The organism is Cohnella xylanilytica (assembly GCF_014212175.1).
GTDB lineage: Bacteria > Bacillota > Bacilli > Paenibacillales > Paenibacillaceae > Cohnella > Cohnella xylanilytica.
Genome location: NZ_JACJVR010000012.1, coordinates 1 through 93117 on the forward strand (window position 1 = coordinate 1; position 93117 = coordinate 93117).

76 protein-coding genes and 3 pseudogenes are annotated in these 93117 nt (G+C 62.1%); 59 read left to right on the top strand and 20 right to left on the bottom strand.

All coding sequences use genetic code 11. The annotated features are described in order from the left end of the window. Positions 1–300: 300 nt before the first annotated feature. On the bottom strand, positions 301–1653 hold the full coding sequence (locus H7B90_RS03790; protein WP_185134550.1) for a VPS10 domain-containing protein: 1353 nt from the start codon (positions 1651–1653) through the stop codon (positions 301–303). Positions 1654–2338: 685 nt separating this feature from the next. On the opposite strand from H7B90_RS03790, the gene H7B90_RS03795 reads away from it, so the two are divergent. The 10 genes from H7B90_RS03795 to H7B90_RS03840 are packed head-to-tail and all read left to right on the top strand — an operon-like array spanning position 2339 to position 12877. Then, positions 2339–3526 carry a P-loop NTPase family protein gene (locus H7B90_RS03795; RefSeq protein WP_185134551.1) on the top strand — a complete coding sequence of 396 codons (1188 nt, stop codon included), beginning with the start codon at positions 2339–2341 and terminating at the stop codon, positions 3524–3526. Further along, the gene (locus tag H7B90_RS03800; protein WP_185134552.1) at positions 3489–4712 is read left to right on the top strand and encodes a TadA family conjugal transfer-associated ATPase; all 1224 of its coding nucleotides are present in this window, start codon (positions 3489–3491) and stop codon (positions 4710–4712) included. Before H7B90_RS03795 ends, H7B90_RS03800 begins: the two co-directional genes overlap by 38 nt. Before the next feature lie 26 nt (positions 4713–4738). Next, complete coding sequence (locus H7B90_RS03805; RefSeq protein ID WP_185134553.1) at positions 4739–5479, top strand: type II secretion system F family protein; 741 nt, start codon at positions 4739–4741, stop codon at positions 5477–5479. After that, entirely contained in the window at positions 5476–6345 is an 870-nt protein-coding gene (locus H7B90_RS03810) for a type II secretion system F family protein (protein WP_185134554.1), read from the top strand. Before H7B90_RS03805 ends, H7B90_RS03810 begins: the two co-directional genes overlap by 4 nt. A 37-nt stretch (positions 6346–6382) precedes the next feature. Then, positions 6383–6589: a Flp1 family type IVb pilin gene (locus H7B90_RS03815; protein WP_185134555.1), complete on the top strand. Its 207-nt coding sequence runs from the start codon at positions 6383–6385 to the stop codon at positions 6587–6589. 25 nt (positions 6590–6614) lie between these two features. Then, a complete protein-coding gene (locus H7B90_RS03820) occupies positions 6615–7295 on the top strand; it encodes a TadE family protein (RefSeq protein WP_185134556.1) in 681 nt (226 codons plus the stop codon). 28 nt (positions 7296–7323) lie between these two features. Continuing rightward, entirely contained in the window at positions 7324–9591 is a 2268-nt protein-coding gene (locus H7B90_RS03825) for a hypothetical protein (protein ID WP_185134557.1), read from the top strand. A 40-nt stretch (positions 9592–9631) separates the two neighbouring features. Further along, positions 9632–10498, top strand: coding sequence for a hypothetical protein (locus H7B90_RS03830; RefSeq protein WP_185134558.1), 867 nt, complete (start codon positions 9632–9634; stop codon positions 10496–10498). Between the two features lie 59 nt (positions 10499–10557). Continuing rightward, positions 10558–11070, top strand: coding sequence for an A24 family peptidase (locus tag H7B90_RS03835; RefSeq protein WP_185134559.1), 513 nt, complete (start codon positions 10558–10560; stop codon positions 11068–11070). Positions 11071–11092: 22 nt separating this feature from the next. After that, entirely contained in the window at positions 11093–12877 is a 1785-nt protein-coding gene (locus H7B90_RS03840) for a DUF6382 domain-containing protein (protein ID WP_185134560.1), read from the top strand. Between the two features lie 296 nt (positions 12878–13173). On the opposite strand, the gene H7B90_RS03845 is transcribed toward H7B90_RS03840, so the two are convergent. The 3 genes from H7B90_RS03845 to H7B90_RS03855 all read right to left on the bottom strand — a co-directional run bounded on the left by H7B90_RS03845 (position 13174) and on the right by H7B90_RS03855 (position 15869). Further along, positions 13174–14817: a DUF1731 domain-containing protein gene (locus H7B90_RS03845; protein ID WP_185134561.1), complete on the bottom strand. Its 1644-nt coding sequence runs from the start codon at positions 14815–14817 to the stop codon at positions 13174–13176. A 21-nt stretch (positions 14818–14838) separates the two neighbouring features. Next, entirely contained in the window at positions 14839–15291 is a 453-nt protein-coding gene (locus H7B90_RS03850; protein ID WP_185134562.1) for a LytA/YqiH family protein, read from the bottom strand. Positions 15292–15425: 134 nt separating this feature from the next. Beyond that, on the bottom strand, positions 15426–15869 hold the full coding sequence (locus H7B90_RS03855; RefSeq protein WP_281421357.1) for a DUF2621 family protein: 444 nt from the start codon (positions 15867–15869) through the stop codon (positions 15426–15428). Positions 15870–16283: 414 nt separating this feature from the next. Here H7B90_RS03855 and H7B90_RS03860 point away from each other — a divergent pair, with 414 nt between their 5' ends. From H7B90_RS03860 to H7B90_RS03910, 11 genes are all read left to right on the top strand, one after another. Continuing rightward, positions 16284–17414 (top strand): deoxyribonuclease IV, encoded by a 1131-nt coding sequence (locus H7B90_RS03860; RefSeq protein ID WP_185134563.1) that lies wholly within the window; start codon positions 16284–16286, stop codon positions 17412–17414. Positions 17415–17445: 31 nt separating this feature from the next. Beyond that, on the top strand, positions 17446–18342 hold the full coding sequence (gene purU / locus H7B90_RS03865) for a formyltetrahydrofolate deformylase (protein ID WP_185134564.1): 897 nt from the start codon (positions 17446–17448) through the stop codon (positions 18340–18342). Between the two features lie 182 nt (positions 18343–18524). Beyond that, complete coding sequence (tkt, locus tag H7B90_RS03870; RefSeq protein WP_185134565.1) at positions 18525–20540, top strand: transketolase; 2016 nt, start codon at positions 18525–18527, stop codon at positions 20538–20540. A 27-nt stretch (positions 20541–20567) separates the two neighbouring features. Further along, complete coding sequence (gene ppnP, locus H7B90_RS03875; protein ID WP_185134566.1) at positions 20568–20879, top strand: pyrimidine/purine nucleoside phosphorylase; 312 nt, start codon at positions 20568–20570, stop codon at positions 20877–20879. Positions 20880–21082: 203 nt separating this feature from the next. Continuing rightward, entirely contained in the window at positions 21083–22900 is a 1818-nt protein-coding gene (locus H7B90_RS03880) for a sensor histidine kinase (RefSeq protein WP_185134567.1), read from the top strand. After that, positions 22878–23636 carry a response regulator transcription factor gene (locus H7B90_RS03885; protein ID WP_185134568.1) on the top strand — a complete coding sequence of 253 codons (759 nt, stop codon included), beginning with the start codon at positions 22878–22880 and terminating at the stop codon, positions 23634–23636. Before H7B90_RS03880 ends, H7B90_RS03885 begins: the two co-directional genes overlap by 23 nt. Positions 23637–23859: 223 nt before the next feature. Further along, positions 23860–25164: an ABC transporter substrate-binding protein gene (locus tag H7B90_RS03890; RefSeq protein WP_185134569.1), complete on the top strand. Its 1305-nt coding sequence runs from the start codon at positions 23860–23862 to the stop codon at positions 25162–25164. Positions 25165–25230: 66 nt separating this feature from the next. Further along, on the top strand, positions 25231–25926 hold the full coding sequence (locus H7B90_RS03895) for a hypothetical protein (protein WP_185134570.1): 696 nt from the start codon (positions 25231–25233) through the stop codon (positions 25924–25926). A 4-nt stretch (positions 25927–25930) separates the two neighbouring features. Continuing rightward, positions 25931–26839 carry a carbohydrate ABC transporter permease gene (locus H7B90_RS03900; protein ID WP_185134571.1) on the top strand — a complete coding sequence of 303 codons (909 nt, stop codon included), beginning with the start codon at positions 25931–25933 and terminating at the stop codon, positions 26837–26839. 109 nt (positions 26840–26948) lie between these two features. Next, positions 26949–27719, top strand: a complete 771-nt coding sequence (locus tag H7B90_RS03905) for a carbohydrate ABC transporter permease (RefSeq protein WP_376701712.1) — start codon at positions 26949–26951, stop codon at positions 27717–27719. A 25-nt stretch (positions 27720–27744) separates the two neighbouring features. Beyond that, positions 27745–29085 (top strand): FAD-dependent oxidoreductase, encoded by a 1341-nt coding sequence (locus H7B90_RS03910; RefSeq protein WP_185134573.1) that lies wholly within the window; start codon positions 27745–27747, stop codon positions 29083–29085. 71 nt (positions 29086–29156) lie between these two features. Here H7B90_RS03910 and H7B90_RS03915 read toward each other — a convergent pair whose 3' ends face one another. Further along, a complete protein-coding gene (locus tag H7B90_RS03915) occupies positions 29157–29744 on the bottom strand; it encodes a TetR/AcrR family transcriptional regulator (RefSeq protein WP_185134574.1) in 588 nt (195 codons plus the stop codon). Positions 29745–29908: 164 nt separating this feature from the next. On the opposite strand from H7B90_RS03915, the gene H7B90_RS03920 reads away from it, so the two are divergent. Genes H7B90_RS03920 through H7B90_RS03930 form a run of 3 tightly spaced genes read left to right on the top strand, consistent with a single transcriptional unit; the run spans position 29909 to position 31271 of the window. After that, the gene (locus tag H7B90_RS03920) at positions 29909–30352 is read left to right on the top strand and encodes a DUF6526 family protein (RefSeq protein ID WP_260410727.1); all 444 of its coding nucleotides are present in this window, start codon (positions 29909–29911) and stop codon (positions 30350–30352) included. Positions 30353–30385: 33 nt separating this feature from the next. Continuing rightward, a complete protein-coding gene (locus H7B90_RS03925) occupies positions 30386–30886 on the top strand; it encodes a DUF6022 family protein (RefSeq protein WP_185134576.1) in 501 nt (166 codons plus the stop codon). After that, positions 30879–31271 (top strand): DUF6220 domain-containing protein, encoded by a 393-nt coding sequence (locus H7B90_RS03930; protein ID WP_185134577.1) that lies wholly within the window; start codon positions 30879–30881, stop codon positions 31269–31271. The genes H7B90_RS03925 and H7B90_RS03930 overlap by 8 nt, the downstream gene beginning before the upstream one ends. A 359-nt stretch (positions 31272–31630) precedes the next feature. Here H7B90_RS03930 and H7B90_RS03935 read toward each other — a convergent pair whose 3' ends face one another. Next, positions 31631–32566 (bottom strand): ArsR/SmtB family transcription factor, encoded by a 936-nt coding sequence (locus tag H7B90_RS03935; RefSeq protein WP_185134624.1) that lies wholly within the window; start codon positions 32564–32566, stop codon positions 31631–31633. Between the two features lie 382 nt (positions 32567–32948). Between H7B90_RS03935 and H7B90_RS03940 the strand changes: the two genes are divergently transcribed. From H7B90_RS03940 to H7B90_RS03975, 8 genes are all read left to right on the top strand, one after another. After that, complete coding sequence (locus H7B90_RS03940; protein WP_185134578.1) at positions 32949–34274, top strand: ABC transporter substrate-binding protein; 1326 nt, start codon at positions 32949–32951, stop codon at positions 34272–34274. A gap of 82 nt (positions 34275–34356) precedes the next feature. After that, a complete protein-coding gene (locus tag H7B90_RS03945; RefSeq protein WP_185134579.1) occupies positions 34357–35322 on the top strand; it encodes a carbohydrate ABC transporter permease in 966 nt (321 codons plus the stop codon). After that, a complete protein-coding gene (locus H7B90_RS03950; RefSeq protein WP_185134580.1) occupies positions 35323–36168 on the top strand; it encodes a carbohydrate ABC transporter permease in 846 nt (281 codons plus the stop codon). Positions 36169–36267: 99 nt separating this feature from the next. Further along, positions 36268–36438, top strand: a complete 171-nt coding sequence (locus H7B90_RS03955; protein WP_185134581.1) for a hypothetical protein — start codon at positions 36268–36270, stop codon at positions 36436–36438. Between the two features lie 163 nt (positions 36439–36601). After that, complete coding sequence (locus H7B90_RS03960; RefSeq protein ID WP_185134582.1) at positions 36602–37198, top strand: YdeI/OmpD-associated family protein; 597 nt, start codon at positions 36602–36604, stop codon at positions 37196–37198. A 36-nt stretch (positions 37199–37234) separates the two neighbouring features. Then, complete coding sequence (locus H7B90_RS03965; RefSeq protein WP_185134583.1) at positions 37235–38242, top strand: helix-turn-helix transcriptional regulator; 1008 nt, start codon at positions 37235–37237, stop codon at positions 38240–38242. Between the two features lie 5 nt (positions 38243–38247). Continuing rightward, positions 38248–38553, top strand: a complete 306-nt coding sequence (locus H7B90_RS03970; RefSeq protein WP_185134584.1) for a putative quinol monooxygenase — start codon at positions 38248–38250, stop codon at positions 38551–38553. Positions 38554–39002: 449 nt separating this feature from the next. After that, entirely contained in the window at positions 39003–39500 is a 498-nt protein-coding gene (locus tag H7B90_RS03975) for a DinB family protein (RefSeq protein ID WP_185134585.1), read from the top strand. A gap of 207 nt (positions 39501–39707) precedes the next feature. On the opposite strand, the gene H7B90_RS03980 is transcribed toward H7B90_RS03975, so the two are convergent. Together H7B90_RS03980 and H7B90_RS03985 are read right to left on the bottom strand one after the other, a co-directional pair. Further along, complete coding sequence (locus H7B90_RS03980; RefSeq protein WP_185134586.1) at positions 39708–40589, bottom strand: NAD(P)-dependent oxidoreductase; 882 nt, start codon at positions 40587–40589, stop codon at positions 39708–39710. Between the two features lie 20 nt (positions 40590–40609). Further along, positions 40610–41515, bottom strand: a complete 906-nt coding sequence (locus H7B90_RS03985; protein WP_185134587.1) for an ArsR/SmtB family transcription factor — start codon at positions 41513–41515, stop codon at positions 40610–40612. A 394-nt stretch (positions 41516–41909) separates the two neighbouring features. Here H7B90_RS03985 and arfA point away from each other — a divergent pair, with 394 nt between their 5' ends. From arfA to H7B90_RS04020, 9 genes and pseudogenes are all read left to right on the top strand, one after another. Next, on the top strand, positions 41910–43448 hold the full coding sequence (gene arfA, locus H7B90_RS03990; protein ID WP_246578694.1) for an arabinosylfuranosidase ArfA: 1539 nt from the start codon (positions 41910–41912) through the stop codon (positions 43446–43448). 250 nt (positions 43449–43698) lie between these two features. After that, complete coding sequence (locus H7B90_RS03995) at positions 43699–45144, top strand: ABC transporter substrate-binding protein (protein ID WP_185134588.1); 1446 nt, start codon at positions 43699–43701, stop codon at positions 45142–45144. Between the two features lie 77 nt (positions 45145–45221). After that, entirely contained in the window at positions 45222–46148 is a 927-nt protein-coding gene (locus H7B90_RS04000; RefSeq protein WP_185134589.1) for a carbohydrate ABC transporter permease, read from the top strand. Continuing rightward, on the top strand, positions 46145–46975 hold the full coding sequence (locus tag H7B90_RS04005) for a carbohydrate ABC transporter permease (protein ID WP_185134590.1): 831 nt from the start codon (positions 46145–46147) through the stop codon (positions 46973–46975). The genes H7B90_RS04000 and H7B90_RS04005 overlap by 4 nt, the downstream gene beginning before the upstream one ends. A 154-nt stretch (positions 46976–47129) precedes the next feature. Next, a pseudogene (locus tag H7B90_RS32695) lies at positions 47130–50453 on the top strand (DUF5695 domain-containing protein); the annotation flags it as partial. A 6-nt stretch (positions 50454–50459) separates the two neighbouring features. After that, positions 50460–52148: pseudogene (locus tag H7B90_RS32700) on the top strand (Ig-like domain-containing protein); the annotation flags it as partial. A gap of 6 nt (positions 52149–52154) precedes the next feature. Next, positions 52155–52418, top strand: a complete 264-nt coding sequence (locus tag H7B90_RS33800) for an S-layer homology domain-containing protein (RefSeq protein WP_446483092.1) — start codon at positions 52155–52157, stop codon at positions 52416–52418. 849 nt (positions 52419–53267) lie between these two features. Beyond that, complete coding sequence (locus H7B90_RS04015) at positions 53268–54644, top strand: glucose-6-phosphate isomerase (protein WP_373315962.1); 1377 nt, start codon at positions 53268–53270, stop codon at positions 54642–54644. Positions 54645–54758: 114 nt separating this feature from the next. Next, the gene (locus H7B90_RS04020; RefSeq protein WP_185134593.1) at positions 54759–55394 is read left to right on the top strand and encodes a YigZ family protein; all 636 of its coding nucleotides are present in this window, start codon (positions 54759–54761) and stop codon (positions 55392–55394) included. Between the two features lie 21 nt (positions 55395–55415). On the opposite strand, the gene H7B90_RS04025 is transcribed toward H7B90_RS04020, so the two are convergent. Continuing rightward, positions 55416–55817: a secondary thiamine-phosphate synthase enzyme YjbQ gene (locus H7B90_RS04025; protein ID WP_185134594.1), complete on the bottom strand. Its 402-nt coding sequence runs from the start codon at positions 55815–55817 to the stop codon at positions 55416–55418. Between the two features lie 274 nt (positions 55818–56091). On the opposite strand from H7B90_RS04025, the gene cysT reads away from it, so the two are divergent. The 4 genes from cysT (at position 56092) to H7B90_RS04045 (ending at position 60061) form a co-directional block, all read left to right on the top strand. Next, a complete protein-coding gene (gene cysT / locus H7B90_RS04030; protein WP_221481908.1) occupies positions 56092–56898 on the top strand; it encodes a sulfate ABC transporter permease subunit CysT in 807 nt (268 codons plus the stop codon). Next, entirely contained in the window at positions 56895–57689 is a 795-nt protein-coding gene (locus H7B90_RS04035) for a sulfate ABC transporter permease subunit (RefSeq protein ID WP_185134596.1), read from the top strand. The genes cysT and H7B90_RS04035 overlap by 4 nt, the downstream gene beginning before the upstream one ends. A 41-nt stretch (positions 57690–57730) precedes the next feature. Continuing rightward, entirely contained in the window at positions 57731–58795 is a 1065-nt protein-coding gene (locus tag H7B90_RS04040) for a sulfate/molybdate ABC transporter ATP-binding protein (RefSeq protein ID WP_185134597.1), read from the top strand. A gap of 153 nt (positions 58796–58948) precedes the next feature. Further along, positions 58949–60061 carry a sulfate ABC transporter substrate-binding protein gene (locus H7B90_RS04045; RefSeq protein WP_185134598.1) on the top strand — a complete coding sequence of 371 codons (1113 nt, stop codon included), beginning with the start codon at positions 58949–58951 and terminating at the stop codon, positions 60059–60061. An 89-nt stretch (positions 60062–60150) separates the two neighbouring features. Here H7B90_RS04045 and H7B90_RS04050 read toward each other — a convergent pair whose 3' ends face one another. Beyond that, on the bottom strand, positions 60151–60354 hold the full coding sequence (locus H7B90_RS04050; RefSeq protein ID WP_185134599.1) for a hypothetical protein: 204 nt from the start codon (positions 60352–60354) through the stop codon (positions 60151–60153). 299 nt (positions 60355–60653) lie between these two features. On the opposite strand from H7B90_RS04050, the gene H7B90_RS04055 reads away from it, so the two are divergent. After that, on the top strand, positions 60654–61034 hold the full coding sequence (locus H7B90_RS04055) for a helix-turn-helix domain-containing protein (RefSeq protein WP_185134600.1): 381 nt from the start codon (positions 60654–60656) through the stop codon (positions 61032–61034). Positions 61035–61170: 136 nt separating this feature from the next. Next, the gene (locus H7B90_RS04060; protein WP_185134601.1) at positions 61171–62325 is read left to right on the top strand and encodes a GNAT family N-acetyltransferase; all 1155 of its coding nucleotides are present in this window, start codon (positions 61171–61173) and stop codon (positions 62323–62325) included. A gap of 727 nt (positions 62326–63052) precedes the next feature. On the opposite strand, the gene H7B90_RS04065 is transcribed toward H7B90_RS04060, so the two are convergent. Both H7B90_RS04065 and H7B90_RS04070 read right to left on the bottom strand, forming a co-directional pair. Next, positions 63053–63856, bottom strand: a complete 804-nt coding sequence (locus H7B90_RS04065) for a Cof-type HAD-IIB family hydrolase (RefSeq protein ID WP_185134602.1) — start codon at positions 63854–63856, stop codon at positions 63053–63055. A 106-nt stretch (positions 63857–63962) separates the two neighbouring features. Then, a complete protein-coding gene (locus tag H7B90_RS04070; protein WP_185134603.1) occupies positions 63963–64817 on the bottom strand; it encodes an alpha/beta hydrolase in 855 nt (284 codons plus the stop codon). A 244-nt stretch (positions 64818–65061) separates the two neighbouring features. Between H7B90_RS04070 and H7B90_RS04075 the strand changes: the two genes are divergently transcribed. From H7B90_RS04075 to H7B90_RS04085, 4 genes and pseudogenes are all read left to right on the top strand, one after another. Continuing rightward, positions 65062–66408 carry a GH1 family beta-glucosidase gene (locus tag H7B90_RS04075; RefSeq protein ID WP_185134604.1) on the top strand — a complete coding sequence of 449 codons (1347 nt, stop codon included), beginning with the start codon at positions 65062–65064 and terminating at the stop codon, positions 66406–66408. Positions 66409–66793: 385 nt separating this feature from the next. After that, positions 66794–67459 (top strand): annotated as a pseudogene (locus H7B90_RS33590) (choice-of-anchor L domain-containing protein); the annotation flags it as partial. Between the two features lie 405 nt (positions 67460–67864). Continuing rightward, positions 67865–72313, top strand: a complete 4449-nt coding sequence (locus H7B90_RS04080) for an S-layer homology domain-containing protein (protein WP_311772682.1) — start codon at positions 67865–67867, stop codon at positions 72311–72313. Positions 72314–72453: 140 nt separating this feature from the next. Then, positions 72454–74214 (top strand): B12-binding domain-containing radical SAM protein, encoded by a 1761-nt coding sequence (locus H7B90_RS04085; RefSeq protein ID WP_185134606.1) that lies wholly within the window; start codon positions 72454–72456, stop codon positions 74212–74214. 90 nt (positions 74215–74304) lie between these two features. On the opposite strand, the gene H7B90_RS04090 is transcribed toward H7B90_RS04085, so the two are convergent. Next, positions 74305–75534: a nitrate/nitrite transporter gene (locus H7B90_RS04090; RefSeq protein ID WP_185134607.1), complete on the bottom strand. Its 1230-nt coding sequence runs from the start codon at positions 75532–75534 to the stop codon at positions 74305–74307. Between the two features lie 395 nt (positions 75535–75929). Here H7B90_RS04090 and H7B90_RS04095 point away from each other — a divergent pair, with 395 nt between their 5' ends. Genes H7B90_RS04095 through mobB form a run of 5 tightly spaced genes read left to right on the top strand, consistent with a single transcriptional unit; the run spans position 75930 to position 83111 of the window. Continuing rightward, the gene (locus tag H7B90_RS04095; protein ID WP_185134608.1) at positions 75930–77267 is read left to right on the top strand and encodes a molybdopterin molybdotransferase MoeA; all 1338 of its coding nucleotides are present in this window, start codon (positions 75930–75932) and stop codon (positions 77265–77267) included. A 28-nt stretch (positions 77268–77295) separates the two neighbouring features. Beyond that, the gene (nirB, locus tag H7B90_RS04100) at positions 77296–79737 is read left to right on the top strand and encodes a nitrite reductase large subunit NirB (RefSeq protein WP_185134609.1); all 2442 of its coding nucleotides are present in this window, start codon (positions 77296–77298) and stop codon (positions 79735–79737) included. Positions 79738–79753: 16 nt separating this feature from the next. Beyond that, a complete protein-coding gene (gene nasC / locus H7B90_RS04105) occupies positions 79754–81874 on the top strand; it encodes an assimilatory nitrate reductase catalytic subunit NasC (protein ID WP_185134610.1) in 2121 nt (706 codons plus the stop codon). Beyond that, positions 81871–82542, top strand: coding sequence for a molybdenum cofactor guanylyltransferase (mobA, locus tag H7B90_RS04110; protein WP_185134611.1), 672 nt, complete (start codon positions 81871–81873; stop codon positions 82540–82542). Before nasC ends, mobA begins: the two co-directional genes overlap by 4 nt. 50 nt (positions 82543–82592) lie before the next feature. Next, positions 82593–83111, top strand: a complete 519-nt coding sequence (gene mobB / locus H7B90_RS04115) for a molybdopterin-guanine dinucleotide biosynthesis protein B (protein WP_185134612.1) — start codon at positions 82593–82595, stop codon at positions 83109–83111. Between the two features lie 41 nt (positions 83112–83152). Here the strand turns inward: mobB and H7B90_RS04120 are convergent, their stop codons facing one another. Further along, positions 83153–83737: a TetR/AcrR family transcriptional regulator gene (locus H7B90_RS04120; protein WP_185134613.1), complete on the bottom strand. Its 585-nt coding sequence runs from the start codon at positions 83735–83737 to the stop codon at positions 83153–83155. A gap of 153 nt (positions 83738–83890) precedes the next feature. Here H7B90_RS04120 and H7B90_RS04125 point away from each other — a divergent pair, with 153 nt between their 5' ends. Continuing rightward, entirely contained in the window at positions 83891–85369 is a 1479-nt protein-coding gene (locus H7B90_RS04125; RefSeq protein ID WP_185134614.1) for a DHA2 family efflux MFS transporter permease subunit, read from the top strand. A 444-nt stretch (positions 85370–85813) separates the two neighbouring features. Here the strand turns inward: H7B90_RS04125 and H7B90_RS04130 are convergent, their stop codons facing one another. The 6 genes from H7B90_RS04130 to mnmL form a co-directional block, all read right to left on the bottom strand. Next, entirely contained in the window at positions 85814–86344 is a 531-nt protein-coding gene (locus H7B90_RS04130) for a MogA/MoaB family molybdenum cofactor biosynthesis protein (protein ID WP_246578692.1), read from the bottom strand. Between the two features lie 196 nt (positions 86345–86540). Continuing rightward, positions 86541–87062 (bottom strand): hypothetical protein, encoded by a 522-nt coding sequence (locus tag H7B90_RS04135; RefSeq protein ID WP_185134616.1) that lies wholly within the window; start codon positions 87060–87062, stop codon positions 86541–86543. A gap of 102 nt (positions 87063–87164) precedes the next feature. After that, entirely contained in the window at positions 87165–88142 is a 978-nt protein-coding gene (locus H7B90_RS04140) for a type I phosphomannose isomerase catalytic subunit (RefSeq protein WP_185134617.1), read from the bottom strand. Further along, the gene (locus H7B90_RS04145) at positions 88139–88543 is read right to left on the bottom strand and encodes a VOC family protein (RefSeq protein WP_185134618.1); all 405 of its coding nucleotides are present in this window, start codon (positions 88541–88543) and stop codon (positions 88139–88141) included. Before H7B90_RS04145 ends, H7B90_RS04140 begins: the two co-directional genes overlap by 4 nt. 20 nt (positions 88544–88563) lie before the next feature. Further along, complete coding sequence (mnmM, locus tag H7B90_RS04150; protein ID WP_185134619.1) at positions 88564–89175, bottom strand: tRNA 5-(aminomethyl)-2-thiouridylate-methyltransferase MnmM; 612 nt, start codon at positions 89173–89175, stop codon at positions 88564–88566. A gap of 1 nt (position 89176) precedes the next feature. Continuing rightward, positions 89177–90139: a tRNA modification radical SAM protein MnmL/YtqA gene (gene mnmL, locus H7B90_RS04155; protein ID WP_185134620.1), complete on the bottom strand. Its 963-nt coding sequence runs from the start codon at positions 90137–90139 to the stop codon at positions 89177–89179. Positions 90140–90464: 325 nt separating this feature from the next. Between mnmL and H7B90_RS04160 the strand changes: the two genes are divergently transcribed. Continuing rightward, positions 90465–90653, top strand: coding sequence for a hypothetical protein (locus H7B90_RS04160; protein ID WP_185134621.1), 189 nt, complete (start codon positions 90465–90467; stop codon positions 90651–90653). Between the two features lie 1424 nt (positions 90654–92077). Beyond that, positions 92078–92845 (top strand): tRNA (guanosine(46)-N7)-methyltransferase TrmB, encoded by a 768-nt coding sequence (gene trmB, locus H7B90_RS04165; RefSeq protein ID WP_185134622.1) that lies wholly within the window; start codon positions 92078–92080, stop codon positions 92843–92845. The last annotated feature ends 272 nt before the right edge of the window (positions 92846–93117 follow it).

The window sequence follows — 93117 nt, forward strand, 5'->3', positions numbered from 1 at the left end:
TACGAGGGACGAACCCAGGAGACGCTATTTGGCGTCAAAGCGCATTTTTGATACTCTAACGAACTCCAGCGATCTTATTTGGGGCCACCCGGGGGAAAAGGGGGCTTCCAGCACGAAATAGCGTCTATACGATTCGTTAGAACCAAAAATCCTTGATTTTGGGCGAAATAGCGTCTCCTCGATTCGTTAGCCGTCTCCCCAGATCGTAACGGGAACCAGGCAACACAACATATCGAAGTACAGCACGGAACGATCAAAAAAAAGCCCATCTTCCCTCGCGGGAGGATGGGCTTGGCGCGGTCAGGGGCCTGGAGGCGTCCGGTCGGTCCACTTGTCGCCGCCGTCGTTCGTCGCGAGCAACAGGCTTGAGCCGGGCTGCTGCGGGTTCATCGCCACGATATAGCCGCGGCGGGCCGTCAGGAAGTCGGCGTCCTCGACGCTGACGAGCCGCGGATCCTGCAGCTTCGTGAAGGTCGTCCCGCCGTTTATCGTCCGGAGGAGGCCGCCATCGACCGGTCCGGCTCCGACGCTCAGCGGCACGTAGCCGACTCGCGGGTCGACGAAGTCCAGCTTGACCGGGTAAGGGCGAATGCCGGGAATTTTCGTGTTCCGCACCTTCCAGCCGACCCCGCCATTCGACGTCGCGTACAAGATCGAAGCGTGCGTGTCGGGGTTGACCAGCAGCAGGTAACCGTTGTTTTTATCCACGAACTTGACGTCCGCCGGATACCATTCCCCGCTCTTGCGCGGGGCGTGGGCGAGCCGCTTCCAGCTGCCTCCCCCGTCCTTCGTCTTCCAGACGGCGACCTGGCAGTCGGCGGACTCCGAAGCGGGGACGAGCCCCTTCTCCGGGCAAGCGGAGCCGAGCCGGCCCGCCGCGTAGCCCGTCGCCTCGTCCGGGAACGAGATGCGGTACGGGGACGCTTCGGCGCCGGGGATCGAGACGTCGGTCCAGTTCTGGCCGAGGTCAGTCGTTTTCCAGATCGCGGAGCGGGTCCGCACGTACGCCGTGCCTTCGCTCACCGGTTCGATCTGGTTGTCGGCGTTCGCCTTGGGATCGTCCTTCGACCATTGGACGAACCAGGACTTCCCGCCGTCATGGGTGTGCAGGATGTTCAGCTTGGAGCAGACGGCCGATCCGGCCGATTCCGAGCAGCCCGACGGGCCCGCGGCCCAGCCGTGGTCGGCGTTCGCCATGCCGATCGTCGCGTTCCGGACGCCTTCTCCGATCGGCGAGGAAGCCCAGCGGGAGCCTCCGTCCGTCGTACGCCACACTCTCGCGAGCGGATCGTCGCCGGCCGTTCCGACCGCCCAGCCTTTGTTCGCGTCGACGAACTGGGTCTGCGTCAGCTTGACTGCAGGCTTGGCCGGCGATGGGGAAGCCGTCGGGCTTGGGGACGGACTCGGACGATGGCCGTGGCTGTGGTCGTGGCCAGGGGGTGAGCCGGGAGTCCGGCCGGGATTCGTACCGGGACTCGTGCTGGGATTCGTACCGGAACTCGGGCCAGGGCTTGCGCTTGGGGCGGGAGCGGGGCTGGGGCTCTGGCTGGGCGCCGCTTCGGGGCCCCGTTCCGCGGCAAGGGCCGTTCCCGCGGTCGGCAGGGCCGTCAGCGACAGGGCGATCAGCGCAATCCGCGCATATTTTCTAAGCAACGTCATCTCTCCTTGTCTTCGCTAATGCGGGGAACCGTGTTGCTAAACGTTAGCATTTCCCGGAATTGGGCTTTTTTAACGGAGACTTGAAAAACGGAACCTTTTTTTCCAATCCCGCGTCTGATTGCATGAAAGGACGGTGAGGCCGTGAGAGCGGCTGTCACACTGCTTCTGATCGCCATTTGTACCGGGATAACGGCTTGCGGGAGCGATGATGTCCGGAACCGGAAGGGCTCGTCGGCGGATTGGAACTCTCGCTTTGTCGTGTGGGAAGGCCGGCTATATTCCATAACCAAGGAGTCCGTCCAGAGAACGGGGGCCAAACTCGGGACCGTAAGCCGATACAGCGACGAGGAATCGGAACGAGTTCGTCCGGGAGCAACATTCTCGAATTATTTTCCGAAGGGTACGGAGATTTATGCCGTCGATGGGACGGAGGCCGGCAAGAGCATAGCGGTCCGGGCGAAGAACGGCGGCTTCGTCCGGCTGGATTCGCAAGGGGAGTACCCGTACTCTTGAAGCGGTCGGGAGAGGATGCAAAAGGACGGTTGACGAGGCTGTATAAAAATGGTATGGTATCCATACCAATCGAAAATCGGATGCGGAAGCACCGCGATTTCCAGCGCCTATGGCGCCGGGAGTTGCGGTGCTTTTTTGTCGTTCGCGTCCGGGAAGGGGGATCGCCATGTCGAGCCGGGTCGTGCTCGCGGCGCCGGAGCCGCAGTATGCGGCGAAGCTGGCCCGTTATTTGAAGGAGAACAATCCGGACTGGGAGGTGGCCGCGTTCACGCAGGAGGCGGGGCTTATCCGCCACCTTCAGGAATCCGACGGCGGAGAAGCGCTGCTCGTCCATTCGTCGCTGCTGCCTCGTATTCGAGAAGCGGCACGGGATGCCGGATATCGGGGGAAGCTGATCGTTCTGGCGGAGAAGCCGGGCGCGCCCGTCGGTGAGGGGAGCGGCGGAGGAGAGGCGCTGCCCGAGCTGGCCCAATTCCAGCCGTTGTCCATGCTCTCCGCGGAGCTTCGCGCCTTGATCGAAGGCGGGGTCGGCGGCGGGAGGCGGGATTCTTCCGGTATCGAGATCTGGACCGTCTTCTCCGCGTCCGGCGGCGCCGGCAAGACGACCGTCGCGCTTAACCTCGCGAAGCAAGCCGGCGAGAGAGGATGCCGGACGTTCTATTTGAACCTGGAGCCGCTGAACGCGACGGATCTTCTGTTCGGGGAAGGCGAGCCGGACTCGTTGTCGCGGCTGCTGTACGCGCTCCAATCCGGCGAAGGGCGGGCAGGAGAGGAATGGGAACGGCTGCGCAGGCATCATGCCGGGCTGCACGCCGATTACCTGGACGCTCCGGAGCATCCCGCGGAGAGGCTGGCGATGACGCCGGAGAAGCTGAAGACGCTGCTGTCCGCCATCGCGGATTCCGGGAGCTTCGATCTGATCGTCGTCGACCCGGACAGCGGATGCGGCGATTGGCATCGGGAGCTGCTGGCGGCGAGCGGGCGGGTCCTCTGGCTGACGACGGACGACGCGCACGCCCAGCGGAAGGCGGACAAGCTTCTCCGTTATTGGCAGGACCAGCTGCCCGATTTGCCCGGCCGTGCCGCCTTCGTCGTGAACAAGCACGCCGGGGCCTGGGCCGGCGCCGGCCGCTGGACGCTGCCGGGCTCAGGTCCGGCCGCGCTGCTGCCTTACGTTCCGCAGTGGAAGACGCTCGATCAGCCGGGAAGGCTGTTCCAGGCGCCCTCCTTCAGCGGGGCGATCGATCGGCTGCTGGACGGCTTCGGTCTGGCTGCGGCCGGGGAGGAACCGATCGCGGCGAGGAGAGGAGGCTCGCATGGAAGGGGCAGGTCTGGCGCCTATCGAATTGGCTGAACTCCGGGAAGCGGTGAAGGCCCGGCTGTCGTGGGACGCGTCCGTGACGGACGGGGAGCTGCGCGGCTTGATCGAAGCGGAGCTGTTCCGGTCGGAGCGGGCGAGAAGGATGACGGCGGCGGAGAGAACGGCGGCGGTCAGCCGGCTGTTCCATTCGTTCCGGGGGCTGGACGCGCTCCAGCCGCTCCTGGACGATCCCGACGTGACGGAGATCATGATCAACGGTCACCGGGAGATCTACGTCGAGCGCGCTGGGGAGCTGCAGGCCGTTCCGTTCGGCTTCGAGAGCCGGGAACGGCTCGAGGATCTCATTCAGGCGATCGTGGGCAGGGTGAACCGGATCGTCAACGAGTCGTCCCCGATCGTCGACGCCCGGCTGCCGGACGGCTCGCGGGTGCACGTCGTCCTGCCGCCGATCGCGCTTAAGGGGCCTACGGTCACGATCCGGCGCTTCCCTAGGCAGCCGCTCGGAATGGAGGACCTGATCGCGCGAGGCTCCGTCACGGGCGAAGCGGCGGAATTCCTGCGGCTGCTCGTCCAGGCCAAATACAATCTGTTCATCAGCGGCGGCACCGGATCGGGCAAGACGACGTTCCTCAACGCGCTGTCCCAGTGGATTCCGGCGGACGAGAGAGTGATCACGATCGAGGACGCCGCCGAGCTGCAGCTGAGGGGCGTGTCGAATCTGGTCTCGCTCGAGACCCGCAACGCCAACACCGAAGGCAAAGGGCGAATCGGCATGAGGGAGCTGATCCGCGCGTCTCTACGGATGAGGCCGAACCGGATCATCGTCGGCGAAGTGCGCGGAGAAGAGGCTCTCGACATGCTGCAGGCGATGAACACGGGGCACGAAGGAAGCTTGTCCACCGGTCACTCGAACGGGGCCCGGGACATGATCTCCCGCCTCGAGACGATGGTGCTGAGCGGGGCGGAGCTGCCCGTATCCGTCGTCCGGCAGCAGATCGCTTCGGCTCTGGACGTCATCGTCCACCTGAGCCGCTTCCGCGACCGGACCCGCCGGGTCGCCGAGATCTGCGAAGTACGGGGATGCCGGGGAGGGGAAGTCGAGCTTCGGACGCTCTTCCGGTTCGAGGAGGAGGGCGAGAAGAACGGAACCGTTCGGGGCGGGCTCGTCCGGACGGCCGAGCTGGAGAATACGGCGAAGCTGAGATTCGCGGGGCTGTAAGGGGCTATGGGGAGGAGTGAAGCGGAATGACGGATTACAGGGACTATCCGCTTAGCCGGGCGCAGCGCGTCGGGGCGATCGTTATCGGCGGCTTGCTCTGCTTCCTGGCCGCCTGGCTCCTGGTCGATCTACCGATCGTCGCCCTTCTGGCCGCTCCGGGAGGATGGTTCGCTCCGAGTTGGCTGCGCGATCGCCTGCGCAAGCAGAGGCAAGAGCGACTTCGGCGATCCTTCAAGGAGATGCTGCACGCCTTGTCGTCCCTGCTGTCGGCCGGCCGCTCGGTCGAGAACGCGATCGCCGCGCTCGAGGACGACCTCGCGCTGCTGATCGGGGATCCGAAGGCGGACATCCTTCGGGAGATCCGGGCGATCGTGAACGGCGTCCGCAACGGCGAGCCGCTGGAGGCGAGATTGGCGGACTTCGCGCAACGGAGCGGGCTGGAAGAAGCGCGGAGCTTCGCAGAGGTGTTCTCGATCTGCAAGAGAGCCGGAGGGGACCTCGTAGAGGTCGTCCGGAGGACGGCTTCGATGATCGGCGAGAAGATGGAGGTGGAGCAGGAGCTTATGGTGCTCATGGCGCAGAAGCGGATGGAATCGAAGTTGATGATGGGAATGCCCTTCGCGTTCGTCGGCTTGCTTGGCCTGTTCGCCGGCGATTACATGGAGGGCTTGCACCAAGGGATCGGCTGGGTCGTGCTCGCGGTATGCCTGCTCCTGCTCGCGGCTTGCTGCTGGTGGATGCGGCGCATCATGGATATTCGCCTATGACGAAGATAGCGGTCGCGTTGGCCTGGGGAGCGCTTCTCATCTTCTACATTCGGTGTTTGTTGCTCGCCTGGAAGGAGGCTCGAAGAAGCGGGAAGAAGAAGGCGAAGCTTCATCTTCTCTACGATCCCGCCAAGGCCTTGATCGGGCGTCCGAACGTCTACCGGCGGCTGCTTCCCTGGCTGGAGAAGCCGCAGATCGCCCTTGCCGCCCTGCATGGAGGAGTTTGCTCCAAGGAGAGACTGACGGGTTGGGCCGCCGAGGCGATGGGATTGGGTTACGCGGTTTGGCTCGGGGGCGGAGGACTCGCGATCTCGGCGGATAACGCCTCGCTGGCGTACTTGGGGGCGATCGTCGGGGCGCTGCTTCCCGCGCTTCGCTACAAGGAGCTGAAGAGCAAGCTGGAACGCCGGAGACAGACGATCGTGCTGGAGCTGCCGGAGCTGCTGAGCCGGCTGCTGCTCATGGTCAACGCGGGCGAGAACGTGATGAGGGCGCTGGAGAAGATTTTGTCGCAACAGGGCGAGGCGGCGAGGAACCATCCGCTCTATGGAGAGCTGGCTTCCGCCCTGGCCGCGGTCAAGCGGGGGGAACCGCTCGCCGCCGCGCTGGAGGAGTTCGGGAGGCGCTGCGCGGTGCCCGAAGCGAAGCTGTTCGCGACGACGCTGCTGATCAACTCGCGGCGCGGTGGAGAGACCTTCGTCTCCGCGCTTCGGGAACTGTCGCGGACGCTGTGGGAACGGAGGAAGGCGGTCGCGAGGACGCTAGGCGAGCAGGCGTCTTCCCGGATGGCTTTTCCGCTGGCGATTATTTTTCTGCTGATCATGGTGCTCGTCGGGGCGCCGTCGATGCTCATGATGGCCAACTAAACTTGGAGAACCGAGAGGAATAAGGAGGACGCGGAAGATGAATAACAGCCGAACGCTTCAAAGATGGAGCGCCCAATGCCTGGTCGCTTTCTGGAGGAACAAGGAAGGGCTCGGGACGCTCGAGATCGTCCTGATCGCCGCGGTCATTATCGCGATCGCCGTGCTGTTCAAGGACTGGATCATCGAATTTCTCGAGAAGCTGTTCGACAAAGTCGACCGCAAATCGGAAGATGTCTTCTCCTAACGGAGGAGCGGGCGGGGGACGGCGGTTGGCCCGGCTGCGATTGGCCCGGCTGCGGCTGGACTCGGCGGGCTCGGCATCCCTGGAAGCGGCGATGGTGTTCCCCGTCATTTTGCTGTCGACGTTTCTGATCTTGTTTTTCGCCCTGTATGTGGGTCAGAAGGCCATCGTGTACTACGGGGCGTCCGTCGCGGGTGAGAGAGCGGCGTTCAACTGGTCCAACTCGGCCAAGGAGCTTCGCACGGGAGCTTATCCGGAAGGCAGCCACGACGGCTTGTACTGGCGCATGCTGGACGACGGCCTGTTGGGGGGCTTGTTCGGAACGGCAACTTCAGAGAACGGAGCCGAGTCGGGCGATCCGGCCGGCGAGAGCTCCGGGGACGACTCGCTGACGGGAAGGAAGCTGCGGACGCCCGCCGAATCGATGGCCTCCTCGGCGGAGGGGAGCCTGAACTACGAGAACAAGTATCTCGTGCGCCGGATCCGGACGGAAGCGGTCTTGCCGGCGGTGCCGGAGCCGCTTCGGGCGTTCCGGGGGACGAACGCGATCTCGGCGTCGCCCTCGGCAATCGTCGTCGAACCGGCGGAATTCATCCGGTCCTTCGATCTGGTGCGATATTATGCCGAGAAGATGAAGAGCCGCGGGGATGGAGAGACTTCGTTCCGCTCCAAAGCGAAGTCCGTGCTGCTGCGGCGGAAGACCGAGTGAGAACCGGACGGGAACGGGGGGAGAGAACATGAAGGAGAACCGGGGCCGCGCCGGATCGGTGTCGATCTATTTTATCGCCGCGACCGCCGGGTTCGTCCTACTGACGGGGCTCTTGATCGACTTCGCCCGGATCGCGGCCTTCCGCAAGCAAGCCGAGCTGGCCGTCAAGTCCGGGGCCCGCTCCGTCTTGTCCGCCTACGATCCGGATCTATATGGGAGCTACGGATTGTTCGCGCGGGGAGGAGACCCGGCGGACGAGCTCATGCGGCTCGCGCTGGAGGGCAACCTGGAGCCGGAGGCCGACGGGGCGTTCCGCATGGTGGACGCCCGCTGGGAGGAGAGCGGCGTCATGGAGAGCCGCCCGTTGGCCGATCACGGGGTGTACCGGCGGCAGGTGCTCGAAGAGATGAAGTACAAGGCGCCGATCGATCTGACGCTGGAGCTGGCATCCCGGTTCCGGGGAATCGCTCCCGCTCTCCGGGAAGCGCAGTCGTCGGTCGACGTGCTGGAGAGAATGCGCCAAGCGTACGACAAGCGGGAAGCCGCTCTGGATCAAGCGCTGAAGGAGCAGAAGAAGGCCGGCAGGAAGCTGTCCGAAGCGTTGGACGGTTCGGTTCCCCGGCCGTCGGTCTCCTTGGGCGGAGGCAAATCGGCGGGAAGAGCGTCCCATATCGCGGACGCCGCCCTGATGTACGCGGATTACGTGAGGAAGCGGCAGTCCGATGAGGAGAGGGCCGAGGCTCACAGCCGCGCGATGGCGGCTTACGACGAGCGGAAGAGAAGGGCCGAAGAGAGCGGGCAGGCGTTCGCGGAGGAGCCTCCCTCGGGCGAAGAGCCGCAATATTCGAGCATCGTCTCCGCCTACGAGCGATCGGTGAAGGAACTGGCGCGCTCGATGGCGGAGAAGCCTCCGAGGGGGCTGTCCGAGGCGAACGAAGCCTTGGAGAAGGCACGGGATGCCGTCGCCGAAGCGAACGAAGCGAACGCCGAGATGAAGCGGATCGCGGAAGAGGCCGAGACGATCGCGAACGAACCGGGACATCCGGAGGAGATCGATCCTAATGCGTCGATCGGGGACGACAAAGCCGCTTCGATGGCGGATCTGCGCAAGACGGTCCGGGAATTGGTTCTGGAGGAATCCTTCTTCTCGGCGTACCGGGAAGAGTTGGGAGAGCAGGCGGACGAGGGAGAGAGAGTAGCGGAAGCCGCCGCTGAGTTATCCGTCATCCTTCGGTCCGTGCCCGGCTCCTCCGGCATGGACGGGGAGCTTCGTTCCGCGGCGGGGACCGTACAATCGCTCGGGAACGAATACCGTTCGCGTTACGGCGACTCCGGTTCGATCGTCGAGCGGAGACGGGAATTGCTGGAGGAGCATCGGTCTGCCGAAGGCCAGAGGAAGCAGCTGGAGCGGGAAGCAAGGCGGGAATGGCAAGGGGCGGCCGCTTTTTTGAGAGGGCTGACTGGAGGCAGCGCCGACGAGGAGGACGTCAAGTCGTTCGACCGGCTAAGGAAGCTGAAGGAAGCGAACATGGAATGGAACGAAGCCGAGGAAGAGAGACGGGAGGAGATCGGCCGGGCCGCGAATCCGGAAGAGGCGAGAGACGATTCCATGAACGCGTCGGACGGGTGGATGGACGCCCTCGGGGACGCGGCGGCGGGAAGCCGGGACGCTCTCTACTATGCCGAATATGCGGCTTCCCGGTTTACGCATACGAATCCATCGGAGGTGCGGGACATGCTGAACGGCGGAGGCGAAGGAATAACGAAGGCGGATCGTCAGGAGCTGGAGTACGTGCTATACGGCTTGAATAATCCCTCCGGGAATATCGCCGCGGCTTACGGGGAGATTTTCGCCATGCGGTTGGCCATTCGGACGATGGAAGGGCTGATCGAATGCCGGACGTACGGGCATCCCTTGGTGGTGCTCGCGGCCGCGCTCGTCTATGCGATCCAACACGCTCTCGCCGACATGAACGAGCTGCTGAACACCGGAAAGATGCCGCTCTCCCGATATGCGAGGGTAGATACCTATTACCTGGATTACTTGCGTGTTTTTCTTCTGCTGCACGGGGATTCGGCAAGCCGCACGGCCCGCAGCATCGCCGTGACGGAGGCCGCGACGGGGCTCTCTTTCGAGCGAACGTACACGTACGTGAGCGGCGAAGCGACCGCTTCGCTTCGGCTCTGGTTTTTCCCGGGATTGACCCGGCTGCTGGAGAGAGCGGGAAGCTGGGGAGGTGTCGTGCGAGACGGGCGCTATGAGGTTACCTACAAAGCGGAAGATTCCTATCAGTAAGGACGGGAGAGGGTCCGTTACGCTCGAGGCCGCTCTCGTCATGCCGGTCTTTCTGCTGGCGGTTCTCTTTCTCGTCTATCTGATCCAGACGGCCGTCGTCGCAATGGCGTTGCACGGCGCGTTGTCCCAGACGGTGCGGCAAGCGGCGGCCCAGTGGTACCCGATCTCGCTCGGACTGAATGCCGCGAGGGAGACCGACGCCTACAAGCGGGTCGAGGCTTGGGAGAGCAAGCTCGAGAGCGTCGGGCGAACGCTCTCGCAATACGGCTCCTTCCTTCCGTCGCCGATCTCGGATTGGGCGGAGCAAGCGGCGGACGGCTCCTGGTCGCTGGAGCAGATAGCCGCAAGGCAAGCGTTCGGCGCCTTGCTCGAGGGCTTCGCGGACAAAGCCGTGTTGGACGAATCCCGAATCTCCGTCACCTCGGTCGGCGTTCCGGGCGAAGGCGACGGTGGAGCGGAAGGGGCCTTCCTGACGGTCGAAGCCGAATACCGGCTGCCGATGCGGATTCCGTTCTTGGGAAGAAGCCTGAAGCTGACGGAGTCGGCCCGGGAACGGGTATGGATCGGCGGATCGCCTTCTTCCGCCAAGCTGGAAGACGGGGACGAGACACCGGGCATTCTGTCGTTCGTCTCGCTCGAGCCGAATCCGGTCAGCCGGGGGCGCAAAGCCACTCTTACGCTGAGAGCCGAACCGGGGGCGACGGTCGACTTATCGGTTATTTACAAAAGCGGGCTAAGCCAAGCCAAGCATCTCGGCACGGCGACGGCGGACGAATCCGGTCTCGTGAAGTGGACCTGGCACGTCTCCGGCAACACGACCCCGGGCGAATGGACGTGGGAAGCCCGGCCGGAGAACGGGGCCGTCTTGAGCCGGACGTTCGAAGTCGTGCGGCCGACGAGGGAATAAAGCGGGAATTCTGCCGCCAGAAATGCGTTTTTAGGATGATAGGAAAGGTGGGAGCCGGCGTGAACGCATACGTATGGGCGGCGGTGACCGCGCTGCTCGGAATCGCGCTATGGACGGATATTCGTAAACGCGAGATCCCGAACGTCCTGACGGCGGCATTCGCCGTCGGCGGACTCGTCTATAACGGAGCGGCTTCGGGCTTAGCGGGACTCGGGCAAGCGGCGCTGGGGGCGGCCGCCGGAATGCTGCCGCTGCTGGTCATGTACATGCTCCGCGGCATCGGAGGCGGGGACGTCAAATGGTTCGCGGCGTTCGGAGCTTGGTCCGGCGCGGCTTCGGCCTGGCAGCTTGTCGTTTACTCAATTTTGTGCGCGGGCGGGATTGCCGTCATGCTGTTGCTGCTTCGGCTGCCCGCCCTTCGCCGCAGCCGAATCGCGGGAAGGATCGCCCGTCGCGGGGCGGCTTCCAGTTCCTCCCCTTCGCCGCCGCCCGGGCGGCTTCGGGGGAGCGCGACGTTTCCCTTTATGGTCGCGGTAGCTCCCGCCTACGTGCTGTTGGCATTACAAGGATAACCGAGAAAGGAGTGATAGGGGGATGAACGGGTACAAGGTTCGATTCGAACAGGGGCGCGGTCATCGGATGATTCTGGAAGGAGAGCCCCCGATCGCGGTCGACGAGATCGATGCCATTCAATTAAGAATGCTTCGGAGCTGCGACGTTCCGGGGCTCATGAAGCTGGAGACCGAAGAGCTGGACGGAGCCGTCTCGCTTCGCTATTCCCTGTCGGGAAGGCGTATGCTGTCGCAATCGTTCCGAATCGCGAGGTGGACGATGGAAGACGCGATGGGCGCGTTGTGTCGTCTCGCCGAGGTGTTGGAGCAGGGACGGGACTATATGCTCGATTTGGAGCGATATGTCCTTGAGGACGACTTTATTTTCGTAGGGGAAGGCTGGCAAGATCTTGGGTTCGTCTATTTGCCGCTGTGGAGGCGGACGGCTTCCGCGCAGGTCTCGTCCGGACTGGAGAAGCTTATCGTCCGATGGATGATGAACGTGGAGGCGCCGGACGGATCCGCGATGCAGCAGCTTCTGCGATTGGCTTCATCGCCGGATTTCTCGCCGGCGATTCTTCGCCGGTACGTCCGGCAATATTTGGCGGGTCCTTCGGCGGGAGAGGGAGAGACGTTGCGGGAGACGGCGGGGGATGCGTACTACCGGAGCGCCGAACCTTACAGGCCCGCGCTTCCGAAGGAGCCTCCGCGTTCGTCCGAATCGGCGTACCGGGCGGGCTCGCGGAGCTCCGCGGTCGCGCGGGTTAAGCCTTCTGCTGCCCTGACCGCTTCGGCGGATTGGGCGGCATCCAACGATTCGAGCGGGGCGAAGACAGCGAACGGATGGAGAGGGACGAAGGCGAGCCTCGATGCCGGCTTATCGGACGGTGACGGGCTGGAGAAGACAGGAAATAGGAATCCCCCGTCTCGGCGTCAGCCTCCGATCGCCGATCCGCAGAGTTTGTCCGGATTGCTGGGCAAAGAAGGGGCGGAATGGGACGAAGAAGAGAGCGGGAGGGAGGCTTCGCCGCCCGAAGCCGCCAAGAAGCGCCGAATATGGCTGGTTGCGGGAGCGGCTGTCGCGACGGCCGCCGTCTGGAGATTCGCTTATTTGCCTCATCCCGGCGGCAAGGGTCTTCTTCTGAGCGCAGGAGTTACTTTGCTTGCGGCCGGGGCTTGCGTTTTCATGTGGAAGGATGGGAAGGGGAAAACGAGGCGCGGGCCGATGCGGCGAGAAGGGGACTCTGAAGCCCCGGAGCTTGCAAGCGGACGCGGCAGTTGGAGCGACGAGGATTCGTTCGACGACGGCGGAGCGGCTTCGGCCGAACCGGAGCGTCAGCCGGGAGCTCGCCGGTTCGGCGGCTTCGGCGCCCCATCGCAGGTTCCCGTCGCGGACGGATGGGCGGACGACATTCGGGAGGAGGAGCGGGGACGAGAAGAACAGAAGACAAGCTGGCTTCCTGCCGCTCAGGAAGGAACGGCGCTCCTCGCACCGAATTACGGCAGCGGAACGGGAGCGGCGAAGCCGATTCCTTACCTGGAGTGGGACCATGACGGAGTGATGCGCAGAATCAAGCTGCAGGGCGACACCCTCGTGATCGGGCGCTCCCGGGAAGCGGCGCAGCACGTGGACGAGACCGAAGGAATCTCGAGGGCTCATCTCGAGCTCGTTCGCGGGGAAGAGGCGTGGCAGGCGAGAGACCTCGGCTCGCGCAACGGGAGCTGGCTGAACGGGGTGCCCATGGCCCCGTACGAATGTTATCCGCTGAACAAGGACGACAGCATTCAGATTGCTTCATCCCTCTACCGCTATAAGGTAGGAGGATGAAGCAATTAGGGCAGGGGGGCGGCCGGTTTAACGGACTCCACAACCGTTATTCGGGGAAAAATGGCCGTTTCCAAAATGCAACGGACACTGCGGCACTTATTGGCTCGGCAGACGACCCCAATAGGCATATTCTACAAAATAGGTGCAACTGTGTCCGTAAAAATCAAAAAAGGCGAATTCGGCCTCTGTAACGTCCGTGGTGTCCGTTACGTTTTATCGACCTTTGAAAACGATCAGTCGTTGAAGAAAAAAGGACTCTCCGTATGAAAACGGGAGTCCTCTTGCCATGGGCCCGGCTATCTCCGGGTCAAATCCCTTAGGGCGTCCTCGAGGCGCGGGAAGGCGAACTCGAAGCCGCGTTCGAGCGCCTTGCGCGGATACGCGTGCTGCCCGGTCAGCAGAAGCGTAGACTGCTCTCCGAGAACGCGGCGAATCAGGCCCGCCGGCGCATGGAACCAGTGAGGGCGGCGGGTAACCTTCGCCAGCGTGCGCCCGAACTGGTCGTTGTTGACCGGGTCGGGCGCGACGGCGTTCACCGGCCCCGAGATGTCCTCGCGGTCGAGGCAGAACAGGATCAGCGAGACCATGTCGTCGATATGGATCCAGGGAAGCCCCTGGGTCCCGCTGCCCATCCGTCCTCCGACGAACAGCCGGTAAGGGAGCCGCAATAGACGGAAGGAGCCGCCCTTGCGCGCGAGGACCAAGCTGATGCGCAGCTTGACGACCCGTTCGATCGGGATCCTATCGACCGCTTCTTCCCAGGCGATGATAACGTTGCCGAGGAAGTCTTCCGGCCGAGCGGGCGAATCCTCGCCGAACCAGCCGGAGCCGGCGTACGGGTCGAGCGGAGCGGACGCGCGCGGGCCCATACGCTCTTCGCCGTCCGTATCGCCGGCTTCGGAAGCGGGCCGCGAGCCGAAGTTCCGCCGGTCCTCTTCGTCCGGACCGTAACCCGCCGAAGCGCGCAGCGATCTTAGCAGTTCGGCCACGTCCGCGGAATCGAGCTCCCGGAATGGGCCGGACTTCGCCCGTCCCGCGTCTGCGAACGGACTGCTATCCGGGCCGAAGTCGTTCCCGCGATCATCCCGCTCCCATTCACGGCCAGAAGGGTCTCGTTCGAGGTTATCGCGCTCCCTCTCATGGCCATAGGGGTCTCGTTCGGGGTCTTCCCAGTCCCGTTCTCGGTCATTCCGGTCTCGTCCACGGTCATCTCGATCCCGTTCATGACCATACGGCTCTCGCCCAAGGTCATCCCGGTCCCATTCTCGGGCATTCGTGTCCCGCTCGCGGTCATCGCGGTTCCGGTCGTCGTAGGCGCCTGCGCTTGAGACGGATTCGTACGAATCCTCCTGCCTCCAGTCGCCGCGAACCTCCTCGTTCCCCGGCAGCTCGCTCCAAGCGGCCCCATACTCCTCCGGCCGATCATCGAATCCGGCTTCCGGCGCAGGCTCCGGATCTTTGGCGGTAAACCCGCGAATGCCGGCGATGTCCGCCGTCACCGCGCCGCTCCGGTCCTCCGTCAGAAGCTCGCGTGAAGGCTCGCTTCTCTTCCGCTTGCGCGCCTTCGGAATAGGAGAGTAGGAATGCCCGTACAGCGAGATGCCCGAGGCGTTCACGAGCGTTCTAGGCGGGTCGTCCATCCGGCGCACGATGTCCTCGATGGCGAGCGCCGTCTGCGTCCGCGACACGAGAATGCGGCGCTTCGCCTCCTCGGTCCAGCGCTGGCCTACCGTCTCCCCGGCCAGGCAGACGATCGCGTCGCAGCCGCCGAGCCGGTTCGGGTTCTCCGACCATTCCTCCCAGGTGACATAGAGAAAGCCCGCGGCAGGCGCCGCAGGCAATTGTCGCGTGACGATCCATACTTCGTCCCCGCGGTTCTGAAGGGCCGCCGAGAGCGCGCTCCCGATGAACCCCGTTCCTCCGCATACGATAATGCGCATCCGATCGCATCCCTTAGGCTGTTATTGCTTGTCGATAGCGACAATCGTGTACTGCTTGAGCTTCTGTCCGTCGGCCTCAATGGTCGATTCCTTGTACTGGAACTTGACCGGCGTGCCGGCTTCCCAATCGGCCAGCTTGTCCGCGGTATCCGGGTCGATCCGGAACGGCGTCGGCTCTCCGTTGAACTGGATCTCGATCGAATTCGTGTCCCCCAAGCCGTTGTAGGTTCCGGTGCCTTCCAGCGTCTCGTTCGAGTTCGCCGGGGCGGACGCGGACGGGGATGCGGATGGCGATTCTCCTCCGCCGTCCGGGGAGGACGACGGGGAAGCCGAAGGGGAGGCCGAGGCGGTCATGCTGGGGCTCGGGCTCCCGGAAGCGTTGGAATTGTTATTATCGTTGCTGCACGCCGTTCCCATCAGAAGCATGGACAGGACGGCGACGGTCCATGCCGAATTTTTGCCGAATCGATTCATGTTGAAGCACCTCCAAGAGTTCGTCCGAAATCTAAGCTGTTAGCAATCCTCTCGATAGGTTAGACGAAGGGCGGGCGCAAAGGTTTCGGTTTTATTTTGCGAACGGCCGAATTTGCCCCTGTCCGAGGGCCTATTTACTTGGCCGAATCGAGCAGGTGGCGATAGGAAGAATAGTCGATCTGATTCTTCTCCAGGAAGCTGATCAGGAAGCTGTGGTCCCGCTTCGGCGTGGCCAGAATGTAGCCTTCGATGCAGTGGGCTTCCGTCACTTCGCTGGCCCCGCTCTCCACTGCGAGCTGCCCGATCCGGGCGGCGATGGAATGCTTGGCGATATCCCGGAACGCGCCCGGCACCGGAGCCGCGAGCTTGTCCAGCAGCGCCTTCGATTCCTCGGTCCACAACGGACGGCTTCGTTCGACCCAATAATTTTGCCAATCCAGCTTGGACTTGCCGTCCTTCTTCGGAAGCACCTTCAGGAACTTGCGGAACATGAAGAAGCCGCCGATGCTCACGAACGCGACGAGCACGAAGGTCCAGAACGCGATTAAATACATGACCCATTCGGGGGCGGATTTCACCTTCGATCACCTCAATTAGAAATTATAGCCGATTTTGCCGCGAGGCGAAATCCTAGACTCTATTCCTTCTAGGGCGCGCCGGCGGAGGCGGAGGTGGAGGCGGCGGAGGGGTTGGGGGAACGGGCGGTATCGGGGGAATGGGAGGAACCGGATGCGGCGGCCAAGAAGGGAACACGGCGACACCCCTTAACCATAATAGTCAGCTTATGCGGGAGAGCCCACCGGCACATCCGCATTGGCGGAGCCCGCCGCCCCGGGGCGCGGAATCGGAACGATAGGGGACAGGACGGACGGCAATTTTACGCCGCTTTTCTAGATTTCTGTCGACGTTCGCGATACAATAAACTGTGATCCAAAAAAGGACGTGCCCCGGCTTGATCCGGAGCGCGAGCGCGGACAAGAGAGGAGCATTGTATGCTTAAGATCGGTTCCCACGTATCCTTCTCCGAGAAGGGGCTTCTAACGGCTGCGAAGGAGGCCTTAACTTACGGTTCCAGCACTTTTATGATTTACACGGGCGCTCCCCAGAACACCCGGCGCAAGCCGATCGAGGACCTGTACATCCCCGAGGGCAAGGAGATGATGGCGACGGCCGGCATCGGCGAGATCGTCGTGCATGCCCCGTACATTATCAATCTGGGTTCTTATAAGGAAGACACGTTCGATCTGGCGGTCAATTTCTTGCAAGAAGAGATTCGCAGAACGGACAAGATCGGCGTGAAGAACATCGTCCTCCATCCGGGGGCGTATACCGAGAAGGATCCCGAATACGGCATCGCGAGAATCGCCGAAGGGCTGAACGAGGTGCTCGAGGGCACCAAGGAGACGGAAGTCAACATCGCGCTCGAGACGATGGCCGGCAAAGGAACGGAGATCGGCCGCAGCTTCGAGGAGATCGCCGCGATCATCGAGAAGGTCCGCGACAACCATCGCCTGACCGTCTGCATGGACACGTGCCACATGCACGACGCGGGCTACGATATCGTCGGGGATATCGACGGCGTGCTTCGCAAGTTCGACGATATCGTCGGACTGAACCGCGTCGCCGTCGTGCACATTAACGACAGCAAGAATCCGCAAGGAGCGGCCAAGGACCGCCACGCCCCGGTCGGCTCCGGCTGGATCGGGTTCGAGGCGATCAACCGCGTCGTCCACCATGAAGCGCTGAAGGGGCGGCCGTTCATTCTCGAGACCCCGTGGATCGGCAAAACCCCGGCAAGCGAACGCCCGATGTACGAAGCCGAGATCGCTCTGCTGCGCGCGGATGTGGAAGAGAGATTCGGCGGCGAATTCCTCGAGGACGTCGAGCGTCTTCATCATTTTTACGGCAAGTCCGGCATCAATCCGCGCCTGTACGTCCTGGAGACGTGGGAGCTGCTGAAGTCGGACGCCAAGGCCCGCAAGGCCGACCCGCGCGAGCCGTTGGAGCGCCTGTACGACCTCGCGGTCGAGAGCCGGGTCCTGTCGGAAGAATACAGCGAAGAACAGATCAACCAGCGCCTGACCGCCAGCCTGGCGGGCGAGGAATGGCTGAAGCAAGCCTAGAGCGCATAGAGTCGAGAGGAAGAGGTCTAACATGAGTCAACACGTCTACCAAACGAATCAACCGAGGGAGGAGAAGCAGAACCGGGCGCGAATGCTGATTCTGTGCCCCGACCGGGCGGGAATCGTGGCGACGGTCTCGCAGTTCCTGTACGAGCAAGGCGCCAACATCGTCCAATCCGACCAATACACGATGGATCCCGAAGGCGGCATGTTCTTCATGCGGATCGAATTCGACCTTAACAACCTGGAGAGCGCGCTGCCGTCCCTGCAGGAAGACTTCGCTCGCGTGGCCGACCGCTTCTCCATGAAGTGGAGCGTGTACCGCGCGGGGCGCCGCAAGCGGATCGCCGTGCTCGTCTCCAAGGAAGACCACTGCCTGCTGGAGCTGCTGTGGCAATGGCAGTCGGGCGACCTGGACGCGGAGATCAGCATGGTCATCAGCAACCACGAGGACATGCGCCAATTGGTCGAGTCGTACGGAATTCCCTACCACTATATTCCGGTTACGCCGGACACGAAGGCGGAAGCGGAGCGCCAGCAGCTCGAATTGACCGAGGGCAAGGTGGATCTGGTCATTCTGGCGCGTTACATGCAGATCGTCACCCCGAAGTTCATCGAGCGCTTCCCGAACCGCATCATCAACATCCATCACTCGTTCCTTCCGGCGTTCGTCGGCGGCAAGCCGTACCACCAGGCGTACAGCCGCGGCGTCAAGCTGATCGGCGCGACGGCCCACTACGTGACGGAGGAGCTGGACGCCGGCCCGATCATCGAGCAGGACGTCCAGCGGGTATCCCACCGCGAGAACGTGAACGAGCTCAAGCGGATGGGAAGGCATATCGAGCGCACCGTGCTCGCCCGCGCCGTCAAGTGGCACGTGGAAGACCGGATCGTCGTGTATCAAAACAAGACGGTCGTGTTCGTGTAACGCGGTCCCTTCCCGGAGCCGACTTGTTCGTACAGGTTGTCCGTACAAGTTGTGGTAAAACGGGGGTTCGCGTGGTACAATAGGCAAGACTCGCGTCACCCGACAAGAACGGCAAAAGCATAGCGTTTTGCCATCACGAGCCATGAACGTTCGTGCACATGATGGAGGAGGTCATTAACCGTATGACAGCAAGCTCGAAATCGATCGAACAATTATCCGTGACGACGATCCGCACCCTGGCGATCGACGCCATCGAGAAGGCGAAGTCCGGCCACCCGGGCATGCCGATGGGCGCCGCCCCGATGGGATACCAGCTGTTCGCCAAGACGATGAAGCACAACCCGTCGCATCCGGAATGGATCAACCGCGACCGCTTCGTGCTGTCCGCCGGCCACGGCTCCATGCTTCTCTACGCTCTGCTTCACCTGAGCGGCTACGACCTTCCGCTGGAAGAGATCAAGAACTTCCGCCAATGGGGCTCCCTGACCCCGGGACATCCGGAATTCGGCCACACGGCGGGCGTCGACGCCACGACCGGCCCGCTCGGCCAAGGCTTCGGCATGGCGGTCGGCATGGCGATGGCGGAAGCTCACCTGGGCGCCACCTACAACCGCGAAGGGTTCGATCTGATCGACCATAATACGTTCGTCATCTGCGGCGACGGCGACCTGTCCGAGGGCATCTCCTCCGAAGCGGCATCGCTCGCCGGCCACCTCCAGCTCGGCAAGCTGATCGTGCTGTACGATTCGAACGATATCTCCCTCGACGGCGAGCTGAGCCTGTCGTTCTCCGAGAACGTGGCCAAGCGCTTCGAAGGCTACAACTGGCAAGTTCTCCGCGTGGAAGACGGCAACGACCTCGCCGCGCTGGAGAAGGCGATCGCCGCGGCCAAGGCCGAGACGAGCAAGCCGACCCTGATCGAAGTGAAGACGGTCATCGGCTACGGCTCCCCGAACAAGGGCGGCAAGGGCGGCCACGCCGGCCCGCACGGCTCCCCGCTCGGAACGGAAGAAGCGAAGCTGACGAAGGGCGTCTACGAGTGGGATTATCCGGAATTCACCGTTCCGGACGAAGTCCGCGCCCACTTCGAGGAAGTGAAGAAGCAAGGCGAAGCGGCCAACGCCGCATGGGACGAGCTGTTCGCGAAGTACAAGGCGGCCTTCCCGGAGCTGGCGGCCCAATTCGAGACCGCGACGAACCGCAAGCTGCCGGCCGGCTGGGACGCCGATCTTCCGAAGTACACGACGGAAGACAAGCCGGTCTCGACCCGCGTCGCTTCCGGTAACGCGCTGAACGGCCTGGCGAAGAACGTTCCGCACCTGCTGGGCGGCTCCGCCGACCTCGAGAGCTCCACGATGACCCACTTGAAGGGGTATCCGAACTTCAAGGCCGGCCAATACGAAGGCCGCAACGTCTACTACGGCATCCGCGAATTCGCGATGGCGGCAGCCATGAACGGCGCCTCGCTGCACGGCGGCGTCAAGATCTTCGGCGGCACGTTCTTCGTGTTCACCGACTACCTGCGTCCGGCCGTTCGCCTGGCGGCGCTCATGAAGCAGCCGGTCGTCTACGTGCTGACGCACGACTCGATCGCGGTCGGCGAAGACGGCCCGACTCACGAGCCGATCGAGCAGCTCGCCTCGATCCGCGTCATCCCGGGCCTGACGGTCATCCGTCCGGCCGACGCCAACGAGACTTCCGCGGCATGGGCGTACGCGCTCGAGAATAACGACAACCCGGTCGCCCTCGTGCTGACCCGCCAGAACCTGCCGGTTCTCGAAGGCACCGACAAGCTGGCCCGCGAAGGCATCAAGAAGGGCGGCTACATCGTCTCCGAAGCCGCGAACGGGCAGCCGCAAGGCATCCTGATCGCCACCGGCTCGGAAGTGCAGCTCGCCGTCGCCTCGCAGAAGGCGCTGGCCGAGCAAGGCATCCACGTCCGCGTCGTCAGCCTGCCGAGCTGGGACCTGTTCGACAAGCAGCCGAAGGAATACCGCGACAGCGTCATTCCGAAGACGGTCAAAGCCCGCCTCGCCATCGAGATGGCCCATCCGTTCGGCTGGGACCGCTTCGTCGGCGAATCCGGCGCGGTCATCGGCATCGACACGTTCGGCGCTTCCGCGCCGGGCGACCGCGTGATCAAGGAATACGGCTTCACCGTCGAGAACGTCGTGGAGCAATTCAAGAAGCTGCTGTAATCCGATTCGGGAGAGGAAGACGCACACATGTCGCAATTCGATAACGTATCCGTCGTCAAGCAAGCGAACATCTACTTCGACGGCAAGGTCACGAGCCGCACGGTGAAGTTCGCGGACGGCACGCATAAGACGCTCGGAATCATGCTTCCGGGCGAATACGAGTTCGGCACCGCGCAAGCGGAGCTGATGGAGATTCTGGCCGGCGAGCTGACCGTTCAGCTGCCGGGCAGCGAGGACTGGATCTCCATCTCCGGCACGGGCGAGTTCCGCGTTCCGGAGAACTCCAAGTTCAAGCTGAAGGTCGCGCAGACGACCGACTACGTCTGCTCGTACCTGTAAGCTCGGGCAAGCGGTAAGGAAGGGCTATTCGAGGATCCGACGAGATCCCGGATAGCCTTTTTTTGCGTGCTTTTCGCGCGGCGAAGAGCGGATCCGGCCTAATTTTCCATATTGTCAAGCTTCGCTCCCCTGATGTAAACTTCATTTACATTCAAGAGGGTGACATGCGAAGTTCGAAGCCGCCCCGGAAAAAGGAGACATCCATGCTAGCCAAGTGGGGATTGCGCTGGAAGCTGCTGCTGCTCATCATACTCGCCATCGCGGTGCCGCTCAGCCTGCAAGGGGCCGCGACCTACCGGATCTTCTCCTCGTCGACCGAGCGCCGGGCGACGGAGCACGCCGAGCAGATCAACGAACAGATCAACCGCAATCTGGATCGCACTCTCGCCGAGATGCAGCGATTGTCCTTGACCCCGCTGTACGATCCGAACGTGCTGGACATCCTCGGCAAGTACAGCGACGTCGTGAGCACCGCGGGCTTGCGCCCGACTATCGAAGAGCGAGAGAAGATGTTCCTCTACATCTCCGGAGCCGCCTACGGGAGGCAGGAGGTCCGAGGGATTCAGATCATCGCCGGCAACGGCTTCATCTTCACGAACACGGACTCGACGCTTATCCAGTTCGCCGACTACCGGCGGCTTCCCTGGATAGCTGGCGTCATCGGGGCCGACGGCGCCTGGTCCCTGCTCCCTCCCCATCCGATCGATTACTACGCGCCGGGCGACGCGGGCAACTACTTCTCGGTGGCCCGCGTCCTTCGCGAGCCCGGCAGCAACCGGCATCTCGGCTTGATCGTCATCGATCTGAAGCTGGACGTCTTCGCGGACATGCTGGCCAACTACCGGTTCGAGGAGAACGGAAGTCTCTTCGTCGTGAACGAGAACAACGACCTGTTCTATGCCAAGACGGGCGGGGACGGCGTCAACGCCTGGGCGGAGGACCCGCCGTCCATTCGTCCGTCGGACCGAAGCGGCGTGTACGACAGGGAGGTCGAAGGACGGCGGTATCTGGCGGTCATGGACGATTCGGACTATTCCGGGCTGAAGGTCATCTCCTACATCCCGGAGTCCGAGCTGCTGAAGGAGAGCGGCCAGCTGCGGCGGTTCACGATCCTATTGGCCGCCGTCTTCATGACGGCCGCCGGCGTCGTGGCGATTTTCTTCGCGTACCGGATCAGTCAGCCTCTCGTCAAGCTGAAGCAGAAGATGCTGCGGGTCGAGACGGGAGACTTCAGCCAGCGCGTTCCGGTCGAGACGCAGGACGAGATCGGCCAGCTGGGACGCGGCTTCAACCGGATGACCGAGGAGATCGACCGGCTCGTCAACGAAGTGTACGCGGTCGAGCTGCGGCAGAAGGAAGCGGAGCTGGCCAACCTGCAGAGCCAGATCAATCCGCACTTCATCTACAACACCCTCGAATCGATCAACATGATGGCGATCCGGGGAAGCAACTACGACGTATCCGACATGGTGACGGCGCTCGGAGGAATGCTGCGCTACGCCATCTCGCCGACGGACCGGACGGTTCCTCTGGAGGAGGAGCTGACTTCGGTCGGCGCCTACCTGCGAATCCAGCAGCTTCGCTACGGGGATCGGCTGCGGATCGTCTTCGACGTGGAAGCCGGCGCCGAACGGCTGGAAGTTCCGAAGCTGATCCTGCAGCCCCTCGTTGAAAACGCTATCTTCCACGGAATCGGAGACCGCGAGGAAGGCGGGGAGATCTGGATCGGCGCCGCACGCTTCGAGGAGGAGCTTCTCCTCACGGTGCGGGACGACGGCGCAGGCATGGGCGAGGACGAGCTCGCGCGGCTTCGCGAGTCACTGCTGTCGTTCGAGCCGCCCGGCTCGTCCCGGCGGGGACGGGGGCTGGCGCTGCGCAATATCGCCCAGCGGATCCGGCTTATTTTCGGCCCGTCGGCGGAGCTGCACATCGACGGGAGCCCGGGGCAGGGGCTTGCGGTCACGATCACGATACCAGCGACGGAGAGGAGAACGCGCGATGATCAAGCTTATGCTGGTTGAAGACGAAGAGACGATCCGCACGGGCATTCGGACCGTTATCACCCGGCTCGCCGACGGGTTCGAGATTGTGAAGGAGGCGTCGAACGGCAAGGAGGCGCTCCGGTACTTGCAATCGGACATGCCGGACGCGATCATCACCGACATCCGCATGCGGGAGATGGACGGCCTGGCGCTGATCGACAAGGTCCGGGAATTGTACGCGTCCATGCCCCTTGTCATCATCAGCGGATACGACGATTTCGAATACGCGCGGAGGGCGCTGCGCCAAGGCGTGGCGGACTACCTGCTGAAGCCGGTCGACCGGGGCGCGATGCTGAAGGCGCTTGAGCGGATCCGGGAGCTCGTCGGGCGGGAGCGGGGTCCGCTTCCGCAGCCCGGGCGGGAGGAGGAGCCGTCCGTTCAGCCCGGCGAGGGGCGGCGGATCATTCACAAGCTGTGCGAGCATATCGCGCGCAATCCGGACGGCGACCTGCGCCTGCAGACGCTCGCGGATTACGCGCACTTAAGTCCCGTCTACCTGAGCAAGCTGTTCAAGCAGGAGACGGGGGAGAACCTGTCCGATTACATCGCGTCGGCGAGGATCGAACGGGCGAAGTATTTGCTGGCGAACACCGACTTGAAAATATACGACGTCGCCCGCCTGTCCGGCTACCAGAGCCCGAAGCACTTCATGCTGGTGTTCCGGAAGGCCGTCGGCGTCCCGCCGGGCGCTTACCGGGAAGAGAACGGGCGTTGATGCGATCCTGCCGATAACCCGAACGCATAAACCGACCCGCGCAATACGCCAATTAAATAAATCGAACGAAGCTAACCAACCCGACCCGCGCCAACACGCCAATAAATCGAACCAGGCTAATAAATCGAACCAAATGTGCAGATCGGGTGATATTTTGTAACATCTCTTTTCCCTACAATCAGAAGTGTAAATCATGAATCGCGCGAAGCGGAGGGGAAAAGAAATGAAAAAAGGATTGTTGGCGCTTACGGCTGCTTCGTTGGCCGTGCTGGCCGCGTGCGGGAACGGCAACGACAAAGACCCGGGCGCCCAGGCTTCCGGCTCCGGAGACGGCAGCGGCAAGACCGTGGAACTGAAGTTCATGACCTGGGGCAATCAGCAGCATCTAGACATGTATAATACGCTGCTGGCCAAGTTCAACGAGACGCATCCGAATATCCACGTCTCGCTCGAATCGGTGCCGTTCGCCGATTATCAGCAGAAGGTGTCGGTGCTGGCCGCGGGCCGCGAGCTGCCCGATCTCGCCTGGATCTCCGAGCGGATGGTGCCGCAGTTCCTGTCCAACGACATCCTGGCGGACATCTCGGACATCAAGAGCGATTCCGCGTTCGGAATCGACGACTTTATTCCTTCCACGCTGGATCTGTTCACGAAGGGCGACAGCCTGTACGGCCTGCCGTTCTCCACTCCGCCCAGCGTCATCTTCTACAACACGGACCTGTTCGCGAAGGCCGGTCTGCCGACTCCCAACGAGCTGGCGGCGAAGGGCGAATGGACCTGGGACAAGTTCCAGGAGACGGCCAAGGCGCTCACCTCCGGCACCGGCGGCAGCAAGACGTACGGCGCAACGTTCTTCCGCGACTGGAAGACGTGGGTCATGCTTCCTTCCTATTCCTGGTCGCACGGCAGCGACATCTTCAACGCCGACATGAGCTCGTTCACCTGGAACGACCAATCCGGCGTCGAGACGCTCGAGATGGTGCGGAAAATGATGTTCGACGACGGCTCCCATCCGAAGGCCGGCGAACAGGTCAGCTTCGACGCCGGCAAGCTCGCCATGTACTTCGACGGCTACAGCTACGTATCCAAGGCCAGAGAGATCAAGGACTTCAAGTGGAGCATCGCGCCGTTCCCGTCGGGACCGAAGGGCTCCGTGCCGATGATGGGCCAAGCCGGCTACGTCGTGTTCAAGCAGACCAAGCATCCGGAAGAAGCGAAGGAGCTGCTGAAGTTCCTGGCGAGCCAGGAAGGCGTGCAGGCGACGTCGACCTTCTTCGTGCCGCCGCGCCAATCGGTGCTCAATTCGGACGCCTTCTTGAATCAACCGAACAATCCTCCGGCCGAGGACATCAAGCAGGCGGTCATCGCCGAGATGCCGAAGGCCAAGGTGCAGCCCGGACACGTGCAATGGACGAAGATCGACAACGAAGTCCTGTTCGGACTCGACATGCTGTTCGGCCAAGCCGACAGCCCGTCGAATATCCTGAACCAGATGAAGGAGAAGATCGACCCGCTGCTCGCCAAATAATAAGAAGCGACGCGACGGTCCGCTTAAGCGGGGGGCCGTCGCGTCCGTCCGGGAGGGGATGTCGTCATGAATCGAATGCATCGGGCGCTAAGCTCGGATAAGCTGCAATTGTTCGTCAGCCTGCCGGCCAACGACGCGGAACTGGCCCGGGAGGCCGTTCGCGCGGGGGCGGACGGGCTGAAGGTCCATATCAACGTCGATCACCGGGCGAGCGGGAATCGGTTCGGGCCGCTGGCCGAGTACGCGGAGACGTTCGCCGAGATCCGCTCCCTGTTCGAAGGGCCGCTCGGCATCGTGCCGGGCGGCTCGGCGGAAGCCGTTCAAGCCGAAGAGATCCGGGCGCTGCCGGGGATGGGCATCGACTTCTACTCCATCTATGCCTGGCACCTGCCCGTCTATATGCTGAAGGCGCCGGGGCTCGCGAGGACGTGCGCGGTCGACGACCGCTTCGATCTGTCGCTGCTGGAATCCGCCGCCGCTCTCGGAATCGAGGCGATCGAAGCCTCGGTCGTGCCCGGGGCCGAGTACGGCTCCCCGCTCTGCCTGGCCGATCTGCTCAAGTATCGCCGGGTCGCGGAGCGCGCGAAGCTGCCGGTCATCGTTCCTTCGCAGCGCAAGATCGGGCCGCAAGACGTGCCTGCTTTAATCGACTGCGGCGTCAAGGTGCTGCTCGTCGGCGCGGTCGCCGTCGGAACGACGGCCGAATCGATCGGCCGGTCCGTCAGCCTCCTCCGGGAAGCGATCGACAAGGCGGGAGGGTGAGGGGATGAGCCGATCCGAACGCAAGCTCCGCCGCAGCCCGCTCGCCCGCGAAGCGAACATCACGGGGTGGCTGTTCGTCTCGCCGATGGTGCTCGGCTTCGTCTGCTTTCTGCTTTTCCCGATGCTGATGGCCTTCTACATGAGCCTGAACGACTGGCCGCTGCTCGGCAGCGTCGAATTCAGCGGGCTCGACAATTACAAGAACGCCCTGTCCGATTCCGCCTTCTGGAAGGTGCTGGGCAACACGTTCTACTTCTCCGCCGGTCTCGTTCCGCTCAACATTATTCTGGCGCTGCTGCTGGCTCTGCTGCTCTCCAGGAGCTTGCCGCTGATGGGGCTGTTCCGGACCGCGATCTTTACGCCGGTCATCACCTCCCTCATCGTCTGGTCGATCGTGTGGAAGTACATGCTCGCCACCGACATGGGCTTCGTGAACCAGATGCTGAACCTGCTCGGCATCGAGGGACCGGCCTGGCTGTACGATCCGAAGCTGGCGATGCCGGCGGTCATCGTCACGAGCGTGCTCAAGAACGTCGGGCTGAACATGGTGCTGTTCATCGCCGCGCTGCAGCAGGTGCCCGCGCATCTGTACGAAGCGGCGAAGCTGGACGGGGCCGGCCGTACCCGGTCGTTCTTCAACGTGACGTTGCCGATGATCACGCCGACCTTGTTCCTGACCGTCATCATGACGATCATCGGCTCGTTGAAGGTGTTCGGGCAGATCTACGTCATGACGCAAGGCGGACCGGGCAATTCCACCAAGGTGCTCGTCTATACGATCTGGGAGACGGCGTTTAAGCTGTTCGATCTCGGCTACGCCTCGTCCCTGGCCTTCATTCTGTTCTTCATTATTATGGCGTTTACCCTGCTTCAATGGCAGCTCCGCAAAAGGTGGGTGTTCCATGAAAACTGATTCGGCCATCCCGGCTCCGGCTCCGGCTGCGTCCGCCCCCTATCGTTCTCGGCGGGTAAGCCCGGGCTCGATCGTCCGGTACGTGCTCTTGACCGCGATCTCCGTCGTCATGATCCTGCCGTTCGTCTGGATGCTGTCGACGTCGCTGAAGGAACCGTCCGACATCTTCGTCTTCCCGCCGAAGTGGATTCCTTCGCCCATTCGCTGGGCCAATTATTCCGAGGTGCTGGACGCGATACCGTTCGGCCGCTTCTATTGGAACAGCGTCTATATCGCCGCTCTCGTGACGATCGGGACGGTGCTGTTCGCCTCGCTCTCCGGGTACGCGTTCGCGCGCATCCCGTTCGTCGGGCGCAACGCCGTCTTCCTCCTGCTGCTCAGCACGATGATGATCCCGCACGAGGCGACTTCGATTCCGATGTTCCTGTTCATGCGCGAGCTGAACTTCCTCAATACGCACGTCCCTCTGATCATCGTGCCGATCTTCGGCGCGGGAGGCGTGTTCGGCATTTTCGTGATGCGGCAGTTTTTCCTGACGCTGCCGAAGGAGCTGGAGGAAGCCGCGATGATCGACGGCTGCTCGCGGGTCGGCATTTACGGCCGGATCATGCTGCCGCTCGCCGGACCGGCCATCGCGACGCTGACCATCTTCACGTTCCTGACTTGCTGGAACGAGTTTTACGATCCGCTGATTTTCCTGAACGACCGGAACTTGATGACGATTCCGCTGGGGCTGTCGCTGTTCACCGACGAAGCCGGCACGGCGTGGCACCATCTCATGGCCGCATCGGTCATGGCGACGCTGCCGCTACTCATCGTCTTCTTCTTCGCGCAGAAGCAATTCATCGCCGGCGTGGCGATGACGGGATTGAAGGATTAAGACCGGAAGGGAGCCCGATGAGAAAATGAAAAGAACGATAGAATCCGACGTCGTCGTCGTCGGAGGCGGCCCCGCGGGCATCATGGCGGCGATCGCGGCAGGGCGGCAAGGCGCGCGCGTCCTGCTCGTCGAACGCTACGGATTCCTCGGGGGCATGTCCACCGCCGCGCTGGTCTATCCTTGGATGACCTTCCATACGGAGAGCGGGGAACAAGTCATCCGCGGCATTCCGCAGGAGCTCGTGGACCGGCTGATGGCGTGCGGCGGCTCGCCGGGCCATCTGCGCGATACGGTCGGCTTCGTCCATAGCGTCACGCCGTACCATCCCGAGCTGTTCAAGGTCGTGGCGCTGGACATGCTAAAGGAAGCGGGAGTCCGCCTGCTTCTGCACAGCTTCGTCGATCAAGTCGACGTTGCGGGCAGCCGCATCTCCCAGGTGACGCTGACCGGCAAGTCCGGCCGGATCGAGGCGCGGGGCTCCATGTTCGTCGACGCGTCCGGGGACGCCGACGTCGCCTATCTGTCGGGAAGCCCGACGCTGATGGGGCGGGACGGCGACCGGCTGACGCAGCCGATGACGATGAAGTTCCGGATGCGCGGCGTCGATCTGGAAGCGGTCAAGCGGTATATGATCGAGAACCCGAGCAACTTCTACCACAAGACGCCGATCGCCGAGCTGGACCGAATTCCGCTTACGGGCATTCAAGGCTTCTACGCGGAGTGGAGGGCGGGCAACGTTCCGATCAACCGCGACCAGGTGCTGCTGTTCACCGGTCCGGCGGAGGACGAGGTGCTCGTCAACTGCACGAGGGTTCAAGGGCTGGACGGGACCGAGGTGGAGGATTTGACCCGGGCGGAGGAGGAAGGCCGGAGGCAGGTGCTGCTGATGGCGGACTTCCTGCGGCGGGACGTGCCCGGCTTCGCCAACGCTTCGATCTCCGCGGTGGGGACGCAGATCGGCATCCGCGAGACGAGGCGGATCGACGGCGAATACCGGCTGACGATCGAAGACGTCGTGGCCGGGCGCTCGTTCCCGGACGCGATCGCGCGCAGCGGCTATCCCGTCGACATCCACGATCCGTCCGGCAAGGGCGTCAAAGCCGCCTGGATCGGAGGCGACGGCGCCTACGACATCCCGTACCGCTGCCTCGTCGCGCGCAGCGTCGACAACTTGCTGGCGGCCGGGCGCTGCATCTCGACGACGCACGAAGCGCTCGCGACGACGCGGCTCACGCCGAGCTGCATGGCGACCGGCCAAGCGGCGGGAACCGCCGCCGCGCTCGCGTTCCAGAGCGGCACGACGGCGGGGGGCGTCGATCTGAACCGGCTGCGCGAGGCGCTTGTTCGGGACGGGGCCGTGCTGTAAAGAAGAGAGCGCAAGGGGCATCGATCCGGCTGTCGGCCGATCGGTGCCCCTTTGCGCGGCTGACCGGAGAATCAGGCAAGCGCGGCGAATAGAGGATCCAACACCCGCTTGGCGAATCGGTCCCGGTCCTCCTCGGACTCCTCGCGGCCCAGGAAGTTCGTCTGGAACGCATGCTGGAAGCAGCTTCCGAGCAACAAGTCCGCGATCGCTCTCGGATCGGTTCCCTCGCCGATTCGGCCCAGCTGCTTCTCTCTCTCCAAGTAAGCTTCGACGGCTTCGTTCGCCCGGTGAGGCCCTTCATTGCGCTGGGCGAACCCTTCCCGGAGACGCAGCAGGATGCCCGGTTCCGAGAAGACGGAGCAGATCAACGGCATGGAGGCGCCGAAGTCCTCCAGCGCAGCGAAGGCGACCCTCTCCAGATTCGCCCTCACCGTCTCCTGACCGGCAAGTCCCTGCAGCTTCGATAACGCGCCCATCAGATTCTTAAGCTGTCCCCGCAATACATGGAGGAAGAGATCTTCCTTGCTCTTGAAATGATTGTATAACGATCCTTCGGAGCAGCCGGCGGCCCGGGCGATCTCCTTGGTCGTGGTCTTGGCAAGACCGTTCGCGAGCAGCACCCGTTCGGCGGCTTCGGCGATTTTGCTTTTTAAATCCATTGCGGTCCCTCGCTCTATTGACATGGAATGGAAAGCTCGCTATGCTTTCATTATGAGTGTGCGCTCACTCAAAGTCAAGCTATGTCAGGCCATGGGGAGCTCTCTCTCGGGGATACGTTCGCTCCAATCTGAGTGTGCGCTCACTCAAATTATTAGGAAGGAGGATGTTTACCTTGAAAACTCAAAACTATGGAAATTACGTAAGGTATGTTCCGGCCTTTCATTTTTTTCTGGTACCGCTCGGCTTCGTTACGCTGGCTTCCGCAATCGCGCTGCTATTTATCGCCGAGCGAAGCGGGATGTCGCTGCTGGCCGCCGCGCTGCTCATATCCCTGTCGCTGATGGCCGTCATGACCATGTTCCTTGCCCGAACCTTCGCCTGCAAGGTCCAGGATCGCGCCATCCGCGCGGAAGAGAACCTGCGCCACTTCGCCATGACCGGCAGGCTGCTCGATCCCCGGCTGACGATGGAGCAGATCATCGCGCTGCGGTTCGCTTCGGACGAGGAATGGCCGACTCTGTGCGGGCAAGCCGCGTCGGAACGGATGGCCCCCGACGCCATCAAGCGGTCCGTCCGATGCTGGAGAGCCGATCACAACCGAGTATAAGCTCGGTACGATTAGGAATGGAGGGTTTGCCCGATGAACGGATTAACCGCGAAGTTTCATGAGACGACGATAAACCTGCTGGCCGATTACGCCCGGCAGTACATCGAAGACAACTGGCAGCAAGTCTGGGAGCGGCATTCGCCGGAGCTCGAGAAGATTTACGAGAGGGGAGGGGATTCGGCATACGGCTTCTTCTGCCTGAAGCTGTTCCAACCTCTTGGAGAGGAGTTCGCCGACGCGGGATTCGCCTCGCGGCCGGTGCTGCCGGGTACGTTCCCCCAGTCGGAAGAGCATTGGGGACCTTGGGAGGACCGGGAGAGACGGTTCTGGAGCGTAATCTCCCTGGCGAACGGACGGGAGCTGGGAGCGCTGGTCACCCGCGTCTATCACGATCATACCCGCTTGCGCCTCCCGAGGCCGCCGCAGGTGTACGCGGTCGGAGAGACCGATCCGCACCTCATCTCGCAAGCGATTCGAATCGCTATTCCCGTTCGCGAGGGTTCGACGGCGGGAGGAGGGGGGAACGATGAATGAGAGACCTTATTCCCGGAGCGCCCGCATCGGCTACATCGCGCTGGCTTGGCTGTTCGCCGTCGCCGTCGGGATTCAGACGTTCGTCGCGGGACTGTCGCTGTTCGTCGATTCGAGCCAATGGAGCCTTCATGCCGGTCTCGCCCGATTCCTCGCGTTCGTTCCTTTATTGATGATCGTCTTGGCATGGAGCGCCCGGATGCCCGCGATAATGGTATGGAGAAGCGCCGCCCTGCTCGGCATGGTCATCGGCATGTTCCTGACGGCCATCCTGTCCTCGCGAATCGGATTTCTGTCCGCGCTGCACCCCGTGATCGCCCTTATGCTGCTCTTGGGTACCGCGAACATCCTGCGTTCTTCCCGTCATCCCGTCGTTCCTGCTTCTTAGATAACGATCAAATTTTTTAGGGGGTATCTCCTGTATTTGTAATGGCGACAGCCTCGTCCTATGAATTACCCTTGGGGCGGCGTTTTTAGGCATTCAGATCAACCGCGTCGGTGAGTGATGTCTCCAATGCCGAAAAAATCGGCATTGAGAGCACTTGCGGAAGCGTGGGATGTCTCCAATGCCGAAAAACTCGGCATTGAGAGCACTCGCGGCAGCGCGGGAGGCCTCCAATGCCGAAAAATTCGGCATTGAGAGCACTCGAGGCCGCGCGGGATGCCTCCAATGCCGAAAAAATCGGCATTGGGAGCACTCGAGGCCGCCCGGGATGCCTCGGCACCTTAGGACAATCCCCTCTCCGTTCACTCGCCCGCCCTGCCCCCGCCGTCCTGGACGTTGTACAGCACGCGAACGAGAAGATCCTGGCTGTAGTTGCCGAAGTGCTTGCCGTAGATCGTGAGGCCGCGCTTGTTAACGGACTTCTCCGTGACGGCGATGCGGAAGTTGATCTGGCTCTGGTAGTTCAGACGGACGTCGTCGAGAGTGACGTCCGAGATGCGGCAGCCGTCGATGTAGCTGCCGGTGCGCGTGATGCGGATCAGCTTGAGCATGCCGTACTGGTTCAGGTGGGGAGGCCACCAGTCGGGGTTGAACGTGCCCCGGATGTCGCCGAAGTCTCCCGGGCTCGTCCAGCAGCCGATCTCGACGTCGTTGATATAGAAGTAGATGTCGGAAGGATAATGGTCGTTATAGCCGGGGGCTTCCGAGCCGAGCTCCATGGAGAACTGAATCTCTTCGAACGACTGGTTCGACTTGAGATAGTTCGGAATCTTGTATTCCAAGTAGCCTTCGGACAGCCAGATAATCTCCGCGTCGATCCGCATCGGGTCGGCGAAGAAGCGGGGATCGTCGAAGTCGCCGACGATGCTGTCCTTGGTGGCGAGCCCGCACGTGGGAGAAGCGGCGTAGTCGCTGTAGTGGCCGACCTTGATCTCGACCTCGTACCGGTTCGAGATCTCCTTGCTCCGCAGGTCGACGACGAGCTTCTCCTCGTTCAGGTAGCAGATCTTCTGAATGCCGTGCTTGCCGACGGCGGTGTTGATCTCGATGAGGCCGCTTTCCTCCAGCTTCTTGATGTGCATCGTAATGACGCTGTTGCTGAGACCGAGCTTGGTGGCGATATCGTTCAGGTTCAGGCTCTGATTGTTGGCGAGCAGCTCCAGGATTTGGATGCGGATCTCGGAGCTCAACGCTTTGTAAATGTTGAGGCCCGACTTCAGATCCTTGATATAGATCATGGCGATTCCTCTCTCTGCCCGCATCGGGGGACCTTCGTTCGACGCTCGCGGCGTGGGAGCGGCTTTTATTTTCACTTTATTATAAATGAAACCGTTTTAAAAGGGAAGGCGAACGAGAATGGGCTCCTGGATCGCGAGAGTTTGTCCTTTTGAAGCCCAAAACGATTTTCCCGACCGATTCTTCAAAAACCGAAAAAATGGCTTAAAATCCGACAAGAAAGCGCATACAAAAAGAATTGACATCCGAAAATGGAAGCCATACAATAAATTCAGAAATTAATTCGCAAAAATACGAAATAAACCGTCTTTCACGATTTCCGGCTTTCGCCCCTAGCGGGCTGAAGTATAAATCATTCCTTATCGACGAGGGGGATTTCAGGAAATGAGGAAAGCGCTTACTATCGCAGGTGCGTACTTGCTGACCGGCGCGCTGTTGTTATCGGCCTGCAGCGGAGGCGGCAACGAGGCGGGCTCTTCTGGCGGAGGCGGGAATTCTTCGGACGGTTCCAAGTCGTCTTCTCCGACGAAGCTCGTGTTCTGGACGTTCAACGAATTGCACCAGAAGTTCTTCGAGAAGATGGCCGCCAATTGGAACCAAGCCCATTCGGATATGCCGATCAAGCTGGAGGCGACGACGTTCCCGTACGAGGATACGCACAGCAAGCTGCTCGTCGCCCTTCAGTCGGGAACGGGGGCTCCGGACCTGGCGGACATCGAGATCAGCAAGATCGGCAACTTCCTCAAGGGCGAGCCCCAGCTCGTGCCGCTGAACGACATCGTGGAGCCGGAGGAGGGCAATCTCGTCATGTCGCGCCTCGACAACTACGCGAAGGACGGCAATTACTACGGCATCGACTACCATGTCGGGGCGGAAGTGATCTATTACAACAAGGAGATTCTCGACCAGGCCGGCGTCAATCCGGACGATATCAAGACGTGGGACGACTTCGAGAAGGCGGGCAAGCAGGTGCTGGACAAAACGGGCAAGCCGATGACGACGCTGGAGACGACCGACCAATGGTCGTTCTGGCCGCTCGTCGCCCAGCACGGCTCCGACTTCCTCGACAAGGACGGCAACGTCATTCTGAACAACGCCGCCAATCTCGAGGTGCTCACCTATCTCCAGAAGCTGGTGAAGGAGAAGGTGGCCGTGCTCGCGCCCGGCGGCGGGCATCACGCGGAAGAGTATTACGGCATGATGAACCAGGGCGGCGCCGCGGCCGTCTGGATGCCGATGTGGTACATGGGCCGGTTCACCGACTACATGCCGGACCTGAAGGGCAAGATCCTTATCCGCCCGACGCCGGTGTTCAAGGAAGGCGAGATGCGCTCTTCCGGCATGGGCGGCACGGGGACGGTCATCACGAACCAATCGAAGAACAAGGAGCTGGCGAAGAAGTTCCTCGAGTACGCGAAGATCTCGAAGGAAGGCAACATCGAGATCTGGCGGGACCTCGGCTTCGATCCGATCCGCACGGACGTGTGGGGAGACCCGGCGATGAAGGAATCCAACAAGTTCACCGACTACTTCGGCGACCAGATCTTCGAGGACCTGCTGAAGCTGAAGGACGAGATCGCGCCGGTCAACATCAAGGAGAAGACGCCCGCCGTCTCCGACGTCGTCAAGACGAAGGTCATGTTCCAGGCGCTGAACGACCTGAAGGATCCGAAGCAGGTGCTGGACGACGCCGCGGCCAGCATCAAATAAGAGAAGACAGGGACGACCCGCGTTCCGCTTCGTCCGGAGCATCGACCCGGGCGGAGCGGCGGCGGACGCTTGCCGAGAGGAGATGGCTGCCCCGATGAAGACGGATGCGGTCGCGGCTTCAACGCCTACGACCCCCTCGACCCCGATGAGAACGAATCCCGTCAGACGGTTGTTGTATTCCCGAGGAATCGCGCCTTACGTGTTCGTCCTGCCGTTCGTCCTGTCCTTCCTGATTTTCTTCGCTTACCCGGTCTTCAGCACGGTCGTCATGAGCTTCCAGGAGGTGCTGCCGGGGCAGACGCGGTTCATCGGATGGGACAACTACCGGCACCTGTGGAACGATTCCTTCTTCACGGCGCTTCGGAACAATACCCGGTACACGTTCTGGACGCTGCTGATCCTCATTCCTCTGCCGCTCGTGCTGGCCGTGTTCCTGAACTCCAAGGCGATGAGGTGGAGCGGCTTCTTCCGGTCGGCGCTCTTCATTCCTTCCCTCACTTCCGTCGTCGTGGCCGGCACGATCTTCCGTCTCGTGTTCGGGCAGACCGACGTCGCGGTCATGAACATGCTGCGCCACGCCTTCGGCTTCGAGACGATCAACTGGCTGGCGAAGTCGTCGACGGGCATGCTCGTTCTGGTCGTTCTGGCGACTTGGCGGTACGCGGGAGTGAATCTCATTTACTTTTTGTCCGGACTCCAGAGTATCCCGAGCGACCTCTACGAATCCGCCGAGATCGACGGGGCGAACAAGTGGAACAAGTTCTGGCGGATTACCGTGCCGCTGCTGAAGCCGGTGACGATCTACGTCGTCACGATCAGCATCTACGGCGGGTACGCGATGTTCACGGAGAGCTTCATGCTGTGGAGCGGCAACCATTCCCCGAACGACATCGGGCTGACGATGCTCGGCTACATCTACCGGGAAGGGATCGAGAAGAACGAGCTCGGCTTCGGCTCCGCGATCGGTCTTGCGCTGCTCGCATTTTTGCTGGCCGTCAACGTCGTTCAGCTTAAATTTTTCGGCCTGTTCAAAAAGGAGGAGGACTAGATGTCGGTCCGGGCTTCTTCTCCCTGGGAGCGGATTCTGCTGCTGGCGCTGTTCGCCGTTCTCGCCGCCCTCGCGCTGTTCCCGTTCTACTGCCTGCTGCTCGGCTCCCTTAAGCCTTCGAAGGAGCTGCTGCGGCTCGGCCTGAACGTCCGTCTGCAGCCGGACCTGCTCTCGCTGGACAACTATCGGTTCCTGTTCTCCGAGTCCGCGCGCAAGTATCTGTTCTGGTATCGGAACAGCGTCGTCATAACGGTTATCTATACGGCGTGCTGCCTGCTGCTCTCTTCCATGGTCGGCTACGGGCTGGCCGTCTATCGCTTCCTCGGGCGCAACCTCATCTTCGTCGCCGTCCTGTTCGTCATGATGGTGCCGGTCGAGATCATTATGCTGCCGCTCTACAAGCTGATGATCTCCTTCCGGATGATCGACACGTACCGCGGCATCATTCTTCCGTTCGTCGTCACGCCGCTGCCGATCTTCTTCTTCCGCCAATACGCCTCCGGCCTGCCGAAGGACTTCCTCGACGCGGGGCGGATCGACGGCTGCTCGGAGTATGGGCTGTTCTTCCGCATCATGATGCCGCTTATGGCTCCCGCCTTCGGGGCGATGGCGATCCTCCAGGCGCTGGCGAGCTGGAACAGCTTCGTCTGGCCGATGATCGTGCTCAAGACGAACGAGATGCTGACGCTGCCGATCGGCCTGGCGAGTCTTCTGACCCCGTACGGCAACAACTACGACATTCTGATCGCCGGCTCTGTGCTTGCCATCGTGCCGATTCTGATCGTGTTCGTTTTCTTCCAGCGGTACTTCGTGTCGGGCTTGACGGTCGGCGGGGTGAAGGGGTGAAGGGGTGAAGGGGTGGACCTCGCCGCATAATCGGCTGCCATTCTGTTCAAGGTAAGGCTATGGCCGAAGCCGTACAACTATTGCGGGAGGAATCGAGGAATGGCGACAAGCCGCAACCATCAAGGCGCGCACGGGATCGGGCAAGTCGAAGAGCAGCTGGACGACCAGATCGAGGCGGCCGTGGAGATCCAGGGCGAATCCGAGATCGATGGCGAGATCGAGCGAGCTGCCAGACAACCGTACAAGGAATCCGATGAAGAAAAGGAATAATGTCCGCACAAGCGAATAACGCTTGCGCCTTGGGGCAGCCGGCTTCGATAGCCGGCTGCCTTCTCGCGTTCGCGGAACGGTTCGCCTTCGGTTCGCCTGTCGCAAATCGCTGACTGTATCTGTCAGGGATAATCCGGTACAATGGGGGCGAGAGGTGATGATTATGAGCGGCAAAGCGGGGGAGCTGCCGATCGCGTTCTTCGCCGGACAAGCCGAGATGGAACAGTGGATGGAAGCCCATCACGGCTCGTCGGCGGGCATACGGCTGCGAATCGCCAAGAAGAATTCGGGTCAAGCGTCGGTCACATACGACGAAGCGCTGGAAGTCGCCCTATGCTACGGCTGGATCGACAGCCGGAAGGAAGCGTACGACGACGAGAGCTGGATCCAGCGCTTCACGCCTCGAGGACCGAAGAGCATCTGGTCGAAGGTGAACCGGGAGAAGGCGGAGCGTCTCGTCGCCGAAGGGCGGATGAAGCCGGCCGGCTATGCGGCGATCGAAGCCGCGAAGCGGGGCGGCCTGTGGGACAAGGCCTACGAGTCGCAGGGCGCCGCTTCGATGCCGGAGGATCTGGCCGCGGAGCTGGAGAGCCGCCCGGCCGCGAAGGCGTTCTTCGAGAGTCTGAACAGCCGGAACCAGTACGCGTTCAAGTTCCGCCTTCATCAGGCCAAGGACGCGGCCGCTCGGGAGCGGAAGCTTCGGCAATTCGTCGAGATGCTCGAGAAGGGCGAGTGCTTCTATCCGCAAGGAGCCAAGTAGCCGGGCGATGCCTGCGGAGGAAGGAGGGATGCCGTCTTGTCCAAGGCGACGAACATGCTGTCCATTCTATGGCTGCTGCGGTCCGGCAGACGGATGACGGCCCAGCAGCTGGCGGACGAGCTGGAGATCCATATCCGCACCGTATACCGCTGCATCGATTCGCTGTGCGCCAGCGGAGTGCCGGTCATCGCCGATTCGGGGCCGAACGGCGGCTACCGGATTCTCGACCGGTTCGCGGAATCGCCGCTTCTATTCGACATGGAGGAGCAGCAAGCTCTCGTGCAGGCGGCGGCTTTCGCAAGGGAAGCGGGTTATCCGTACCGCGAGGCGCTGGATAGGGCGATCGACAAGCTGAAGCGGTATACGAACGAGGAGCAGCTCGACCGGATTATGCGTCACGAGGAAGGGTTCTCGGTCATCCATCCTCCGGTCGAAGAGCCGCAGCTGGAGCTGCTGAAGACGCTGGAAGCGGCGGTCGCCCAAGGCCGTTCCGTCGAGATGGAATACGACAAGGGAAGGGGCGGGCCGCCCAGCAAGCGTGTCTTCGATCCTTACGGCATCGTCCATTGGAAGGGCGCCTATTACGTCGTCGGCTATTGCGGCCTGCGAGGCGAGCTTCGCAGCTTCCGGACGGACCGCATCGTCCGGCTCGCGGAGACCGAGCGCCGGTTCGAGAGGCCGGAAGGCTTCTCCGCGAAGGACCATCTCATGCGCGAGCTGCTTCCGGATTCCCTCGATGCCGAGTCTCTAGCCGTCGTTCGAATCCGCTCCAGCGAGCAGGTGCTGGACATGCTCGGCCAGCATTGGCTGTTCGGCCACGCGGTGATCGAGAGGAAGGAAGGCGAAGCCGCTTACCGGATCGGGGAGCCTTCTCTGCACACTTACGTTCCGTATTTCCTGCTTCCGTACGGCAAGGCGCTGACCATTGTCGAGCCGGACTCCCTGATCGAGAGGATAGCGGCCATCGGGGAAGAGCTGGCCCGGCATTATCGTTCCATGATTGCGCCGCAGCGGGAGACCGATTCGAATCCAAGCAAAGGATGACGACAATGAGCCAATTCGCGATGTACGGCAAGTTCAAGGCCCATCCGGGCAAAGGCGGGGAGCTGGCGCAAATTCTGCTCGAAGCGGCGGAAGCGAGCAAGGCCGACGAAGGCTGCCAGTTCTATATCGTTAACGCGGCCGAGGACGACCTGGACACGATCTGGGTCACCGAGCTGTGGAGAGACGCGGAAGCGCACGCCGCCGCCCTCAAGAACGAAGGCGCGCAGGCGATGATCAAGCGAGCCATGCCGCTGATCGCTTCCGTCGAGCCGGTCAAGCTTCGCCCGCTCGGCGGCAAAGGACTCGAATGACGCCAACGGCCTCCCGCGAGGGAGGCTTTGTTGCTTCCTGCCGGCAGTATGCTCACCCTATGTGAGCAATCCCGTTCCTCACTTTCGCTTCTTGTGCCGCTATTCCGCTTATGTGTAATCCCGTTCCTCACTTTTGTCCCTCGTGCCGTTTTTCCGCTCAAGTGAGTAATCCCGTTCCTCACTTTTGTCCCTCGTGCCGTTTTTCCGCCAATGAGAGTAATCCCGTTCCTCGCTTCCGTCCCCCGCACCGCTATTCCGTCTATGTGACTCACCGGCTGAGGTCCTTTTTTTGCGTAAGGGGGATCAATCGGAAAATACGGCCTGCGTCCGAATGCTGGATTATTTTTTTCTCGCGGCTGCTATTCCTGACCGTCTCTGTCAGCAATCGTCGGTTATACTGATGGCAGATCGGAATTCAATCCAAGAAAAGGAATGGAGGATTCGCCAACATGCCTACCACGATCGACGAATTCGTAAAAGAGTACGAGATGGAGTCCGCCTTGACGGAAAAGGCGCTGGACGCGCTCACGGACGAATCGCTGAAGCAAGCCGTGACGGACAAGCACCGGACGCTGCGCAACCTCGCCTGGCATCTCGTTCAGTCTTATAACTATATGACGTACCTGGGGCTGACGTACGACGAGCCGCTGGCGGCGGAAGAAGCTCCGACCTCGGCGAAGGCGATCGCCGACGAATACCGCCGGCTTAGCCGGGCGTTCCGGCGCGCCCTCGCCAGTCAATGGACGGACGAGACGCTGGACGTAGAGGTCGACGTGTTCGGGGCGACATGGCCGAACCGCGAGACTTTGCGATTCACCTTGCGTCACGAGATCCATCATCGCGGGCAGATGACGGTGCTGATGAGACAGGCGGGGCTCCGCGTGCCCGATATTATGGGCCCGACCTTGGACGATTGGCTGGACAAGGGGGAAGAGCCTCGCGTCTGAGCGAGGCAGCAAGGTATAAGAAAAAGACCGCAACGGAGGTCTCGAGGCTATCGAGACTTCCGTGCGGTCACTGGGCCGAACAAGCCGGATTTTTCCGCTTGTTCGGCCTATTCGCGCGGCCAAGGGTCCGAACAAGCCGGATTATTCCGCTTGATCCGGCTTCTATGCGCGGTCAACCCGCCGAACGAGCCGGTTACCTATCGGACCTCAAATCCGCCGTCCGATCCATTCCTCGTACACGCGGGCGAGGGCCGCGAGATCCTCTTCGCCGTAGCCCTTCGCCTGGCCTGCCTGGAACAGGCTCTTGGCCGCTTCGAGCATCGGCGTCGGCACGCCGAGGCCGTCCGACAGCACGGAGCCCAGCTTCAGGTCCTTCAGCATGAGCGCCAGCGAGAACTGCACGCTGTAATCGCCCGCCAGAATCTTCGATCCCTTCAGGTCCGCTTGCTTGCTGGCCGCTCCGCCGCCCTGGACGACGCGCAGGAACGACGGCATGTCGAGCCCGCCTTTGGCGGCGATCGCCATGCCTTCGATGAGGGCGGCCGCGTTGATGCCGACGATCGCGTTGTGCCCGAGCTTCGCGGTCGCGCCGCTGCCGTTCTCGCCCATGTGGACGATCTCCCGGCCCATGGCGAGGAAGACGTCACGGTTCGCCTCGACCGTCTCCTTGGAACCGCCGACCATGAAGAGCAGGGTGCCTGCGATGGCGCCGTCCTTGCTGCCGGTGACGGGGGCGTCGAGGAAGGAGCCGCCGCGCGCCGCGACGTCGGCGGCAAGCCGCTTGGCGAGGGCGGGCGAGATCGTGCTGCTGTCGATGATCGTCCTGCCCGGCTTCAAGCCGGCGAGGATGCCTTGCTCGTTGTAGTACACTTCTTCGACGGCGCTGTCGTTGCTGATGATCGTCACGACGACGTCCGCTTGCGCCGCGGCTTCGAGCGGCGAGGACGCGGCGGAGGCGCCGAGCTTCAGAAGCTCGGCGGCCTTGCCGGGAGTCCGGTTGTAGACGGCGACGGCGAAGCCCTTGCGAAGCAGGTTGGCGGCCATGGGCGAGCCCATCGTGCCGAGTCCGATGAATCCGATCGTTGTCATAGCAGGTTCTCTCCTTCGATCTAACTATCCATGTACAGGACCCTGACCAGAAGGTCGTGGTCGTAGTTGCCGAAGTGGCGGCCGAACAGGGTCAGCCCCTTCTTATGCTTCTCTCCGACGGCGATCTTGAACAAAATCTCGCTCTTGTAATCCAGCTTGAGCTCGGGAAGCGTCAGGTCGCCGATTCTCCACCCGTCGATGAAGCTGCCCTCGTCGTTGATTCTTACGATCTTGAGCAGTCCGTACTGGTTGCAGTTCTTCGGCCACCAGTCGGGATTGTACCTTCCCCGCACATCCCCGAAATCTCCGGGACTCGTCCACGTGCCCAGCTCCATGTCGTTCAGGAAGAAGCGGATGTCGGAAGGCCAGTTCTCCGAAGTGCCCGGCGCCTCCGAGCCGATCTCCATCATCAGCTGAATCTCCTTGAACGTCTGGCCCGAAGACAGATAGTTCGGTATCCGGTATTCCAGGAAGCCTTCCGTCAGCCAGACGATCCCGGCGTCCACGCGCTGGGGATCGGCGAAGTAGCGCGGGTCGTCGAAGGCGCCGATCAGGTTGTCCTTGGTCGCGAGGCCGCACGTCGGCATCGCCGAATAATTGCTGTAGTGGCCGACCCTAAGCTCGGTCTCGTAGAAGTTGTCCTCTTCTTCTCCCCGAAGCTCGACGAGCAGCTTGTCCTCGTTCAGGTGGCACATCTTCTGCAGACCGTGCTTGCCGACGTTGGTCACGATGTGGATCAGCCCGCTCTCCTCGAGCTTCTTGATGTGCATCGTGATGGCTCCGTTCGTCAGGTTCAGCTTCTGCGCCAGGTCGTTGAGGTTCAGGTTGTGGTGCTTCACGAGCAGCTCGAGAATCTGAACGCGAATCTCGGAGCTGAGCGCTTTAAAAATAGGCAGACCCGATTTGAGTTCCTTGATATGAATCATAGGGGGATAAGCCCTTTCCGCCTTGGATTTGACGATTTCCTCCATTATAAAGGACTTGCGGAGACAAGGAAAGCTTTCGTTTGAAATAAATCAAAATAAAAGACGGCTTCCGCCCGCTTTTCACCCAAAAACGGGCATGAAAGGCTCTTTGCTTTACCTTTTTCGCCGAATTCTCTGCTTAAATTTAATTCGAACTAAAGAAAAACAAAGGGATTCTCGCCGGAAAACGGAAGAATCCAGCTCTTCCAGGACCGAAAAAGAAATCGTAAACGCATTCATATAAGTTATTGACAACTGTTTTAAATAAATTTAAAATCAAACCAGCATTTGTTTTAAGTGTTTGTAAAATATTTTAGAAGTTGAATTCACTCCTTGTAACGGAAGGAAGAGAGCCATGGCTGCCGAGTCATCCCGAACCGCCCGCATGATCATCGACCCCGAATATCGGATCGCCGATATCGACAAGCGCATTTATGGTTCTTTCCTGGAACACCTGGGCCGCGCCGTTTACGGCGGCATCTACGAGCCGGACCATCCGCAAGCGGACGAAGGCGGATTCCGGACGGACGTCCTCGGGCTCGTCCGCGAGCTTAGAGTGCCGATCGTCCGGTACCCGGGCGGCAACTTCGTCTCCGGCTACCGGTGGGAGGACGGAGTCGGCCCGCCCGAACGCCGGCCGCGGCGTCTGGAATTGGCGTGGAAGTCGGTCGAACCGAACCGCGTCGGCACGAACGAATTCGCGAGGTGGGCGAGGCAGGCCGGGGCGGACGTGCTCATGGCGGTGAACCTGGGCACCCGAGGAGTCGACGCCGCCCGCAACCTGGTCGAATATTGCAACCATCCGTCCGGCACGTACTGGAGCGATCTGCGCGCGGAGCACGGCTATAGGGAGCCGCACGGCTTCCGGACCTGGTGCCTCGGCAACGAGATGGACGGCCCCTGGCAGATCGGGCAGAAGACGGCGGCGGAATACGGGCGGCTCGCGAACGAAGCGGGGAAGGCGATGCGCGGGGTCGACCCTGCCATCGAGCTGATCGCCTGCGGCAGCTCCTACCGGGCGATGCCGACGTACGCGGACTGGGAGGCGACCGTGCTCGATCTCGCCTACGACCAGGTCGATTATCTCTCGCTGCATACGTACTACGGCAATTCGGACGGGGATACGCCGAACTATCTGGCGCGCACGCTCGACATGGAAGCGTTCATCCGGGAGGTCGCCGCCGTCTGCGATTACGTGAAGGCGAAGAAGCGGAGCAAGAAGACGATCGGCCTCGCCTTCGACGAATGGAACGTCTGGTATCACTCGATCGAACCCGACAAGCGGCAGACGCCGTGGCAAGAGGCGCCGCCGCTGCTCGAGGAGGCGTACACGTTCGAGGACGCGCTCCTCGTCGGCTGCATGCTCATCACGCTGATCCGGAACGCGGACCGCGTCCGCATCGCCTGCCTGGCGCAGCTCGTCAACGCGATCGCCCCCATCATGACGGAGACGGGGGGAGGGGCTTGGCGGCAGACGATTTTCTACCCGTACCTGCATGCCTCCCTGTACGGCCGGGGCACGTCCTTAAGGCCGATTATCCATTCGCCGCGCTACGACAGCAAGGACTTCGCCGACGTGCCGTTCGTGGAAGCCGCCGCCGTGCACGACGAAGAGGAGGAGACGCTTACTCTGTTCGTCGCGAACAAGGACGCGGACAGCTCTATGCCGCTCGAGTGCGACATACGCGGCTTCGGCGACTATGCGGTCGTCTGTCATCTCGTGCTGGAGAGCGAGGATCCGAAGGCGTCCAATACGGCGGCCCGTCCCGACGCCGTCGTCCCCCATTCGGGCGGCGACGCCGCGAACGACGACGGAACGCTGCGGGCGACCCTCGGGAAGCTGTCGTGGAACGTCATTCGTCTTCGCCGCCGGAGAGAGCCCTCGCTTCCTTAAATTTTAAATAGACTTAAATAAAATTTTGTTTGTAAGCGCGACCAAATGGTATTGACAAACAAAAATGCCAACAATAATATAAAAACATAAAATGTTTTAATAAAATCTAAAACATTTTAAGAAGGGCGCCGAACGCAAGCCAAGCATCCGGATCAGTCAGAAGGCAAGGCGGCTTCAAGCGGGAGATAGGCTCTCCCGTTCCGCCCCGGCTCGCGGCCGGGAGCCTGTTATCGACATGGGAGGCGTTAGCGTGGGGTCTAACGGCAAATGGTTCAAAGCGGCATCGGCATCCGTACTGGCGGCGGCCGTCTTGGCGGGCTGCAGCTCCAACTCGAACGAAGGAGGCAGCGGCGGCGATTCGGCGTCGTCCTCGGATAAGCCGGCGTCGGCGTCGACGTCGACGGAAGCGTCCGCGTCTCCGTCGGGGGGCGTCGTCACCCTGAAGTACGTGGACTGGGCGACCGACGAAGAGAGAAAGTCGCAGCAGAAGAGCTTCGACGCGTTCATGGAGAAGCACAAGAACATCAAGATCGATTACCAGAGCGTCGCCTACGACGAATTCGGGGCGAAGCTGACGGCGATGGCGGCGTCCAAGACGCTGCCGGACATCAGCGCGATGCTGGAGCCGCAGGCGCTCAGGTGGGCGGAGTCGGGCATTCTGATGGACCTGAGCAAGTATTACGACGACGGGACGATCTCTCCGAAGATGGAGAGCAACAAGTTCGTCTCGCCCGACGGCAAGCTGCTCGGCTACAGCGTCGCCAACGAGATCATCGTCCTTCATTACAACAAGCAGCTGTTCGACGACGCGGGCATCCCGTATCCGCCGGCCGAGACGGAGAAGGCGTGGACGTGGGACCAGTTCCTCGAGGTCGCCCGCAAGCTCACGCTCGACAAGAACGGCAAGCATCCGAACGAGCCGGGCTTCGACAAGAACAACATCGTGCAGTACGGCGTCGACATCAACCATTCGGCCGACTTCCTGTGGACGCCGTTCGCGATCAGCAACGGCGGCGGCGAAGTGAGCCAGGACGGCAAGGAGCTGCTCATTCACAAGCCGGAGACGGCCGAAGCGGTGCAGAAGGTCGCGGACCTGGCGCTCAAGGAATTCGTCTCCCCGACGCCGGCGCAGGCGCAAGGGCTGCCGGGCGACGTCGGGCAGAAGCTCGCTTCGAAGAAGGTCGCGATGGCGACGTCCGGCCAGTGGGAGCTCGTCAACATCGGGCCGCAGGTGGAGAAGGGCCTCCGGAACGGCGTCGGCGTCCTGCCGATCTTCAAGAAGCCGGCGACGACGAATACGGGGCTGCCGCTCGTCATCTACAACACGACGAAGCACCCGGACGAAGCGATCGAGCTGTACAAGTGGCTGATGGATCCGAACCAGAACCAGGCGAACTTCGACAGCGGCGTCTGGATGCCGACCGAGCTGAGCTGGTACACGGACCCCGCGCTGATCGAGAAGTGGACGGCGTCGAAGGTTCATCCGCCCGAGTACAAGACGGCCGTCGTCGACTACGCGCTCAAGGCGACGTATCCGACGCCGTGGTTCTTCCTCCCGACGTACAGCCGGCTCGGCGAAGTGCTGAACCCGGCGATGGACCAGGTGTGGCTCGGGGAGAAGACGGCGGAGCAAGTGTTCCAGGAGATCTACCCGAAGATGAAGGAGATCTTCGACAGCGGCAAAGCGAACCCGTAAGCGCGTAAGCGAAAGGCGCACGGAGGCCGGGTCATCCCGCGGCTTCCGTGCGCTCCTACCCCGAGGAGGCACGTTGCATGACCACTCTCAAGAAGCCCGCAAGCTACCGAAGCTATAACCGGCGCCGGATCTGGGCGGGCTACGGCTTCATCTCGCCCGCCATTCTGGGCATTCTTCTTTTCACGATGGCCCCGCTTCTCTACAGCCTCTACTTAAGCTTCACGAACTGGACCGTCCTCGCCCCGAAGAAGTGGATCGGCCTCGCGAATTACCGGAAGATCTTCATGGAGGATTACTTCTTCGTCAAGTCGCTGAAGGCGACCGCTTATTATTCGATCGGCAGCGTCGTCGCCATCATCGTCGTCTGCTTCTTCATCGCGCTGCTGCTCAACTCGGCGGGACGGGCGAAGGCGTTCTTCCGCGCCGCCTTCTACTTGCCGACGGTCGTGCCGGTGCTGGCCGGAGCCATCGTCTGGGTGTGGATGTTCAACGTCGACTTCGGGATCGTCAACTACGTCCTCGGCCTGTTCGGCATCGACAAGCAGCCGTGGGTCGGCGCGCCGGACTCCGTCATTCCCTCGCTTATCTTCATCGCCGTATGGGGAGCGGGCAACGTCATCGTCATCTTCATGGCCGGGATGCAGGACGTGCCGAAGCAGCTGCTCGAAGCGGTGGAGATCGACGGCGGGGGCTGGTGGAGGAAGCTGAGATCGGTCACGATTCCGCTGATGTCTCCCGTTATTTTCTACAATATCATCCTGGCGTTCATCAACTCGCTGACGGCGTTCACCCAGACGTACGTGCTCGGACGCAACGGCGGGGGCCCGAACGATTCCGCGCTGTTCTACGCCTTCCTCATCTACCGGGAAGCGTTCAAGAACCAGAACATGGGCTACGCCTGCGCGCTCGCGATGGTGCTGTTCGTCATCGTCGGCGTCTTCACGTACCTTCTGTTCCGCCTGTCGGCTTCCTGGGTGCACTATGAAGGGGGGAGAAAAGGATGAATTACCGCGTGCGGGGACGGATCGCCGTCTACTCTCTCCTGGTTCTGTTCGCGTTCCTCTTTCTTTTCCCGATCTATTGGATTCTCCGCTCGTCCCTGCTCGACTTCGGCGAGATCATGAGCTACCCGCCCATCCTGTTCCCAAGCGCGCTGCGGGTCGAGAATTACGACGAAGTGCTGAACCGCGTCGACTTCCTCCAGTACATTCTCAATACGTTCATCATCATCGTCCCGGTTCTCGTCGGCGTAGGGCTCACGAGCAGCCTGGCCGCCTTCGGCTTCGCGCGGATCGAGTTCCCGCTCAAGGACTTCTGGTTCTCGCTCGTCATCATGACGATTCTGCTGCCGAGCATCGTGACGCTGGTGCCGACGTACATGGGATGGACGGAGCTCCATCTGACGAACAGCTACTTGCCGCTCATCCTGCCCGCCTTCTTCGGGGGCGGCGCGTTCAACATCTTCCTGCTGCGCCAGTTCCTGCTCACCATCCCCCGCGACCTCGACGAATCGGCGGTCATGGACGGGGCCGGCTTCTTCACGATCTACTCCCGCGTCATCATGCCGCTCGTCCGCCCGGCGCTCGTCGCCGTCCTGCTGTTCACGTTCGTCGGGGTATGGAACGACTTCCTCGGCCAGCTCGTGTACTTGAACGACCAGGACAAATACACGGTCGCGCTCGGGCTGTCCACGCTGCGCAGCAACCTGACGTCGCCGATGCACCTGATCATGGCCGGCACGATGATCATGGTCGTCCCCGCCGTCGTCGTCTTCCTGATCGGGCAGCGCTACTTCACCGAAGGGATCGCCACGACCGGAATCAAAGGATGAGGGGGACGCGGGGAAGGAGGTGAGGCCGGCGGCCGAAGGCGAATCGGCCCTTCGCTTACGCTTGTGCCTATCCAATCGGTCAAAGGAGGCAGTCATGGAACCATCCGTTAACATGCAATCGTCCGCGGCCAACGCCGCGGGCCGAAGCAAAGGCATGGAGGTCCTGTTCTCGTTCGTCCTGTCGCTTGGAATCGCCCTCGCGCTCGGGTGGGCGCTGCCGGGAACGGCAGCCGCCGAGCCGCTGACGCTGTCCAATTCCTCGTTCCGGATCGAGACGGGGGATCACGGGGAGATCGCCTCGTTCAAGCTGACGGGCGATACGTTCCCCACGGAATACGTCATGAACCCTTCCAATACGAAGAAGCAGAACACGCCGGACCATCAATGGCTCGGCGAGCTTATGTTTACTTATCGGATCGACGGCGGCGCATGGACGAAGGCTTGGAGCAACAAGTCGGCGGACGGCCGGAAGATCGCGAAGAACGGAAGCGAGATTACGGTGACCTATGAAAACGCTTCCGACCCCGAAGGCATCCGCAACTTCAAGGTAGTCGAGACGTACGCGCTCGTGGACGACTACGTCAAATGGAGCGTCGCCGTCTTCAACACGAGCGGCAAGACGCTGGAGATCGGCGACTTCGGCCTGCCGATGCCGTTCAACGAATATTGGACCGGGGGCGACGAGATCTACGAGACCCGGGTGCTGAACCATTCGTTCGTCGGCTTGAACGGCTCCTACATGACGATCGGCCGGGCGAGCGGCGTCGGACCGTCGCTGCTGCTCGTGCCCGACGCGTCGACGGGGGCGGGCTGGGAGTACCAGGACCGCTGGAAGCGGCAGGAGCATCCCGGCAGCACGTGGTCGGACGACGAATCGATCAACGGCGGCTGGCCGGAAGGGCTGAACGTCTATTACATCCATTCGGCCGTCATCAAGAGCACGAACAAAGGCTATCTGCCGAACACGAGCCTCGTCCTCGGGCCGGGGGAATCGAAGGCGTACGCCTTCAAGTTTTTCAAGGTGGCGGACGAGAACGAGAACAAGGAGAAGCTGTACGAGGAAGGGCTGATCGACGTCTCGGTCGTCCCCGGCATGATCTTCGCGACCGACATGAAGGCGAAGTTCGACCTTCATACGTTCAAGGAGATTCGCTCGGTGACGGCGCAATATCCCTCGGATACGACGATAACTTACTTGGGCGAGCGCGGCGAGGATCACCACGTGTACGAGCTGCAGCTGCGCAAGCTCGGGCAGAACGACATTACGGTCGAATACGGGAACGGCGAGAAGACGGTTCTGCAGTTCTACGCCATCGAGCCGATCGCGGACGCGCTGCAGCGGCACTCGACGTTCATGGTGGAGAAGACGCAGTGGGACGCGCCCGGGACGATCCGGGACAAGGCGTTCGACGACTGGATGATGCAGACGAAGGCGAAGCGGGGCAGCTTCGGCGGCTATTGGGGCTGGGGCGACGACTGGGGGCTGACGCACGGCCAATTCCTCGCGGAGAAAAACGCGCTGTCCCCCGTCGCCTCCGAGGTCGAGGCTCTGGACGCCTATCTGGACGTAACGGTGTGGACGAACCTGATGGCCGGCCACCACGACGATTACCTCGTCCGGGACTTCCTGAACTCGGAGGTGCTGTATCGCGGCTACGCTTATCCGCACATTTACAACACGTATTTCAGCATGTACAAGATCGCGAAGCTGTACCCCGATCTCGTCGACTACAAGGAGTCGACCGACACGTACCTGCTGCGGGCTTATAACATATTCAAAGCGCTGTACGAAGGGCCGGTCTCCTACAACTGGGAGACGGGGCTTATGGGCGAATCGACGACTCCCGAGCTGATCCAGGCGCTGAAGGACGAGGGCTACGCGGCGGAGGCGAACGACATCGTTCGGAAGATGGCCCGGAAGTACGACAACTTCAAGAACACGAAGTACCCGTACGGCTCGGAATACAGCTACGACAACACGGGCGAGGAAGCGGTGTACACCCTCGCGAAGATGAACGGCAACACGGGCATGATGGGGAAAATCAACGCCAAGACGAGAGCGGCGCGCGGCCATATGCCGGTCTGGTATTACTACGCCGATCCGGTGACGATCACCGGCGAGAACTGGTGGAACTTCCAGTACACCGTCTCGCTCGCCGGCTACGCGATGGACGACTGGGTGCGCAACCATTCGGCGTCGCCGGAGGTGGAGCAGCGGATGTCCTACGCGGCGAAGATCGCCAACGTCGGGGCGATCAACTCCGGCCAGATCGACGGCGATCCCGCCAACATCGGCGCGGCTTCCTGGACGTACCAGGCGGAGAAGGGCAACTACGGCGCGCTGGGTCTCGACGGAGGGCCGCTGTTCAACGGCTGGCGCGGCATGACCGGCGAAGCGGACCTCGGCTTGTTCGGCGCGATCCGCATTCTTAGCGCCGACGTGGCCGTCGACCCGGTGTTCGGCCTGACCGGCTACGGGGCGGAGGTGACGGAGTCGGGCTCGAATTACGCGATCGTGCCGAAGGATGGCGTGTTTAAGCGGCTCAACCTGATCACCGAGAAGCTGGGCATCCGGCTCGAACGCGATCAGTACGAGCGCGCGACGGTGGCGAAGGCCAAGAACTACGTCAAGCTGGACATGAAGAGCGCCACGCCGGGCGAGGCGCATTCGACGCGAATCTTTTTCCAAGGATTGAAGAAGGCGACGTACGAAGTGTTCGTGAACGGGAAGAGCGCGGGCAAGTGGAATGCCTACGGGAACGAAGCGGCTCTCGTCGTCGCCGCGGGAACGGAAGCTTCGTATACGGTCGAGCTGCGGGAGAGCACGCCCGATCCGAACGCGGCGCCGTCCGTCGACGCCGGGGCCGACGTCTCGGTGACGCTTCCGGACGCAGCGACGCTGGAAGGGACGGCGGCCGACGACGGGCTGCCCGCCGGTACTCTCGCGACCGAGTGGAGCCTCGTCAGCGGACCGGGGACGGCAAAGCTCGAAGACGCCGGCGCGCTGCGCACGGCGGTCGAATTGTCGGCCGCGGGCACGTACGTGTTCAAGCTGAAGGCGACGGATTCGGAGCTGTCCGCGGAGGACACGGTGACCGTCGTCGCGGCTCCCGAGCCTCCCCTGCCGGAGGTGATCGCCCGCTATTCGTTCGACGAGACGGGCGGCGTGAAGGCGGCGGACTCTTCCGGCAACGGCCGGGACGGGGAGCTGAAGGGCGGAACTGCCTGGACGGCGGGCAAGAAGAACGGCGCGGCGGCGCTGGATGGCAAGGACGGCTACGTGAAGCTGCCGGCCGGACTCGTCAGCCGACTCGGCGACTTCACGGTCGCGGCCTGGGTGAAGGCCAACAGCCTTAGCAATTACATGCGCGTATTCGACTTCGGAAGCGGCACGAGCACGTACATGTTCCTGACGCCTCAAGTCGGCGGCAGCATGCGGTTCGTCCTCTCGACGAACGGCAACGCCGCGGGAGAGGAGCTGCAGCCCTCGAGCATGACGGTGTCCTACTGGATCAAGCGCACCGAGAGCATGAACGACCGCGAGAACGTGCTGCTCTGGTTCAAGCCGGAGGCGGACTACGCGAACAAGGGCCTGTTCATCACGTACAACGGGGACTCGAGCATCGTCATGGTCGACGGCACGGGAGCGTTCTTCGTCAAGCAGAAGCCGGACGACTTCCTGCCGGAGGGCGAATGGACGCACGTCGTCGCCACCTTCGATTCGGCGACGAACGCGGCGGCGATCTACAAGAACGGCGTCGCGCAGACGATCGATTTCGACGGTACGCCGGATTCGATCACGGCGACGGCCGACGTCAAGAAGATCGGCGTGTCGGGCTACGGGGACGGGGCGCAGCTGCGCGCGTCGCTCGACGACTTCCGGATTTATTCGGGAGCGATGACGGCGGAGCAGGTCCGGGCTCTGTACGAGGAGACGGAAGGCAAGCCGATCGTCTCGCTGAAGAGCGTGAGCGTCCGGACGCGGACGGGCAAGGCGCCGGTGCTGCCGGCGACCGTCGAAGCGACCTATAGCGACGGAACGAAAGGGCAGGTCGCCGTCGCTTGGGAGTTGATCGCCAAGGAAGCGTACGCCAAGGCGGGCACGTTCACGGCGAAGGGAGCGGTCGAGGGCACGGAGCTGCGGGCGGAGGCTGTCGTGACCGTGACCCGTCCGGCCCCGAGCCCGGACGCTCCGAGCGCTCCGGACGCCGCGGAGAAGCCGGCCGATCCGAAGACGCTGGAGGCGGATTCGGCGGCATGGAAGTCCGGAGCGGACGGGAGCGTCGCGATCGCGCTGACGGGAGAGCAGACCGGCGTCTCGCTTCCGGTCGAGTTCGCCTCGCGGCCGGACGTTCGCAGCCTGACGGTCTCGAACGGGCAATGGACGCTTCGGATGCCCGTATCCGCGCTGAAGGCCGCGGCGGGATCGACTTCGGGCACGCAGACGGGTTCGACGGACGGTTCCGCGGCTGGAGCGACGGCCGGAACGACGACCGGAACGACGACCGGATCGGCGGCGTCCGGAGAAGCACGCATCGTCGTCCGGATCGAACCGGCGAACGGGCCGGAGAGTTCCGGGCAAGAAGGGGACGCCAGCTGGGCGCTGGCTGGGTCGGCGTACGATTGGAAGCTGGCGCTGCGGGGCGCGGACGGCAAGGAGACGGTTCTGTCCGCGTTGGCGGAACCGGCGGAGCTCGCTCTGCCCTATGATCCGGCGCGAGGCGGCGACGGGATGACGCTGGGCGTCTACCGATGGAACGAAGGCGCCGGGAAGTGGGAGTACGCGGGAGGAACCGTCGATCGCGAACGGCATCTCGCGAAGATCGGCCTGAGCCGGACCGGCCGCTACGCGGTTCTCTCCTACGAGAAGGCGTTCGGCGACGTGCCCGCGGGACATTGGGCCGCCGATTCGATCCGCGCGCTCGTCGCGAGACACGTCGCGAACGGCACGGAAGCCGGCCGGTTCGATCCGGCCGGCGGCACGACGCGCGCCGAGTTCGCGGCTCTGCTGGCGCGCGCGCTCGGGCTTACGGCGGCGGAAGGCAAGCCGCTGCCGTTCGGCGACGTGGCGGCGGACGCCTGGTACGCCAAGGAAGTGGCCGCCGCCTGCGAGGCGGGGTGGATTCAAGGCGCGACGGCCGGCCGCTTCGATCCGAGCGCGCCCGTCACCCGCGAGCAGATGGCGGTGCTGATCGTGAAGGCGTACGAGTCCAAGCAGGGAGCCGCCGGAGTCGGCGGAGCGCCTGCGAGCGGCGAAGCGACGGGTTCGGCGGACCTCGCGTCGGTCTCCCCGTGGGCCAAGGACGCGGTCGCCCGGGCGCTCGCGCTGGGCTTGATGCAAGGCAAGGGAGAAGGCCGCTTCGATCCGGCCGCGGGCGCCACCCGGGCCGAGACGGCGCAGGTCGTCTACCGCCTGCTTCAGCTGTTGGAACGACCGGAATGACGAGTCGTCAGTAACGACTTGGTTACACGAACAGCAGCCGCCCCTCAGACCGCTTGAAGCGGTTTGCGGGGCGGCTTTTTGACGATTCGACCGCCGCGAGAAGAGACCGACGTGCAACGGAAGAATCGTCCGTTAGAGCGAGGCAAGCGCGGGGATTGGGAGCTGTAACGGAAGAATCGTCCGTTAGAGCGAGGCAAGCGCGGGGATTGGGAGCTGTAACGGAAGAATCGTCCGTTAGAGCGAGGCAAGCGTGGGGACTGGGAGCTGTAACGGAAGAATCGTCCGTTAGAGTGAGGCAAGCGCGAAGATTGGGAGCTGTAACGGAAGAATCGTCCGTTAGAGCGAGGCAAGCGTGGGGACTGGGCGCTGTAACGGAAGAATCGTCCGTTAGAGTGAGGCAAGCGCGAAGATTGGGAGCTGTAACGGAAGAATCGTCCGTTAGAGTGAGGCAAGCGCGAAGATTGGGAGCTGTAACGGAAGAATCGTCCGTTAGAGCGAGGCAAGCGCGGGGATTGGGAGTTGTAACGGAAGAATCGTCCGTTAAAGCGAGGCAAGCGCGGGGATTGGGAGCTGTAACGGAAGAATCGTCAGTTAGACCGAAGCAAACGCGAAGATTGGGAGCTGTAACGGAAGAATCGTCAGTTAAAATACCGTCGAAGCCGCCCCCTCCCCTTCTTGCGATTAGATACGAACCGGAGCAAACGGGCGCCGCCTCCCCGATAAACCGCTTCCATATTTACGCAGTCTATCGCCGCCATAAACGGGGTCTATGGCGGATCTTGACATGGGCGCGAAAGCTTGTGCCGGGAACATTTTTTAAGTATTCTAAAGCTACGGTCATCGACAGAAATGGCTAAACGAAGGGAGATTGTTCAATTGAGCCAAAGCATTCGCTTCGACTATTCCAAGGCCCTGAAGTTCGTGGGGCAGAACGAGATCGACAACCTGGCCTCCGCCGTCAAGCTGGCGCACGAGCAGCTACATAACGGAACGGGAGCGGGCTCCGACTACCTGGGCTGGATCAACCTGCCGTTCGATTACGACAAGGAAGAGTTCGCCCGCATCCAGCAAGCGGCCAAGAAGATCCAATCCGACTCCGACGCCCTCGTCGTCATCGGAATCGGCGGCTCCTATCTCGGCGCCCGTGCCGCGATCGAGATGCTGTCGCATTCGTTCTATAACACGCTGTCGAAGGAACAGCGCAAGACGCCGCAAATTTTCTTCGCCGGCAACAACATCAGCTCCACCTACATGACCCATCTGCTCCAGGCGCTCGAAGGCAAGAACTGGTCGATCAACGTCATCTCCAAGTCCGGCACGACGACCGAGCCGGCCGTCGCCTTCCGCATTTTCCGCGAGGCTCTGGAGAACAAATACGGCAAGGAAGAAGCGAAGAAGCGCATCTACGCCACGACGGACAAGGCGCGCGGAGCGCTCAAGAAGCTGTCGGACGAAGAAGGCTACGAGACGTTCGTCATTCCGGACGACGTCGGCGGCCGCTACTCCGTGCTGACGGCGGTCGGCCTGCTGCCGATCGCGACGGCGGGCATCGACATCGAAGAGATCATGAAGGGCGCGCAAGACGCCGCCACCGAGTACAATAACGCCAGCGTCAGCGAGAACCCGGCTTATCAATACGCGGCGATCCGCAACGCGCTGTACCGCAAGGGCAAGACGGTCGAGATTCTCGTCAACTACGAGCCGGGCCTGCACTTCGTGTCCGAGTGGTGGAAGCAGCTGTACGGCGAGAGCGAAGGCAAGGACTACAAGGGCATCTACCCGGCGTCCGTCGACTTCTCCACCGACCTGCACTCCATGGGGCAGTTCATCCAGGAAGGCAACCGCATCATCTTCGAGACGGTCATCCAAGTCGGCGAAGTGAACGAGCAGATCACGATCAAGAGCGATCCGGACGATCTGGACGGCCTGAACTTCCTGGCCGGCAAGACGGTCGACTTCGTCAACAAGAAGGCGTTCGAAGGCACGATCCTGGCGCATACGGACGGCAACGTTCCGAACCTCGTCGTGAACATTCCGGACATGTCCCCGCGCTCGTTCGGCAAGCTCGTCTACTTCTTCGAGATCGCCTGCGGCGTCAGCGGCTACCTGCTGGGCGTCAATCCGTTCGACCAGCCGGGCGTCGAAGCCTACAAGGTCAACATGTTCGCGCTGCTCGGCAAGCCGGGCTTCGAAGAGAAGAAGAAAGAGCTGGAAGCTCGCCTGTAATCCTCGTCCGGACGGCTCGTTCGCGGCGAACCCGGCCCTCGGTCCGCTTCTCGCGGATTCGGGGGCTTTTTCTCTTGATACAACCCGAGACGGAAAAGGAGAAGGAATGATCCGATGAGGCTGCCCAGATACGCAACGGTAAGACAATACGGAGAGAGCGAGATCGTCATCAAGAAGTCGCGATTCATCGGTCACGCCAAGCCGGTCGAGAGCGAAGAGGAAGCGGTCGCCTTCGTCGAAGAGATCAAGAAGCGCCACTGGAACGCGACGCACAACTGCTCCGCCTACGTCGTCGGGGAGCGGGACGAGCACCAGAAGGCGCTGGACGACGGGGAGCCGAGCGGAACGGCGGGCAAGCCGATTCTCGAGGTCATCAAGAACCGCGGTCTCAAAAACGTCGTCGTCGTCGTCACCCGCTACTTCGGGGGAATCATGCTCGGAGCGGGAGGACTCGTGCGCGCGTACACGGACGGCGCGGTCGCGGGAACCGACGCCGCGCAGCCGATCGTCCGCGTTCTGCACAAGGAGATTATCGTGGACGTCGACTACACGTGGTACGGCAAGCTCGAGAACGAGCTGCGCGGCCGGAACGCCCGGGTCGGCGACGTGTCGTTCACCGATCGGGTCCGCGTCGTCTGCCTGCCGGAGGTCGGCGAGGCCGAGCGCTTCGCCGCCTGGATCACCGATCTGACCCAAGGCCAGGCCGTTCTCGAACGAGGGGAAGAGAAATACTTCATCGAGGGCGAATAGAGCAAGAGTTGGCCGGCAAGCTTATCCTTTGATAACCTTCACGTAGAACTCCCGCTCCCGCGGCCCGTCGAATTCGCAGAAGTAGATGCCCTGCCACCGGCCGAGCACGAGTCTCCCGCCGGAGACGATGACGGTCTGGGACGTCCCGGTCGTGATCGCCTTCAGGTGGGATGCCGTATTGCCTTCCGCGTGGCGATACTTGGGATGCTCCCAAGGGTACACCTCGTCCAGCCTCATGAGCACGTCCCGCTTGACGTCGGGATCGGCGTTCTCGTTGATGGCGATTCCCGCCGTCGTATGCGGACAATAGACGAGCGCGATCCCTTCGTCGACTCCCGACCGGGAGACGGCGGAGGCGACCTGCCTCGTGACGTCGATCATCTCGTCGCGTCCGGACGTACGAATCCGTTCCTTATGCAGCATGATATAGACAACCTCCTCTGCAGCGTATGAACGCCGATTTATTTTCATTATTATACCGAAGGGACTCCACCCCGAACAAATGCCCCGCATTCGCGCGAACCGTTCATCACTCTCTTGTATAGGCTATATAAAGATTATTGATAAATGGGCTTGAATTCGACTTTTTCGGATTGACGGAGAAGCCATCTTTCTGCTAAAGTAGCAATACCGACTAATTTAATAGGAATTATATTGATGGGCCCAACATCCCGGGAGGTTCGCATACGTGACCAACATGCTGCAGAGCCGATGGTGGAGCTGGGGATTCCGCAGCACCGTCATGCTTTATTTCGTCATTCTTATCGTTCTTCCGATTCTCGGCATTTACGGACAATCGCTGTCCGACGGCTGGCCGAAGTTCGTCAGCAATCTGACGGAGCCGCTCGCCTGGAAGGCCGTCATGCTGACCGTGAAGCTCGCCTTGATCGCGACGGTCATCAACGTGCTGATCGGCACGATGGCGGGCTGGGTGCTGATCCGGTACCGGTTCCCCGGCCGGCAGCTGCTCAACAGCCTCGTCGACCTGCCGTTCGCGCTGCCGACCGCCGTCGTCGGCCTCATGATCATGCTGCTGCTCGGGCCGCGCAGCGAAGTCGGACAGTGGGCGGATTCGCTCGGCTTCGCGATTCTGTTCCATGAACCGGCCATCGTCATCGCGATGATCTTCGTCACGTTCCCGTTCGTCATCCGGGCGGTGCAGCCGCTGCTGGAGGAGATGGACGCCTCGGAAGAAGAAGCGGCGTACACGATGGGCGCTTCGAAGGCGAAGACGTTCTTCCGCGTCATTCTTCCCGCGATGATGCCGGGCATTCTAAGCGGAGCGATGCTGGCGTTCTCCCGGGCGCTGGCGGAATTCGGAGCGGTCGTTCTCGTCGCCGGCAACATACCGGGGAGGACGCTCGTCGCTTCCGTCTATATCTTCGGCCAGATCGAGAGCGACAATCCCGCCGGGGCGGCCGCCGTCTCGGTGCTGCTGCTCACCTTGTCGTTCGTCATCCTGTGGCTCGTGAGCTACGTGCAAGCCAGGAGGACGGGACGATGAGAAGACTATGGATCGGACTTACGTATATCGTCTTCGCCTTGCTGCTCGGCGCGCCGGTCGTTCGCATCGCGGCGGGAGCCTGGGAAGACGGCTGGAGCGGCTTCGCGAACGGGGTGACCCGGCCCGAGGCGCTTCACGCGCTCATGATGACGGGGATCATCGTCGTCATCGTCACGGTCGTCAACACGCTGTTCGGCGTCATGCTGGCGCTGTACCTCGTTCGCGCGAATTGGCTCGGCCCGCAGCTGAAGCGAATTCTGAACAGCGTCGTCGACCTGCCGTTCGCGGTGTCGCCCGTCATCGGGGGCCTCATGATCGTCCTGCTGGTCGGGCCGGACACGGCGCTGGGCTCGCTGCTTAGCGGAGCCGGCATCGACATCGTCTACGCGCTGCCGGGCATGGTGATCGCCACGCTGTTCGTCACGTTCCCGCTCGTCATCCGCGAGGTGATGCCGGTTCTGCAGGAGATCGGCAGCTCGCAGGAGGAAGCGGCGCATATGCTCGGCGCGTATCCTTGGACGACGTTCTGGAGAGTGACCTGGCCTTCGATCCGCTGGAGCGTCGTCTACGGCGTCGTGCTGACCGTCGCCCGGACGCTGGGCGAATTCGGGGCCGTGCTCGTCGTGTCGGGGAACATCCTGTTCAAGACGCAGACGGCGACGACGCTCGTGTATCAAGACGTGGAGAACTTCAATCTGACGGCAGCCAACTCGGTGGCGCTCGTTCTGGCCGCGTGCTCCGTCGCTTTGCTTCTGTTTATGGAATGGGCCAAATCCCGCAGGGAGAGTTAGGCGGAAGCGGAATATCGAGGATCCGATAAGGGGGCTATGACATGCACGTAGAGGTGCGGGGATTAAACAAGAAGTTCGGCGAGTTCCAAGCGGTCAAGGACGTGGAGTTCAGCATCGAGAAAGGCCAGCTGATCGGCCTGCTGGGACCGAGCGGCGGCGGCAAAACGTCCATTCTCCGCATGCTGGCGGGACTGGAGACGCCGGATACGGGCGATATCGTGTTCCACGGCAAGCGGGTGAACGACCTGCCTCCGCAGGAGCGGGGGATCGGCTTCGTCTTCCAGAACTACGCGCTGTTCAAGCATATGACCGTATCGGAGAATATCGCGTTCGGCCTCGAAGTGAAGAAGTGGCCGAAGGCGCGCATCAAGGAGCGCATCGCCGAGCTCGTGGAGCTGACGGGGCTGTCCGGCTTCGAGAAGCGCTATCCGCACCAGCTGTCCGGCGGCCAGCGGCAGCGCGTCGCATTCGCCCGCGCGCTCGCTCCCGAGCCGCAGCTGCTGCTGCTCGACGAGCCGTTCGCCGCGATCGACGCGAAGATCCGGCATGAGCTGCGCTCGTGGCTGCGCGAGATGATCGACCGGCTCGGCATCACGTCGATCTTCGTCACCCACGACCAGGACGAAGCGATCGAAGTGGCCGACCAGATCATGATCATCAACAAGGGACGACTGGAGCAGAAGGGAACCCCTTGGGAGATTTACAAGGACCCGCAGACGCCGTTCGTCGCGTCCTTCATCGGGGAATCCACGCTGATCGAGGATATCGGGAAGCTGCGCGGATTCGCGGATGCGGCCGCGATGCCGGGAACGAAGGGACTGATCCGGCCGGAGTACGTGGAGGTCGGCAAGGAGAACGAGTTCACGCTGCTGTCCGCGACGGAGACGGGCAGGGTGAGCCATATCCACTTCCGCGGCAGCGAGTGGCTGGTCGAGATCCAGATCGGCGACATCAAGCTCGTCACGTACCGTTCGCTGGAGAAGCCGGTTCTGCAGCTGGGCGACGAGGTGCACGTCCTCGTGCACCGGGCGTACCTGTTCAACGACAACGACAGCTGGGTAACCGAGAACAAGCTGAAGGTCGATCCGCTGCCGGTCCATATCTAATCGAGCGGACGGATCGCGGCCCGCGGTCTCGAACGGATGGAGGCGGCCTGGCCGCGGAGGGAAGGCAGGGACAGTCCGCGCGCCGGGCTGTCCCTGCGCGCGAGAAGCGCGAGAAGTGGGAGCCTACGAAGGCACCGCAGGGGGGCATACGAGATGAGATCGGGGAACCGACAACACGCCGGACGATGGAGAGCGCTGCTGGCCGGCTTCGCCGGATGGCTGGCGTTCGCCATGCTGGTGACCGCGTGCGGAGGGAACGGGGGAACGGCGCAGCCGACGGAGGGAGCGTCCGCTTCTCCGGGAGCCGGCTCGTCCGACGGCGATAAATCGAGCATTACGCTTGTCATCGGGGCCTACTCGGTCGCCAAGGACGCGCTGCAGGAGATTCTGCCGGCCTTCCGGGAGGAATGGAAGGCGAAGACGGGACAAGACGTGAAGTTCCAGGAGTCGTACGAAGCGTCCGGCACGCAGGCCCGCGCCATCGCGGGCGGCTTCGAGGCCGATGTCGCCGTGCTGTCGATGGAAGGCGACATCGACAAGGTGAAGAAGGCCGGCCTCATCAAGGAAGATTGGAAGGCCGGCGCGGACGGCGGCATGGTGACGAGATCGATCGTCGTCATGGGGACGAGGGAAGGCAACCCGCTTCGCATCCGCGACTTCGAAGACCTGGCCAAGCCCGGGGTCAAGGTGCTGTACCCGAACCCCCAGACGTCCGGAGGGGCTCAGTGGGACATCAACGCGATCTACGGCGCGGGCCTGAAGATGTCGGAGGAGCGGACGGGGGCGAAGGACCCGGCGGCGGCGAAGACGTTCCTCGCTTCGGTCCACGACAACATCGAGTCGATGGACAAGAGCGGCCGGGCATCGATGGCCGCGTTCGAATACGGCGTCGGGGACGTCATCGTCACGTACGAGAACGAGCTTCTCGCCCGGATCGCGCAGGGCGTCCATTACGAGATCGTCACGCCGAGCCGCACGATTCGGATCGAGAATCCGGCGGCTGTCGTCGACGTCAACGCCGACAAGCATGGCGTGCGCAAAGCCGCCGAAGCGTTCGTGGCGTATCTTCACGGACAGAAGGCGCAGGAGATCTTCGCGAAGCACGGCTTCCGTCCGGTTTTGCCGGCGGTTGAGAAGCAATTCGCGGGCAAGTTCCCCCAGCCGAAGGGCTTGTTCGACATCGAATACCTCGGCGGCTGGAACGAAGTCCGCGACAAGCTGTATTCCGAACGAGGAATCTGGTATCAGGTGTTAGCGGGCAAATAATCGGAGACGCTCCGTCGCGATAGACGACGATAGACCGAAGAGGCCGAGAGGCCTCTTCGTCGCGTTCGGGGCCGATGCGCCGGGCCGTCTCATTCGGCGAGGGCGATCTCGTCGAGCCAGACGGAGAGGGACAGGTCGTTGCCGTCCAGCACGAGTCCGGTTTTCCGAAGGGCATATTCCTCGCCTTGCACATGGACGGTCTGAACCATGCGGAGCAGGAACAACAGCTGTTCGACGTCCGGACAATCCGATTCGTAGGGGGGACGTCCCGGCGGGTGCCAGCTGACTCTCATAGCTTGTTCTCCTCTTCGTCGGAGCTCTTGCGGCTGCGATATTCCAGGACGAACGAGGCGATGACGCAGGGGATGAACACGATCCACAGCCAGAAGGACAGTCGGTCCATGCGGGCGTACTCCTTTCGTTGGGCAGAGTAGAGGGGGATGAAGGCGACGACGGATATTGAAGAATCTTCAACTAAGATCATTGTAACTTGAAAATAATCCCTTTTTCAACCTAAATATTGAATAATCGGCAAACATTCTGTCGACGGAGCGGCGAATCTTTTATACTGATATGTTGAGAGGTGAGGCCGATGTCGTTCGGTACGCGGTTGAAGCAAGCCCGCAACGGGAAGCGGTTGACCCAGAATCAGGTCGCGGCCAAGCTGGGAATCGACTTCACGACGATCTCCAAATACGAGAACGACAAGTCGCAGCCGGACAACGAGATCCTGAGGGAATTGGCCGGCATGTACGAAGTATCCCTCGATTGGCTGCTGACGGGAGACCGCGCCGCTCCCGCGTCGTCCCCTTCGCCGAACCGGATCTACGTCAACGGCAAGAGCGAGGACCTGACCGACGAAGAAGCGAAGCACCTGCTGGACAGCCTGGAGATGTTCCGGCTGCTCAAGGCGAAGAGGCAGAGGGAACAACAGAGGAGCGGCGATTCCTTCGGGGATCGCGGGACGGAATAGAAGCGCCGGCCGCCCACGGGTATGGGGAAGCCGACGCTTCTTGCCGTTTAGGGAGAAGCGCTTCCATAAGACATTCGACCCGGATCGGGGAATAGGATATAATAGGATATCCCCTTTTTTCTCAGGAGGTTCCACCTTGCCAACGCCAAGCAGTATTAAAACCGCCAGGCTCCTGCTCGTCTTCAAGCTGATCCTCATTCTGTTCGTCGTGGCGATCGCCCTGCTCGTTCTCGTCATCCCCGACAGCTTGTCCAGCGGATGGAGCGGGTACCGGGAGAAGACGATCGATTCGATGTTCGGGCTGAAGCCGGAGGAATACAAGGCCGGACATTTCGGAATCGTTCTGCTGAATTTCGCGCCGGCGATCCTGATGATCGCTCTTAACATCTACTTCATCAACAAGCGCAAGAGATTGGTATCCATCGTGCTATCGCTGCTCGTTCTGTGGTTCTCGTTCAATAACATGATTCAGCTGGTGCTCTCCTTCGCTTGCATCGTCCTGCTCATGACCCGGTCGAGCCGGGCGTACTTCTTGGAGGGCGCGGGAGCTCTGTCTCCTGCGGCGGCGGAGAAGGCGGACGACGACGACTCGCCGGATGGCGAATCGGACGAGCCTGACGAGCGGGAGAACCCGGATGACGAGGAGTCGGGCTCGGATTCGGATTCGGAGAAGCCGGCTTCGTCCGCCGAATCGAAGGGCGGCGAAGGTTCGGGCGAAGAGCCTCCGAAGGAGACGAAGGTCGCGGCGCGTTCGGCCGCTTCGGCTTCCGGTTCGTCCGGGCGGTCCCGTCCGAAGCCGAGCGCGGATCCCGTCGTCGAGATCCGGGAAGCCGGAGCCGAAGACGCGGAAGTCGTTCACTTCCTTATGCTGGAGGCGTTCGAAGAATACCGCGCGGCCGTCCCGCCGTCCAGCGCTCTCGACGAGACGGCGGAGTCCGTCCGGGAGGCTCTCGAGTCGGGAGGCGAATCGGCCGTCATTCTGTACGAGGACGACATTCCCGCCGCGATGGTCCGTTACCGGTTCGAGGAGGACGCGATCTACTTCTTCCGGCTGTCGGTCGCTCCGCCCAGACGGAAGAGAGGCTATGCCCGCCAGCTCGTGGAATGGGTCGAGCGGAAGGGGCGCAGCCAGGGCCTCTCCTTCAGCCGCTGCAAGGTTCGGCAGTCCGTGCACCGCAACCTCGTCCTGTACGAGAACATGGGCTACGAGATCAAGGACCAGGAGCTCGTCGTCCGGCCGGAAGGCTCGGTCAAGGCGCTTCTGCTGGAGAAGAACCTCGGCCCGCAATAATCGGGAGCGCGGCGGCTCGTGCCGCTATCCCCCCGGCTCAGGGAAGGGCGGCCGGGCGCCGGGATCGCAGGTCGATCCACCGGTCGCATCAGCCGTCCGATCGCCCTAGTACCGCTATCCCTCCGCGTCAGGATCGAATAAGCAGCTCCGCCCCGTATCTCCTTGGTTTCTCGGGATACGGGGTTTTTCGTTTTTTTTCGGCTATATCGCCTTCCTATCTTCAATCGTGCCGCTATCCCCTCTGCTCAGAATGCTGAACTAGCGGCGGCCAAGTTTGCGTCCATTATGTCCACGCCCCTTATCCCCTTCATTCAGGCCGGTCGAGTCGCGTCTCAGGGGGGCATGTCAGGCAAGCGCATGTTAAGCAGGCGCATGTTAAGCATGCAGTATTCCATTCTGAGCGGATGGGATAAGGGGACGTTACGAGAGAGGGAGAGGAGAAGGCCACGGGAGTCGCTCGGGAATCGCCGCAGGAATCGCGGAAGCCCATTCTGAGGTAAGGGGATAAAGGAACGTTACGGATCGATCGGATTGAAGGCCGGAGGCTTAGGGGGAGCTGCCGCGAGATTAACGGAGCGGATGGGGTAGCGGCATAAAGCGGAAATTTGCGAGATGTACCGTGTGCGAACATAGCCGGACAAGGGGGTTCTGAGCGACGGGGATAGGGGCGCGGCCGTCATCAAATAGACCGACGATCGCCGAGATCGCCGGTCCATTTTTCTAACGCTCAGGAATTCAGCACGAACTTCTCGAGAACGTGGGCGACTCCGTCTTCGTTGTTGCCCAAGGTGACGTAGTCCGCGATCTCCCGCAGCGCGGGGACGGCGTTCGCCATCGCGACTCCGAGGCCCGCGGCCTCGATCATCTCGCGGTCGTTCCAGGCGTCGCCCATCGCGATCGTCTCCTCCATGGAGAAGCCGTAATGTTCGGCCAAGAAGCGGAGAGCATGCCCCTTCGTCCCTTCGCGGTGGAGGAATTCGAGGTAGTTCGCCTTCGACTTGGTCATATGGACTTCCTCCCCCATAAGGTCTCTCAGAATGGGGAACAGGGCGTCCAGCTTATCCGGATCGTCGATAATGATAAGCTTGGTATGGTTGCCCGGGGGAAGCCGGTCGAAGTCGGGCTCGACGATGTACGGGATGCCGGACTGCTTGGCGTAAGCGGCCAGTTTGTCCCCGTCGTCGAAGGAGTACAGCTTGTCGTCGATATAGGTCTGCAAATGCAGCCCGTGCTTCCGGGTGTACTCGTACAGCTTGCGGGCTTCTTCCGCCGGAACGGAGCGCTCGTACAGCACCTCTTCGTCGAGGAGATTGCGAATGAGCGATCCTTGGTACGTAATAATCGGGACGTTCAGTCCCACCTGCTTCGCGATGCGCTGGGCCGAAGCGAACATGCGGCCGGTCGCGATCGTCAGGTGAACGCCTTGCGAGATCGCCTTCCTCATCGCGTCGACCGTCCGGTCGCTGACGGTCAAATCGTCGGTCAGCAGCGTGTCGTCCAGATCCATCGCGATCAAACGGTATTTCGTCATCGTGCGGTTCTCTCTCCTTTTGGACTCCTGTAACGCAAGAGCGCGGCTATTCTCTTATTCTCCGATTGTATCCCATCCCGGGAACCTTCGACAACCGCGCGGCGGGTCATACGGAGGAGAGGTTGGCCGCCCGGTCTCCCAGCCACCGGCTCATGAGCGAGAACACGGCGGGTCTTCCCGCTTCGTTGTGCAGCTCGTGGCGGTATCCCGGCCACTCGACGAAGGAGCAGAGCGTTCCCGCCCGTTCGGCGAATTGGCGGCTGGCCGCGATGGACGTCACCTTGTCGTCGTCTCCGTGCATGAGAAGCAGCGGGACGGACAGCCGGTCCGCGTGCTCGATCGCCCATAAGCCGGCCCGGCGGACGCCGAAGAAGAACTTCGCCGTAATATGCCCGTGTCCGACCGGATCTTCCGAGATCCGCCGGATCATCTCGGGATCGGAGGTTAGCCGTTCCGCCGCCAGCGGACGGTGATTCGAATATTGCGGGTAGACCCGTTCGAGAAGCCGGCCGATGACGACCTGGGCCTGGGGCGGATCGAACGACAGCTTCAGCCAAGGGCTCGTGACGACCGCGCCCGCGATGTCGGGACGGCGGCGCAGCAGATAGTTCAAGGTCACGTTGCCGCCCATGCTGTGGCCGTACAGGAACGCGGGAATGCCGGGATACCGGTTCCGCGCTTCCCGCAGAAGCCGATCCGGCCCTTCCAGCAGGGAGTCGTAGGAGGGCACGTGGCCGCGGCGTCCCGGCGTTCTCCCGTGTCCGTACTGATCGAAGCCGCATACGACGTAGCCTTCGTCCGCGAACGTCCGGGCGACGTGCTCGTAACGGCCGACGTGCTCTCCCATGCCGTGCACGATTCCGATAAAACCGCGCGGGGATTGCCTAATCTCCGGCTGCCACTCGCATGCGTACATTCGGGTCCCGTCGTTCAGTTGCCATTCCCATTCGCGATCCGCCATTTCGAGTCGCCTCCATCGTGTCGTTGCATCTCCTTCTTTTGTAGCGTATCCATGATCCAAAAGCAATGGTTCCCGATAAGCGCACCCGAACCGAACTTTGTCGGATGGAGGCCAATAAAGATAAAGAGTGGCCAAAATCGCACAAACAACCTCCCTCCCTTTTCGAGCGAAATGAATTACAATAAAACAGGGAAAACGTTTTACATGAACTTCAAGCACTTTGATTTTCGCGGAGGGATTTATTTTGGCTAGATTGGATTTTCCGAAAGATTTCGTCTGGGGCACGGCGACGGCATCCTACCAGATCGAAGGAGCGTACCAGGAGGACGGCCGCGGGCTGTCGATCTGGGACACGTTCTCGCATACGCCGGGCAAGGTCGTCAACAACGACAACGGCGACGTCGCTTGCGACAGCTATCATCGATATGAAGAAGACGTGGCGCTTCTCAAGAACCTGGGCGTCAAAGCCTACCGGTTCTCGATCGCATGGCCGCGCATCTTCCCGCAAGGAACGGGCGAAGTCAACGAGAAGGGACTCGACTACTACCGTCGCGTCGTCGACGCGCTGATCGCGGCCGGTATCGAGCCTTGCGTGACGCTGTATCACTGGGATCTGCCCCAAGCGCTTCAGGACAAGGGCGGCTGGGCGAACCGGGACACGATCGACGCGTTCGTGAAGTATGCGGAAGTCGTTTTCAAAGCGTTCGACGGGAAAATCAAGCAATGGATCACGTTCAACGAGACGTGGTGCGTGTCGTTCCTCTCCAACTACATCGGAGCCCACGCGCCGGGCAACACGGATCTGCAGCTCGCCGTGGACGTCGCCCATAACTGCATGGTCGCGCACGGCCAGGCGGTCAAGAAGTTCCGCGAGCTCGGCGTGAAGGGGCAGATCGGGACAACGCACAACCTGTACTGGTACGAGCCGTATTCGACGAAGCCGGAGGACGTGGCAGCCGCTCATCGCAACCGCGCCTATTACAACGAGTGGTTCATGGACCCGACCTTCAAGGGCACGTACCCGCCGTTCATGGTCGACTGGTTCCGCGAGAAGGGCGTCGAAGTGAAGATCCAGCCGGGCGACCTGGAGACGATGTCCCAGCCGATCGACTTCATCGGCATCAACTTCTACAGCGGCGGCTTCGGACGTTACAAGAAGGGCGAAGGCCTGTTCGATTGCGAAGAGGTGCAGGTCGGCTTCGACCGGACGTTCATGGATTGGAACGTCTATCCGGACGGCTTGTACAAGGTGCTCTCCTGGGTGAAGGAAGAGTACGGCGACATTCCGATTTATATCACGGAGAACGGCGCCTGCTACGAAGACGAGTTGACCGCGGACAAGCGCGTTCACGACGTCCTTCGCGCCGAGTATTATAAGAAGCACTTCATTCAATGCCATCGCGTGATCGAATCCGGCGTTCCGCTCAAGGGCTACTTCGCTTGGTCGCTGCTCGACAATTTCGAGTGGGCCGAGGGGTACAAGAAGCGGTTCGGCATCGTGTACACGAACTACGAGACGCTCGAGCGTCATCCGAAGGATAGCTACTACTTCATTCAGAAAGTCATCGCGGACGGCGGCCTCGACGTTTGATTCGAGACCGGGCCGGCGCCGGGAAGAACCGTTCCACCTTGACGGGTGGGGCGGTTTTTTTGCGTTTTGAGGCAACTGGAGTTGTGATAGGGTGAGTCGTGAGGCCTATGTTTTTGTTGGGGAGTAGGTCGTTTTCAGTGATTGTTAAGAGCTAAAAGATAAAATAAGCGTGCGAAATGTTGGAAAATGGCGTTTGAAAAGGAAGAGTGTCGAAACGGGCAACGAGGATTCAAAGGGCCTTGGAGGTTGACGGAAGAGGATTACAAACAAGGAGGGCTTTTTTTTGAAGAAAAGAATTCGATTGGCGACAGTCTGGCTGCTTGCTCTGGCGTTAGCGCTTCCATTGCTTCCAGGGGCGCGAGCAAGCGCGGATGGTGGGATAAGCGTGAGTTCGGGCACTGCAAAAGAATTGGTAGATACGATTGTGGGTTCAGGCATTGCAGTGGATGAAGGAAGCATTAAATTAACGGGTGCGAACGTAGCCTTCGGAACTTTCACCGGGGGCAAGGGATCCATCGGCTTCGACTCCGGGATTATTCTGAGTACGGGCAAGGCAGCGGATGTGGTTGGTCCGAACGATAATCCTGGGATTTCCACTGCAAATAAAACTCCTGGCGATTCGAACTTGGGCAGTTCAAACACTAAGGATGCGGCGGTTCTTGAATTTAAATTTACTCCTACGAGGGATAAAATATCGTTTCAATACGTCTTTTCGTCGGATGAATACAACGAGTATGCAAATACGAGCTACAACGATACTTTTGCGTTTTATGTTAATGGATCAAACAAAGCATTAATACCAAATACCGACATTCCTGTCTCAATTAATACGGTAAACGGCGGCAATCCGACAAAATCTGGAGATATTGGACCTCAGAATGCCGAGTATTTTATTGACAATACAAACGGTCATCTAAATACCCAGATGGATGGACTGACAGTTGTCATGTCCTTATCTGTCCCTGTTCATGCGGGGGTTGAGAATACGATTAAGCTGGCCATAGCAGACTTCGGCGATGATTCGATTGACTCTAATGTATTTATAAAAGCCGGTAGTATGAACGACCGCGAAGCCCGGCCGGGTGTTATCGTTATCGATTCAAAGGAACCTCCGGGAAGCGGAGGCGGTGACATTAATATCAACGTGAAACGTCAAGAAGGGACGGACGGAACCGTCTCCTTCGATGTGATATTAGTGGACGAAGACGGTAAGGAGTCTGAGCCACAAATACTGACTTTCCCAGACGGAGAGGATATATGCAAATTCCCGGTTCCCTCGAACACGGAGAAGATTATTTTAACGAATCCAACAGGCGGGGCTGAAATTGATCCGGGTAGTCTGAATGTGAATGTCGATGATATTCCGGATGCAGGCGGATCGCCTGCTCAAAGCGCTTCTCCTGTAGCTGACAAAATCGTTGCGAATGCATCGACGGACGAAGTCACGGTTGAGGATGTGCCTGCTGGCGCGACGGTTACCGTATACGACGCTGACGGCAACGTCATTGGCACGGCAACCAATAACGGTGCGGAGCCTGCTCCGGTAACGGTTACGATTGACGATGGATTGGTCGACGGGCAGAAGGTCGACGTAACATTAAAAGAGTCCGATAAGCTGGAAAGCGCGAAGGTAAACGTAACGGCATCGTCGGATTCAAGTTCGCCGCTCGATCCGGAGAAGGTCACGGCGAATGCGACAAAAGACGAAGTGGTCGTGCAAGACGTACCGGCAGGCGCGACGATCAAGGTATACGACGCTGAAGGCAACGTGATCGGCACAGCCACGAACGACGGAACGGAACCCGGTCCGGTCACCGTCCATCTGACGGGCGACCTGAAGAATGGGGATACGGTGAAGGTAACCGTCACCGAGCCAGGCAAAGGCGAAAGCGCGCCGATCAGCGTGAAGGCGGGACAAGATCCGAGCGCGCCGCTGGAAGCTGGCAAAGCGACTGCTAACGCGACGAAGGATGAGGTCGTGGTGCAGGACGTGCCGGCAGGCGCGACGATTAACGTGTATGACGCCGAAGGCAACGTCATCGGCACAGCCACGAACGACGGAACGGAGTCCGGACCGGTCACCGTCCACCTGACGGGCGACCTGAAGAATGGGGATACGGTGAAGGTAACCGTCACCGAGTCCGGCAAGAGCGAGAGCTCGCCGATCAGCGTCAAGGCGGGACAAGATCCGAGCGCGCCGCTGGAAGCGAGCAAAGCGACTGCTAACGCGACGAAGGATGAGGTTGTGGTGCAGGACGTGCCGGCAGGCGCGACGATCAAGGTATACGACGCTGAAGGCAACGTCATCGGCACAGCCACAAACGAAGGAACGGAGTCCGGACCGGTCACCGTCCATCTGACGGGCGACCTGAAGAATGGGGAAACGGTGAAGGTAACGATCACCGAGTCTGGCAAGGGCGAGAGCTCGCCGATTAGCGTAAAGGCGGGACAAGACCCGAGCTCGCCGCCGGAAGCGGGCAAAGTCACGGCTAACGCGACGAAGGACGAGGTCGTGGTGCAGGACGTACCGGCAGGGGCGACGATTAACGTGTACGACGCCGAAGGCAACGTCATCGGCACTGCGACGAACGACACGGAGTCCGGACCGGTCACCGTCCATCTGACGGGCGACCTGAAGAATGGGGATACGGTGAAGGTAACCGTCACTGAGCCGGGCAAGGGCGAGAGCTCGCCGATTAGCGTAAAGGCGGGGCAAGACCCGAGCTCGCCGCTGGAAGCCGGCAAAGCGACGGCTAACGCGACCAAGGATGAGGTCGTGGTACAAGACGTGCCTGCTGGCGCGACGATCAAAGTTTATGACGCCGAAGGCAACGTGATCGGCACAGCGACGAATGACGGAACGGAGTCCGGACCGGTCACCGTCCATCTGACGGGCGACCTGAAGAATGGGGATACGGTGAAGGTAACCGTCACTGAGCCGGGCAAGGGCGAGAGCTCGCCGGTAAGCGTAACGGCGGGGCAAGATCCGAGCTCGCCGCCGGAAGCGGGCAAAGTCACGGCTAACGCGACCAAGGATGAGGTCGTGGTGCAGGACGTACCGGCAGGCGCGACGATCAAAGTTTATGACGCCGAAGGCAACGTCATCGGCACTGCGACGAACGACGGAACGGAGGCCGGCCCAGTAACCGTCCGTCTGACGGGCGACCTGAAGAGCGGGGATACGGTGAAGGCAACCGTTACCGAAACCGGCAAGGGCGAAAGCGCGCCGGTTAGCGCAACGGCCAAGGACGAGAGCCTCAAGCCGACCGCCAATCGCAACAAGCTGGAAGAGAATGTGTTCGACCGCACGCTGACGGTGCAAGACGTGCCGCCCGGCACCGCGGTTCGAGTCTACGACGAGGCGGGCGATCCGATCGGCACGGCCGTCAACGAAGGAACGATCCCGGCGACGGTGGTCGTCACGTTCGAGGATAACGTGCTCAAGAAAGACGAGGACATCCGGGTGACGTTCACGGAGCCCGGCAAGCTGGAAAGTCCGCCTTACGTCAAGACGCTGGACATCACCGACGACCAGTATTTGAACCAGGATGCCAAAGAACTGAGCATCGGCTATACGCCAGGCGACACCTGGGAGAGCGTGACGGCTTCCATCTACGTCCTGACGTCCGGGAAGTACGGCTCGCAAATCGCCTGGAAGTCTTCCAAGCCGACCGTAGTCGAAATTCCGCAGGGAAGCGGCGCGCAGATCGAAGGGAAGGTACACCGGCAAGCGAGCGGAGAGACCGTCATCGTAACGGCGACCCTCTCCAAAGGCGGCAAAACCCGTTACCGGACGTTCCTGCTCGTCGTCAAAGCGAACGGGGAGACGAAGTCGGAGCAGTCGAACACCCGCAACGTCGAAGTGAAGGACGGCAACGATGCCTCCGCGGCAAGCGTCCCGGTCACCCGCGTCACCGTCTCCAACTCTTCGACCGGCAAGACGTCGTTCATCGATAAGGTCGTCCTGACGCCGGCCAAAGCGGCCGAGGTCGTGCAGAAGGCGTCCGGCAGCGTGGCGACGATTCTGATCGACGAGCCGGCGGGCAACGCGCCGGACGAAGTGGCCGTGGAGATTCCCGCGGATTCGGTAGCCGCCCTGACCGGGCAAGGCTTCTCGCTGAACATCGAGACCGAACACGCGACGCTGTCCCTGCCGGCGGACGTGCTGAGCAGCCTCGGCAACAACCTGACGGACCTCTACTTCCGACTCGTTCCGATCAAGGACGACGCGAAGAAGAAGGCGATCAAACAAGCGATCCCGCGCAGCCATGATGGCCAGAGCGTGACTCCGACCGGAGACTCGCTCGAGATCGAGACGAACTACAGCAGCTTCGAGACGACGCTGACGATTCCGTTCGCGAAGAACGGCATCGACCCGGCTCGCCTGGATACGTCCAAGCTGCGGATCTACATCGCGCACAGCGACGGCACGACCGAGTTCGCCGCGGGCACGCTGGTGAAGAACGACGCCGGCAACGCGACCGGTATCCGCTTCAAGATCGACAAGTTCAGTACGTTCACCATCGTGTCTCTGAAAAGCAGCTCGACTTCCGGCGGCTCGACGCCGACGCCGAGCACGGATACGGTTCAAGCCGAGACGAGCGCGAAAGGAACCGGAATCGGCGTGAAGCTGGACATCCAGCGGACGAAGGACGCTTCGGGCGCGACCAAGGACGAGCTGAAGCTGACGTCCCAGCAGGCGGGGCAGATCGCGGAGGAAGCGGCGGCGGCCGGCGTGAGCCGGGTGACCGTTACGGTTCCCGACGCGAAGGACGAAGTCGCGAGCACTCGCATCGTCCTGGAGCGAGGCGCCGCGGACAAGCTCGCGGACGCGAAGGTCGACCTCGCGATCGAGACGTCCGGAGGCCAAGTGATCGTTCCTTCCGGCTCGCTCGCCGGAGGCGCCGGAGACGTCGAGATCGTGCTGGCTCCCGTAAGAGACAAGACGAAGCAGCAGCAAATCGACGAGCGCGCCGCGGCGAACGATTCGGTCGCGAAGCTCTCGAATGGCGAGAAGCCGGCCGCGGCGGGACGCTCTGTCGAGCTCGACATCGGCTCGCTCGGTTCCGCGACGGTCGTCGTTCCGCTCGACGCAAGCCTTATCCCGGCGGGTTCCGCGGAACGGGACGTCTACCTGCAATCCGTCATCGTCTATGCGGAATACAAGGACGGAACCGCCGGCACCGCGACCTGCACGATCGTCGATCTGGGCGACGGTCGTTACGGAATCCAGATCGCCGGAGCGAAGTCCGGTACGTATACGGCCCTTAGCGTAGCCGGCGTTGCGAAGACCCAATCCCATTCGGCCTACATCAAGGGATATGTAGACGGCACGTTCCGGCCGAACCAGCCGATTACGAGGGCCGAGCTGGCCGCGCTCATCGCGCGCAACCTGCCGGCGGGAGCCGATGCGAAGCCGGCCTCGTACCCGGACGTGAAGGCCGCGCATTGGGCCGCCTCGTACATCGATCAAGTGACGGCGGCGGGCTTGATGGAGGGGGATACGCACGGCAGCTTCCTCCCCGACGCCAACATCACTCGCGCCGAGATGGCGGTTCTGGCGGCCCGTTACTTGAACCTTCAAGCCTCGGGCGGGTTCGCCGACTCCGCGCGGTTCGCGGACGTTCGCAGCCACTGGGCGGCCGGCGCGATCGACGCGGTCGGTTCCGCCGACGTCATGACCGGCTACGCGGACGGCACCTTCGGAGCGCGCAAGCAACTGACGCGGGCCGAAGCGGTGACGATCATCAACCGCATGCTCGGCCGCGGTCCGCTGTACGGCGTGACGGCGTCCGACTGGAAGGACGTGCCGACGACCTACTGGGCGTTCGCGGATATCGAGGAAGCGTCGGTCGACCACTCGTACGCGAACCGTCCGGAAGGCGGGGAGCAGCGGGCAGACTGACCGGAGCGATCCGATAGCCATCGATTCGCCAAGAAGACGAGCCTCTCGCGGGCTCGTCTTTCTTTCTTCTCTTTTTTTACACGCCGCCGGGTATCCGTTACAATGAGAGAGAATGCTTCATCCCGGAAAGGATAATCGCCATGAACGTCGTCCTCGCGACGCTGAACGCCAAATTCATTCACACGTCCCTCGCCCTGCGCTGCCTGAAGGCGTACGCGCAGCCCGAGTTCGACGCGGACATAGCCGAATACACGATCAAGGATCCGCCGATGACGATCGCCGCGGACCTCTATCGCAGGAAGCCCGACGTGATCGGCTTCTCCTGCTACATCTGGAACATCGAAGAGACGATCACGGTCATCGACATGCTGCGCAAGGTGCTGCCCGACGTCGCGATCGTGCTCGGCGGGCCGGAGGTCAGCTACGACACCGAGATGTGGATGGAGCGGCTCCCGGCCGTCGATTACATCGTCATGGGCGAAGGGGAGGAGACGTTCCGCGACCTGCTGCGGGAGCTGTCCGGCAGCCGCAAGTTCCACTTCGTGTTCGGGCTCGCGTACCGCAAGGACGGACGGACGATCGTCAACCCGGGCCGCCCGAAGCTCGACCTGAACGAGCTTCCGTCCCCGTACCGGTTCCCGGAGGATATTCCGTCGCTTCCGAACCGCGTCGTCTACTTCGAGACGAGCCGGGGCTGCCCGTTCAGCTGCCAGTTCTGCCTGTCCAGCATCGAGGTCGGCGTCCGCTACTTCGATATGGAGCGGGTGAAGGCGGACATCACGTACCTGATCGACAACGGGGCGAAGCTGATCAAGTTCGTCGACCGCACGTTTAATATCAAGCGGGATTACGCGATGGAGATTTTCCGCTTCCTTATCGACAATCACCGGGGCTGCGTCTTCCAGTTCGAGATCACGGCCGACATCATGCGTCCCGAGGTGCTCGACTATCTGGCCGAACACGCGCCGCCCGGCATCTTCCGCTTCGAGATCGGCGTCCAGTCGACGAACGACGAGACGAACCTCGCGGTCAAGCGCCGCCAGAACTGGACGAAGCTCGTCCGCACCGTGACGAAGGTGAAGGAGAGCGGCAAGATCGACCAGCACCTCGACTTGATCGCCGGCCTGCCGCATGAGGATTACGACCGGTTCCGCCAGACGTTCAACGACGTGTTCGAGCTGAGACCGGAGGAGCTGCAGTTAGGGTTCCTCAAGATGCTTCGGGGAACGGGACTGAGGCTGGACGCGGACAAGTACGGGTACGTCTTCATGGATCGCGCCCCTTACGAGATGCTCGGCAACGATCGGATGCCGTTCGGCGACATCGTCCGGATCAAGCGGGTGGAGGATGTGTTGGAAAAGTATTGGAACGCGCACCGGATGGACCGGACGATCGAATATCTGGTGCAGAAGGCGTATCCGTCGCCGTTCGACTTCTTCCAGAAGTTCGGCGACTACTGGGAAGCCCGCGGCTGGCAGCGAATCGGCCACCAGCTTGAAGATTTGTTCGTCCGGCTGTGGGAGTTCCTGCAGGCGGACGCCAACCCGGAGCTGGACCTGGAGCTGGCGCTCGGGATGCTGAAGGCCGACTACTTCCTGCAGCACAAGTACAAACCGCGCAAAATCTGGTGGGAAGACCGGATCGGCAAGGAAGAATGGGCGGCGCTGCTAAGAATCGCCGCGGGCCGGCTCGGCATGGACGAGAGGGAGCTGGCCAAGCGGGCGGCGCTCGAGAAGCTGCCGTTCGATTACGCCGCCTGGACGGACGAAGGGCGGCTGTCGTACGAGACCGGAACGGCGCTGGTCGCGCTGTACGGGGGAGAAGGAGCGGCGGCCCGGCTGATCGCGCTGCCGTTGTCGGGCAGCCCGGAAGGGCGCAGGCAGGCCAATCCGGTCGGGTAGAGAGGAGATTCGCTGAACGACGCAAAAGAACGGGGCATCCCGATCCGGAACGCATGGCCGGAAGGATGCCCCTTTGTTATGGCGCAAGGCTTACGAAGCTTGCCCCAGATTATCGATTTTGGCCGTGCCGCCTTGGCCGCTCCACGTCCGCTTCCAGGAGTTCTGAACGACCAACAGCATAACCAGACACGCGAGCGCGATTCCGCCGATGATGAGGAAGCCCGGCGTGTAGGAGCCCGTCGATTGGTACAGGCTGCCGAGGATGAGCGGGAGCGCGTAGCCGCCCAGGCCGCCGGCCGCCCCGACGATGCCGGTGACGATGCCGATCTCGTTGCCGAAGCGCTGCGGCACGAGCTGGAACACCGCGCCGTTGCCGGCTCCGAGGCACATCATGCCGATGAACAGCAGGACGATGACCATGGCGAGGGGCGGAAGCGAGGAGACGCTGGCGAACATGACGCAGGCTCCGCCGTACAGGAGGGCGAGCATCCGGACGCCGCCGATCCGGTCGGACAGGAAGCCGCCCACGGGCCGGAAGAAGCTGCCCGCGATGACGCAGAGCGTCGTGAAGTCGGCGGCGCGAACGGCCGACAGGTCGTATTGGGCGTTGAAGAAGATCGTCAGGTAGTTGGACATGCCGACGAAGCCGCCGAACGTGACGCTGTACAGGATGCAGAACAGCCAGGCGTCGCGTTGGCTCAGAATCTTGGCGTAATGCGACAGCTTCTTCGGAGCCGGCCGGTTCGGGCTGTTCTTCGCGAAGATCGTGAACAGGACGAACACGGTCAGAATCGGAATGAGCGCGAGGCCGAACACGACCTCCCAGCTGCCGTAATGCTGGGCGAGCCGGTTCGCGAACAAGGTCGAGAACACCGTTCCGCTGTTGCCGGCGCCCGCGATGCCCATCGCGAGACCTTGGTGCTGCTTCGGATACCACTGGCTCGCGAGCGGAAGAGCGGCGGCGAACGAAGCGCCGGCGACGCCGAGCAGCAGCGCGACGATGTACATGTCGTTCAGCGAGTCGACGAACTGCCAGCCCCAGACGAGCGGAATCGTCGTCACCAGCAGGCCGAGCTGGCCGGTGCGCTTCGGACCGATATAGTCCGTCAGGAAACCGAACACGAGACGGAGAATCGAGCCGCCGAGCACCGGCAGGGCGACCAGGTTCGCCTTCTGCACCGGGTCCATCGGATAATCCTTCATGATGATGACGCTGAGCGGGCCGATGAGCACCCAGACCATGAAGCTCATGTCGAAGTATAGGAACGCGCTGAATAGAGTAGGTTTATGACCGCTTTGCCAGAACCCTTTTTTGTCCATTCAAACATCTCTCCCTCCAATGTGTATAAGCCAAAAGGCCGCACTCCTCCCTGCCTGGAAGAAACGCGGCCCCATTGCCAAACGGCGTCACCTCTTTGTGATCGCCGGCTTATTTCGGTCACATCATTGTGAACCCAATCGCATTATATGAAATTGTTATTTTGGTGTCAATAAAGGTTACGCAAAAAATGAAATGAGCAATCGAACCATGCTAGGCTCTGATAAATGTTATTATTGTTGACATTATCGCATCGCTTATTTTATTCTATAGTTAGCTCAAAATAACACCGATCGAATCAGGCACAACGACGTGCCGAGCCTTGGCAACGATGCCCGCTCCCTTCGCAAGGGGCGGGCTTTTCATGTTCTTTTACCCGCGAAGGAGGGCATTTAGGATGCCGACCCAAGAGATCGACGTATCGGTCGCCGTAACCGTAGAGGAAGCCGTCGCCCGCCTGGTCGAACGAGCGTGCGAGCCGGCCGAGGAATCCGTGCGGCTGCCGGACGCCGCGGGCCGTTATCTCGCGCGCGAGCTGTACAGCCCGTTCCCGATGCCTCCGTTCCGCCGGGCGGCGATGGACGGCTACGCGGTGCGCGCGGGGGAGACGGCCGCGGCCTCCGCAGATCGCCCTTTGCGTCTGGCGGTCGAATCCGAGCTGCGGGCCGGCGCTTCCGTCGGACGCCCGTACTCTCGAGCCGGCGACGGGAACCGCGCGAACCGGGGGAACCGCGAGAACCGCGAGAGCCATGAAGCTCCCGCCGCGGCCTCGGCCGTTCGCGTCTTCACCGGGTCGCCGGTTCCGGCGGAATACGATTCGATCATCATCCAGGAGATGGTGAGGCGGCCGGGCGGAAGCGGGGAGGATGGAAGCGGCTCGGGGGGGATCGCCTGGATCGACCGGCCGGCCGTCCGGGGCCTGCATATCGCCGAGGCGGGCGAGGACGTTCCCGAAGGAGCGCGCCTCCTCGCGCGGGGAACCCGGATCGGGGCGAAGGAGATCGCCCTGCTCGCCTCGTTCGGCTTGTCGCTTGTTCCCGTCCGCGCGAGGCCGACGGTCGCCGTCCTGCCGATCGGCGACGAGCTGGCGCTGCCGGGCGAGCCTCTGCCGCCGAGCCATATTTACGAGGCGAACGGCTACATGGTCGAGGCGAGTTTAAGCCTGCTCGGCGCCGACGTCCGGCGGATGCCTCCCGTCCCGGACGAGCCGGAAGCGATCCGGCGGCGTCTGGAGGAAGCGTGGGAGCGGGCCGATCTGATCGTGACGACGGGCGGCGCCAGCGTCGGCGATTACGATTACGTCCAAGCGGCGGCCGAGAGCGCCGGGGCCCGTCCGCTTTTCACCAAGGTGCGCATGCGGCCCGGCACTCCGACCTCGGCGTTCGCGAGGGGATCGCGCACGCTGATCGCGCTCTCCGGCAATCCGTCGGCCTGCTACTCGGGCCTCGAGCTGCTCGCGAGGCCGTTCGTCCTGGCCGCCGCGGGAAGCGCGGGCTGGGCGACCGAATGGCTCCCCGGCGCGCTGTCGGAGGCGGTCGGGAAGCCTTGCCCGTACCCCAGATACATCCGCTCGTTCGCGTGGATGGAGGAAGACGGCTGGCGGATCCGGCCTCTCGCCAAGGACAAATCGGGCAATATCGGGGCGTTCGCCCAGGCGAACGCGATCGCGGAGATTCCGGCCGGAGGCCAAGGGGCGAGGGCCGGACAGCCGGTTCGGTGGTTCCGCCTCGCATGAACATACAGGAAGGGAGTTGACGGGCGGAGTGAGCGCGAGCAAACCGAAGCTTGTCGTCATCGGCAACGGGATGGCGGGCGTCCGATGCGTGGAAGAGATCGGGCGGCTGGCCCCCGATTTATACGACATTACGATTTTCGGCAATGAGCCAAGACCGAACTACAATCGCATCCTGCTCTCCAAGGTGCTGCAGGGGGACGCTTCGTTCGACGACGTCGTCACGCACGATTGGGCCTGGTATCAGGAGCAGGGCATCCGGCTGCACGCCGGGCATCCGGTCGTCCGGATCGACGCGTCGGCGAGAAGAGTCGAGACGTCGACCGGCCTCTTCGCGGACTACGACCGGCTGATCGTGGCGACGGGCTCCTCGGCGTTCATCCCGCCGCTTCCCGGCGTCGGGAAGCCGGGCGTCATCGCGTTCCGGAACGTCGACGACTGCCGGACGATGATGGAGGCGGCCGCGGTCTACCGCAAGGCGGCCGTCATCGGGGGCGGCCTGCTCGGGCTCGAGGCGGCGCGCGGGCTGCTTAATCTCGGCATGGAGGTCACGGTCGTCCACAACGCCGCCTATCTGATGAACCGGCAGCTCGACCGCACGTCGGCGGAGATGCTGCAGAGGGAGCTGGAGCGGCAAGGGATGCGGTTCCTTCTCGGGAAGATCACGGAGAAGATCGTCGGCCGCAAGCGCGCGGAAGGACTGGCGTTCTCGGACGGCTCGAAGCTGCAGGCCGATCTGATCGTCATGGCGGTCGGCATCCGCCCGAACGTCGAGGTGGCGAAGGCCGCCGGCATCCGCACGAACCGGGCGATCGTCGTGAACGACTACCTCGAGACGAGCTGCCCCGGCGTGTACGCGGTCGGGGAATGCGCCGAGCACGACGGGACGGTGTACGGCCTCGTCGCCCCTCTGTTCGAGCAGGGCAAGGTGCTGGCGAAGGTGCTGTGCGGGATGGAGACGGAGCCGTACCGGGGCTCGGTGCCTTACGCCCAGCTGAAGGTGTCGGGCGTCGACGTGTTCTCGGCGGGGGCGATCGGCGATCCGGACGCCGAGACGGTGCTCCAGCAATTCGACGGAATCAAGGGCACCTACAAGCGGGTTCTCTCCAAAAACGGGAAAGTGGCCGGCGCGATCCTGTACGGCGACACCGCCGAAGGGAATTCGCTGCTCGGCTATCTGAAGCGCGGGGCCGACGCGGCCGCGGTCAGCCGGTCCGACTCGCGGCCGGAGAACGGAGGCGGCAGCGATGCCGTCGCCGCGATGCCGGACGAGGAGACGGTGTGCAACTGCAACGCGGTGAGCAAGGCCGCAATCGCGAAGGCGGTCCGGGAAGGAGCGAATACGGTCGAGCTCGTTCGCGACCGCACGAAGGCGTCCGGCTCCTGCGGCGGGTGCAAGCCGCTCGTGGCGGCGGTCGTGAAGCATGCGCTCGCCGGGGGCGGCTCGGCCGGCTCGGAGCGGGAGGAGGACGCGGCGGTGTGCGGCTGCACGACGCTCGGCCATGCGGCGCTCAAGGAAGAGATCGCCGCGCGGGGCTTCTCCGATGCGGCGCAGGCGATGGCCGGCCTCGGGTGGACCCGGCCGGACGGCTGTCCGGCGTGCCGCGCCGCGATCCGGTATTATCTCGGAAGCGCCGAAGCTGCCGTAGCTGCCGGAGCCGTCATCTCCGCCGGAGCCGTCGCCATGCCGGTGTCCGCCGCCGCGGCGGAAGCCATGACTGCCGCGGCGGAAGGCGCGATACCGGGTGCGGCCGCCGCAGCGGAAGCGGGCGTCTCCGCCGAAGAGCGAACGACCGTGACCCCCAAGCTGCTCGCGGGCGTCGTCCGGGCCGACCAGCTTCGCAGAATCGCCGATACGATCGAGCGATACGGCCTGTCCTTTGCGAATTTGACCGGCGAAGGGCGAATCGACCTGCCGGGCGTCCCCGTCGAAGCGGTCGGGGCGCTCCGGGAGACCCTGGGCCTCCCGATCGAGACGGCGGGGGGCATCGGACGCGAAGCGCGGATTCTCATCGGCGCGCGCAGCGGCAAGGATGCCCAGACCGCCGCGCGGATCGGGACGGAGCTGGAGCGAAGGCTGCATCGCCTGCGGCTGCCTTCTTCGGTGACGGCCGCGGTCGTCGCCGGGTTCGCGGACAACGCGTCCGGCCTGCTCGTGCGGGACATCGGGCTGGCCGAAGCGCCGGCCGGATGGGAGATCTACGCGGGCGGGCGCTCGGAGCGTCCGATTCGCCAGGCGCAGCTGATCGCCGTCGAGCCGGACGAAGAAGCGGCGCTCGAGATCGCCGTCTCGTGCCTGCAATGGTACCGGGAGTCCGCCTATTACGGGGAGCCGGTGTGGAAGTGGCTGGACCGGATCGGACTCGTCGCGGTCCGGGAGAAGCTGCTCGACCCGGATCGCCGGGAAGAGCTGCTGGGCCGCTGGTTCGGGGAGCGGCACCCGTCGGAGAGCGCTGTGCCCATCGGGATATGAAGGAGAGGGAACGACCATGGAAGCGACGTTGAATCAGGGTCAAGCGGGGGAATCCGGAGTCCCCGGGGGAACGACCCAATGTCCGTTCTGCAGCGTCCAATGCAAGATGACGATCGCGGAGGAGCGGACGCCTTCCGGCCGTCCGGCGTTCCGCACGGAAGGGAAGCCGAACGCCGCGTCGGAAGGCCGGCTGTGCGTCAAAGGCATGAACGCCTACCAGCACGCGGCGAGCCGGGAGCGGGTGCTTCATCCGCTGCGCAAGATCGGCGGCGAATTCGTCCGCGTGTCGTGGGAGGAAGCGCTGGATACGATCGCGGAGCGCCTGTCCGCCGTTCAGCGGGAGCACGGCCGCGACGCCGTCGGCCTGTACGGCGGCGGATCGCTTACGAACGAATCGGCTTACCTGCTCGGCAAGTTCGCCCGGGTCGCCCTGCGCACCCGTTATATCGACTATAACGGAAGGTTCTGCATGTCGGCGGCCGCTTCGGCGGGCGTCAAGACGTTCGGCATCGACCGGGGGCTGACGAACCGGCTGTCGGAGATTCCGAAGTCCGGCTGCATCATCCTCGCCGGAACGAACATCGCCGAATGCCAGCCGACTTTGATGCCCTATTTTAACAGCGCGAAGGAGAACGGAGCCCGCATCATCGTCATCGACCCCCGCAAGACCGGCACGGCTGCGCTGGCGGACATCCATCTGAAGGTGAAGCCGGGCACCGACGCCGCGCTCGCCAACGGGATGCTCAAGGTCGTGCTCGACGAAGGGCTCGCGGACCTGTCGTTCATCCGGGAGCGCACGAAGGGATTCGCGGAGCTGAAGGAGCATCTGGACCGGCTCGACCTGGACGAGATCGCCGAGATGACGGGGGTGGACAAGGAGAGCATCCGGGAAGCCGCCCTCGCTTACGCCAAGGCATCGACCGGCATGATCTTCACCGCCCGGGGCGTCGAGCAGCACAGCGACGGGCATCTGGCCGTCCGCAACTTCCTTAATCTGGTGCTCGTAACCGGCAAGATCGGCCGCGAGGGCTGCGGATACGGAGCCGTCACCGGCCAGGGCAACGGACAAGGAGGCCGCGAGCACGGGCAGAAGGCGGACCAACTGCCGGGTTACCGGCTGATCGAGAACGAGAAGGACCGCGAGTACGTCGCCGGCGTGTGGGGGATCGATCCCGCGGAGCTGCCGGGCAAGGGAGTCTCCGCTTACGAGATGATGGAGCTTGCCCATCGACAGGAGATCAAGGCTTTGTTCGTGATGGGATCGAACCCGATCGTGTCCAACCCGAACGCGGGGCTGGTCGAGGAGGCGCTCAAGGGCCTCGACTTCCTGGTCGTGGCCGACATGTTCCTGTCGGAGACGGCGAAGCTGGCCGACCTCGTGCTCCCGGTGACGTCGTATCTGGAGAACGCCGGAACGCTGACCAATCTCGAAGGGCGGGTGCTGCTTCGGGAAGCGGCTCGTCCGGCGCCGGGAGAGGCGCGGCACGACTGGGAGATTCTGTGCGAGCTGGCCGAACGGTTCGGCCGCGGGGACAAATTCCCGTTCCGCTCGGCCGAGGAGATCTTCGAGGAGCTCAGGCTGGCGAGCCGCGGAGGAGTCGCCGACTACTACGGCATCACGTACGAGAGGCTGCGCAAGGAAGAAGGAATCTACTGGCCGTGCCCGTCGACCGACCACCCGGGTACGAAGCGGCTGTTCGAGGACTCGTTCGCGCATGCGGACGGCCTGGCCGTGCTGGCTCCGGTCGACAACCGGCCGCCGGAGGAAGACGTCGACGAGGAATATCCGCTTCTGCTGACGAACGGCCGCGTGCTGCCGCATTATTTGACCGGCGTCCAGACCCGGCGGAGCCCGTCTCTCGCCGCCCGGGCGATCGAGAACTTCGTGGAGATCCATCCGCGTACGGCGCGAAGGCACCGGATCGAGGACGGGACCTTGGTCCGCATTCATTCCCGCCGCGGCCATGTCGTCGTGCGCTGCCGCATTACGAGCGAGATTCGCGAGGACACGCTGTTCGTTCCGATGCATTGGGGCGGCGTGCAGAACGTGAACCTGGTCACGAACCCGGCGCTCGATCCGAACTGCCGGATGCCGGACTTCAAGGTGAGCGCCGTTCGCGTGGAAGCTTTGTCATGAGAAGCCGCGCGGCGGAAGGCGGTGCGGCGGAAGAAGCGCGGGACCTCGCCCGGTCCCCCGGCCGGCTCACGGGCCTCATTCTGGCCGGCGGGGCGAGCCGGCGGATGGGCGGCGTCGCGAAGGCGTTCCTTCCCGTGGAAGGCCGGGAGATGATCCGGCGCGTCGCCGACCGGATGGAGGCCGTCTGCGCCGAAGTGCGGATCGCGGCCGGAGCCGGACACCCGAACCTCGAGGAGCTCGCGAGTCTGGGCTGCCCGCTCGTCTTCGACGCCTTCGCCGACGGCGGTCCGCTCGCCGGGCTTCTCGCGGGCCTGTCGGCGGCGGGCGAAGGGATCGTCTGGGCTTCGGCCTGCGACATGCCCTTCGTCTCCGCCGAGGCGGCCGTCTGGATGGGCGAACGATTGGAACGGACGCGCGGCGGGGAGATGGCGGCCGTTCCGGAGATCGGAGGCCGGCTGCATCCGCTTCAAGCCGTTTACCGGGCCGAATGCAGCCGCGAGGCCAAGGCGTGCCTGGCGCGAGGGGAGCGCAGGCTGACCGAATTCGCGAGGCGGATCCGACCGCTCGTTATCCGCGAAGAAGAGTTCGCGGCGGCGGGCATCGATCTAAGGTTCGTCGCCAACGTGAACACCCCGGAGGAGTATCGGCAGGCTTTAGCGGACATCTGAGGGGCGGAAGGGACGGAAGGCGCGAAGGGATGCGGAAGGAGACGATGCCAATGAGCGGGCCGAAGGTCTATCAGATCGTGGGCTTCAAGAACGCCGGCAAAACGACGCTGGTCTGCGGCCTGGTTCGGCTGTTCACGGAGCGGGGGCTGCGAGTCGGGACGATCAAGCGCGACGCCCACGGCTTCGAAGCGGATCGTCCGGACACGGATACGTGGAAGCATCGCCATTCCGGCTCCGCCTGGACGGCCATCACGTCCGGGGAACGAACGGCGATTTTCTCGGAGGCGCCTTCCCGGCTCGACGAGCTGGTTCAAGCCGCCTCCCGGGCGTGCGACCTGGTTCTCGTCGAGGGGTTCAAGCGGGAGCGCTACCCGAAGCTGGCTCTGGCGCGACAGATCGGCGACGCGGAACAATTGGCGAAGCTTCCGGCGGTGACGGCGCTCGCGCTCTGGCCCGAACCGTATGCCCGGCGGGAGACGATCGAGCCGAATAACGGGATCGAGACGTTCGCGCCGGACGACGTCGCCGCGATCGCCGAGCACATCCGAAGAACGTTAGGATTGGAATAACAATGGCTTGCAGCAAAAAGCGAATAGCGGCCCGCGGGCCGCTATTTTTTCGGCGATTCGTTCGGGAAGAACGCGTCCTTGTTGATCAATCGCCCCAAATATTCGTCCATCTCCTTGGCGGATACGGACGAATCGTTCTTCAGCCACCAGGAGCCGAGCGAAGAGACGGCGCCCGAGTAGAACGCGGCGATGATGTCGACGGGAACCGGGAACCGCGCCCCGCGGCTCTCGGCTTCCAGAAGATCTTCCCTCAGGGAATCGCAGGCGTGCTTCTGGATCATGCTATGCATCGAACTGCATTCCCGATCCGAGGTCGCCAGCGCATGGAATTGACGCATGTCGCCGAACTCTTCGAACATCTGGATCGGGTGCAGGATCCGATCCTCGTACGAGCGGTCGGCGAAGCGTTCCCGGGCTTCCTCCAACCCGTAGGACAGCAGCTGATACTTGTCCTCGAAGTGCTTGTAGAACGTAGTCCGGTGGACCATCGCCCGGTCGCAAATCTCCTGGACGCTCAGCGCTTCGAAGGGGCGTTCCTCCAACAGCTTCGCGAGCGCCTCCCACAGCATCTTGCGGGTGCGCCGGACCCTGAGATCGGTTTTTCCCGAATTCCTGTTCGTATACATCCCGGCCTCCTCTGTAGATTAACCGACATATGAAGCGGAATTGGTTCTTGACTTCCTGCTATATGGAACGTGTATAGTAGAAAATATACATTTGTCGTTTTAAGTATACAAGTGTAGATTAAACAAAAGATAGGCAGGGGGAGAAAAGCAACAATGAATGCTGCAAGTTCCGGGAGCGCGCCGTCCAACGTCGATTTAAGCAAAATCAAGCGCGGCCCGATCGTATTCGCTCTGATCATCGGGGCGTTCGTCGCGATCCTTAACGAGACGCTGCTGGGGAACGCGTTGCCCGATCTCGTTCAGGAATTGGGAGTAGCCTATTCGACCATTCAATGGCTGTCCACCGCGTATATGCTCGTCATCGGGGTTCTCGTTCCGGTAACGGCCGTTCTGCAACAATGGTTTACGACCAGGCAGATGTTCCTGTCGGCGATGATTTTGTTTTTTGCCGGCACGTTGATCGCCGCCGTCGCTCCGGGCTTCAAGCTGCTGCTCGTCGGACGGATCGTGCAGGCGCTCGGCACCGGCCTTATGCTGCCGGTTATGATGAACACGATTCTCGTCATCTTCCCGCCGGACAAGCGGGGGGGCGCGATGGGACTGATGGGTCTCGTCATTATGTTCGCTCCGGCTATCGGCCCTACGATATCCGGTCTAATACTGGACTCCTTGTCCTGGCGCTGGCTGTTCATTCTCGTGCTGCCGTTCGCGGTGTTCTCGATCATCATCGCCGCGGTCTTCTTGAAGAACGTGTCCACGCTGACGAAGCCGAAGGTCGACGTGCTGTCGATCCTGATGTCCACGATCGGCTTCGGCGGCGTCGTGTACGGCTTCAGTAAAGCGGGGGAAGCCGGCTGGTCCGACCCTGAAGTGTACTGGTCGATTATCGTCGGCGGCGTCTTCCTTCTTCTGTTCATCTGGCGCCAGCTAATGCTGAAGGATCCGGTCATGGACCTGAGAGCGTTCAAGTATCCGATGTTCACGCTCGTGACCATCCTGCTGTTCGTCATCATGATGACGCTGTTCTCGTCCATGACGATGATTCCGCTGTACCTGCAAGGCGCGCTGTTCATGACCGCGTTCAAGTCCGGCCTCGTCCTGCTGCCGGGCGGCGTCGTCAACGGCGTCATGGCTCCGATCTCCGGCAAGCTGTTCGACAAGTTCGGGCCGAGAGTGCTCGTCATTCCGGGGCTCGCGATCGTCGTTCTGGCCCTGTACCTGCTGACGACGTTCGACTCCTCGTCGAGCACCGGATACGTCATTTTCGTCCATATCGTTATGCTGATCGGCATCTCCATGGTCATGATGCCGGCGCAGACGACGGGCCTCAACCAGCTGCCGCCGAACCTGTATCCGCACGGCACGGCGATCCTGAACACGCTCCAGCAAGTGTCCGGAGCGATCGGCACGGCGCTGTTCATCAGCATCATGTCGAACGGCACGAAGGACTACATGAAGTCGTCGGCGGATCCGTCGTCTCCGGCCGAGATCGCCAACGGCGTCGTGGCCGGCGTCAACAACGCCTTCTGGATCGGCCTCGTCATCGCCGTACTGGCGTTCGTCATCGGCCTGTTCATCCGCCGGACCCAAGCTCCGCAAGGGCAGCCGTCGGGATCGCCGGGCATGCACTGATCCCGGTCCCGCGCTAACGCAAAAAGCATCGCTCCTCCCCGCCTAGGGCGGCGGATGGGCGATGCTTTTTTGCTTGGCGGCGGGCTCGCGCCGTCGATCGAAGATCGACGCAGCGCCGATACCGCCTTTCCCCTTTTTTTGCCTTTTTAGGCTTATCCCCTCTGCTCAGCCAGGGGAAGGGGCGCGATCGGATGCCCAGGAAAGGCTGCGCCACCGATATCCGACCAAGTAACGAAATGGCTGACGCACCTTGCCCCGCTCCTTCGATATCCGGCCAAAGTAACGCAGCGGCTGACACGCTTTGCCCCGCTCCTTCGATATCCGGCCAAAGTAAGAAATGGTTGACGCATCTTGCCCCGCTCCTTCGATATCCGCCCCCGAAGCAACACGGTGGCTGATCCACGGTGGTCCGGTTCCGGCAGGAGGGCATCCTTCCTTTCTAAATTACTTGGGCGAATCCTTATAGAGCTCGCGCATCACGTGTCGCAGCTCCGGGACGATGAGGCGCGTCATCGCGAGCTTCACGGCGCCGGTCGAGCCGGGCATCGAGAAGACGGCGGTCGTGCCCACCGTGCCGGCGATCGCCCGGGATAGAATGGCCGCGGAGCCGATATCCTCGGTGAAGCTGAGCATGCGGAAAATCTCGCCGAAGCCCGGCATCTCCTTCTGAAGGACGTCGCGCACCGCTTCGTAGGTCGTGTCCCGGCCGGCGATGCCCGTGCCGCCGTTCAGCAGCACGGCTTCGACGGCGGGGTCGGCCGCGGCTTCGAGCACGAGCGTCCGGATCCGGTCGTACTCGTCGGGAACGATTCGCGCTCCGACGACCCGGTAGCCGCCGGCCTCCAGAAGCTCGCGGCACAGCCGTCCGCTTTTGTCCGTCTCCGGGGTTCGGGTGTCCGATACGGTAATGATGAGGCAGGATACGGAAGAAGGGGCCTCCCTCCGGTGCTGCTCGGTAGATGATGAGGTGGACAAACGTCTCTCTCTCCTTCGGGGCTTCTCTCTATCGCCCGTCCGCTTGTTACCGATCATTGTAGCAGAATCGCCCCGGAAGCGCATCCGGAGCGCCGCAGCCCCTATAAAAAAGAACCTCCGCCGCCCTGAACAAGGGATTCGGAGGTTCCGGGTCCGGCCGCAGGAGGCTCGCAGCAGGCAGAGCCTGAAGTTCCGCCTACTCGGTCCGCTCGCGCTCGAAGCCGCCGACCTCATCCATATCCGTTCCCGCGTGCGCGGATTCGGCATCGGCCGAAGGAACGGCGGCGGAAGAGGCGGAGGAGGCGGGGGGAGCGGAGGAAGTCCGCACGAGGCGATCCGTGATCGCGGGCACGAGCAGGAACAACGCGTAAGCGAGCGTCATCCAGATCGTGAACGCATGGTGCTGGCCTTCGTCGAACTTCGTGAAGACGCTGTCCCGGTACCAGATCGCGAACGTGTCGAGCAGAAGGCCGACCGCCGCACCGATGAAGCCCAACCGCGTGGCCGACCCCGGCTCCCGGAACAGGCGCAGCCGGACGACGAGCGCCAGCCCGATCAGCACGAGCGCGGTCAATGCCTCCAGCAGGAACAGCGAAGCGCCGAACTGGGGGTTCTCCGTATCGACGAGCACCCAATTGCCGAAGAGGATGAAAAACAGCGTGGCCACCGCCCACATCGCGATACCGATTCCGGTTAAGATCAACGTCTGACGCAGCATCGTCTCGTCTTCCTTTCGCGCCTTCGCGCATCCGTGTAGTGTCTCGCCTTCGCCTATCGCCCAGGCCGATCGCCGGCCTGTCTCCTTGCCAGTCCCCAGCCCCTATTCGACGCGGCTGCGAAGCACCGTCATCTCGCCGGCCAGCGAGTAATCGCCCAGGTTGGCCGGCAGGAGGAAGCAGTCTCCCGCCTTGGCGTCGAGCAGGCCGCTCTCCCAGCGGATCGAGCCGGTACCTTCCGCGACGATCAGAATGTCGAAGCTCTCCGGAACCGTCGACAGCTTCCATTCGCCGCGAACGACGCCTTTGTCCGTGACGAAGTAAGGAGACTTCGCCAGAGTCAGCCATTCGCCAGGCTTCGCTCCGTCCGTCTTCATCCGGGTCGCGCCGGCGCCTTCGTAGGCGGTCACGTTCAACGAATCCTCGATGTGCAGCTCGCGCGGCTTGCCGTCCAGTCCCGGACGGTCGTAATCGTAAACCCGGTACGTCGTGTCGGAGTTCTGCTGAATCTCCGCGACGAGAACGCCCGCGCACAGCGCGTGAACGGTGCCGGCCGGTATGTAGAACGTGTCGCCCGCCTCGACGGACACTTCCTGGAGCGTATCCATGATCCGGCCCTCCGAGATCGCGGCCGCGAACGATTCGCGGTTGACGCCCGGCTTCAGGCCGTAGATGATTTTGGCGCCCGGCTTGGCGTCGAGGACGTACCACATTTCGGTTTTGCCGAGCTCGCCCTTGGGCAGGCCCGCGTAGTCGTCGGTCGGATGCACTTGAACCGACAGGTCGTCGTTGCAGTCGAGCAGCTTGATCAAGAGAGGGAAGCGGCCGTTGCCGGATTGGCTGCCCTTCGAGCCGAACCACTCGGCGCCGAGCGCTTCGCGGATTTGGTCGAGCCCTTGGCCGGCCAGCTCGCCGTTGATGACGTGGGAGACGCCGTTCGGGTGGTCGGCGATCATCCAGCCTTCGCCGATGTGGCCTTCCGGCACGTCGTAGCCGAAGCGCTCGAGCTCGCGGCCGCCCCAGACGCGCTCCTTGAATTCGGGCTTGAAGTGCAGCGGATACGGTTTAACGGATTGGGTCATTGCGATTGTCCTCCTCTGGTGGATTGGAAAAATTCGATCGACTCGCCGTCGGGCCCCTTGAAGAAGAAATAACGGCTGCCGTTGGGAAGCTCCGTGATCCCCTCATCGACTCCGGACACGCCGAGCGTTCGGATCCGGCGGTACTCCTCCTCGATGTCGTCTACCGAGAATGCGACGTGGTGAACCTTGCCCTCGGGCGTCACGGGGCCGTCGTAGCCTTCGATAAGCTCGATCTCGGTCTCCCGGCGGCCGGGGAACGACAGGAAGGCGAGCCGGATGACGCCGTTCGTATGGGTCAGCGTCTCCAGGTAGTCCAACCCGACGACGTTCGTGTAGAAGGCGATCGATGCCTCCAGGTTGCTCGCCATGATTCCGACGTGCTCGATTTTCGTAACCGCCATTCCTCATTGTCCTCCTTCGCTTACTTCTTCTCTAATGCGAATAGATAGGGAGCGGAGCTCTTCTGCGGAAAACGATACGACACGACTTGAGCGGCGGCGGGGGAGAGAGCGGCCATCCACCGTTCCACGGCGGCCGCTTCCGAATCTCCGCCTTCGTGGCCGGGATAGACGACCGCTGTCAGCGCTCCTCCCGGCGCGAGAAGGCCGAGCGCAGCTTCCATGGCGGCCAGCGTCGTCTCCGGCAGCGTGATGACGCTCCGGTCGCCGCCTTCCCCAGGCAGGAAGCCGAGATTGAACATGACCGCCCGCACGAGGCCGCGGTGCTCCGGCGCGATCAGCTCGGCCATTCGCTCATGGCCCGCGTGCAGGAGCGTCGCCGGCGCAAGGCTGCCGGCCGTGCGGGAGCCGTCGCGCGCCGATGCCGCGGCCTCCGCCTCCAGGCGAGCCCGCGTGCGGGCGAGTGCCGCCTCCTGCACGTCGAACGCGTACACGTGCCCCTTCGGACCCGCGGCGCGCGCGAGGAACAGCGTGTCCACGCCGCCTCCGGCCGTGGCGTCAATCGCGACCGCGCCCGGCGCCATCCGTTCCGCCGCCCAACGCTGGGCCATGGTCAGGACGGAGAGGAATCCCATCTTATCGTCCCTCCCGCAACTTGCCCTGCCACGAGTTCCTCCGCGCAAGCTCGGCGTCGATCGCGTTCAGCACGTCCCATTTTCGCAGACTCCACATGGGTCCGATAAGCAGGTCGCGCGGAGCGTCGCCCGTCAGACGGTGAACGGTCATCTCGGGCGGCAGCATCTCGAGCGTATCGACGACCAGGCCGACATACTCGTCCCTCTCGAGGAACCGCAGCAGCCCGTCGCGCCATTGGCGCACCATCGGCGTCTTGCGCATCAGGTGAAGCAGATGAATCTTGATGCCCTGCACGTCCATCCGGGCCGTCTGGCGGCCCGTCTCCAGCATCATCTCGCGGTCTTCGCCGGGAAGCCCGTAGATGATATGGGCGCACACCCGGATTCCCCGGGCGCGAAGCCGCTCCACCGCGTCGACGAAGCAAGCCGTGTCGTGAGCGCGGTTGATCAGCTTCGAAGTCGATTCATGGACGGTCTGCAGCCCCATCTCGAGCCACAGGTAGGTTCTCTCGTTCAGCTCGGCCAAATAGTCGACGACGTCGTCCGGAAGACAGTCGGGGCGGGTGGCGACGGACAGGCCGACCACGCCGGGCTGCTCCAGGATGGTCTCGTAGTATTCCTTGAGCGTCTCGAGCGGGGCGTACGTGTTCGTGTAGGCCTGGAAGTAGCCGATATACTTGGCCTCCGGCCACTTCAGGTGCTGGCGGTCGCGGATCTTGCCGAATTGCGTGACGAGATCGTCGCGCCGGCTTCCGGCGAAGTCGCCGGAGCCCCGGGCGCTGCAGAAGGTGCAGCCTCCGGTCGCGATCGCGCCGTCCCGGTTCGGGCAGGTGAATCCCGCGTCCAGCGTCACTTTGAAGACCTTCGCCCCGAACCGCTCCCGCATCTCGTGATTCCACGAACGGAATCGCTTGCCGCTCCATTCCGCCGGCCGCGTCTCGTCCGTCGTCGCTATCGTGGCCATTCTCGTTACCGCTCCTTGCTTCGAATTGCGCTGCTCTCATTGTACCGAAAAAAACCGGGATTGGCGAGAACAGGGGACAACTGCGATAAAAATCATTTGGCGGGTAAGCGCTTTCCGATAAAGAGGATTTTGAGCGGAACAGGTGCGGAATTCGCCGGATCGGCTTGCAATACCTAACATGATATGTTATATTAAAAGTGCGTCAGATCAACGAATTTTGCAGTTTTCGTCCTCCAATTTTCGCAACGTTACTCATAGCTGCTCCAGTTCGGGGGTAACCTAATCCCTACCCATTTCATTTAGGAGAAAGCGAGAGGTGAGGATCATGACTTCTACCGTTAAGATCCCGCAAGGCGACGACACGATGAAGGTGGAGCTGACCATCAAGGAAGCGATGGCGCTCGCGGGCATCAAGTTCCATAGCAACCACAACGTCGAAGTGTCCGCCAAGAGGAAGATCCAGGAGGCCCTGGACAACCAATATCATCTCGACGAACGCCGTCCGGTCAATTAATCAGCCGTTCGCTGCCATAGCCGCCGAGACCGCCTGCGCTCCGATTTCGGAGCCGGGCGGTCTTTTTATCGCGCTTATCAGGCATATCCCCATGGCTCAGCCGCGGCGGATCGGAGCAAGACCTTCTCTTATTTAGGGCACTTTTAGTCTTATCCCCACTGCTCAGCCTCGCGTCTCGGACCCGGCTCTTCTCTTTCTCGGCCTTTTTAGTCTTATCCCCGTGGCTCAGCTGCGAAGGTTCGGAGCTAGACCTTCTCTCTTCTAGGACACTTTTAATCATATCCCCACTGCTCAGCCTCGCGTCTCGGACCCCGCTCTTCCCTCTTCTCGACTTTTTTACTCTTATCCCCATGACTCAGCCGCGGCGGATCGGAGCTAGACCTTCTCTCTACTAGGGCACTTTTACTCTTATCCCCACAGCTCAGTCGGCCTACTCGGTCTCGGCTAGGCGGGGCGGGGGACGTATACCTCATTATTTCTATATAGAGAAGGAGAGGGGACTGAATAAATCCGCTGTTGAGCAAAGGGGATGCCGCTTAGTCAAGGCGATATTGCTGAGCCGAGGGGATAAGATGTAGGCGAAGCTTATGCCGGGGTTCGGAGATAAGATGAAAGATAAAGATTCCGACCGAGGAGCGGAGATAGGGGGAGTTAACGTTGCAACTGAGGTACGGGGCTAAGGGGAACGAGGCTACAGCTGAGGTATGGGGATAAGCCTAAAAATGCACCGTAAGCTGAGGTATGGGGATAAGCCTAAAAATGCACCGTAAACTGAGCTAATGGGATAAAACGATAATGGCTGCGAGGCCGAATCAAACCACAGGTATAAGCTCCAAAATGCATCGCGGCTGAGCCAACGGGATAACCCGATAAATACAGCTAGACGGAGGCACGGGGGTAAGAGGAAAGATGGCAGCTACAGCTGAGCGAAGGGGATAAGCCTAAAAATGCACCGTAAACTGAGCTAATGGGATAAAACGATAATGGCTGCGAGGCCGAATCAAACCACAGGTATAAGCTCCAAAATGCATCGCGGCTGAGCCGACGGGATAACCCGATAAATGCAGCTAGACGGAGGCGCATGGGTAAAAGGAAAGATGGCAGCTTCGGCTGAGCTATCGGGATAAGAAGTAAGACGCAGCTACAGCTGAGCGAAGGGGATAAGCCTAAAGAGCGGCGAAGAGAGAGATACGGTACGTGCGCGAGGATAAGGAGGCATAGGGGGCCGTTTCGGCTGAGCGAAGGGGATAAGCCCGGAAAAGGGAGATTCGAAGGTTCGCAGAGACCGAGCTCGCGGCGCAGGCCGAATCTCTTTACAATCCCGCCCGAATTGGGCACAATAAGGGACGGCAACGTCGCGGACGGGCGGGCGCAAGACCGGGGCCTGCCGCGTTAACGCGCGCAACGGAAGCGGAGGACGAGTCATGAGACTGCGAACGAAGAAGAATACCCGCGTCGGCCTGGAGAGCCAACCGGATCTGATCGTGCTGGAGCCGAAGAAGCTGAAGGGCCGCTGGCGCGAGCTGTTCGGCAACGATCGCCCCATTCATATCGAGATCGGCATGGGCAAGGGGCAGTTCATCAGCCGCTGGAGCGCGAACAACCCGGACGTCAACTATCTCGGGATGGATATGTACGACGAGCTGCTGCTTATAGGAAGCGAGAAAGCGCGCAAGCTGTGGAAGGAAGAGAAGGGCTCGGACGAAGTCCCCAATCTGTATCTCGTCCGAGGCAACGCGGAGCAGCTGGAGGAGATGTTCGAGGACGGCGAGCTGGAGAGAATCTACCTGAACTTCAGCGACCCGTGGCCGAAAAGCAAGCACGCGAAGCGCCGCCTCACGCACCCGCGCTTCCTCGAGAAGTACAAGCGGGCGTTGAACGAGAAGGGAGAAATTCACTTCAAGACCGACTCTCTGAGCCTATTCGAGTTCTCGCTCAACAGCTTCTCGGATTCCCGCCTGCAGATGCGCAACATCTCTCTGCATCTTCACCGCAACGAGCTGCGCGACGACCTGGTGATGACGGAGTACGAGACGAAGTTCGTCGGCCAAGGGATGCCGATCTACCGGCTCGAAGCCGTCGTGGGCAGCGAAGTCGTGCGCGAGCATCGGGAGCGCGTCGAAGCCGAGGTGCAAGCCTCTATCGCCAGAGCCGCGAAGCGGGCGGCAGACGGGCGGGAGGACGCGGACTAGGAGAGCGAAGAGAGCGCGCGATAGAAGGCGATAGAACGAGGATACGCCGCCATAGCCACCGCCGGAGACTTCTCCGGCGGTTTATTCATGTTTGACTCTGATATCCCATATTTTATGATAAAGGTATCAACCCAAAAAACCAAAAAAGGCGGGGTTGCGATCGTTTATGCTGCTAACCGAAAGGCGCAGGCAATTTCTGAAGAAGCTGGTCGATCTGCACCGGATGACGCGGCTGCCCATTCATTACGGGACGCTGGCGAATGTTTTTTTTT

Bases quoted from the DNA above. Each gene is read 5' to 3' on its own strand.
- H7B90_RS03795 (WP_185134551.1), top strand. From the start codon at position 2,339: ATGTCGAGCCGGGTCGTGCTCGCGGCGCCGGAGCCGCAGTATGCGGCG.
- H7B90_RS03800 (WP_185134552.1), top strand. From the start codon at position 3,489: ATGGAAGGGGCAGGTCTGGCGCCTATCGAATTGGCTGAACTCCGGGAA.
- H7B90_RS03805 (WP_185134553.1), top strand. From the start codon at position 4,739: ATGACGGATTACAGGGACTATCCGCTTAGCCGGGCGCAGCGCGTCGGG.
- H7B90_RS03810 (WP_185134554.1), top strand. From the start codon at position 5,476: ATGACGAAGATAGCGGTCGCGTTGGCCTGGGGAGCGCTTCTCATCTTC.
- H7B90_RS03815 (WP_185134555.1), top strand. From the start codon at position 6,383: ATGAATAACAGCCGAACGCTTCAAAGATGGAGCGCCCAATGCCTGGTC.
- H7B90_RS03825 (WP_185134557.1), top strand. From the start codon at position 7,324: ATGAAGGAGAACCGGGGCCGCGCCGGATCGGTGTCGATCTATTTTATC.
- H7B90_RS03830 (WP_185134558.1), top strand. From the start codon at position 9,632: ATGCCGGTCTTTCTGCTGGCGGTTCTCTTTCTCGTCTATCTGATCCAG.
- H7B90_RS03840 (WP_185134560.1), top strand. From the start codon at position 11,093: ATGAACGGGTACAAGGTTCGATTCGAACAGGGGCGCGGTCATCGGATG.
- H7B90_RS03845 (WP_185134561.1), bottom strand. From the start codon at position 14,817: ATGCGCATTATCGTATGCGGAGGAACGGGGTTCATCGGGAGCGCGCTC.
- H7B90_RS03850 (WP_185134562.1), bottom strand. From the start codon at position 15,291: ATGAATCGATTCGGCAAAAATTCGGCATGGACCGTCGCCGTCCTGTCC.
- H7B90_RS03860 (WP_185134563.1), top strand. From the start codon at position 16,284: ATGCTTAAGATCGGTTCCCACGTATCCTTCTCCGAGAAGGGGCTTCTA.
- purU (WP_185134564.1), top strand. From the start codon at position 17,446: ATGAGTCAACACGTCTACCAAACGAATCAACCGAGGGAGGAGAAGCAG.
- tkt (WP_185134565.1), top strand. From the start codon at position 18,525: ATGACAGCAAGCTCGAAATCGATCGAACAATTATCCGTGACGACGATC.
- ppnP (WP_185134566.1), top strand. From the start codon at position 20,568: ATGTCGCAATTCGATAACGTATCCGTCGTCAAGCAAGCGAACATCTAC.
- H7B90_RS03880 (WP_185134567.1), top strand. From the start codon at position 21,083: ATGCTAGCCAAGTGGGGATTGCGCTGGAAGCTGCTGCTGCTCATCATA.
- H7B90_RS03885 (WP_185134568.1), top strand. From the start codon at position 22,878: ATGATCAAGCTTATGCTGGTTGAAGACGAAGAGACGATCCGCACGGGC.
- H7B90_RS03890 (WP_185134569.1), top strand. From the start codon at position 23,860: ATGAAAAAAGGATTGTTGGCGCTTACGGCTGCTTCGTTGGCCGTGCTG.
- H7B90_RS03895 (WP_185134570.1), top strand. From the start codon at position 25,231: ATGAATCGAATGCATCGGGCGCTAAGCTCGGATAAGCTGCAATTGTTC.
- H7B90_RS03900 (WP_185134571.1), top strand. From the start codon at position 25,931: ATGAGCCGATCCGAACGCAAGCTCCGCCGCAGCCCGCTCGCCCGCGAA.
- H7B90_RS03905 (WP_376701712.1), top strand. From the start codon at position 26,949: ATGATCCTGCCGTTCGTCTGGATGCTGTCGACGTCGCTGAAGGAACCG.
- H7B90_RS03910 (WP_185134573.1), top strand. From the start codon at position 27,745: ATGAAAAGAACGATAGAATCCGACGTCGTCGTCGTCGGAGGCGGCCCC.
- H7B90_RS03915 (WP_185134574.1), bottom strand. From the start codon at position 29,744: ATGGATTTAAAAAGCAAAATCGCCGAAGCCGCCGAACGGGTGCTGCTC.
- H7B90_RS03920 (WP_260410727.1), top strand. From the start codon at position 29,909: ATGTTTACCTTGAAAACTCAAAACTATGGAAATTACGTAAGGTATGTT.
- H7B90_RS03925 (WP_185134576.1), top strand. From the start codon at position 30,386: ATGAACGGATTAACCGCGAAGTTTCATGAGACGACGATAAACCTGCTG.
- H7B90_RS03930 (WP_185134577.1), top strand. From the start codon at position 30,879: ATGAATGAGAGACCTTATTCCCGGAGCGCCCGCATCGGCTACATCGCG.
- H7B90_RS03935 (WP_185134624.1), bottom strand. From the start codon at position 32,566: ATGATCTATATCAAGGATCTGAAGTCGGGCCTCAACATTTACAAAGCG.
- H7B90_RS03940 (WP_185134578.1), top strand. From the start codon at position 32,949: ATGAGGAAAGCGCTTACTATCGCAGGTGCGTACTTGCTGACCGGCGCG.
- H7B90_RS03945 (WP_185134579.1), top strand. From the start codon at position 34,357: ATGGCTGCCCCGATGAAGACGGATGCGGTCGCGGCTTCAACGCCTACG.
- H7B90_RS03950 (WP_185134580.1), top strand. From the start codon at position 35,323: ATGTCGGTCCGGGCTTCTTCTCCCTGGGAGCGGATTCTGCTGCTGGCG.
- H7B90_RS03955 (WP_185134581.1), top strand. From the start codon at position 36,268: ATGGCGACAAGCCGCAACCATCAAGGCGCGCACGGGATCGGGCAAGTC.
- H7B90_RS03960 (WP_185134582.1), top strand. From the start codon at position 36,602: ATGAGCGGCAAAGCGGGGGAGCTGCCGATCGCGTTCTTCGCCGGACAA.
- H7B90_RS03970 (WP_185134584.1), top strand. From the start codon at position 38,248: ATGAGCCAATTCGCGATGTACGGCAAGTTCAAGGCCCATCCGGGCAAA.
- H7B90_RS03975 (WP_185134585.1), top strand. From the start codon at position 39,003: ATGCCTACCACGATCGACGAATTCGTAAAAGAGTACGAGATGGAGTCC.
- H7B90_RS03980 (WP_185134586.1), bottom strand. From the start codon at position 40,589: ATGACAACGATCGGATTCATCGGACTCGGCACGATGGGCTCGCCCATG.
- H7B90_RS03985 (WP_185134587.1), bottom strand. From the start codon at position 41,515: ATGATTCATATCAAGGAACTCAAATCGGGTCTGCCTATTTTTAAAGCG.
- arfA (WP_246578694.1), top strand. From the start codon at position 41,910: ATGGCTGCCGAGTCATCCCGAACCGCCCGCATGATCATCGACCCCGAA.
- H7B90_RS04000 (WP_185134589.1), top strand. From the start codon at position 45,222: ATGACCACTCTCAAGAAGCCCGCAAGCTACCGAAGCTATAACCGGCGC.
- H7B90_RS04005 (WP_185134590.1), top strand. From the start codon at position 46,145: ATGAATTACCGCGTGCGGGGACGGATCGCCGTCTACTCTCTCCTGGTT.
- H7B90_RS33800 (WP_446483092.1), top strand. From the start codon at position 52,155: ATGGCGGTGCTGATCGTGAAGGCGTACGAGTCCAAGCAGGGAGCCGCC.
- H7B90_RS04015 (WP_373315962.1), top strand. From the start codon at position 53,268: ATGGCTAAACGAAGGGAGATTGTTCAATTGAGCCAAAGCATTCGCTTC.
- H7B90_RS04020 (WP_185134593.1), top strand. From the start codon at position 54,759: ATGAGGCTGCCCAGATACGCAACGGTAAGACAATACGGAGAGAGCGAG.
- H7B90_RS04025 (WP_185134594.1), bottom strand. From the start codon at position 55,817: ATGCTGCATAAGGAACGGATTCGTACGTCCGGACGCGACGAGATGATC.
- cysT (WP_221481908.1), top strand. From the start codon at position 56,092: ATGCTGCAGAGCCGATGGTGGAGCTGGGGATTCCGCAGCACCGTCATG.
- H7B90_RS04035 (WP_185134596.1), top strand. From the start codon at position 56,895: ATGAGAAGACTATGGATCGGACTTACGTATATCGTCTTCGCCTTGCTG.
- H7B90_RS04040 (WP_185134597.1), top strand. From the start codon at position 57,731: ATGCACGTAGAGGTGCGGGGATTAAACAAGAAGTTCGGCGAGTTCCAA.
- H7B90_RS04045 (WP_185134598.1), top strand. From the start codon at position 58,949: ATGAGATCGGGGAACCGACAACACGCCGGACGATGGAGAGCGCTGCTG.
- H7B90_RS04050 (WP_185134599.1), bottom strand. From the start codon at position 60,354: ATGAGAGTCAGCTGGCACCCGCCGGGACGTCCCCCCTACGAATCGGAT.
- H7B90_RS04055 (WP_185134600.1), top strand. From the start codon at position 60,654: ATGTCGTTCGGTACGCGGTTGAAGCAAGCCCGCAACGGGAAGCGGTTG.
- H7B90_RS04065 (WP_185134602.1), bottom strand. From the start codon at position 63,856: ATGACGAAATACCGTTTGATCGCGATGGATCTGGACGACACGCTGCTG.
- H7B90_RS04070 (WP_185134603.1), bottom strand. From the start codon at position 64,817: ATGGCGGATCGCGAATGGGAATGGCAACTGAACGACGGGACCCGAATG.
- H7B90_RS04085 (WP_185134606.1), top strand. From the start codon at position 72,454: ATGAACGTCGTCCTCGCGACGCTGAACGCCAAATTCATTCACACGTCC.
- H7B90_RS04090 (WP_185134607.1), bottom strand. From the start codon at position 75,534: ATGGACAAAAAAGGGTTCTGGCAAAGCGGTCATAAACCTACTCTATTC.
- H7B90_RS04095 (WP_185134608.1), top strand. From the start codon at position 75,930: ATGCCGACCCAAGAGATCGACGTATCGGTCGCCGTAACCGTAGAGGAA.
- nasC (WP_185134610.1), top strand. From the start codon at position 79,754: ATGGAAGCGACGTTGAATCAGGGTCAAGCGGGGGAATCCGGAGTCCCC.
- mobA (WP_185134611.1), top strand. From the start codon at position 81,871: ATGAGAAGCCGCGCGGCGGAAGGCGGTGCGGCGGAAGAAGCGCGGGAC.
- mobB (WP_185134612.1), top strand. From the start codon at position 82,593: ATGAGCGGGCCGAAGGTCTATCAGATCGTGGGCTTCAAGAACGCCGGC.
- H7B90_RS04120 (WP_185134613.1), bottom strand. From the start codon at position 83,737: ATGTATACGAACAGGAATTCGGGAAAAACCGATCTCAGGGTCCGGCGC.
- H7B90_RS04125 (WP_185134614.1), top strand. From the start codon at position 83,891: ATGAATGCTGCAAGTTCCGGGAGCGCGCCGTCCAACGTCGATTTAAGC.
- H7B90_RS04135 (WP_185134616.1), bottom strand. From the start codon at position 87,062: ATGCTGCGTCAGACGTTGATCTTAACCGGAATCGGTATCGCGATGTGG.
- H7B90_RS04140 (WP_185134617.1), bottom strand. From the start codon at position 88,142: ATGACCCAATCCGTTAAACCGTATCCGCTGCACTTCAAGCCCGAATTC.
- H7B90_RS04145 (WP_185134618.1), bottom strand. From the start codon at position 88,543: ATGGCGGTTACGAAAATCGAGCACGTCGGAATCATGGCGAGCAACCTG.
- mnmM (WP_185134619.1), bottom strand. From the start codon at position 89,175: ATGGGATTCCTCTCCGTCCTGACCATGGCCCAGCGTTGGGCGGCGGAA.
- mnmL (WP_185134620.1), bottom strand. From the start codon at position 90,139: ATGGCCACGATAGCGACGACGGACGAGACGCGGCCGGCGGAATGGAGC.
- H7B90_RS04160 (WP_185134621.1), top strand. From the start codon at position 90,465: ATGACTTCTACCGTTAAGATCCCGCAAGGCGACGACACGATGAAGGTG.
- trmB (WP_185134622.1), top strand. From the start codon at position 92,078: ATGAGACTGCGAACGAAGAAGAATACCCGCGTCGGCCTGGAGAGCCAA.